Raw genomic sequence first — 114,509 nt, forward strand, 5'->3', positions numbered from 1 at the left:
GCCTCGGAGGATGGACCGGCTACGCCTCGGAGCGGCCACCAGGTCCCATCACTATGCGCAGAGGGTGGCACCGCTTCAAGCAAATGTCAGCCGGTTGGAGGCTCCGAGATATGTGCACGCCTTAGCCTTGTGGGAGAGGGTGGATCGCCGCGTAGCGGCGAGACGGGTGAGGGGTCTCTCTCCGAGCGTGACTCTCTTGCTGTTGAATTCGCTGAGCCAACCCCTCATCCGGCGCTTCGCGCCACCTTTTCCCGCAAGGGGAGAAGGAAGGGCAGCGGCAATGCTGTGCGAACCTACCCCGCGATCTCGCGCCAGTCCGCGCCGCGCAGCATGCGCATCACGGCATTGCCCACGGCCGTGCGTTGCCGGCCGGCGACCCCATAAAGGCTGACGGTGCGGCGGGCGTCCAGCCCCGTGACTGCGGCGCGTGTCAGCCGCTCCGGCACGGGCGAGGTGTGCGGCACCATGGCGATGCCCATGTCGGCCTCGACCAGCTCGATCAAATCGCGCTCGTTCGAGACCTCATGACCCTGTTCGATGTCGATGCCGTGTTCGCGCAGGCTCGCGGAGATGCGGCGCGCGTGCTCGCAGAAGGTCCGGCTCAGCAGCTGCTCGGATCGCAAATCGTCCAGCTCGATCGAGTTGCGGCCGGCCAGGCGGTGCCCGTCGCCGACGACGAGCTCGAAGCTTTCCGTGAACAGCGGCCAGACGTCGAGGCGGTCCCAGGCCTCGTCGATCTCGGCAGCGATGCCAAGCTCGGCTTCGCCCTTCTTCAGGAAATCGCCGACCTCCCGGCTCGAGCCGCGCAGGAAGCGGAACTCGAGCCGGTTGAACTGCCGTTTGATCTCGTTGAGATGCGGAATCAGCAGGGCAAGGTCGATCGAATGCGTCAGCGCAATGCGGAGCGCACCGATCTCGCCGCTTCGGAACGAGGAGGCGAGCGAGCGCGCGCCTGCTGCGGCGTCATAGCACTGCTTCAGAAGCGGATGCATCCGCTGGCCGAGCTCGGTCAATTGCGCGGCGGGGCGTTCCCGGCGGAACAGGTCGCCGCCGAGCTCGGCCTCGAGCTGCTTGATCGCGCGCGTCAGCGACGGCTGCGTCACGTTGCACTCCTCGGCCGCGCGCGTGAAATTCAGAAGCTGCGCCACCGCGAGGAAATAGCGGACCTGGTGCATTTCCATGGATCGGCTCCCAGCAAAATCGACCGGAATCTAGCCGATCGGGGCGGGGAATGACATCCCGCAAGCGATAGCGCGGACGTATGGACTCGGAAGCCAACCGGCATTTCCGCAAACCCCGGTGATCCCGCACATTTCGCTCCAGCCACGGCGCGGTGTTTGCGCCCAGAAGAGGTCCGGATCATGAATATCCCCATCAAGACGCAGACGTCCGCTTCGTCACGCGTGCTGGCCGGCAAGGTGGCTCTCGTCACCGGGTCGACCAGCGGCATCGGCCTCGGAATCGCACGCGCTTTGGCTGCGGCCGGCGCCGACATCGTGCTCAACGGCCTTGGCGTCGCGAGCGAGATCGGCCGGACGCGCGAGCAGATCGCCGCCGAGTTCGGCGTCAAGGCAAGCTATTCACCGGCGGATATGACGAGGCCGAAATCGATCGCCGAGATGATCGCGGCGACGGTGGCCCAATCCAGCCGGCTGGACATCCTGGTCAACAACGCCGGCATCCAGCATGTCGCGCCGCTCGACCAGTTTCCGGTCGAGAAGTGGGACCAGATCCTCGCGATCAACCTGTCCTCGGCATTCCACACCACGCGGCTCGCGCTGCCGGCGATGCGGCTCAACGGCTTCGGCCGGATCATCAACGTCGCCTCGGCGCACGGCCTGGTGGGCTCGCCGTTCAAGGCGGCCTATGTCGCCGCCAAGCACGGCATCGTCGGTCTCACGAAGGTGACGGCGCTGGAGACCGCGGAGGAGGGCATCACCTGCAACGCGGTCTGCCCGGGTTACGTCTACACGCCGCTTGTCGAGGCACAGATCGACGGGCAGGCCAAGGCGCACGGCATCTCGCGCGATCAGGTCATCCGCGACGTCTTGCTGGCGCAACAGCCAAACAAGCGCTTTGCTACGCTCGAGGAGCTCGGCGCGCTCGCGGTGTTCCTCTCGACGGACGCGGCGGCCTCGATCACCGGCGTCGCGCTGCCGGTCGACGGCGGCTGGACCGCGCACTAACATGAGCCGGCGTAACAAGCCGAAGCCGGCAGCGAATATCGGAGCAGTGCAGGCTGATCAGGAGCGAACCATGAACGGCACGCAGAACAACATATCGCGCAAGGACCTGCCGGGTCAGGTCGTGCTCGTGCTGCAAGGCGGCGGCGCGCTCGGCTCGTACCAGGCCGGGGTCTACCAGGCATTGCACGAAGCCGGCATCGAGCCGGACTGGATCATCGGCACGTCGATCGGCGCCATCAATGCGAGCCTGATTGCGGGCAATGCAAGGGAGCACCGGCTGGCGCGCTTGAGGGAGTTCTGGAAGCGGATGGAGCAGCAGCCGGTCTGGGACTGGCGGACCGCGTTTCCCGGCTTCAACGAGAAGCTCGCTTATTGGTCGACCGTCACCCACGGCATTCCAGGTTTCTTCCGGCCCAATCCGCTGGCGCATGCCGGGGATTCCTATCCGCTGGGCGCCGATCACGCGGGCTATTATTCGACTGCTCCGCTGGAGAAGACGCTGAGCGAGCTGGTCGATTTCGATCTGGCCAATCGCTGCGCGCCGCGCCTGACGGTCGGTGCGGCTCATGTCGGCACGAGCGAAATGCGCTATTTCGACAGCCGCGACGGCGAGTTGACGGTGAAGCATGTGATGGCTTCGGGCGCGCTGCCCCCAGCTTTCCCCGCCGTGCGCATCGACGGCGAGCTCTATTGGGACGGAGGCATCCTGTCGAACACGCCGACCGAAGCGGTGTTCGACGACAATCCACGCAGGGATTCGCTGATCTTCTCCGTGCATCTGTGGAATCCCGTCGGGCCCGAGCCCACCACGATGGCCGAGGTGCTGAACCGGCACAAGGACGTGCAATATTCCAGCCGCATCGCTAGCCAGATCGTGCGACAGCAGCAGGCCCATCGCCTGCGCCATGTGATCAACCAGCTTGCGGCGCGGCTTCCGGAGAGCGAGCGCAACGATCCCGCGGTGATGGAGCTGATGAGCTACGGCTGTCCGACCCGCATGCATGTGGTGCGGCTGCTGGCGCCGCAGCTCGAGCGCGAGACCCATACCAAGGATATCGACTTCAGTCCGTCCGGGATCACGCGGCGCTGGCATGCCGGCTATGCGCACACGAAGTCGGTACTGGCGCGCAAGCCCTGGATCGGTGAGTTCGATCCGCTCGCCGGCGTGGTGCTGCACGAGCATATGGACGAGATGCCGATGGCGGCGGAATGAGGGCTTCGTTCGTCGTTGCTTTGCACGACGACGATTTCGCAGGCGCGCGGTCCGGAGTATGGTCGCCGTGTCTTCGTCGCGAGGCCTGCAATTGGTCGCTGAGAAGGATCTGGAGAAGTCGCTCGATACGCTGCGCGCGCACGCGGCGGGACCCGTCGCGGGCGTGTTCGGTCCGGCTTCGCTGACCTGGCGGATCGACCGGGAGGCCGTGATCTTTCTCGGCGCCGGCCGTGCGCTGCTGCTGCAGCTGGCCCATCCATGGGTGGCGGCGGCGATCGCCGAGCATTCGCGCACCCTTGCCGATCCGATCGGCCGCTTCCATCGCACTTTCGACATCGTCTTCACGATGGTGTTCGGCTCGCTGGACCGGGCGCTGCTGTCGTCCCGGCAGCTGCATCGGCGTCACAGCATGATCGTCGGCGAGATGCCCGAGACCGTGGGTCCGTTTGCGGCCGGATCGCGCTACTGCGCCAACGACATCCCCGCGCTGCGCTGGGTCCATGCGACGCTGGTCGAAACCGCGCTGATGGCACATGATCTGGCGCTGCCGCCACTCTCGGCGGAGGAGCGCGATCACTATTGGAGCGAGGCCAGGCTGTACGGCGCCCTGTTCGGATTGACGGGGGATGATTTGCCGGCGGACTGGTCCGGCTTCGTCGCCTACACCACGGCAATGGTGCAGTCGGAGACGCTGACCGTCAGCCCTGCGGCGCGCGAGATCGCCGCGCAGATATTCAGCGGCGCCCGTCCGTGGTTGCGGCCGCCGCAATGGTATCGCGCGCTCACCGCGAGGATGCTGCCCGAGCGCTTGCGCGCAGGCTTTGGTTTTGAGCTCGACGAGCGCGCGATCCGATCCGCCGACAATGCGCTGCGATGGATCAGGCGCGTCTATCCGAAATTGCCTGATCGGCTGCGCTATGTCGGTCCCTATCAGGAAGCGCAGGCCCGGCTGCGGGGCGAGCTGGAGCCGGACTGGATGACTCGCTGTCTCAACCGGGCCTGGATCGGCCGGCCGCAGATGGACGTGCGCGGCAAGGGGTGAAGGCCCAATCTCTCGTGTCCCGGACAAGCCGCAACGCGCAAGCGTTGCGGCGCAGAGCCGGGACCCAGAATCCTCGGACTCCGGCGTGGCATGGGCCCCGGCTCAGCAGCGCACCGTCGAAGAGACGCCGCGCTGTGTCCGGGGCACGAGAGGAGAGTGAGGCGGACACTCTTTCCGTCATTGCGAGCGAAGCGAAGCAATCCAGACTGTCTCCGCGAAAGCAGTCTGGATTGCTTCGTCGCAAGGGCTCCTCGCAATGACGGCGTATGTGGAAACGCCTCAGCCTCCCACCGACGCCAGCTTGCGGTACAGCGCGCTGTAGCTGCCGGCCGAGATGCTCCAGGAGAACGATCGTCCCATGGCGCTGCGGCGCATGGTATCAAGCTGGTCGTGCGCCATGAAGGCCGAGAAGGCCCGGCGGACGCCGCCGAGGAGAGATTCGTGCGAGGGTTTTGAGAACAGGAATCCGGTCTCGCCGTCGGTGATGGTCTCGGCGAGGCCGCCGGTCTGGTGCCCGATCGGCAGCGAGCCGAAGCGCTGGGCATACATCTGGCTGAGGCCGCACGGCTCGAAGCGCGACGGCATCAAGGTGAAGTCGCTGCCGGCGAAGATGCGCCGCGCCTGGGCATCGTTGAAGCCGATCACGACCCCGATGGCGTCGGGGCGGCGGCGATGCGCGTCGATCAAGGCCCGCTCGAGCGCCGGCTCGCCCGAGCCGGTGACCACGATCTGCCCGCCGGCATCGACGATCTCGTCGGCGGCCGACAGCACGAGGTCGATGCCCTTCTGGTGCACGAGGCGGGCGACGATGCCGAACATCGGGCCGCGCGAGACAGCAAGCCCGAACTGCTTGCGCACGTAATCCGCATTGGCCCTCTTGCCGGCCCAGTCGCCGGCGCCGAACTGCTGGGCGAGCTGGGCGCAGGAGCGCGGGTCCCAGCTCTCGTCGATGCCGTTGAGGATGCCGGTGAGCTCGGCCGCGTCGGAGCGGATACGAAGCAGGCCTTCGAGGCCGCAGCCGAATTCGGCCGTGGTGATCTCGCGCGCATAGGTGGCGCTGACGGTGGTGAGGTGCGAGGCGTAGACGAGGCCTGCCTTGAGGAAGGAGACCTGGTCGTAGAACTCGACGCCGTCGATGTGGAAGGAACTCTCCGGTGCGCCGATCCGCCGCAGCGAGTCCTTCGGGAAGAGACCCTGATAGGCAAGGTTATGGATGGTCAGGATCGACGGCAGCTTGGCGCCTTGCCAGGCAAGGTAAGCCGGCACGAGCGAGGCCTGCCAGTCATTGGCATGGATCAGGTCTGCTGCCCAATTCTTGTCCAGCTTGCCCATGGCGAGCTCGGCCGCCGCCGAGGCAAAGCGCGCGAAACGGATGTCGTTGTCGGGCCAGTCGCGCCCGGACTCATCGCCATAGGGGTTGCCGGGCCGGTCGTAGAGCTGTGAGCACAACAGCACGTAGACCGGCAGGCCGTCCTTGGTCGCGGCCCGGCCGAGCGAGCAGGCCGGCATCTCCGCGAATGCAGGACAGCGGCCAACGATCTGAATATGCGTGAGTTGCTCGATGATGTCGCGATAGCCGGGCAGCATGATCCGGATATCGGCGAAGGAGCGAAGGGCACGGGGAAGGGCGGCGGAAACGGCGCCCAGTCCGCCTACGCGGACGAAGTCGTCCAGCTCTGTGGTGACGAACAAGACCCTCAAGAACAGCTGCCCTCTTCCGATCCCGTTCGATGCTATGCAAGAACGGGTCCAGTTGTCCTGGAATTCTTACAGCCCGCCCACGCGACGCGTCTGTTCGGTAAACACTTTCCTACTCAGCCGCCGCCCTCTAGGGTCGCCGCATCAACAACAAAGAACTTCGATGGTTCCTAAGAGAGACCCAAGGACGTGAGCAGGCATGCAGCTACCAGACAAGCATGAGGGGACATTGACAAAGGTCATGGCGGGTTTGCGAGTCCTGGATTTTTCGACCACGATCGCCGGTCCGCACTGCGCGCGCATGCTAGCCGACATGGGCGCCGAGGTCATCAAGATCGAGACCGACGGCGGGGAGACGATGCGGACCCGGCCGCCGCTGCGCAACGGCTGCAGCACCGCGTTCGGCCAGCTCAATGTCGGCAAGAAGAGCGTGGTGCTCGACCTCAAGTCCGAGGACGGCAAGGAGGCAGTGCGCCGGCTGGCCGCGACCGCCGACATTCTGGTCGAGAATTTCCGCCCGGGCGTGATGCAGCGGCTGCAGCTCGATTACGACAGGCTGTATCAGGTCAACCCGAGGCTGATCTACTGCTCGATCTCCGGCTATGGCCAGACCGGCCCCTCGGCCGAGCTGCCGGCCTATGCGCCGGTGATCCATGCGGCTTCCGGGTACGACATGGCGCATCTTGCCTACCAGCCGGGCCGCAGCCGGCCCGACTATTGCGGCATCTACCATGCCGACGTCGTCACCGGCACCTATGGTTTTGGCGCGATTGCGTCGGCGCTCTATCAGCGCACCGTGACCGGGCTCGGCCAGCACATCGACGTCTCCATGCTGGAATCGATGCTGAGCTTGACCCTGACCGAGTTGCAGAGCGCGCAATTCGCGGTGACGCCGCCCCCGCGCCCGATGTTCGGTCCGACGGAGACGGTAAGCGGCTTTGTCATGATCACCGTCGCCAGCGAGAAGACGTTCCAGGCCCTGATGGGCGTGATCGGCCGCCCCGAATGGGTCTCCGATCCACGCTTCGCCACCTATGCTCCGCGCCGCGCGAACTGGGCGGAGGTGATGGACGGCGTCGAGGTCTGGTCGCGGCAGCTTTCGACCGATGCATGTCTCCTCGCGCTTGGCGCTGCCGGCGTCCCGGCCTCGGCCTATCGCACCGTGTCAGAAGCGCTGGCGGATCCGCAGCTCGCGCATCGGCAGGCGCTCTCCGAGGTGCGGGACGAGGGCGGTTCGTTCCAGGTTCTCAACCTGCCGTTCCGGATGTCGGGCGCCGACATCACGCCGGCCAAGACGGTGTCCGCGCTCGGCGCGCACACGGAGGCGTTGCGCGAGGAGATTGGCCTCGCCAGCGACGCGTCAATTCCGACAGGCAAAACGGCCGCGACAGGCTGAACGGCTTCGTGCCGCAAGCAATGCGGCCTTGCGCGCCGTCGGGTTGCCATTCTCGATCGCCGTAAACTAGACAGGAGCGAGTTTGTCTCGCTCCGCCGGCCATGGCATGCTGCGCAGAGAACGAGAAATATGCCGGGAGGACACCAATGAAGAGTTTCAAGGTCGCCGATTTCAAGGCACCGCTGCAGGAGGTCGACGAGGCGACGCCGCAGCCGTCTGGCACGCAGGTGCTGATCAAGGTGAAGGCCGCCGGTGTCTGCCATAGCGACCTCCACATCTGGGAAGGCGGCTATGATCTCGGTCATGGCCGCAAGCCGCTGTCGTTGAAGGACCGCGGCATCAACCTGCCGCTGACCATGGGCCACGAGACCGTCGGCGAAGTTCTCGCCTTCGGCCCGGACGTGAAACCGACCGACCAGGGCGATCTCAAGCTCGGCGATGTCGGCCTGGTCTATCCCTGGATTGGCTGCGGCAAATGCGCGACGTGCCTCGGCGGTGACGAGAACATGTGTCTGACGCCGCGCTCGCTCGGCGTCTATTGCGACGGCGGCTATGCCGACCACATGCTGGTGCCGCATCCGCGCTACCTGCTCAATCTCAAGGGGCTCGATCCCGCGACGACCGCGCCCTATGCCTGCTCGGGCGTCACCACCTACAGCGCGCTGAAGAAGGTCGAGCAGCATTTCGACGCGCCGATCGTGATGTTCGGTGCCGGCGGACTCGGCCTGATGGCGCTGTCGCTGCTGAAGGCCATGGGCGGCAAGGGCGCGATCATGGTCGATATCGACGCCAGGAAGCGCGAGGCGGCCGAGAAGGCCGGCGCGCTGGCGACCGTCGATCCCAAGGCGCCGGATGCGCTGGAGCAGCTTGCCAAGAAAGCGGGCGGCCCGATCCGCGCCGTGATCGACCTCGTCGGCAACTCTGCCACGACGCAGCTCGGCTTCGACTGCCTGACCAAGGGCGGCAAGCTCGTCATCGTCGGCCTGTTCGGCGGCGGCGCGACCTGGGCGCTGCCGCTGATTCCGATCAAGGCGGTGACGATCCAAGGCAGCTATGTCGGAAACTTGCGCGAGACGCAGGAGCTGCTCGAGCTCGTGCGCACCAAGAAGGTGCCGCCGATCCCGGTGACGCGGCAACCGCTCGCCAAGGCCAACGACGCGCTGCTGCAATTGCAGCAGGGCGCCGTGGTCGGCCGCACCGTGCTGACGCCGTAACCTCTTCTGTCATTCCGGGGCGGTCCGTAGGACCGAACCTGGAATCTCGAGATTCCGGGTTCGATGCTTTGCATCGCCCCGGAATGACACCTTCCTCTCAGGAACGCTTCATGTCCGCAAACAACGCCTTCCACATTGCCGTGCTCGCCGGTGACGGCATCGGTCCCGAAGTCATGGCGCCGGCGCTCGAGGTGCTGCGCAAGGTCGGCGAAAAATCCGGCCTCGGCTTCCGCTTCACCGAGGCGCCGGCCGGCGCCAACAATTATCTCGCCACCGGCAAGTCGATGCCGGATACGACGATCAAGCTGTGCGAGGAGGCGGACGCGATCCTGCTCGGCGCCTGCGGCCTGCCATCGGTGCGCTACCCCGACAATACCGAGATCGCGCCGCAGATCGAGCTGCGCTTCATCTTCGATCTCTATGCCGGCGTGCGTCCGGCGCGCCTCATTCCCGGCGTGCCGAGCCCGATCGTCGGCGCGGATACGCGCGGCATCGATCTCGTCGTGATCCGCGAATCCACCGAGGGCCTGTTCGCCTCCATGGGCAAGGGCGTCGTCACCGACGAGGATGCGCGCGAGACCTTGGTGATCACGCGCAGGACATCCGAGCGCCTGTTCGAGTTCTCGTTCCGCCTCGCCGAGCGGCGCAGGGCGCGCGGCAAGCCGGGGATGCTGACCTGCGTCGACAAGGCGAACGTGTTCAAGGCGTTTGCGTTCTTCCGCGGCATCTTCGACGAGATCGCCAAGAAGCACCCGGAGGTGAAGACCGACCGGCTCTATGTCGATGCCTGCTCGGCAATGCTGGTGAAGCGTCCCTGGGATTTCGATGTCATGGTGATGGAGAATATGTTCGGCGACATCGTCTCCGACATCACCGCGAGCCTGATCGGCGGCCTCGGCATGGCGCCGTCCGCCGACATCGGCGACAAATATGCCGTGTTCCAGCCTTGCCACGGCACCGCCCCCGATATCATGGGGCAAGGCAAGGCCAATCCGACCGGCATGATCCTGTCCGCGGCGATGATGCTGGACTGGCTCGCCGACAAGCACGGCCTCGAGAGCGCGGCGGAAGCCGGCGAGACGATCGAGCGTGCCGTGGACCAGGTCTATGCCGCTGGCATCAAGCCGATGGAGTTCGGCGGCAGCAATGGCACGGCGGATATTACGAAGGCGGTGCTGGCAGCGCTTTGAGAAGCAATCGAGGAGCTCATCTCGAAAGATAAAGGGGCCCGGGAGCCCCTTTATCGTTCACCAGCGGCGCCAGTGATGATGATGACGCCAGCCCCACGGACGCGGACCGTAGAAGCGCGGGCCGCCGTAATAGCCGTAGGCGCGGTAATAGTTCGGACGCCACCAGCAGCGGCCCCAGGGGTTACACACCCAGCGCACCTGTTCGACGTCAGCGGCCGGACCGCCTGCAATCTTGTCCGCCTGCGGGATGCCGTTCGGCATTGCCGCGAGGGCCGGTCCCGACGCGAGCGCCACGCCACCCATGGCGGCCAGACCAAGAACAGCGAATTTCAATGTCATCGCAATCTCCCTCGTTGGTTGCGGGAGAACTTGCGTCAGATCAACTGGTTGCAGCCGCATCGAGCTGCGCGCGGAATTTAATCTTCCTGAATGTCGGTTCAGCTTCAGCGGCCCCGGAACTGCGGCTTGCGCTTCTCCATGAAGGCCTGCCGGCCCTCGCGGAAATCCTCCGAGTCCATGCAGGCATTGCCGATCGCCTTGATCGCCTCCATGTCGCGCCGGCTCTCGTCCTTCAGCACCTGCGCGATGGTGATCTTCGCGGCCTTGATCGCGAGAGGGGCGTTTTGCGCGATCGTCTCGGCAATCGTCATGGTCTCGCCCCAGAGCTCGCCCTCCGGGAACAGGCGCTCCACGAGGCCAATGCGCAGCGCCTCGGCGGAATCGATACGCATGCCCGTGTACATCAGCAGCCGCGCCCAGGCTGGGCCGACCAGCGACACCAGATGTCGCAAGCCGTCATAGCCATAGGCAATGCCGAGTTTGGCTGCGGGGATGCCGAACTGGCTGCCATGCGAGGCGAGGCGGATATCGGCGAGCATCGCGACCTGCATGCCGCCGCCGAGGCAAAACCCCTGGATGCAGGCGATGGTCGGCTTGGGATAGTCGGCGAGCAGCGCGCGCTGGGCGGCGCTGCGCTTGGCGTACTCCTCCGACGCCGCCGCATTGTGCCTGACCCTCTCGAACTGGCTGATGTCGGCGCCCGAGACGAACGCCTTGCCGCCGGCGCCGCGCAGGATCACGACGCGCACGGTGTCGTCGTCGCGCAAGGCCGTCAGCGCCTCGCCAAATCCCTCCCACATCTCCAGCGACATCGCGTTGCGCTTGTCGGGATTGTTGAAGGTGATCACGCCGACGCCACCGGCCGTGTGCTTGAGGATCTTGCCGTCGGCGTAAGGCGTTCCGGTCGTGCTGAAAATGTCGGGCATCGCGCGCTCGCTGGTCGTAGGCCGAGCGCAATGTGCGGCGCGGGCGCCGCCGCGGTCAACCGGGGCAGGGCAGGAGAGTCTGCATCCGCCTGCGCTGCGATTGCATGGCGCGCGCGAAGTTCGACGAATGGCGGCATGCGGCCAAGAACATGCTGCCAAGAAGAAGGGGTGGCCAGGCCGCCCCGAGACAGACCGCGCGCAAGCGCGCGGGCGCAGGCATATCCCGTCCCATCCTGTTCAATCCGGCCGCGCCCCCGTGACGCGGCGGATTGAACGTCGGCCGTAAAGGCCAGGCCGTCGATCGGCCTCAGCTCTCGTTCGCCGCGATCGATTCCATCAGCGAGACGAGCTGACGCTGCACCGTCTGGTCCTTGATCTTGCTGTAGGCGCGCAGCAAACGGAGGCTGAAGGCCGAGTCGAGGAAGAGCAGGCTCTCGACTTCGCGGGCCTTGTTGTCGCCGTCGTAGAAGAAGGTCACGGGCACGTCGAGGGCGGAGGCGATCTGCTGAAGCCGGGCCGCGCCGACGCGATTGACGCCCTTCTCGTATTTCTGCACCTGCTGGAAGCTGACGCCGAGCTTCTCGCCGAGCTCAGCCTGCGAGATCTTCATCTCGACGCGCCGCAGACGGATCCGCTTGCCAAGCTCGATGTCCGGCTTGCCGGCGCTGCGCTGCTTCATTCTTTTCGCCGCTGCTTTCATCTCTGTTTTCACCTTTGTTCTTCGGTTGAAAATCCCCCGAAGAGCTGGGTCAGGGGTTCGCCCATATACGAGTCCTTGAATTCATGCGGGTGCACGAACTCTTCCTTAAACCACGGGAAGCGAGCCGGACTGAAAGCCTCGATCAGCCAGTCAATCATGTGCCGCACGCGCGGAATACGGCCGCTACCGGGATGGTAGGACAACCAGATATCCAGCGGTCGGTTCAGCTCGACCTCCAGTGGAATCAATTTCCCGCCAAGCGCAATGGCGTAGCTCGGGAATACGCCGATGCCGGCGCCATTCGCGACCGCCCAGTAGTTGGCGCTTGAGACGTTGGTCTTCATGACCAGAAGGTCACGTTCCGAAACGCCCGGGAAGAAGCTCTCGAAGGATTCCTTGGCGGCGAGCTGGTCGGCGAATTGCAGCACCAGGCGATGCTTGATCAATTCCGCCGCCGAATGCGGCGCGCCATGCTTTGCGATGTATTTCTCGGAGGCCCAGAACATCAGATGCATGCGGCCGAGCCGCACCAGCTTGATGTCGAGCGCCGAGGGACGCGACAGATGGATGGCGACGTCGGCCTCGTGGCGCGAGACATCGGCGGAGCGCATCGCGCAATGCAGGTCCACCAGGATCTTCGGATAGGCCTGCTGGAATTCGACCAGCCGCGGGGCCAGCCAGAATGTCCCGAGCCCCTCGGTGACGGCAACGCGGACCTCGCCGGACAAGGCGTTGGCCATCGAATCGCTGGCGCGCAGCACGTCGAAGGTGGCCGCTTCCATACGCTCGACGGCGGAGACCACCAGAGCACCCTCATCGGTCAGATGGGTGCCGTGAACGTCGCGGGTGAACAGCGTGGTGCCGGTCTGGCGTTCGAAATCGTCGATTCGTCGGCGCACGGCGTTGATCGACAGCGACAAGCGTTCGGCCGCCGAGCGAAAACTTCCGCATCGAACGACTTCCAAAAATATGCGGGCGGCATCCCAATCCGAGAGACCGCTGAGATTTGTCTTTGGGCGTTCCGCCACAGGAACGCCCCTTTCCGCCAAGGAGTGCATACAAGTCCCTTCAGGAAGCTAAACTGGCAGAATCTGGCGCAAACCACAACCACGACGGGTTGGGGAATGACGAGTTTTGAACGTCATCCTTACTGTCTCGTGGGCGGTATTGGGATGCTGCCGCGGGCTGGGAATTCGGGCAGACTATCGGCCTGACTGAGGGGTTTTGGCGTGAGTTCCGTTGCGAGCCGTGGAGTGGCTGCGGGATTGCCGGCGCTGTCCGCAATGGAAATTCTTGCGCGAGAGCCGATGCCGTCTCCCTCGATGGATCGATCACACCGCGTCAGGCGTTTGCTCCCAGACCACTTCGGCGATCTCCAATGGTGCTGCATGGCGATGGCGGCCGGAGCCGCGGTTCCACGGTACATTGAAATCAGGTTCGGAGGCGCAGTCGCCTCGTGCTATCTTTGGTCTTCCATGGGGGCCGAAGGGGGCGTCACAAATACGTCTCGCAGGCCGAATTAACGGAAAGAACGCCGGTGTCGCATTCAGACGAACAGTTGCAGTCGGTGCTGGGAACGCTCGAGGAGTGCCGCAGGGTTCTCAATGAGTGCAACAGCCGTGAGTCGGCCGAGATGCTGTCCATTGTCATCCTCGACGTCAGGATGAAACTGAAAGGAATTGACAGTGCCGATCTCAAGGCGCTGTGCGACGAAATGCTGCGGAGCGCTGCGAGTGAGCCGCCGCCCCCTTCCAAGCAGACGCAGGACCAGCCCCGGCGTCCGCTGCTCCGCGTGGTGAAGTAGCCGCGCCGCCGAATCTCGCTATTTGGCGAGGTTTGTGCGCGTCCCGATGCCGCATCTGTGATCACGGAGGGCATCGGGAGGAGCCTTGGTTTTGTGCGCCTCTGTTGCGCATTCTTCGGCATCGGCTACACCAGAGCCGGTTCGGTTCCGGGCCGGGCGCATTCCTTGCGCGCCGTACCGGCACCTGAGATGGCTCCGACTGCATCATGCAAAATGTTTCGATCCCGGCGGCGCTGATTGCCGGCCTCGTCAGCTTCCTCTCGCCTTGCGTCCTGCCTCTGGTTCCGCCCTATCTGATCTACCTCACGGGCGCCACGATCGAGCATGTCGAGAGCGACGAGCCGGCCGCTGTCTCCAAGCGCGCGATCATGATGTCGGCGCTCCTGTTCGTGCTCGGCTTCTCCACCGTCTTCGTGGCGCTCGGCGCCAGCGCCTCGCTGATCGGCGGGCTGATTCGTGCCTGGTCGGCGGAGCTGTCGATCCTGGCCGGCGTCGTCATCATCATCATGGGCCTGCACTTCCTGGGCTTGACGCGCATCGGCCTTTTGATGCGCGAGGGACGGCTGCCGATTCCCAAACCGGTCGGCCTTTGGGGCGCCTATATCATGGGGCTGGCGTTCGCCTTCGGCTGGACGCCTTGCATCGGGCCGATCCTCGCCGCGATCCTCTCGGTCGCCGCGGCTGAAGCCACGGTGACGAAGGGCGCCGGCCTGCTCGCGGTCTATTCCGCGGGCCTCGGCATTCCCTTCCTGATCGCCGCGCTGATGATCGAGCAGTTCTCAGCGCTGTTCGCGCGCATGAAGGGCCACCTCGTCAATGTCGAGCGCGCCATGGGCGTGTTGATGGTGATCACCGGCGTCGGCTTCCTCACCGGCGCGGTCTCCAATGTGAGCATCTGGCTGCTGGAGACGTTTCCGGCGCTGCAGTCGATTGGTTAGGGCGTGCTTCCGGAGAACCGTGCGGCGGTTCTCCGGAAGATCGTGCTCGAACGACAATCCAAAGCGCGGCGAGACCGGCTCAGGGCTTGAACACATAGCCCGGCGTGATCGCCGCCGTCTCCGGGATCGGCGGCAGGTCGGCGAACAGCTCGGGACGGTCCTTCATGACCTTGAGAATGTGCTTCGGCTCGATATGCGCATTGACGTCGAAGGTCGATTTGAGGATGCCGAGCCGGGAGAGCCGGTCCTCGGCGCTCCAGAGCGCGCGGTAGTTGTTCGCCGACAACCGGCGGTCCGCCTGCTGGATGTTGAACTGCATCGCGGCCTCGGCGACGTCCTGCTTGAGGCCGGGAATCCAGCGCGTGGCAACCTGCGCCGCCTGCTTCGGGTTCTTGCGCATCCATTGGTCGGCCTCGGAGACCGCCGCGAGGAACTTCTCGATGGTCTCGCCATTGGCCTGCACCCAGGGGCGAAGCGCGACGTTGAAGCCGAGATAGGAGATCACGTCGCCGCCGCGGATGATCTCGACCGCGCCGGGCACATCCTTGCCAGCGACGATCGGCCAGGGATCCCAGCCCGAGAACGCGTCGATGCCCTTGGCGAGCAGGGCGACGGTCATGTCCGGCGGCGGCGTGTTGACCAGCGTCACGTCGTCGGGCTTCAGCCCGGCCTTCTCCAGCGTCGCCAGGATGTAGAGATGGTTGATCGTGCCGAAGGACGCCGCGATCTTCTTGCCCTTCAGCGTCGACAAGTCGCCCTTGACGATGCCTGAACCTTCGCGCGCGATGATCGCCATGGTCGCATCGGAGCCGGCCTTGGTGGCGTTGCCGCTGTAATTGCCGAGCGCGACGAGGTCCATGCCGCGCAGCACGGCGCCGATCATGGGCACGCCGACCTGCACGATCTCGCTCTCCCCGGCCTGCAATGCGTTCAGCGCGTCGACGCCGGTCGCGTAGGGGCGCGCGATCGTGACGTCGAGCCCGTACTTCTCGAAGAAGCCGCGCTCGAGCGCGATCGGCAGGCCGATCTGGTCGATGCCGGTGACCATGCCGGCCTTCAGCTTCGTCAGGGTCTGGGCGCTTGCCGGCACCATGCCGGCCAGGAGCGCGATCGCAAGCAGCAAGAGTCGTTTCATATCCTCAGCCTCCCTCTTTTATCGGTCCCACCGCCGTGACCCAGTAAGGTCTGGCCACGGCGTTGAGGTCCGTTCTTTTGACACCGCGCAGTTCGATCGAATGCTCGTCCGTGCCCGAGACGCGTCCATATTGCTGGAACGCGAGCACGTGGAAGCGCTCCGGCGTGAACGGCAGCTCGATCTGCACGTTCACCTTCTCCGACGTGCCTGTGAGCTCCGGCGAAATCTTTCCCGGCGCTGCGATCGTCAGCCAGAGCTGAAACAGCGCCCATGCGGCAATCGCGCCGAGCACAATGCGGCCCTTGGGCGATCGCAAGGTTTCGGAGGCGATGCTCATGCCGCGCGCACCATCTGCAACACGCGCGCCGAGAGCTGCTTGAAGTGGTCGTCCCTGACGAGGTCGTCCCAGACGCGAGGCCGCGGCAGGTCGACCGCGATCTCGTCGAGCACGCGTCCCTTCGACAACACGACCACGCGATTGGCGAGAAACACCGCTTCCGCAACGTCATGGGTGATGAAGATCACCGTCGGCTTGCGCTCCTGCCAGATGCGGGTCAGTTCCTCCTGGAGCGTCATGCGCGTCTGCGCGTCGACGCTGGCGAACGGCTCGTCCATCAAGAGGACGTCGGGGTTGTTGGCGAGTGCGCGCACCACGCCGACGCGCTGCTGCATGCCGCCGGAGAGCTCGTTGGGATAGCGGTGCGCCGCGTGCGAGAGCCCGGCAAGCGCGAGATATTCGCGCGCGATGCGGTCACGCTCGGCCTTCGGGACGCCGCGCATCTTCGGTCCGAATCCGACATTGTCGAGCACCGTCTTCCAGGGAAACAGCGCGAACGACTGGAATACGACGCCGCGCTCGGGGCCGGGCCCGTGCACCGGCTTGCCGTCGAGCAGGATGTCGCCCTTCGAATAGGGGATGAAGCCGGCGATCATGTTCAGGATCGTCGTCTTGCCGCAGCCGGAGGGACCGACCACCGAGATGAATTCGCCGGGCTCGACGTCGAGCGAGACGTCGTGCACGGCGGTGACATGCGCACCCGCATAGGGGTCGAAATAGGTCTTGCCGAGATTGCGCAGCGAAAGCGTCTTCATGATGTCACCAATCCCCAACGCTGGCCGGTCGCGCGCTCGAGCGGCGCGAGAATCCAGGCGTCCACGATGTACCAGAGCAATCCGAGAATGATCATGCCGAGCAGGATCTCGACGGTCGAGCCGGCGCGGCGAGCGTCGAACATCATGAAGCCGATACCGGAGGTGCCGACGATCATCTCGACCGCGATCAGCGCGCGCCAGCCATAACCGAGCCCGTTGCGCAGGCCCGTGATGATGTTGGGAAGCGCGCCCGGCAGCGTCACCTCCCACAGCACGCGCGCACGCGAGGCCCCGAGGCTCAAGGCGGCACGCGCCAGATCGCGCGGCACGGATTCGACGCCGAGCACGGTGTTGAGCACGACCGGGAACAGCACGGTGTAGACGATGACGAAGGTCATCGTCGTCAGCCCGAAGCCGAACCAGATCAACAGGATCGGCAGCCAGGCGATGTCGCCGATGGCCTGGAAGAACAAGAGCACCGGCCAGCAGATGCGATGCGCCCAACGGCTGGTGCCGATCAGGACGCCCAAGGGAATGCCGAGCGCCATGCCGACCGCGGCGCCGGTCGCGAGCCGGATCAGGCTGTCCTGGAGATAATCCGGCAGGATGCCCTTGTAGGTGAGCGTGAAGAACGCGCGCACGACATCGGCCGGGCCCGGGAAGAAAGCGCGTGGAAACAGCCCGGCTTCGCTGACGGCGGTCCACAGCGCCAGCACCGGGATGAAGGGAATGACGGCGGCGATCCCCGGCCAGCGCCGGGTCAGGCGGGCATAGCCGGCCCAGATTTGCAGCATCAGATTCATGCGCGCCTCACCATGCCCCAGCGCTCGATGGTCGCGCGTTCCAGCGGGACCAGCAGCAGACGGTCGATCAGAAGCCAGAGCACGCCGATCACGATCATGCCGAACACGATCACCTCGGTGCGGTAGAAGTCGCGTGCGACGAACAGCATGTAGCCGAGGCCGACATTCGTTGCGATCATCTCGGCGGCGATCAGCCCGCGCCAGGCGAAGCCGAGACCCGTCCGAATGCCGGTGACGATATTGGGCAGCGCGCCCGGCAGCAGCACTTCGGTCAGCAGCGCCCAGCGGCCGGCGCCGAGCGAGGCGGCAGCATTGCGCAGCGTGTGTGGAATGGTCCTGACGCCGAGCAGGGTGTTGTAGGCGACGACGAAGAACACGGCGTTGAAGATCACGAAGACGATCGCGCCAAAACCGTAGCCGAACCACAGCGTCGCGATCGGGATCCAGGCAATGCCGGCGAGCACCGAGAAGAAGCGGAACAGCGGCGTGAGGAAGGCCGCGACCGTCGGGCTGACCCCCATGGCGATGCCGAGCGGCACGGCGGTTGCGATCCCGATCAATGTACCCAGACCGACACGCAAGAGACTTGCGCCGACATGGGCGAACAGTGTGCCGTCGCGGATCGAGTCCAGCGCGGCCGCGCCGACCGCACCGACCGAGGGAAACACGCGCGGATTGACGTTGAACAGCGGGACGACGATGGCCCAGATCGCGAGCAGCGCAAGCAGCGGCGCGACGAACATCGCAGCTCCCACCAGCGAGTTGACGCTGCGGATCAGCCGCGACGATCGGCCCTTCAGACTGCCCGTCACCTGCATTTGACCTCCCTGACGCTCAGCTATGCCTGTGCCGGCATTTCACGCTGATCATTTCCGACATCGTAGCCACGTTTCGCGCAATCGCATATCTCCGTCGGTTGCGACCCTCGCGTTCCCGGGCGGAGCGAGGATCCGGGCCGAGCCCTTCATGTCACGGTCCATGGCGCTTTCTCTTGCGCTTGATGCTCGACGTCCTGGTCACGCGGACGTCCGATCCGCCCGCTTTACGGGTGGCCGCGGCGCTGGCCGGCTTGCGGTTCGAAAGCTTCAATCGGGTGTAGCCCAGCAGCCGTTCCATCGCTGCACGCGCCTTCTCCGGGTTGCCGCTCTCGATGGCTCGCGCCGCCGCCACGTGGTTCGGTAGATTATCCCTGAACCAGCCGCCGGGGCCCCCGACGGCGACGGTGAAGACGGTGCTCAGGATGGTGTCGATCGCGCCGCGAAAGCCCTGGAGCACCGGATTGTGGGTCGCGTCCAGGATGGCAAGATGGAAAGCCTTGTCGGCTGCAAGGGCGCTGGCCTGGTCCTTTGCGGTCTGCATCGCAGCCAAGGCCGTGTCGATCCGCCAGCGGTCGTTCCTGGTCGCGCGTTCGGCGGCAAGGGCTGCGGCGGCAGGTTCGATGATCGAGCGCACCTCCTGGATCGCCAGCAGAAGGTCGCGATCCGGTGCGTCCTGGCCGACGAGCCAGCTCAGCACGTCGCGGTCGAGCAGGCTCCATTCGTGGCGCGGCAGCACGTGCGTGCCGTGGCGCGGCCGCACGCTGACGAGACCCTTTGCGGCAAGCGTCTTGACGGCCTCGCGTACCACGCCGCGCCCCACGCCGAAGCGGGTTTCGAGTTCAGGCTCCGGCGGCAGCGTCGTCCCGACCGGAATGAGATCCTGGGCGATCTCGCGGCCGAGCGTCGTCAGCACGGCGCGAATGCGGCCGGGCTTGATCGGCTTGTCGACGGGGCTCGGGCGCGCTCTTGCCACTCGTGCGTTTCTCCCGTCCGGCCTGTCGCGGCCGGTTCATTTGTCTTTGGCTGCCACGCCCCGGCAGCTGCACAATCATCCGATGTTTAACATCGGATGTTTGGGTGAGGGCAAGCGCAATTGTCGCAGGTCGGCTGTGCTGCGTTGCGATATGTGCTGCAGGAGGCCGCGGATCAGGTCGCCTCGTCCAGCGTGCAGATCACGGTGCAGACCACGCCACGCGGCAGGAAGTCGACGGTTGCCTCGCCGCCCAGCTGAAGCGCAAGTTGCAGTGCAACAGGTCGTGCAGGAGTAGCCCCGCGCCGAAGAGTGCCGCCAGCGCACGCGAAATGACTTCCGTCCCGCTGAGGTTTTTCATACGCTTGCCTCTCGCATGCCGCATAGCGGCTGCGCTCACGGCCCGGCGACAGGGCTGGAGCATCAAAAGGGAGGGGAGACGATGAAGCGAAGGTCATTTCTCGCTGGTATCGGTGCAACCACTGCGGCGGCCACGATCGGCATGCCGTCGATCCTCAGGGCGCAAGCCCCGATCACGCTGAACGGTGCGGTCCAGTTCAATGACGACCATGCTTTCAACCGGGCGCTGATCCGGTTCGAGGAGCTGGTGAAGAAATACTACGGCAAGCCCGTCAATTTCACCCTGCACAAGAACTCCTCGCTCGGCCTCGAGAAGCAGTATTTCGAGTACATGTCGCAGGGCAAGGCGGTCGATTACGGCATCGTCTCGCCGGCTCACATGTCGACCTTCGCCAAGGCGGCTCCGTTCATCGATGCGCCCTTCGTGTTCAAGGGCATCGAGCACATGAACAAGGTCGTCGAAGCCAACATCCTGGCGCCGGTCGCCGACGAGGTCGCGGCCAAGGCCGAGGTCGTTCTGATCGGTTATGCCGGCGGTGGCATCCGCAACATCTTCGCCAACAAGCCGCTCAAGAATCTCGCCGATCTTAGGGGGCTCAAGGTTCGCGTGCAGGGAGCGCCGATCTGGTCGAAGACCTTCGCGGCCGTCGGCATGAGCCCGACCGTGATCGCCTATAACGAAATCTACAACGCGATCCAGAACGGAGTGATCTCGGCCGGCGAGAACGAGGCGGCGGGCGTCGAGGCGATGAAGTTCTACGAAGTGGCCCCGCATCTCAGCCTCACCCAGCACGCCGTGTCGATCCGGCCGATCTGCTTCTCGGTAAAGACGCTGAAGACGTTGCCGAAGGATTTGCAGGACGCGATCATGAAGGCGGGCAAGGAGGCCGGCGATTACGGCCGTCAGCTCGAGTCGAGCGAAGAGGTCGTCAAGCTCGACACGCTCGAGAAGGCCGGCAAGCTCAAGCGCGTTCCTTTCGAGGAGCGCGACGCGATGAAGAAGCTCGCCGACCCCGTGATGGCCACCTACGCCAAGGAGATCGGCGCGGAAGGTATCTTCGAGAAGATCAACGTCGTCTGAGGTCGCTCTGTCCGCCGATGACAGTCCGGGCAGGCCCCGCTTCCTGCCCGGACGTGGCGGATGAGCGCCGTACGGAGCTCCAATGTCCGAAATGCATGTCCCGTCCACGCCGTCGCTGTGGCGTCGCGTCACCGCGGCCTATGCGAAACTGCTGGAATTCCTGCTGGCCGCCTGCGTCGGCATCCTCGTTGTCCCGGTCACGCTGCAAATCATCTCACGCTACACGCCCTTCATTCCGTCCTACATCTGGACGGAGGAAATGGCGCGGTTCCTGTTCATCTGGACGATCATGATCGGGGCCATGGTCGGTGTGCGGGAGGCGCAGCATTTCGAGGTCGACGTGTGGCCCGACCTGTCGCGGCGGTCGGAGGCCGCGGTGCGGATCATCGCGCGGCTGGGCGTGCTGGCGCTGGCTCTCGTGTTTGTGTCGGCCGGGATCGAATTCACGCGCTTCGCCTGGAACAGGACGTCGGAGCTGGCCGATCTGCCGCTCTGGCTGATCCACGTCGCCTGGCCGGCGGCCGGCGTGACGTGGATCGTGTTTGCGGGCGAACAGATACTGGATGAAATGCGCGTTCTGGTCGGGGCACAGCGATGAGCGGCACTGTACTTTCTGCCGGACAGGCCGCGATGGTGCTGTTCGGGGTCTTCATCGGTCTGCTGATCGTGCGCGTGCCGGTCGCTTTCGCGCTCGGCCTTGCCTGTGTGCCGATCCTGCTGATCGAGCCGCGTCTGTCGCTGATGATGCTCGCGCAGGAGACTTTCAATGCGTACAACTCATTCATCCTGCTGGCGGTCCCGTTCTTCCTGTTGACGGCGAACCTGATGAGCATCGGCGGCATCACCGACCGCCTGGTGGCACTGTCGCGCTCGATGGTCGGGCACTGGCCGGGATCGCTGGCGCAAATCAATGTCGTGCTGTCGGTGTTCTTTGCAGGTATCTCGGGCTCATCCACCGCCGATGCGGCGAGCCAGTCCAAGATCTTCATCGATGCGCAGAACAAGGAAGGTTACGACCTTTCGTTCTCGATCGCCATCACGGCGGTGTCTGCGGTTCTGGCTGTCATCATCCCGCCGTCGATCCTCATGATCGTGTGGGGTGGGCTGATCTCGACCTCGATTGCGGCGATGTATCTGGCCGGCATCGTGCCGGGCTTGCTCATCGCGGGTGCGCAGATGGCGACGGTGCACATCTATGCGGTGCGCCGCGGCTACCCGACCTATCCGAAGGCGACCTGGGTCGAGATGCGAAGCGCCATCTGGCGGTCGATACCGGCCATGATGACGCCGTTCATCATCGTCGGCGGCATTCTGCTCGGGTGGTTCACCGCGACCGAGTCCGCCTGCGTCGCGGTGCTTTATTCCGTCGCGCTCTCGACATTCTTCTACCGCGAGACAGGTCTGCGTGAATTGTACAAGGCCTTGCTCGATACCGGGCGTCTTGCCGGCGTGGCGCTGTTCTGTGTCGGCACCGCCAGCGCGTTTGGCTGGCTGCTCGCCTATTACAAGATCCCGCAGGAGCTGCTGGCCAACGTTTCGACATGGGGCATGGGCGTCGTTGCGGCCGGCTTCTTCATCTCCTTCTGCTTCCTGGTGGTGGGCTGCTTCCTCGACGCCATCCCGGCGATCATCATCGTCGGCACCGTGCTGGAGCCGCTCGCCAAGTCCGTCGATCTCCATCCGGTCCAGTTCGCGATCATTTCCATCGTATCGCTGGCCTTTGGGCTGGTGACGCCCCCTTATGGCCTATGCCTGATGATCGCCTGTTCGATCGCCGGCGTGCGGCTGCGCTATGCCCTGAAGGACACGGTGATCATGCTGATACCGATGCTGCTCGTGCTGGCGGCGGTCATCGTCTGGCCCAGCGTGTCGCTGTTCCTGCCGCGCCTGATCGTGCCGGAGATGCTCAAATGAGCGTGCGATCCCGCGGCGTCAGCCGCGGGATCGCATCCATCAATTACAGATTGCTCTCGGTAATGGCGGCGTAGACCATGCTGCGCAGCTCGCGCCGGATCGGGTAGGCGCTCGACGGCAGCACCTGGGTCATGAAGATCGTGATCAGCTCCTCGGCCGGATCGATCCAGAACGAGGTCGTGGCCGCACCGCCCCAATTGTATTCGCCGGGGCTGCCGGCAATCAGCGTCTCGGCCGGGCGCATGGTCACGGCGAAGCCGAGGCCGAAGCCGATGCCATTATAGGCAGCTTCCGAGAACAGCGAGCGCGACACTTCGGGCAGCGCGCGTCCGCCGGGAATGTGGTTGGCGGTCATCAACGCCAGCGTCTTCGGCCCGATCAGCCTGACGCCGCCGAGCTCGCCGCCGTTGAGCAGCGCGCGGCAGAAGGTGAGATAGTCGGCGACCGTCGAGCAGAGGCCGCCGCCGCCCGAGATGAAGGAGGGCGGTGACAGGAACGAGCTCGTCGTCGGATCGTCCTGCAGCGTGATGCCCTCGCGGCGCTGGCCGGCATGGAAGGTCATGCCGCCGCCGGGGTCCGCCGAGTAGCAGGCCGCAAAGCGATGCGCCTTGGAGGCCGGCACGTGGAAATCGGTGTCGTTCATGCCGAGCGGATCGAGAATGCGCTGCTTCAGAAACTGTTCGAACGGCATCCCCGAAATCTTGCCGATGAGGTAGCCGAGCACGTCGGTCGCGACCGAGTAGTTCCAGGCCTCGCCCGGCGAGAATTCCAGTGGAACCTTGGCGAGGCCCTCGATCATGGTCTGGAGCGTACCTGATTTCTCGACCTCGCCGATCTTCTCACTGCGATAGGCGGCATCGACGTTGGAGCGCTGCTGGAAGCCGTACGTTAACCCGGACGTGTGGCGCAGGAGGTCGACGATCAGCATTGGCCGGGACGGCGGCCGCGTCAGGAAGGCCGGGTAGGTGCCGGCGACGAATACGCCGAGATCCTTCCATTCCGGAATGTATTTAGCCACGGGCTCATCGATCGCGACGAGGCCTTCCTCCACCAGCATCATGAAGGCGACGCTGGTGAGCGGCTTGGTCATGGAATAGATGCGGTAGATGGTGTCGTCCTTGACCGGGACCTTGCGCTCGACGTCGGCGAAGCCCTGCACCGAGCTGTGGGCGATCTTGCCTCGGCGATAGACCAGGAGCTGCGTGCCCGGGAAACGGCCGGCATCGATGTACCGGCGCCTGAGATGCGCATCGACGCGGTCGAGCGCGGCCTTGGACATGCCGACGGATTCGGGCGAGGCGGGGGTGGGGGCGAGCATCAGTTCCTCCGGGGCTTTTTGTCAGAAAGTTGATACCGAAATGGCGGCCCCATTCCAAGTCGGTTGCGCTTAACGAGGCCGGGCCGGTTGGTGTAGACTCAACCTTGGAATGCCTCCAAGGAGCCCGCCTGGGCCAACGAGAAGAACGTGAGGGCAAACGCACCATGACCCAGTTCAATGAGACCGAACTCACCGAAGCCGTCATCAAGAGCTTCGACCAGACGCCGAACCCGCGTGCGAAATTCCTGCTCCAGGAACTGGTGAAGTCGCTGCACGATTACGTGAGCAAGACCGATCTCACCTTCGAAGAATGGGAATACGCCGTCGATTTCCTGACCCGGACCGGGCAGAAATGCACCGACACCCGCCAGGAGTTCATTCTCTTGTCCGACGTGCTCGGCGTCTCCATGCTGGTGGATGCCGTCAATCACCGCGACCGCGAGGGCGCCACGGAGACCACGGTGCTCGGCCCGTTCTATGTCGGTGAGCACAAGGTGACCGCGCACGGCACCGACATCTCGCCGAATAATCAGACGGGCGAACGCATGTTCGTGCAGAGCCGCGTCACCGATCTCAAGGGCAAGCCGCTCGCCGGCGTTCCCGTCGATGTCTGGCATGCCGATGACGACGGCTTCTATGATTCCCAGAAGCCGAACTATGACGAGGTCGGCGCCTCGGCGCGCGCGCGCTTCATCACCGATAGCGACGGCCGCTTCTTCTTCCGCACCATCCTGCCGTGCAGTTACCCGATCCCGACCGACGGTCCCGTTGGGGAGATGATTGTGCAGACCAACCGCCATCCGATGCGTCCGGCGCATGTGCACTTCCTGGTCAACGCGAAGGGCTATGAGCCGTTGATCACCCACGTCTTCATGGATGGCGACAAATATCTCGATTCCGACGTGGTGTTCGGCGTCAAGGACGACCTCGTCGCCAAGGTCGAGCCGCGCAACGAGCCGGCGATGCCTGACGGCACCAAGACGAGCGGGCGGTGGCACCTGATGACCTACGAATTCCACCTCAAGCCGGGTGGCGGCATGGCGCCGAAGCCGCTGGGGGTGAAGGCGGCGGAGCCGGCGTGATCCGGCCTTACGGCTATCGCAGCCGGAGCACTGCGAGCAGCACGATGACCGCGCAGGCGAGGATCGCCGTGGTCAGCTTCCAGAACAGCAGCGGATTGCGCTCCAGCAGAGGCGTGGTCCGCGTGGCGAGATAGGCCGGATTGGGATTTCTGAGCTCGAAGACGAACTCGGAGAGATCTTCGTGGCGCTTGTAGGGATCTGGATGCAGCGCTTTCCTGAGCGCGCCGTCGATCCAGCCCGGGATGCCCCGCTCGGCATCGATCGCGGGGCGATATCGCAATTTCCACGCGTCCGATCGTCCCCGGATCTTGGCAAGCTGGGCGCCGTAGGGCAGATGCCCGGTGAGCATCTGGTAGCAGATGGCGGCCAGTGAGAACATGTCGGACCGGGGCGATCCGCCCTCGCCAAGGAAATACTCCGGCGCCGTGTATTGGACCGTGCCGAGAATTTCGGCGTCGGCCGATCTCGGCGCCGCTTCGGCGACGCCCGCGACCCTGACCGATCCGAAGTCGATGATCTTGGCGGTGCCGGTCTTGTCGATCAGGACGTTGTCGGGCCTGAGATCCTGGTGCAGCATCTCCATGCGGTGGAAGGCGCGAAGCCCGGTGGCGATCTGCTCGACGATCCTGCGCACCGTCTCCAGATCGGGACGCGGATTGTCGAGCATCCACTGCCGCAGCGTCTGCCCCTCGACGAACTCGGTCGCGACGTAAAGGTAGTTGCGCCGGGTCGATCTCGACTGCGGCTTGAGCACGTATGGACTGTCGATCCGCCGAGCAATCCATTCCTCCATCAGGAAGCGCTTCAGATAGGCCTGGTTGTCGCGCAGATCGATCGAGGGAATCTTGAGTGCGACTGTTTCCTCGGTCTCCGCATCGATGGCGAGATAGATGTGGCTGCGGCTGCTGCCGTGGATCTCCCGGATGATCCGGTAGCCATCGAACGCCGCCCGCGGCTCCAACAGAGGCGGCAGGGGCAGCGTCGAGGTCCGATCGAAAACGCCCGTTTCCTCCGGCACTGCATCGATCCGCAGGATCTGGACGGTGATGTTGTCGTCGCTGCCGCGCCGATAGGCCTCCTCGACGATCGCCTTCGCCGCCCCGTCGAGTTCGGCTGCATGCTCGTTGATGGCGCTCGTGACGAAGCGATGATCGACGAATTCATACGCACCGTCGGTAGCCAGCAGGAACGTATCGCCGGCCTGGATCTCGACCGTCTGGTAGTCGATCTCGAGCTGCGGATTGATGCCGAGCGCGCGGCCGAGATAGGTCTGCTCCGACGACACGATGATGCGGTGATCGTCGGTCAGCTGTTCGAGCGCCTTGCCGGCGACGCGGTAGATGCGGCAGTCGCCGACGTGAAAGATGTGCGCGGTAGCCGCCTTGATGACCATGGCGCTGAGGGTGCAGACATAGCCCTTGTCGCGGTCATAGGCATATTGGCTCTTGCGCGTCTGCGCATGCAGCCAGGAATTGGTCGCCTCCAGCACGCGGCGGGCGGAGGTCTTCACCGTCCAGGATTCCGACGTGCAGTAATAATCCATCAGGAAGCTCTTGACCGCCGACTCGCTGGCGATCTGGCTCACCGTGCTGGAGGAGATGCCGTCGGCGAGGACAGCCGCGATGCCCTTCAGGCTGAGCAGCGGCTCCTCCGGAATCAGGACGCCGTGAAAGTCCTGGTTGACGGGCTTGCGACCCTTGTCGGAATGCTGGCCGACCGAGATCAGGAGACCGGAGGTCATCGTCGCCACCAAGGCAAAGAGAACCTCACCCTACACGGGCGAGGCTCTCTTGTTGAGGTGCGTGTGATCAGGCCGCGACGCGGGGCTTCGGAGCCTTGTCGGCCAGGCGCTTCGGCAGCGTCATGACATGCGTGGCGTAGAGGGTCATGCCGGTGAAGGCGAGGCCGCCGACGAGGTTGCCGAGCACGGTCGGAATCTCGTTCCAGATCAGATAGTCCATGATCGAGAACTTGGCGTGCAGCATCAGCCCCGACGGGAACAGGAACATGTTCACGACGGAATGCTCGAACACCATGTAGAAGAACACCAGGATCGGCATCCACATCGCGATGACCTTGCCGGAGACCGAGGTCGAGATCATGGCGCCGACGACGCCGGTCGAGACCATCCAGTTGCAGAGCATGCCGCGCATGAACAATGTCGCCATGCCTGCCGCGCCGTGCGCGGCATAGCCGAGGGTTCGGCCCTCGCCGATATTGCCGATGGCAGCGCCGACCTTGTCGGGTGCCTGGGTGAAGCCGAAGGTCGTGACGAAGGCCATCATGAAGGCCACGGTGAAGGCGCCGGCGAAGTTGCCGACAAACACGAGGCCCCAGTTGCGCAGCACGCCACTGAGCGTGACGCCGGGGCGCTTGTCGATCAAGGCGAGCGGGGAGAGCACGAAGACGCCGGTGAGGAGATCGAAGCCTAAGAGATAGAGCATGACGAAGCCGACCGGGAACAGCAGCGCGCCGATCAGTGGTTGGCCGGTGTTCACGTTGATCGTGACGGCGAACCAGGCGGCGAGGGCGAGGATCGCGCCGGCCATGTAAGCCCGGATGACGGTATCCCGGGTGGACATGAAGATCTTGGACTCGCCCGCATCCACCATCTTGGTGACGAATTCCGAAGGCGCGAGATACGACATCAATGGTTCCTTTTGCTTCGTAAGTGAGATCGCACGCCCCCTCAGAGAGCGCGGCTGAACGTCATCGGCCGTGCGGGCTGGCCGGCCGCGCACGAGGGCTATGGAAAGTCTGGAAGCCTTGGGAATCGCGTCACGAGGACTTTAAAGCCGGGAAGGCCGCGAAGCAGTTGAGCTTCCGGGATGCAGCCGCCAGAGGCTGCAACAATGCGGCAAGCCGCAGTCTTCGTTGACGTCACAGGAGAAGCAAGTTGCGTGCCGTCCGGCTACGTCGGAAAGGTGTAGATATATCAATATGATATGGCGCCGCTCGATCCGCTCATGATGCGGTCGGGGCCTCTTGCATGGGCGACTGCACAAGATTTGTGCGCCGCACAAGTATTGAGCAGTTCGCAAATTTCAGATGCGGAGCTCTCCTGCGACAGTCTGGCGCGGCCTCTTCAAGGCACTGATTATTAGATGTTTTTCCCAGTGTCGGGCTTGGCACGAAGCTTGAATAGTTCCAGGCCGACGCCATTGAAGCCGTCCCGCGAGACTTTCTCATCCGATTTGCTGACGCCACCAGACGGGGGTCCTCCCCGTCGTGCGTTCGCATGCGCCAAAGACGGCGCCACGGACGGACGGGCTGCTCGCGCGCACAGCCGCAAATCATTCCGCAACGACGCAAAGGACGACACTGCCTATGACCAAACGCACCCGCCGGCCCTCCGAAACGACTGGCCTCAGCCGCCGTCAATTGTTGAAGGCCACCGGCTCGACCGCTGCTCTTCTTGCCGCCGCCAAACTGAATTTCCCTGCCGGCGCCTTCGCGCAGGACGCAGGCCCTGAGGTCAAGGGGGCCAAGCTCGGCTTCATCGCGCTCTCCGATGCCGGCCCGCTCTTCGTCGCCAAGGACAAGGGCCTGTTCGCCAAATACGGCGTGCCCGACACTGACGTGCAGAAGCAGGCGTCCTGGGGCACCACGCGCGACAACCTCGTGCTCGGCTCCGAAGGCAACGGCATCGACGGCGCGCATATCCTCACCCCGATGCCGTATCTGATCTCGGCCGGCAAGGTGACGCAGAACAACCAGCCGACGCCGATGTACATCCTGGCGCGGCTCAATCTCGATGCCCAGTGCATCTCGGTCGCCAAGGAATATGCCGGCCTCAAGGTCGGCGCGGATGCCTCGGTGCTCAAGGCCGCGTTCGAGAAGAAGAAGGCCGAAGGCAAGTCGGCCAAGGTCGCGATGACCTTCCCGGGCGGCACGCATGATCTCTGGATCCGCTATTGGCTCGCCGCAGGCGGCATCGACCCCGACAAGGACGTCGAGACCATCACCGTGCCGCCGCCGCAGATGGTGGCGAACATGAAGGTCGGCACCATGGACGCGTTCTGCGTGGGCGAGCCCTGGCCCGGGCAACTGGTCCACCAGGGCATCGGCTACACCGCGGTCAACACCGGTGAGATCTGGAGCAAGCATCCCGAAAAGTCGCTCGGCATGCGCGCGGCCTGGGTCGACAAGAACCCGAAGGCCGCAAAGGCGATCCTGATGGCGGTGATGGAGGCCCAGCAATGGGCCGACAAGGCCGAGAACAAGGAAGAGCTCGCCACCATCATGGCGAAGCGCCAGTGGATCAACTGCCCGGTCGAGGACATCGCCGATCGCGCCAAGGGCAAGTTCGACTACGGCCTCCCCGGCAAGGTGATCGAGAATTCGCCGCACATCATGAAGTACTGGCGCGACCATGCCTCCTATCCGTTCCAGAGCCATGATCTCTGGTTCATGACCGAGGACATCCGCTGGGGCAAATACGAGGCTGGTTTCGACAGCAAGGCGCTGATCGCCAAGGTCAACCGCGAGGACATGTGGCGCGACGCGGCCAAGACCCTCGGCGTCGCCGCTGCCGACATTCCGGCCTCCACCTCGCGCGGCAAGGAGACCTTCTTCGACGGCAAGGTGTTCGATCCGGAAAATCCGGCTGCCTATCTGAAGTCGCTCGCGATCAAGCGCGTCGAAGTCTGATGGAGCCCCTGCGGCCGCCTTTGGGGCGGCCGCATCGTCCTTGCCAAGCCGGAGAGAGATTGCGATGAACATGCCTGCCACGAAGATTGAGGTTGAGACCGCGACGCCTGCCGCAGCCGCTGCGCCAGTCGTCGCGCTGACGCCGAAGCGGCCGCCGCGCGCCGAGACCTACGCGCGCATGGCCAGGGAGACCGCTGTTCGCGTGATCCCGCCGCTGGTCGTGATCGCGCTGCTGACGCTGGTGTGGGAGCTGGTCTGCCGGAGAGCCGGCTCGGCGCTGCCGCCGCCGTCAAGAGTGTTCAAGGACACCAAGGAGCTGATCCTCGATCCGTTCTTCGATCATGGCGGCATCGACAAGGGCCTGTTCTGGCATCTGTCCGCCAGTCTCCAGCGCGTCGCCTTCGGCTACTCGCTCTCGGCGATCGCCGGCATCGCGCTCGGCGTGCTGGTTGGGCAGTCGGTCTGGGCGATGCGGGGGCTCGATCCGCTGTTCCAGGTGCTGCGCACCATTCCGCCGCTCGCCTGGCTGCCGCTCTCGCTCGCGGCGTTCCGCGACGGCCAGCCCTCGGCGATCTTCGTCATCTTCATCACCTCGATCTGGCCGATCATCATCAACACCGCGGTCGGCATCCGCAACATTCCGCAGGACTATCGCAACGTCGCGGCGGTGGTGCAGCTCAACCCGCTCGAGTTCTTCTCCAAGATCATGATCCCGGCGGCCGCGCCCTACATCTTCACGGGCCTTCGCATCGGCATCGGCCTGTCGTGGCTTGCGATCGTCGCGGCCGAAATGCTGATCGGCGGCGTCGGCATCGGCTTCTTCATCTGGGACGCCTGGAACTCCTCGCATATCAGCGAGATCATCCTGGCGCTGTTCTATGTCGGCATCGTCGGCTTCGTGCTGGACCGCATGATCGCTGGCCTCGGCAAGTTCGTCACCCGCGGCACCGCGCAGAACTGAGGAGAGGGGACATGACCGCCTATCTGAAGCTCGATCACATCGACAAGGTCTTCACCCGCGGCGCCGCCACCACGGAGGTGCTGAAGGACATCAACCTCACGATCGAAAAGGGCGAATACGTCTCGATCATCGGCCATTCCGGCTGCGGCAAGTCGACCCTGCTCAACATCATCGCGGGGCTCACGACCGCCACCACCGGCGGCGTGCTGCTGGAAAACCGCGAGGTGAACTCGCCGGGGCCCGATCGCGCCGTGGTGTTCCAGAACCACAGCCTGCTGCCGTGGCTGACCGTCTACGAGAACGTCAAGCTCGGCGTCGACAAGGTTTTCGCCAAGACCAAGTCCCGCGCCGAGCGCGACGCCTGGGTGATGCACAATCTCAACCTCGTGCAGATGGCCCATGCCAGGGACAAGCGTCCTTCCGAAATCTCCGGTGGCATGAAGCAGCGCGTCGGCATTGCGCGGGCGCTCGCCATGGAGCCGAAGGTGCTGCTGCTGGACGAGCCGTTCGGCGCGCTCGACGCGCTGACCCGCGCCCACTTGCAGGACTCGGTGATGGCGCTGCATCAGAAGCTCGGCAACACCATTCTGATGATCACCCATGACGTCGACGAGGCCGTGCTCTTGTCCGACCGCATCGTGATGATGACGAACGGGCCGAGTGCGCGCATCGGTGAGGTGCTGGAGGTGCCGCTGGCACGGCCCCGCAAGCGGCTCGAGCTCGCGACCAGCGCCACGTATCTGAAGTGCCGTCAGCGCGTGCTCGAATTCCTCTACGAGCGTCATCGCTTCGTTGAGGCCGCGTAAACCAAAGTTTAATGCGCGGAACGTTCGCGCCTAAATAATCGACACCTCGCTCAATCCTTGTGCGTCGCACAAGGATTGAGCGAATCGCAAATTATGCGAGCGAAAAAGCCCTGCAAGAATTTCGGGCAATGCGAATAACATCCTGAAATCCCTGTATTACCAGCGTCTGCGCAGTTGGCACGAAAATTGAAACGTCTTTGCGCGACGCCAACGACGACGTCCCTCAACATCATCAATCAGCATCGTGACTCGCCACCGGGGTGAAGCCTCGGAGCGCGCCTCCGTGGCCGGAGGCTGAGCCTGCAACGACGCAGCGGTGAGCTTAGAAGGGATACTCAATGACGAAGAATCCTACTTGGATTTCAGACTGGCGCCCCGAAGATGAGGCGTTCTGGAATGCGACTGGCAAGACTATCGCGCGACGCAACCTGATCTGGTCGATCGTGGCCGAACATATCGGCTTCTCGGTCTGGCTGATCTGGAGCATCGTCACCACCAAGCTGCCCCAGGCCGGCTTCCACTACAGCACCGACCAGTTGTTCCAGCTGATTGCCGTGCCGGGCCTGATCGGCGCCTTGATCCGCTTTCCCTACACTTTCGCGGTGACGACGTTCGGCGGCCGCAACTGGACCATCTTCAGCGCGGCGATCCTGTTCATTCCGACGCTGTCGCTGGCCTATTTCGTGAGCCAACCCGACACACCGTTCTGGCTGATGCTGCTGATCGCCTCGACGGCCGGTCTCGGCGGCGGCAATTTCGCCTCCAGCATGACCAACATCTCCTTCTTCTTCCCCGACCGGATGAAGGGATGGGCGCTGGGCCTCAACGCGGCCGGCGGCAATATCGGCGTCTCCAGCGTGCAGCTCCTGACCCCGATCCTGATGACGCTGGCCGTCTTCAACCTGTTCCAGGCAACGCCCGTCGACGGCATCTTCCTCCAGAATGCCGGCCTGATGTGGGTGCTGCCGATCGCGATCGCGGTGTTCGGCGCGGTGTTCTTCATGAACAACCTCACCACGGCGAAATCGTCGGTGAAGAACCAGCTTGCGATCGTCAAGCGCAGGCATACCTGGATCATGGCGTATCTCTATATCGGCACGTTCGGGTCTTTCATCGGCTACTCCGCCGCGTTCCCGCTGCTGCTCAAGACGCAGTTCCCCACCGTGACGATCTCGATCGCCTTCCTCGGCCCGCTGGTCGGCTCGCTGTCGCGTCCGCTCGGCGGTTGGCTCGCCGACCGGGTCGGCGGCTCCATCATCACGTTCTGGAATTTCATCCTGATGGCGGGCGCCACGGTCGGCGTGCTCTACTTCGTCGGGCAGAAGGATTTCATCGGCTTCCTGTCGATGTTCCTGATCCTGTTCGTGACGACGGGCATCGGCAACGGCTCGACCTACCGCATGATCCCCTCGATTTTCCGTGAGGAGAATCTGTTCAGGGTGCGCGGCAAGGGCGATGTCGCGCGTGCGGCTGCCCTGAAGACCGCGAGCATCGAGAGCGGTGCGGCGGTCGGTTTCATCGGCGCGATCGGTGCCGTCGGCGGCTATCTGATCCCGAGCGGTTTCGGCAAGTCGATCGCCATGACCGGCGGGCCGCAGCTCGCGCTCGCGATCTACCTTGCCTTCTACGGCTCCTGCCTCGCTCTGACCTGGTGGTTCTACCTGCGTCGCAGCCCGCAGGGTGAGGGCGCGCCAAGCCTCGCCGAAGCGCGTGTTTGAGCACGACCACTTGGCACGAATGTCGCTTCTCCCCGTACGCGGGGAGGAGTCTCTCTGATGACGTTTGACCCATGAACTTTTTCCGCAATGGCGCGGACGAAGGCAGACCGAAACAGACAGGAGAACATCATGACGCCAGAACAGATCACGCTCATTCAGCAGAGCTTTTCCAAGGTCGCGCCGATATCGGAGCAGGCTGCGGTGCTGTTCTACGATCGCCTGTTCGAGGTGGCTCCGTCGGTGCGCGCGATGTTTCCCGAGGACATGACCGAGCAACGCAAGAAGCTGATGGGCATGCTCGCCGCCGTGGTCGGCGGCCTGTCGAACCTGGACTCGATTCTTCCCGCGGCCTCCGCGCTCGCCAAGCGCCACGTCGCCTACGGCGCCACCGCCGAGCACTACCCCGTGGTCGGCGCGACCTTGCTGTGGACCCTGGAGAAGGGCCTCGGCGAGGCCTGGACGCCCGAACTCGCCACGGCCTGGACCGACGCCTACGGCGTGCTGTCCGGCTACATGATGTCCGAGGCCTACGGCGCACAAGCGCAGGCCGCCGAATAGGAGATGCCTTGTGAGTGAACCGCTGGTCATCGTCGGTAACGGTATGGCGGCCGCGCGTCTGGTCGACGAGCTCGCCAAGACCGCGCTCGGCCGCTACGCGGTCGCCGTGATCGGCGAAGAGCCGCGGCTCGCTTACAACCGCGTGCTGCTCTCCTCCGTGCTGGCCGGCGAGACCGGCTCGCATGAGATCGAGCTTCGGCCGGCCGACTGGTGGCGCCATCGCGGCGTCACGGTGCGCTACGGCTATCGCGTCACCGAGATCGACACCGGTCGTCGCGAGCTCAAGATCGCCGGCGAGGAGAGCATGGAATATTCCAAGCTCGTGCTCGCCACGGGATCGACGCCGCTGCGGCTCAACGTGCCAGGCGCCGATCTTGCCGGCGTGCACACGTTTCGCGATACGCGCGATGTCGACCTGCTGCTGACGCTGGCTGCGGCGAAGAAGCGCGTCGTCGTTGTCGGTGGCGGCCTGCTTGGGCTCGAAGCTGCCTACGGTCTCGCCAAGGCCGGCGCGCCGGTGACGCTGCTGCATCTGATGGACCGGCTGATGGAGCGTCAGCTCGATGCGCCCGCGGCCGATCTGCTCAAGACGCTGGTCGAGCGCAAGGGCATCCGCATCCTGCTCAATGCCAGCACGAAGTGCATCCATGGCGACGGTCATGTCGAGGGCGTCGAGCTTGCCGACGGCAGCCGCATCGAAGCCGAGGCGGTGATCTTTGCCGCCGGCATCAAGCCGAACGTGGCGCTGGCGAAAGAGGCGGGGATTGCGGTCAATCGCGGCGTCGTCGTCAACGACGTGATGCAGACCTCCTCGTCCGATATCTTTGCGCTCGGCGAATGCGCCGAGCATCGCGGCAGCTGCTATGGCCTGGTCCAGCCGGCCTATGAGCAGGCGCGCGTGCTGGCGCGGCATCTGGCCGGCCGCCCCGCCGCCTATCAGGGCAGCGTGGTCTCGACCAATCTGAAGGTCTCCGGCGTCAGCGTGTTCTCCGCCGGCGACTTCATGGGCGGGGAGGGTAGCGAGAGCCTCGTGCTGTCAGACCGTAGGCGCGGCACCTACAAGAAGCTCGTGATCGCGGACGGCCGCCTCACCGGGGCCGTGCTGATCGGCGATACCGTCGATGCGCTCTGGTACCTCGAGCTGATCCGCAATCGCGACAAGGTCGCAGCGATCCGCACCGACATGATGTTCGGCCGCGCGCTTGCGCAGCCTTCGAAAGCAGCTTGATATGACGGCGATCGATCCAAACCTCCGCACCACCAAGACGACCTGTCCCTATTGCGGTGTCGGTTGCGGCGTGCTGGCGACGCCCGACGGCAAGGGCGGTGCAGCGGTCGCGGGCGACCCCGATCACCCCGCCAATTTCGGCCGGCTGTGCTCCAAGGGCTCGGCGCTCGGCGAGACCGTCGGGCTGGAGAGCCGGCTGCTCTATCCGATGATCCGCTGCAAGGGCGTGCTGGAGCGTGTCGCCTGGAGCGATGCGCTCGATCACGTCGCCCATCGCATGCAGCACATTGTGGCGCGCGACGGCGCCGATGCGGTTGCCTTCTATCTCTCCGGCCAGCTCCTCACCGAGGACTATTACGTCGCCAACAAGCTGATGAAGGGCTTTGTCGGCACGGCGAACGTCGACACCAATTCGCGGCTCTGCATGTCGTCCTCGGTTGCCGGCCACCGCCGCGCCTTCGGCGCCGACACCGTGCCCGGCTGCTACGAGGATCTCGACCAAGCCGATCTGCTCGTCTTCGTCGGTTCGAATGCGGCCTGGTGCCACCCCGTGCTGTTCCAGCGCATGCTGAAGAACCGCGGGGAGCGCGGCGCGCGCATGATCGTGATCGATCCGCGCCGCACCGACACCGCCAGCGATGTCGATCTGTTCCTCGGCCTCAAGCCCGGCACCGATACTGCGCTGTTCTCAGGTCTCTTCGTCCATCTCGCCGACAACGGCGCGCTGGACCAGGACTACATCGCGCAGAACACGAGCGGTGTCGACGATGCGCTGGCGCGCGCGCGCAGCATCGCCGGCAGCGTCCCCGCGACGGCGCTTGCCACGGGGCTCTCCGAGCAGGACGTCGCCACCTTCTTCAAGATGTTCCGCGACACCGAGAAGGTCGTCACGCTCTATTCGCAAGGGGTCAACCAGTCGGCGCAGGGCACCGACAAGGTCAACGCGATCCTGAACTGCCATCTCGCCACGGGCCGCATCGGCAAGCCCGGCGCTTCGCCGTTCTCGCTCACCGGCCAGCCCAACGCGATGGGCGGCCGCGAGGTCGGCGGCCTCGCCAATATGCTCGCCGCCCATATGGGTTTCACGCCGCCCGACATCGATCGCGTCAGGCGGTTCTGGAAGGCGCCGCGCATCGCCACCCATGAGGGGCTGAAGGCGGTACAATTATTCGAGGCGATCAACCGCGGTGAGGTCAAGGCGCTCTGGGTGATGGGCACCAACCCAGCGGTGTCGCTGCCCGATGCCGACATGGTCCGCGACGCCCTGAAGAAGCTCGAGCTGTTCGTCGTCTCCGAGAACGTGCTCTCCAACGACACGGTCGAGGCCGGTCCGCACGTGCTGCTGCCGGCGCTGGCCTGGGGCGAGAAGTCGGGCACGGTGACCAATTCCGAGCGGCGCATCTCGCGCCAGCGCTCGTTCCTGCCGGCGCCGGGCGAGGCGCGCCCTGATTGGTGGATTCTGAGCGAGACCGCAAAGCGTCTCGGCTTCGGCGACAGTTTTAATTACAAATCGGCGGCTGATATTTTCCGGGAGCACGCCGCGCTCTCCTCTTTCGAGAACAATGGCAGCCGCGATTTCGACATCGGCGCGCTGACCTCGCTGTCGGACGAAGCCTTCGAGAGTTTGAAGCCGGTGCAGTGGCCGGCGCGCGAAGGCGGCATGCCTGGCGAGCGCTTCTTCGCGCAAGGCGGCTTCTTCACCAATGACGGCAAGGGCCGCTTCGTCGCGCCGGAGGTGCCGACGCTGCGCGGCGAGACCGGTCCGTCGCGCCCCCTGAGGCTCAACACCGGGCGCATTCGCGACCAGTGGCACACCATGACGCGCACGGGGCTCAGCCAGCGGCTGGGCGCGCATCTGCCCGAGCCGTTCGTCGAGATCCATCCCGACGACGCCGGCAAATACGGCATCGCCCATGACGGCTATGCCCGCATCACCACCGATTACGGCCAGTGCATCCTGAAGGCTGTCGTCAGCGAAGGGCAGCAGCGCGGCACCCTGTTCGTGCCGATCCACTGGAGCGCGATGAACACCTCGCATGGCCGCGTCGGCGCGCTGGTGCAGTCCTTCACCGATCCGTTCTCGGGGCAACCGGAATCCAAGGCGACGCCGGCCGCGATCGCGCCCTATGAATTCGTCTTCCGAGGCTTCGCGCTGTCGCGCAAGCAGCTCGAGCTTCCGCAGAACCTGTTGTGGACCCGCGTCACGGTGGCCGGCGGCTTCGGCTATCTCTTCGCCGACAACGCGGATCTCGCTCGCTGGCCGGCCTGGCTCGAGAGCATCGCCGGTGAGGACGTTGCCGAGTACCGCGATTTCGGCGGCGGCGTTTTTCGCGCGGCTTCGTTTGTTGGGGATCGAATCGAGACCTGCCTGTTCGTTGGCCCCGCACATGATGCCGGCGATTGGGAGGTGGTGAAGAGCCTATTCGTGGCCGACCACGTTACCGACGATCAGCGCCGCATGCTGCTATCGGGCAAGTCCAGCGAAGGCGCGGCCTCGACCGGCCCGATCGTCTGCGCCTGCTTCGGCGTCGGCCGCGGCACCATCTGCGATACAATCGCGGCAGGCGTGCGCACGGCCGCCGAAATCGGCGCCAAGCTCAAGGCCGGCACCAATTGCGGCTCCTGCATCCCCGAGCTGAAGCGATTGATTGCGACGACGGAAGTGGCGCCGGCGAAACAGGCGAAGGTGGCGGGAGCGAGGTAAGGCTGGCTCTCTGGGGCGCCGCCGCATAGTCCGCTGTCATCGCCCCGCTTGACCGGGCGATCCAGCACGCCGAGACGACTGCGGATCGCCGAGAAGCTGCGGCGTACTGGATTCCCCGCCTTCGCGGGGAATGACAGTGGGGGCGGGAGCCATGCCCGCCGCCCAATCGACGCGACCGCGATTGTGTCCTATGTTGCCGCGCTCTCTCTCCTCAACACCCATAACAACAATGATGTACCTGGAAACGCCGCCGCGCCTGATCGAGACCAGGCTGTTCTCCGCCATGCCCGACAGGTTTCGCCGCAAGGGCGTGCGAACCGATTGGGCCGATGCCAACCGGCCGAACATGCCGACCGACAGTTTCATCGAGGGGCCATCCTTCGACAGGGACGGCAATCTCTACATCGTCGACATTCCCTTCGGCCGCATCTTCCGTATCGCGCCCGACGGCGAATGGTCGCTGTTGATCGAATATGAGGGCTGGCCGAACGGACTGAAAATCGCAGCCGACGGCCGCATCCTGGTCGCCGACTATAGGCATGGCATCATGGAGCTCGATGCCGGGGCGGGACGGATCAAGCCGATTCTGACCGCGCGCAATTCGGAATCGTTCCGCGGCTGCAACGATCTGCATCTGGCGTCCAATGGCGACATCTATTTCACCGACCAGGGCCAGACTGGTCTGCATGATCCAAGCGGGCGGGTCTATCGGCTAGCATCGAACGGCCGGCTGGATTGCCTCCTCGACACCGGCATCAGCCCGAATGGTCTGGTGCTCGATCCCGGCGAGACCGTGCTATTCGTCGCGATGACGCGCGACAATGCGGTCTGGCGGCTGCCGTTCATGAAGGACGGCAGCGTGTCCAAGGTCGGCCGCTTCTGCTCGCTGTTCGGCACCAGCGGCCCTGATGGCATGACCATGGATGCGAAGGGGCGTCTGTTCGTCGGCCATGCCTCGCTCGGGCATGTCTTCGTGTTTGCGCCGAACGGGGAACTGATCGCGCGGATCAAGTCGTGCGCGGGGCCGAACTGCACCAATGTCGCGATCGGTGGCGAAAACAGGGATCGGCTCTATATCACGGAGTCCGCGACCGGCAGTGTGCTGGTGGCGGATATCGGCGGATTGTGAGCTCTAACATGAACACGCACCACTTCGGCAAGATTGGCGCCAACGTCTCCGTCATCGGGCAGGGCACCTGGTATCTCGACCACGGCGACCGCAAGCGCGCGATCGCGGCGCTTCAGCGCGGGCTCGATCTCGGCATGACCCACATCGACACCGCCGAGATGTACGGCGATGCCGAGCTCGTCATTGCGGATGCGATCGCAGGCCGGCGCGATGAGGTGTTCCTCGTGTCAAAAGTGCTGCCGAGCAACGCCTCGCGCCGCGGCACCATCACCGCCTGCGAGCGCTCGCTGAAGCGACTGAAGACCGATCGTCTCGACTGTTATCTGTTGCACTGGCGCGGGTCCTATCCCCTGGAGGACACCGTCGCCGCGTTCGAGGAACTGGTGACATCCGGCAAGATCAAATCCTGGGGCGTCTCCAATTTCGATGCCGACGATCTCGACGAGATTCTCGAAGTCGCCGATGAGGGGCGGATCGCCTGCAATCAGGTGCTCTATCATCTCAAGGAGCGCGCGATCGAGCATGCGGTGATCCCGTGGTGCGAGCGGCACGGTGTCGCCGTCGTTGCCTACTCGCCGTTTGGTCATGATGATTTCCCCGCAAGCAGCAGCAAGGGCGGCGCCGTGCTCGCGCGCATCGCGGAAGCGCGTCGCGCGACGCCGCGTCAGGTCGCGCTGAGCTTCCTGACCCGTGCGACTACGGTGTTCGCGATCCCGAAGGCCTCATCCGCGGAACATGCCGGCGAAAATGCGGCGGCAGGCGATCTCGTGCTGACGAAAGACGAAATTGCCGCGCTTGAAGCGGCGTTTCCGCGCGGCCCGAAGCCGCGCAGCCTGCCCATGCTGTAGTGCACAACGGGCATTATTAACGGAGCATTGACGCGCGCGGCGGGACGCGCATAACGGCATCCTGTTTTCGGAAGTTGTGAACGCGGCGCATTTGTCGTTTTTTACGAGTGTTCTCGATTCGCATTTTGCCCGGGTTCCAGCCGTGACACCGCCGCCCGCCGCAGCCGCAAGGCTCGACAGTATTTCCATGCCCGCGCCGGAGAAGAAGCAGCAGGCTCGCCGCGCGCCTGCGCGCGTTGATCATCCCTTCAAGGGCATCGCACTGATCCTGCTCTCGACGGTGTTTCTCGGCTGCTCCGACGTCACCGCGAAATATCTCTCGACCAGCCTGCCTTCGATCGAGATCACCTGGATCCGCTTCCTCACCTTCACGCTGCTGTTCACGCCGGTGATGCTGCCGGCCTCGCCGCTCTATGCGATGCGGACCAAGCGTCCGGGCCTTCACGTGATGCGCGGGGCGGCACTGCTCGGCTCCTCGCTGTTCTTCATCACGGGACTCGGCTTCCTGCCGATCGCGGAGGCATCCGCCACCGGCTTCGTCGCGCCGCTGTTCGTCACGGCGCTCTCGATCGTGTTCCTCGGCGAGAAGGTCGGCATGCGCCGCTGGCTCGCGACCGCGCTCGGCCTCATCGGCGTACTGATCATCCTGCGCCCGGGCACCAGCGCGTTTCACCCCGCCGCATTCTTTCCGTTGGTCTCGGCGGCGTGCTGGGCCGGCACGCTGATCCTGACGCGCATGATGAGCGGCCGCGAGGCCGTCGTCACCACCATGGCCTATTCCTCGCTGACCGGCCTTGCGATCCTCACCGCAATCGTGCCGTTCGTCTGGGTGACGCCGTCCTGGACCGCGATCGCACTCGGCATCTTCATCGGCGTCGCCTCGACCGCGGGCCAGTGGATCGTCGTGCTGGCGTATCGCTACGGCGATGCGTCGGTGCTGGCGCCGTTCTCCTACTCGCAATTGTTGTGGGTCAGCATTCTCGGCTTCTTCATCTTCGGCGAGGTGCCGAGCATCTGGACCATCATCGGCGCGGCCTTCATCGTCGCCAGCGGCCTCTACATCGCCCATCGCGAGCGCGTCCGTCGCGCCCAGCTCCTGGTGCTGGAAGAGCGTTCGCCGAACGCCTGACGCAAGTTCGCGCACTCCGCGTCGTGGTATCAACGCTCCAAGCAATACGGGAGGAGCCGGATGCGCGCTGCGATTTTCAGGAACGGCGAGATCATCGTTGGCGAGATGGCCGAGCCGACGCCGGGGCCAGGCCAGGTGCTGGTCAGGACGCTCGCCTGCGGCATCTGTGGCTCCGACCTGCACGCGCGCCAGCATGCCCATCGCATGGTGGAGATGGCGAAGAAGACAGGGCGCAAGCCGATGGATCTCAGCCGCGACGTCGTGTTCGGCCATGAGTTCTGCTGCGAGATCGTCGACTACGGTCCCGGCACATCGCGCAAGCTGAAGCCGGGCACCCGCGTCTGCTCGCTTCCCGCGCTGGTGACGTCGCAGGGCATCGAGGGCATCGGTTACTCCAACGACAATATCGGCGGCTACGCCGAGGCGATGCTGCTGAGCGAGCCGCTGTTGCTCGAAGTGCCCAACGGTCTTGCGCCGGAGCACGCCGCGCTCACCGAGCCGCTGGCGGTCGGCGTCCACGCCGGCGCCAAAGCCAATATCCGTGGCGGCGAGGTGCCGCTCGTGATCGGCTGCGGCCCGGTCGGGCTCGCAGTGATCGCCGCGCTGAAGCTTAGGGGACTGCATCCGATCATCGCTGCCGACTATTCGCCGGCGCGGCGCGCGCTCGCCGTACAACTCGGCGCTGACGTCGTCGTTGACCCCAGGGTGTCGCAGCCTTACGCGACCTGGGCCGCGCACGCGCAGATGTCGGAGGCCGAGAAGGCGGCGCGGCCGCCGTTCCAGGCCATGCTGCCGGCGCTGAAGCCTGCGATCATCTTCGAATGCGTCGGCGTGCCCGGCCTGCTTCAGCAGGTGTTCGAGGGCGCGCCGCGCGATGCCAGGATCGTTGTGGTCGGCGTCTGCATGGAGGCCGACAGAAGCGAGCCGATGCTCGGCATCATGAAGGAGCTCAACGTCCAATACGTGGTCGGCTACACGCCGGAGGAGTTTGCGGCGTCACTGCGCCTGATCGCGGACGGGCAGGTGGATGCTGCTGCCATGGTTACCGCCGAGGTTGGCCTCGACGGCGTCGCGCAAGCCTTCACAGATCTCGCCAACCCTGAAGCCCACACCAAGATCATCGTGCAGCCGTGGCGGTGAGGCGCTACACCGGCAGCGCGATCGAATACTTCACCTGGCTCAGCGCAAAGCTCGACTCGATCGAGGCGATGCCGTCGAGCCGGGTCAGCTTGGTCTTCAGGAATGTCTCGTAGGAGGCGAGGTCGGCGGCGACGACGCGCAAGAGATAATCGCGGTTGCCGGTCATCAGATAGCACTCCAGCACCTCGTCCCATTTCGAGATCGCGCGCGCGAAGCGGTTGAGGTCCTCCTCCTTCTGCCGCGCCAGCTTGATCGAGATGAACACGCTGACATGCAGCCCCAGCGCCTTCTGGTCCACGGTCGCGACATAGCGCGAGATGACCCCGCGCTCCTCCAAGAGCTTGACCCGGCGATGGCAGGGCGAGACCGAGAGCCCGACCTTGTCGGCGAGCTCCTGCATCGTGAGACGGCTGTCGTTCTGAAGGTGGCTCAGGATCTTGCGGTCGATGGCGTCGAGCTCGGGCATTGGGATGGAACCTGTATCTTATGGCACTTCATTGGTAAAGTATCCCAATATCGGCGGGTATGGCGCGAAAAATTGAGAAGTTTGACGCGGCTCGCAGGCGTATGATCGGTGCATATTTCCCGGAGCATCGCCATGCCCGTCGACCCCGCTCGCCTCGACACCCTGACCGCGCTCGGCCGCAAGGCGCTGTGGCTGTCGTCCTGGACCATCCACCACGCCAACCACATCCGCCCCAACGCGGACGGCCTCAAGGTCGGCGGCCATCAGGCCTCGTCCGCCTCGCTCGCCACCATCATGTCCGCGCTGTACTTCCACGTGCTGCGACCCGAGGACCGCGTCGCGGTGAAGCCGCATGCGAGCCCGGTGTTCCACGCGATCCAGTATCTGTTCGGCCGCCAGAGCCGCGAGAAGCTGGAGAATTTTCGCGGCTTCAAGGGCGCGCAGTCCTATCCTTCACGCACCAAGGACGTCGACGACGTCGATTTTTCCACCGGCTCGGTCGGCCTCGGCGTCGCGCAGACGCTGTTCTCCTCGCTGGTGCAGGACTACGTAAAGGCACATGGCTGGATGAAGGACCGCCGCGAAGGGCGGATGATCGCGCTGGTCGGCGATGCCGAGATGGACGAGGGCAACATCTTCGAGGCGCTCGCGGAGGGCTGGAAGCACGGCCTGCGCAACACCTGGTGGGTGGTCGACTATAACCGCCAGTCGCTCGATGCCGTCGTGCGCGAGGGGCTCTGGGAAAAGTTCGAGACCATGTTCCGCAATTTCGGCTGGGACGTGGTGATCGTGAAATACGGCCGCCTGATGCGCGAGGCCTTCGCCGAGCCGGGCGGCGAGGCGCTCAAGCGCTGGATCGACAACTGCCCGAACGCGCTCTATGCGGCGTTGTGCTTCCAGGGCGGTGCGGCCTTCAGAAAACACCTGCATGACGAGATCGGCGACCAGGGGCCGATCACCAAACTGATCGACAAGCGCAGCGACGAGGAGCTGCTGGCGCTGATGTCGAACCTTGGCGGCCACGACATGGCGAGCATGCTCGAGGCGTTCGACGCCATCGATCACGATCGCCCGGTCTGCTTCATCGCCTACACCATCAAGGGTGTCGGCCTGCCGTTCCAGGGCCACAAGGACAACCACGCCGGCCTGATGACGGTCGCGCAAATGGAGAAATACCGCGACAGCCAGAACATCCGGCCCGGCCATGAATGGGACAAGTTCGAAGGGCTGACGCTGGATGCGGCCGAGCTGGAAGCCTTCCTCGCGCGTGTGCCGTTCAACCAGGACGGTCGCCGGCTGACGGCTCCGGTCGTCGAGGTGCCCGCGCAGCTTACCTTCAAGTCGTCGCCGCAGATGTCGACCCAGCAGGGCTTTGGCCTCGTGCTGAACGAGATCGCGCGCAGCGACAGCGAATTGGCAAAGCGCATCGTCACGACCTCGCCCGACGTCACCGTCTCCACAAATCTCGGTCCGTGGGTGAACCGGCGCGGCCTGTTCGCGCGCGCCGAGAAGGCGGATTTATTCCGCAGCGAGAAAATTCCCTCGACCTACAATTGGGATGCCTCGCCCAAGGGCCAGCATCTCGAGCTCGGCATCGCCGAGATGAACCTGTTCATCATGCTCTCGGCGCTCGGTCTGTCGCACCAGATCAACGGCGAGCGGCTGCTGCCGGTCGGCACGCTCTACGATCCCTTCATCGAGCGCGGCCTCGATGCGCTGAACTACGCCTGCTACCAGGATGCGCGCTTCATGGTGGCGGCGACGCCATCCGGCATCACGCTCGCGCCCGAAGGCGGCGCGCACCAGTCGATCGCGACGCCCTTGATCGGCATGGCGCAGGATGGGCTCGCCTCGTTCGAGCCGGCCTTCGTCGACGAGCTCGCCGTGATCATGGGCTGGGGATTCAATCACATGCAGCGCGATCCGGGCGAGGGCGGTTCCGTTTACTTGCGCCTCTCCACGCGCTCGATCGAGCAAGCGCAGCGGATCATGACGCCGGAGCTGAGGCAGGGCATCACCGACGGCGCCTATTGGCTGCGCAAGCCGGGCCCGAATGCCGAGGTCGTGATCGCCTATACCGGCGCCGTTGCGCCCGAAGCCATCGAGGCCACCGGCTTCATCGGCGAGAGCCGCCGCGACGTCGGCCTGCTCGCGGTCACCTCTGCCGACCGTCTCCACTCCGGGTGGACTGCTGCGCGAAAATTGCGGCGCGATCGGCGTGGCGTGCAGCATCTCAGCCACATCGAAAAGCTGTTGGCGCCGCTGCCGCGCGACTGCGGCATCGTCACCGTGATCGACGGTCATCCCTCCGCGCTCGGCTGGCTCGGCAGCGTCCGCGGCCATCGCGTCGAGGCGCTCGGCGTCGAGCAGTTCGGCCAGACCGGCAGCATCGCGGACCTCTATCGCCACTACGGCATCGATGCCAACGCCATCATCGATGCGGCCGAGAGCCTCACCACCGGCGCGCCGGTGCTGCATCGGAAGATGGCGGTGTAGTCGAGGTAACCGGTCGCATGGGCCCCGGCTCAGCAGCGCACCGCTGAAGTAGCGCTGCGCTGCGTCCGGGGCACGAGCGTGTTTGCGCTTGTTCCTATCTCGTGTCCCGGACAAGGTGCGACATGCCCCGGCGGTGCGAAGCACCGTCCGGTATGTCGCGCCGCCGAACCGGGATCCAGAGCCGCTTGCCTCGCTTCAAATCGCGTCCCATATTCCGCGCGTCCGCCGCAACGCTGGCCCCGCATATGGCGGGTTCAACTGCCGGCGCTTTCGTGCAAGGATGCCTGCCGAAACGCCCCCTCCAAGCCCCCAAGAAGAGGTTAACGATGGTCAATCGCATGCAATTCTACATCGACGGCGCCTGGGTCGATCCCGCCGTCAAGAAGTCCACCGCCGTGGTCAATCCGGCGACGGAAGAGGCGATGTACGAGGTTGCGCTGGGCTCCAAGGCCGACGTGGACAAGGCGGTTGCCGCCGCCAAGCGCGCCTTTGCAACGTTCTCGCAGACCAGCCGCGAGGAGCGCGTCGCGCTGCTCACAAAAATCATCGAGGTCTATAAGGGCCGTCTCAAGGAGATCGGCGCCGCCGTCTCCGACGAGATGGGCGCGCCGCTGCCGATGGCGGAGAAGCTCCAGGCCGGCGCCGGCCTCGGCCATCTCATGACCACGCTCGACGTGCTCAAGAACTATCATTTCGAGGAGCCGGTCGGCACCGCCATGGTGCTGCGCGAGCCGATCGGCGTGGTCGGCATGATCACGCCCTGGAACTGGCCGCTCAACCAGATCGCCTGCAAGGTCGCGCCTGCGCTGGCCGCCGGCTGCACCATGATCCTGAAGCCGTCGGAGTTCACCCCGACCTCGGCGCTGATCTTCGCGGAAATCCTCCATGAGGCCGGCGTGCCCAAGGGCGTGTTCAACCTCGTCAACGGTCTCGGCCCCGAGGTTGGCGCCGCCATGAGCGAGCACCCCGACATCGACATGATCTCCTTCACCGGCTCGACCCGCGCCGGCATCGATGTGGCCAAGCGCGCAGCGCCCACCGTGAAGCGCGTCAGCCAGGAGCTCGGCGGCAAGTCGCCGAACGTCATCCTCGAAGGCGCCGACCTCACCAAGGCGGTGACCGGCGGCGTGATGCACATGTTCAACAACTCCGGTCAGTCCTGCAACGCGCCCTCGCGCATGATCGTGCCGGCCTCGAAGATGAAGGAAGTCGCCGCGATCGCGAAGGCGGTCGCCGACAAGACCAAGGCCGGTGATCCCCGCGGCGAAGGCACCACCATCGGCCCGGTCGTCAATCGCGGCCAGTGGGACAAGATCCAGGCGCTGATCAAGAAGGGCATCGACGAGGGCGCAACGCTCGTCGCTGGCGGCCCCGGCCTGCCCGAGGGCGTCAACAAAGGCTTCTATGTTCGTCCGACCATCTTCGCCGACGTCACCCCCGAGATGACGATCGCACGCGAGGAAATCTTCGGACCGGTGCTGACCATCCTCGGCGCCAAGGACGAAGCCGACGCGGTCAAGATCGCCAACGACACGCCCTACGGTCTCGCCGGCTACGTCTCGGGCGCGACGGTCGATGACGCCAAGCGCGTCGCGCGCCAGATCCGCGCCGGCAACGTCAACCTCCAGGGCGTGCCGAATGACCGCACCGCGCCGTTCGGCGGCTACAAGCAGTCGGGCAACGGCCGCGAGTGGGGCAAGTACGGCCTCGAGGATTTCCTCGAAGTGAAGGCGGTTGCCGGCTTCAACGCGGCGTAAATTTTATCGCATGATCGAGCAAAACGCCGGAGCGGGCAACCGCTCCGGCGTTTTTTGTTCTGCTCGCAACGATGACGGGGCGACGGTATTCGTTCCTCTCGTGTCCCGGACGCGCTGCAACGCCTCTTAGCGTTGCGGCGCAGAGCCGGGACCCAGCAAGCCTCCACACTCGCTGCAGCATGGGCCCCGGCTCTGCAGCGCACCGCACCGGACGATGCTTCGCATCGCCGGGGGCGCTGCGCCGCGTCCGGGGCACGAAATCCGGACTACGAGCCGCGCTGAAGAGCCGAGAAGCCTATCCCCCCAACGCCCCTTGCGTGTTCACATACAACGCGTAGATCGACTGACTCGCGGCCATGAACAGGCGATTGCGCTTGACGCCGCCGAAGCAGACGTTCGCGCAGCGTTCGGGCAGGGCGATGCGGCCGATCATGACGCCGTCGGGCGCGAACACCACGACGCCGTCGAGCTCGGGATCGCCCATGCCCCAGCCGCACCAGAGGTTGCCGTCGATGTCGCAGCGCATGCCGTCGGGCGTGCCCGGCCCGGCATCGATGTGGACGCGCTTGTTCGAGATCGTGGTGCCCTCAGGCGAGACGTCATAGGCGAGGATCTTGCGGTTCGGCACGCCCCGCGATTCCACGACGTAGAGGATCTTCTCGTCGGGCGAGAAGCACAGCCCGTTCGGCCCCAGCACACCCTCGGCGACGATGGTCGCTTTACCGGTCGCGGGATCGAGCCGGTAGACGTTCGGGTCGATCTCGCTCTCCGCCTTGTAGCCCTCGTAATTGCCGAGCAGGCCGAAGGTGGGATCGGTGAACCAGATCGAGCCGTCCGATTTAACAACGACATCGTTCGGCGAGTTCAACCGCTTGCCTTTGAATTGATCCATCAGCACGGTGATGCTGCCGTCGTACTCGGTACGCACCACGCGGCGGCCGCCGTGCTCGCAGGTGATCAGCCGGCCCTGGCGATCCCTGGTGTTGCCGTTGGCGAAGTTGGAAGGTTTGCGGAACACGCTGACCGCGCCAGCTTCTTCCTCCCATTTGAGGATGCGCTGGTTCGGAATGTCGCTGCAGAGCAGATAACGCCCGTCGCCGAACCACACCGGACCTTCGGCCCAGCGCAGGCCGGTCGCCAGCCGCTCCACCGCCGAAAGCTTCAGCCAGTATTTTTCGAAGCGGGGATCCAGCGCTTTTATCGCGGGATCAGGGTAATAGGTGGCCGGGCGCCAGCCCTGGCTGAAGTCCGGAGAGTGGGACGATGCATCGTTCATGTGCAGGTCTCTTTGTTGCGTTCCCTCTGGACAAACCTGCTATCATTAGAGACATGTGACCGCAAATCGGTCAGCACAGGCGAGGGACGACATGCCGCGTATTTTGATGACGGGAGCTTCGGGCGGAATCGGCACGAGCCTGCGAAAACTGTTGCCGCCGATCTATCCGGATCTCCTGCTCTCCGACATCAAGCCGCCGGCCGATCTCGGCGCGAACGAAAAGTTCAAGGCGGCTGACCTCGCCGATCTCGCGCAATGCGAGGCGATCTGCGAGGGTGTCGACGGCATCATCCATTTCGGCGGCTATTCGGTCGAAGGCAGCTGGGATCAGATCCTCCAGGCCAACATCATCGGCGGCTACAATCTGTTCGAGGCCGCCTACCGCAAGGGCGTCAAGCGCGTGGTGTTCGCCTCGTCGAACCACGCCGTCGGCTTCTACCCGCGCCACCACAAGATCGGCACCGACGTCACCCCGCGCCCCGACGGCCGCTACGGCGTCAGCAAGGTGTTCGGCGAGGCCGTCGGCGCGCTCTACGCCGACAAGCACGGTCTGAAGGTCACTTGCCTGCGCATCGGCAATTTCGGCGACATGCCGCTCGACCAGCGCCGGCTCGCGATCTGGCTCAAGCCCGACGACCTCGTGCAGCTCTGCCGCATCGGGCTCGAGCATCCCGACATCCATTTCGAGATCTTCTACGGCGCGTCCTTCAACGAGCGCGCCTGGTGGGACAACCATCGCGCCTACGAATTTGGCTATCGCCCCACGGGACGCGCCGAAGATTTCCGCGAGCACGCGATGGCCGAGCAGGCCAAGCTGAAGCCGGACCCGGTCGGCGATTATTTCCAGGGCGGCACGTTCTGCAGCATGGAGTTCGACGCCGACCCGAGCCGGATCATCGATTGGAACAAGCGGTAGTCGGGAGAGCTGGAGGGTCGCCTGCCGTGCAGGCGTGCTCTCTCGCTGTTATCGACAATCAGAGGGCAGCCTGTACCACAACGGGCAACTGAAGGAGTGGCATGATGACGAGTGGCTTGCGCAAGGGTTTGACGAGCTATGGCGATGCCGGCTTCTCGCTGTTCCTGCGCAAGGCGTTCATCAAGGCGATGGGTTATTCCGACGACGCGCTGCAGCGCCCGATCGTCGGCATCACCAACACCTATAGCGACTACAATCCCTGCCACGGCAACGTCCCTGAGATCATCGAAGCCGCCAAGCGCGGCGTGATGCTGTCGGGCGCGATGCCGTTCGTGTTCCCGACCATCTCGATCGCCGAGAGCTTTGCGCATCCGACCTCGATGTATCTGCGCAACCTGATGGCGATGGACACCGAGGAGATGATCCGGGCCCAGCCGATGGATGCGGTGATCGTGATCGGCGGCTGCGACAAGACGCTGCCGGCGCAGGTGATGGCGGCGATCAGCGCCGACCTGCCGACCGTGGTCATTCCTGTGGGCCCCATGGTGGTTGGCCATCACAAGGGCGAGGTACTGGGCGCCTGCACCGACTGCCGCCGTCTGTGGGCGAAATATCGCGCCGGTGACATGGATGATGCCGAGATCGAGGCGGTGAACGGGCGCCTGGCGCCGTCGGTCGGCACCTGCATGGTGATGGGAACGGCTTCGACCATGGCCTGCATGATCGAGGCGATGGGCCTGTCGCTGCCGATGAGCGCGACCATTCCCGCGCCGCATGCCGAGCGCTTTCGCCTCGCCGAGGCGAGCGGCAGGGTCGCCGCCGAGATGGCCAAGACCAAGGGGCCGAAGCCGAGCGAACTCTTGACGCCGGCGTCGTTCAAGAACGCGCAGGTCGTGCTCCAGGCGATCGGCGGCTCGACCAACGGCCTGATCCATCTGACCGCGATGGCGCACCGCTCGCCGCACCGGCTCGATCTCGAAGCGTTCGACCAGATCGGGCGCGAGGTGCCGGTGCTGGTCGATCTCAAGCCGTCCGGCGAGCACTATATGGAGCATTTCCATCACGCTGGCGGCGTGCCGAAACTTTTGGCGCAGCTCGGCGATCTCGTCGATCTCGACGCGAAGACGATCGCGGGCCAGACGCTGCGGGACGTCGTCGCAAATGCGGAGGACGTGCCGGGCCAGGACGCCATCCGTTCGCGCGATAATCCGATCAAGCAGGAAGGCGGCCTCGCCATCCTGCACGGCAATCTCGCGCCGCGCGGCGCCGTCATCAAGCAATCGGCCGCGAGCCCGAAACTGCTGCAGCACACCGGGCGCGCCGTCGTGTTCGAATCCGTCGAGGACATGACCTTGCGGGTCGACGATCCCGATCTCGACGTGAACTCCGACGACGTGCTGGTGCTGCGCAATGCCGGTCCGAAGGGCGCGCCGGGCATGCCGGAAGCCGGCTATCTGCCGATCCCCAAGAAGCTCGCGCGCGGCGGCACCAAAGACATGGTGCGCATTTCGGATGCGCGCATGAGCGGCACCGCGTTCGGGACCATCGTGCTGCACATCACGCCGGAATCCGCCGTTGGCGGGCCGCTGGCGCTGGTACAGAACGGCGACATGATCCGCCTCGACGTTGCCAAGCGCAGCATCGAGCTGCTGGTCGGCGCTGCCGAGCTGGAACGGCGTCGCGCCGCCTTGAAGCCGGCTGCCGCGCCCGAGGAAGCAAGGCGTGGCTACGCCTGGCTGTTCAACGAGACCATCCTGCAGGCCGACGAGGGCTGCGACTTCGATTTCATGCAGAGGACGGGGCCCGCGAAGGGCTGAGCCACCGCCGCGTGGCCGCTACTTCCCCTTGCTGGTGAACTTCTTCACGGCGGCGCGGAACGCCTCCGTGTTCATCGCCATGATGATCTTGTGCTCCTCGGCATCCAGCTGCTGCTTCACCGCCGTGGTCGCGGCCTGGTAGACCAGCTGCTTGGTGCCGGCGATCGCCGCCGGCGGGTTCTGCGCCAGCCGTTCGGCAAGCTGCCGCGTAGCCGCCTTCAGCTCGGTTGCGGGAACGGTCTTGGCGACAAGGCCCCATTCATAGGCCTGCTGCGCGGTAAAATTGTCCTCGGCGAGAAAGATCTGCAGCGCCCGGCGCGATCCGACCGTGCCGACGATGCCGACCGTCGAGCCGCCATCCGGCGACACCCCGATCTTGGCATAGGCCGGCGTGAATTTAGCGTCCTCTGCCGCGATGCAGAGGTCGGTGACGAAGGCGAGGCCCATGCCGGCGCCGGCGGCCGAGCCGTGCACGCTGGACAGGGAGATCTTCGGCATGCGCCTGACGATCTCGATGAAGGCATGATAGTGCTTCAAGAGCTCGCCGACGACAGGCGTCACCGTGCCGGCTTCAGCGGCGGCTCCGATCGTCTGCAAATCGCCGCCGGCGCAGAACGCACGGCCTTCGCCTTCGAGCACGACGACGCGGATCGCGTCCGCGCCTTCGATATAGGCTGCGAGCTGTTCGAGCCTCTGTGCAATCGCAAGGTTGATGGCGTTGAACGCGGCAGGGCGGTTCAGCGTGATGGTCGCGATCGGGCCCTCGATCCGCAGCAGGGCGGGATCATCGGGCTTTGAGACGGGAGCGGTCATTTGGAAAATCTCCGGCAGGAGGTCGAGGTTCGAACTAAATCGCAGAAGGGCAGGGGTGACAATCCCCGGCCGCCGCTCTTGCGCCGGGCGGAACGATAGGCTCAAATGGGGCCGCTTTCGCCAAGGGACGGACACGAGCGCCGGCTCCTCGCAAGGCCAGCAACCAAAATCAGCGAGAGAGGAGACGGCATGGGTCACGCTCGTGTCTTCCGGAAATGGGCTGTCCGATGACCGGCGGTCCAGTGATCATCGTCGGGGCCGGCCATGGCGGCTACCAGGTCGCGGCGTCTCTGCGCCAGGCGGGCTTTGCCGAGCGCATCTGCCTGATCAACGACGAGGCGCATCTGCCCTATCAGCGGCCGCCGTTGTCCAAGGCCTACATCAAGGGCTCGGCCGGGCCGGAGAGCCTGATGTTCCGGCCCGAGAAGTTTTACCAGGACCAGAAGATCGAGCTGATCGACGGCCGCGCCGTCTCGATCGACCGCGCGGGGCGCAAGGTCCTCCTCGCCTCGGGCGAGACGCTGCCTTACGGCCACCTCGTGCTGGCGACGGGCGCGCGCAACCGGCTGCTTGATTTGCCGAATGCCAATCTGCCCGATGTGAAATATTTGCGCATCCTCGACGACAGCGAGGCGCTGCGGCGGATCATGCCGTCGAAGAAGCGCGCCGTGATCATCGGCGCCGGCTTCATCGGCCTCGAATTCGCCTCCACCGCCCGGATCAAGGGCCTCGAGGTCGACGTGCTCGAGCTCGCTCCGCGCGTGATGGCGCGGGCGGTGACATCAGAGGTCTCGGACTATTTCCAGGCACGGCATCGCGAGGCCGGCATCCGCATCCATCTCGGCGTGCAGGCCACCTCGATCGAGGCCGAGGGCGGCAAGGTCACCGGCGTTTCCTTGAGCGATGGCCGGCATCTGCCGGTCGACCTCGTTGTGGTCGGGGTCGGCGTGCTGCCGAACATCGAGCTCGCGGCCGAGGCTGGGCTTCCGGCCGCGGCCGGCATCATCGTCGACGAATATCTTGCCACGGCCGATCCTGACATCTCGGCGATCGGCGATTGCGCGTTGTTCGCAAGCCCGCGCTTCGGCGGCTCGCTGCGGCTGGAATCGGTGCAGAACGCCACCGATCACGCCCGCTGCCTCGCGGCGCGGCTGACGGGCGACAAGAAGCCTTACGACAGCCATCCCTGGTTCTGGAGCGATCAGGGCGACGACAAGCTCCAGATCGCAGGGCTGACGACCGGCTACGATCGCGTCGTGCTGCGCGGAGACCCTGCCAAGAAGGCGTTCTCGGCGTTCTGCTACAAGGGCGAGAAGCTGCTCGGTATCGAATCGATCAACCGCGCCGGCGATCACATGTTCGGCCGCCGCTTGCAGGCCATGGACCGCTCGATCACGCCGGAGCAAGCCGCGGACGAGAGTTTTGACCTGAAGAGCGCGCTGGCGTGAGTTTCTTCTCCCTCGCCCCGCTCGCGGCAGGGCTATCGCATATGAGGCAGCCTCCCCGCGGCACATCCTTCGAGACGCCCGCCATTGGCGGGCCCTCAGGATGAGGGCGGAGTGCGCGACCGCAGTTTCAAAGCACATCGACGCAGTCCAGCCTCATCCTGAGCCCCCAGCTCCGAAAGTGGCGCTGCACACGGAACCATGAACCACCTGCCAGACGTCGTCTGACAGGTGGTTCATGGAGAGGAGACCGCGAAGCGGTCGTCTCGAAGGACGAGGCGTTGCTCTGTCGTCGCCGGGAAGCATATGCGATTCCCCTGCCGCAAGCGGGCGAGGTGAAGACAGCGTCTCGCTACAAAATCGCCGCCACTTCCTTCGCCGTTGGCATCGACGGCCCGGCGCCCATGCGCTGCACGCTGATGGAGGCGGCGGCGTTGGCGAAGGCGAGGGCGGCCCGCAAAGGCACATCGTCGGCCAGTTGTGCGGCCAGCGCGCCGACAAAACAATCGCCGGCGCCGGTGGTGTCGAGCGCCTCCACCACACGGCCGGGCACGGCGATCTCCTCGCGCCCCGCCAGCGCGAGCACGCCGCGCCTGCCGAGCGTGACGCAGATGGTCTGGTCCTCGCGCGCTTGAAGCTGCCGGGCCACAGCAATGATTCTCGCGGCCTCGTCGCTCTCGGAGAGCTCGCTGCCTGCGAGGAAGCCGAGCTCGGTTTCGTTCAGCACGAGGATGTCGACGAGCGTGAGCAGCTCGCGGGACATTGCCTGTGCCGGCGCGGGGTTGAGCAGCGTCGTGGCCCCGGCGGCACGGGCGCGGTGGAAGAATGCGGCGATGGCCGGCAGCGGAACCTCGAACTGACTGACGGCGACGTCGCCCGCCAGCAGCGGCACGACCTCGACGTCATCAGCGCCAACCAGCCCGTTCGCCCCGGGAATGACGACGATGGTGTTGTCGGCCTCCGCCACCGTGATGATGGCCGTGCCGGTGTGCGCCTCCGCCGTCTCCTGGACATAGCCGAGGTCGATGCCCTGCTCGCCGAGAAAGGCCTTCAGCTCGCCTCCGAACGAATCTTTCCCCAGCCGTCCGATCAGCGTGGTCCGCGCGCCGAGCCGTGACGCCGCCACCGCCTGGTTCGCGCCCTTGCCACCCGGAAAATACAGCACCTGCTTGCCCGCGACGGTCTCACCGACGCGTGGATGGCGATCGGCGATCGCCACCACATCCATATTGATGCTTCCGGCGACGAAGACGCGTCCCATGGGAGACCTCAGCGACCGCTAGACCCTGACCTCGAACTCGTGCCTGACCTTGGCGATGTCGACAAGCGTCGGCAGACCGGCCTCGTTGCCGAGGCGCTGGATCTTGAAGGTCGAGGCGGCGCGGGCAAAATCGAAATGCTCACGCCAGCTTTTGCCGGGATGGGCGAGATAGGAATAGACATAGGCGCCGTGGAACACGTCGCCGGCGCCGTTGGTGTCGATCACGCGCTCGCGCGGGATCGGCATGGCCGGCATCACCTGCACCGTCCCTGTTTCGTCGTACCAGAAGAGGCCCTTCTCGCCCATGGTGACGCCGCCGATCTTGCAGCCGCGGCTCTTGAGGTAGTCGAGCATCTTCTCCGGCGTCAGGTCCATCTGCTCGCACAGCCGCTCGGCAACGATCGCGACGTCGATGAATTCGAGTAGCTCGTGCGTGTTGGTGCGCAGGCCGCCGCCGTCGAGCGAGGTCAGGATGCCGGCCTCGCGGCACACCTTGGCGTAGTGGATTGCGGCATCCGGCTGGTGGCCGTCGACATGCAGGGCGCGGCAGCCGCCGAGATTGAGCATCGGAAACGGATGGATGTGGTGGTCGTCGCGGCAGCGGACGATGGCGCGCTTGCCGTCCTTGGGCATGATGAAGGAGAGCGAGGACTGGTTGACCTTGCGTCCATGCAGCGAGATGCCGTACTTCGCGCACATGTCCTGGAACATGCGCCCCAGCCAGTCATTGGCTGCGGTCGCGATGAGATCCGGCACGATGCCGAGCTTGGCGCAGCAGAACGCCGCCGTCACCGCATTGCCGCCGAAGGAGACCGCGTAGTCCGAGGCCACGTGCTTTTCGTCGCCGGTCGGCATGTGGTCGGTGATGAAGACGACGTCGATATAGGTCTGTCCGATGAAGAGAGCCTGCATTGCTTGTCCGTGATGCGCTTGTGGTTCCGGCCGGCGGAATTACTCTAGCACCGGTTCCGCTCCAGAGGGACGCTGAAATTATTCGCAAAACCGCCGCCCGAAGCGCTTGAGGTCAGCAAGGTGCCGGAATACGACCATGTCGGGCCAATGCCAAGCCCGGACAAGCGCCGTCTTTCGGTCCGTGGGTTCCAAGTCGATCAAATGGGTGCAGGATGATCACCGGCCTCGATCACATCGTCGTTCTGGTGAGTGATATCGGTGCGGCCAAGACGGCGTATCAGTCGCTGCTCGCCCGCGCGCCGGCCTGGCAGAACTCCGGCGAGGGCGCTGACCGGGTGCTGTTCACCCTCGACAACGTGACGATCGAGCTGATGGCGCCGAGCGGCTTCAGCGTCACCGCCGACCGTATGCGCGCCCTGCTCGACGACCAGGAGGGCGTGCTCGCCAGCCTGTGCTTTCGTGTCGCAGACATCGGCAAGATGCACCGCCGGCTGGAGCGGGTGGCCTTGAGGCCAGACCCGGTCGCGGAGGTCGAAAGCAGCGATGCCGTCACCGACGCCGTGCTGCACTGGAAGCGCACGCGTGCCGCCACCGAGCTCACACGCGGCGTGCGCATGTTCTTCCTCGAGCTGGCCGACGAGCGGCCGAAGTCGGTCGCGACCGACATCGCGCCGATCGACGCACTCGACCACGTGGTGATCACCACGGAGGATTCCGATCGCGCCGCGGCGCTCTATGGCGCGCGGCTCGGGCTGGACCTCGCGCTCGACCGCTCCCACCAGGACTGGGGCCAGCTGATGTTCTTCCGCTGCGGCGACCTCATCGTCGAGGCGGTGCGCCGCCCGGTGGCGGGCGGCGATGCCGCGCATGACCGGCTCTGGGGCCTGAGCTGGCGCGTCGCCGATATCGACGCCACGCGCGCCCGCCTGATCGCTGCCGGCCTCGACGTCAGCGAGGTCCGCAACGGCCGCAAGCCGGGCACGCGCATCATGACCGTGCGGAATGGCACCTGCGGGATCCAGACGGTGCTCTTGGAGCGCTCGCCGAAGCCGGCGGATTGAAAGACCCACTCTCGTGTCCCGGACGCGCTGCAGCGCCCTTGCGCTGCTGCTGCAGAGCCGGGACCCAACAGAAGCTACACGAAGCATTGCCGCAATATGGGCCCCGGCTCTGCAGCGCATCGCTGAACCGGACGATGCTTCGCATCGCCGGGGAAGCGCTGCGCTGCGTCCGGGGCACGAGATCGTTCTCAAACGCCCGCCCGCATGTTACATGCCTCCTACAGCACCCAGCGAGCACCCGGTTTGGCAAAGGCAAAGCGAACTCTGAAATGGCAGCGTGACCCCGAGGGGATGCGGCTGCGCATTCTCGAAGCCGCCAAGCAGGAGTTTTCCGCCCACGGGCTCGCCGGCGCGCGCGTCGACCGCATCGCGGCCAAGGCCGGCGCCAACAAGCGCATGCTGTACTATCACGTCGGCAACAAGGACGAGCTCTATCTCGCCGTGCTCGAAGGCGCCTATGACAAGATCCGCAGCGAGGAGCGCGGGCTCGATCTCGAACATCTCGATCCGCCCGAGGCTATCCGGCGCCTGATCGAGTTCACCTGGAATTACTTCCTGCGCAACCCCGAATTCCTGTCGCTGCTGCAGACCGAGAACCTCGCGCGCGCCAAGCACCTGAAGAAATCGACCAAGGTCAAGTCGATGCACTCGCCCTTCGTCGAGATGATCCGCACCGTGGTGCGGCGCGGCGTCGAGTCTGGCGACTTCCAGGTCGCGGTCGACCCGGTCCAGCTCTACATCTCGATCGCGGCGCTGAGCTTCTTCTATCTCTCCAACTCGGCGACGCTCAGCGTGATCTTCGGCCGCGATCTCTTGGACAAGAAGGCCAAGGACGAGCGGCTCGCCCACATGTCCGGTCTCGTGCTGGCCGCGCTGACCGGGCGTTCGGCGGAGCTGCTCGAGATCGTCAAGGCGCCGAAGTCGCGCGGCGCGGTGGTGCAGACGGTGTAGCGGCGTCGTCCGTGCGCCGGTGGATATAGCGTCCGCCGCTTCCTCAATCTCCGTCGTCATTTGCCCGCGAAGGCGGGCAATCCAGTAATCACCAGCGTCTCGGATCAATCACGATCGTCGCGGCGTACTGGATTCCCCGCCTTCGCGGGGAACGACACCGAGGGTGGGGCAGTCTCGTGCCCCGGACGCAGCGCAGCACGCAAGTGATGCGCTGCAGAGCCGGGGCCCATGCTTCCGCGGAGTGCACAGCCGCTGGGTCCCGGTTCTGCGCAGCAGCGCAAGAGCGCTGCAGCGCGCCCGGGACATGAAAGTGCCAGTGCGGACACTTACCCCAAACCTCGGAACCCGCCGCAAAACGTCACAGGGAAAGCTCTGGACAGTATTTATCCAACGGGTTAATTTCTCCCCGCAACGAAGAAAATGCCGGGAGTGAAAATTGGCCGAGCCGAAGCCGCAAGGTGCGGTGTCCAAGATGCTGAATGCGGCCTGGGTTCGGCCGTTCTTGTTCCTGGTCTTCATCGTCGTCGCCTGGGATCTGGCCATCCGGCTGTTCAGAATCCCCGCCTACCAGATCCCGTCGCCGCTCGACGTCGTCGCGGTGCTGCGTACCGACTGGCCGGAACTGCTGCGCCAGTCCTGGCCGACAACCTATGCGACGGTCTGCGGCTTCCTGCTGTCGGCGCTGTTCGGCATTCCTGTCGCGATGCTGATCGCGGGCTCGAAGACGGTGGAGAGCTACGTCTATCCGCTGCTGGTGTTCTCGCAATCCGTGCCGAAGATCGCGATCGCGCCGCTGTTCGTGGTGTGGTTCGGCTTCGGCATCATTCCCAAGGTCATCTCGGCGTTCCTGCTCGGCTTCTTCCCGGTGGTGGTCTCGGCGGTGCAGGGCTTCAAGTCGGTCGATCCTGACATGGTCGATCTCGCCCGTGCGATGCAAGGCAGCCGCTTCCAGGTGTTCCGCGCGGTGAACCTGCCGCATGCGCTGCCGGCGATCTTCTCGGGTCTCAAAGTGTCGGTGACGCTCGCGGTGGTCGGCGCCGTCGTCGGCGAGTTCGTGGGGTCCAATTCCGGCATCGGCTACGTGATGCAGCGCTCGATCGGCACGTTCGACCTGCCGACGATGTTCGCGGCGCTGGTGATCCTCGCGCTGCTCGGCGTGATTCTGTTCTGGATCGTCGACCGGATCGAGAAGCTGGTCATTCCCTGGCATGTCAGCCAGCGCGAGGACGTGATTTTCGCTTCTTAACCAAAGCACAAACGGCCACCAACGGCCGAAACAACAACGGCAAGGGAGAGTGACGATGAAGCGGTTGATTGGGGCTGTCTCAGCAGCGTTGCTGGCGTTTGCGGCCATGCCGGCGCAGGCAGCCGACAAGGTCGTGCTGATGCTGAATTGGTACGTCTATGGCGAGCACGCGCCGTTCTATTACGGCAAGGCCAAGGGCATCTATGCCGCTGAAGGCATCGATCTCGAGATCCAGGAAGGCCGTGGCTCGGCTGCGACCACGCAGGCCGTCGCCGCCAAGACCGCCGACTTCGGCTATGTCGACGTGCCCACCATGATGCGCGCCGCGATCAAGGGCGCGCCCGTGGTTGCGACCGGCGTGCTGCTGCAGACCTCACCGATGTCCGCCATGGGTTTTGCTGACAAGAACATCAAAAAGCCCGAAGACATCAAGCGCAAGACGGTGGCGATCACGCCGGCGGACTCCATGACCCAGATCTGGCCGCTGTTCCTGAAGAAGACCGGCCTGAAGGAGAGCGACTTCAAGACCGTCGCCGGCGACGGCCAGACCAAGCTCAACGCCGTCATCAACGGCCAGGCTGATCTGTTGCTCGGCTACGTCATGGACCAGTCGATGAAGATCAAGGATGCCACCGGCAAGGACGTCTATCCGATCAAGTTCGCCGACTACGGCATCAACATGGTCTCCTCGGGCATCATCGCCAACACCGACTATGTGAAGGCCAATGCCGATCTGGTCCGCCGCTTCATGTCTGCGACGACCAAGGCGGTCGAAGCCGCCGAGAAGGAGCCGAAGGCCGCAGCGCAGGCGATCCTCGATGCCAACCCCAAGGGCGGCAAGATCGACACGCTGACGCAGGGTTTTGAGTTGACCATTCCGCTCTACCGGACCGCGGAGACCAAGACCAAGCGGCCGTTCCAGGTCACCGACCAGAACATGACCGAGACCGTCAACCTGCTGGTCGAATATGGCGGTCTCGATGCCAAGGCCAAGGAGAACCCGAAGGCGTTCTACACCAACGACTATCTGCCGAAGAGCGGCTCGTGAGCGACCAGCATCCGCTGCGTGAGAGAGCTGCGATGAATCCCGCGACCAAGCCAATCGACGTGCAGCCGGCCGCGCATCTGAGACTGGTGAGCGACCGGGCCGGCGATGCGTCGGGCATCAAATTGTCCGGCGTGTCCAAGACCTACCGGACGCGCGACGGCGACGTGCCGTCGCTGCGGCCGCTCGACTTCCACATCGACGACGGCGAGTTCTTCGTCGTGGTCGGCCCAAGCGGCTGCGGCAAGTCCACGCTGCTCAAGCTGATCTCGGGATTGCTGCCGCCGACGACGGGCGAGGTCCTGGTCGAGGGCGAGAAGGTGACGAAGCCGCACGGCAATGTCGGCATCGTGTTCCAGAACGCGCTGCTCCTGCCATGGCGCAACATCCTCAACAACGTGATGCTGCCGATCGACATGAAGCGGCTGCCGCGGCAGGAATATCTCGACCGCGCCAAGTCGCTCTTGAAGCTGGTCGGGCTCGAAGGGTTTGAAAAGAAGCTGCCTTGGCAGCTTTCCGGCGGCATGCAGCAACGCGCCTCGATCTGCCGCGCGCTGGTGCACGATCCCAAGATCATGCTCATGGACGAGCCGTTTGGCGCGCTGGACGCGCTGACGCGCGAGCGCATGAATGTCGAACTGATGCGGATTCAGCGCGAAACCAGGAAGACGGTGCTGCTGATCACGCATTCGATTCCGGAAGCCGTGTTCCTCGCCGACCGCGTCCTCGTCATGACCGAGCGTCCCGGCGCGGTCGCCGCGATCTACGACGTGCCGCTGCCGCGCCCACGCTCGCTCGACGTGATGGCCGATCCGGTGTTTACGGAGCTGGTGCAGCGCATCCGCAAGCATTTCTTCTCGCAAGGTGCGTTGGATTGAAATTTATGGGACACGCCGCTAGCCACCACGAAGCCGGTGCGCTCCCTCCCCCGCTTGCGGGGGAGGGTCGGGGAGAGGGTGTCTCCGCTGGCAAGACTCCCCAAGAGGATAGAACCCTCACCCGGCGCTACGCGCCGACCTCTCCCGCAAGCGGGAGAGGCGCGTCGCCCGCGGCCATACCGTTCGCTCCAAGTTCATCTCCTTTTGTTGTTAGACCATGGCGCCGCGCCTGAAGCTGCGAGACATCACCTTCTTCGAACGTCCCGCGCAGTTCGCGCGGCCGTTCCGCTTTGGCGCGATCACGATCAACGCGACGCCGCAGCTGCTCGTGCGGGCCGAGATCGAGGTCGAGGGCAGAGGAGCCGCGGTCGGCGCCAGTGCTGAGCTGCTGGTGCCGAAATGGTTCGACAAGCGGCCGGAGCTGTCGCCGGCGCAGACGGTGGACGAGTTGCGCCGCTCGCTGGAGATCGCGCGCGGGCTCTATCTGGCACGCACCGGATTCCAGACGGCGTTCGATCTGCATGCCGCGTGCATCGGTGCCCAGATCGCGACCTGCGCGAAGAAGAACATTCCGGCGCTTGCTGCGGCTTATGGCCCCGCGGAGATCGACAAGGCCATTCTCGATGCGCTGCTCCGCGCCGTCGAGACCAATTTCTTTGACGGGATGGCCGGCAATATCGCGGGTATCGATGCGCGGCTTTCTCCTGACCTGAGCGAGCGGGACATCAGGACGTTTCTCTCCGGCCGGGTGCCGCTGGAGCGTGTTGCCATCAGGCATACCGTCGGCCTTGATGATGTCGTAGAAGGCGAGGGCGGCGTTGCCGATCCGCGCGAGAGCGCCGGCGCACGCTATTTCAAGCTCAAGCTCTCGGGTGATCCCGCCGCCGACGCAGAACGGCTGGCGCGGATCGGAGCGGAGCTCGATACGCTGGGACATGACTGCAAGGTGACGCTCGACGCCAACGAGCAATATGCCGACCTCGCCGCGTTGCAGGCACTGATGGACCGGCTCGATCATGACGCCACGCTGCGCCCGATCGCCACGCGCCTGCTCTATGTCGAGCAGCCGATGCCGCGCGACATCACGCGGCAATCGCCGCTCGGCTCGCTCGCCGCGCGCGGCTTCATCATCGACGAGGCCGACGATTCCTACCATGCGTTCCCGGCAGCGCGGGCGCTCGGCTATCGCGGCATCTCCTCGAAATCCTGCAAGGGCCTCTACAAGTCCATCATCAATGCCACGCGCGCGGCGAAATGGAGCGCGGAAGGCGAGACCTTCTTCGTGACCGGTGAGGACCTGACCTGCCAGGCCGGCCTCGCCGTGCAGCAGGACCTCGCGCTTGGTGCCTTCCTCGGTGTCACCCACGCCGAACGCAACGGCCATCACTATGTCGACGGCTTTGGCGACACGCCTCTCGCTGAAGCGCAGGCGTTCGCCGCCGCGCATCCCGATCTCTATGCCGATTCCGGGCAGGGCATCCGTCTCTCCATTCACGACGGCGATCTCCTGACGGGATCGCTTCATGCAACGGGCTTTGCAACGTCGGTCCATCCGGACTGGTCGGCGCTCCGCCCGCTCGAGCAGCCCAAATCACTTCAGGAGTATCTGGCATGACCACCCAACGCCTCGGCCTCATCATGAACGGCGTCACCGGCCGCATGGGGCTCAACCAGCATCTGATCCGCTCGATCGTCGCGATCCGCGACGAGGGCGGCGTCCGCTTGAAGAACGGCGACCGCGTGATGCCCGACCCGATCCTGGTCGGCCGCAGCGCCGAGAAGGTCGAGGCCCTCGCCAAGCGCTACAACACCACGCGCTGGACCACCGACCTTGACGCGGCGCTCGCCGACAAGAACGACACCATGTTCTTCGACGCCGCGACCACGCAGGCGCGTCCGGGCCTGCTAACCCAGGCCATCAACGCCGGCAAGCACGTCTATTGCGAGAAGCCGATCGCGACCAATTTCGAGGAAGCCGTCGAGGTCGTGAAGCTCGCCAATGCCAAGGGCGTCAAGCACGGCACGGTGCAGGACAAGCTGTTCCTGCCCGGCCTGAAGAAGATCGCCTTCCTGCGCGATTCCGGCTTCTTCGGCCGCATCCTCTCGGTACGCGGCGAATTCGGCTATTGGGTGTTCGAAGGCGGCTGGCAGGAGGCGCAGCGGCCGTCCTGGAATTACCGGGACGAGGACGGCGGCGGCATCATCCTGGACATGGTCTGCCACTGGCGCTATGTGCTCGACAATCTCTTCGGCAATGTCCAGAGCGTAAGCTGCATCGGTAACACCGACATCCCCGAGCGCTATGACGAGCAGGGCCAGAAGTACAAGGCGACCGCGGACGATTCCGCCTACGCGACCTTCCAGCTCGAGGGCGGCATCATCGCCCACATCAACATGTCCTGGGTCACGCGCGTCTATCGTGACGACCTCGTCACCTTCCAGGTCGACGGTACGCTCGGCTCGGCGGTCGCAGGGCTCACCGAGTGCATGATCCAGGCACGGCAGGCGACGCCCCGCCCGGTGTGGAATCCCGACGAGAAGCGGCTGCACGATTTCTACGGCGACTGGCAGAAGCTGCCCGACAACGTCAGCTACGACAACGGCTTCAAGGAGCAGTGGGAGATGTTCATCCGCCACGTCTACGAGGATGCGCCCTACAAGTTCACGCTGCTCGAAGGCGCCAAGGGCGTGCAGCTCGCCGAATGCGCGCTGAAGAGCTGGAAGGAGCGGCGCTGGATCGACGTCGCCCCGATCAAGGTCTGAGGAGGGACAGATGAACAAGCCCGTCCAGCCCAAGCCTGCTTCTTCGATGTCGTCCTTGTCGCTCAAGCTGCCGAAGGCCGATCGCTCGATCGAGACCTATCGGCTCGCGGCTTCGCGAACGTTCCCCGCAAAGCTCGAGGGACCGCTGAACCGCATCGCCTTCTCGGCCGTGCACACGGTGGCCGATCCCTTTGCCGACAACGACCCCTGGCTCTCGGTCGCCGTCGACTGGGACAAGACCATCGCCTTCCGCGAGCACGTCTGGGACCTCGGCCTCGGCGTTGCGGAGGCGATGGACACCGCGCAGCGCGGCATGGGGCTGGACTGGCCGACGTCGCTGGAGCTGATCACGCGCTCGGTCGCCGCAGCGAAGCGGCGCAACGCGCTGGTGTTCTCGGGCGCCGGCACAGACCATCTGGCGGTCGAGGATGCCAGGAGCCTCGACGACGTCATCCGCGCCTACGAAGAGCAGATTTCGGCAGTCGAGAAGGTCGGCGGCCGCATCATCCTGATGGCCTCGCGCGCGCTGGCGAAACTCGGCCGCAACGCCGACGATTACGCAAAAGTCTACGATCGCGTGCTGTCGCAAGTCCGCGAGCCCGTGATCATCCACTGGCTCGGCGACATGTTCGATCCGGCGCTGACGGGATATTGGGGCAGCAAGGATCTCGACAAGGCGATGGACACGGCCGTCGCCATCATCAACGGCAATGCCGCCAAGGTCGATGGCGTCAAGGTCTCGCTGCTCGACGAGCAGCGCGAGATCGACATGCGCCGGCGCCTGGACATGCGCATCAAGATGTACACCGGCGACGATTTCAATTACGCGGAGCTGATTGCCGGCGATAGCCAAGGCTTTTCGCACGCGCTGCTCGGCATCTTTGACGCCATTGCGCCGGCGGCGTCTTACGCGCTGTCGCGGCTCGCGGCAGGGGACGAGGCCGGCTTCCACGACGTGCTCGGGCCGACGGTGCCGCTGTCGCGCCACATCTTCAAGGCGCCGACACGTTTCTACAAGACCGGTGTCGTGTTCATGGCGTACCTCAACGGCCACCAGGATCATTTCACCATGGTCGGTGGCCAGGAGAGCACGCGCTCCACGTTGCATCTGGCCGAGCTGTTCCGTTTGGCCGACAAGGCCGGCCTGCTCGCCAACCCCGAACTCGCGACGCAGCGGATGAAGACCGTGCTCGCCACCCACGGTATCGAATCCTGATGCGCGATTTCTCGTCCGATCATCGCTGGCTGTCGCTGAACACGGCGACGGTCCGCAGGCAGGGTGACCTCGTCGAGATCATCGAGGCCTGTGCGAAGCACGGCATCCGCGCCATCGACCCCTGGCGCGATCAGGTCGCCGCCGTAGGTCTCGATCGCGCCGCACGCGCGGTGCGCGAGGCAGGCCTCGATCTGTCAGGCTATTGCCGCGGCGGCATGTTCACCTCGGACGCCTCGCGCCGCGGCGAGGTGCGCGACGACAACCGGCGCTGCGTCGATGAAGCCAAGGCGCTGGGCGCACCCTGCATCGTGCTTGTCGTCGGCGGCCTGCCGCAATATTCGCGGCCGGGCAGCGAGGCCTCGAAGGATATCGCGGCGGCGCGCGGGCAGGTCGAGGAAGCTCTCGCCGAGATGCTCGACTACGCGAGGCAGGCAAAGCTGCCGCTCGCGATCGAGCCGTTGCATCCGGCCTATGCCGCCGACCGGGCCTGCGTGAACACGACAAAGCAGGCGCTCGACATCTGCGACCGGCTCGACCCCGGCCGCACCGGCATGCTCGGCGTCGCGCTCGACGTCTATCACATCTGGTGGGACCCGGAGCTGATGGACCAGATCGCACGCGCCGGCCAGGATCGTCTGCTCGCGTTCCACGTCTGCGACTGGCTGGTGCCGACAAAAGATATCCTCAACGACCGCGGCATGATGGGCGACGGCGTCATCGACATCAAATCGGTGCGCGCCGCGGTCGAAGCGCAGGGCTTTGCCGGCTATTCGGAGATCGAGATCTTCTCCAATGACTGGTGGAGCAAGCCGATGGATGTGGTTTTGCAGACCTGCATCGAGCGGCATCGGACGGTGGTGTAGGTCGTCGGCGACACTGTCCCTGCAACGGCGGCGAGACTACTGGAAGCCAATGACCATCACTTGCGTGCCCACATATGTTCTGTTCCAGATGGGGCCTGTCTTTATCATAGCGCTTACGTACGCCCTGGCGATGATTAGTGTCCAGCGTGGATCTTGAATGGAGAACTCAAAATAGTTGCTTTCCGTGTCGTAACGTTCTGGGTTGTTACGCACGAATAAATTGTTCTGCATCAGCTGGGCGATTACATCAAATAGTGCAGGGAGATTTTCAGCGGGACAGCGAGCCCTCGCAATGTCCAAGGCTGGGTTAGAGTATATGACCTGCATGCTGGTTCATCCTCGATTAGAGCTGCTCGGAAAGACTGAAGGGATCGGACGGTCCATTTGCGAAGGCCGTCCATTTCTCGCCTTCGGCAGCCTCGATCTCATTGGCTGGTACCGGCGGGGCGTCCGGATCCAGGCCGAAACAATGGCCGCCACCTCGGAGGGCCCAGCGGTAAACGGTGGCGAGCACGTTTGATTGCAGGCCCTGCGGCTGCAATGGCAGCACTTTGCTGAAATAGCTTAGGTCCTCGGTGTAGCGTCCTTCCGCGATGACAGCTGCATCGCTTGCGGTATCCGTCGTGAAGAAGTGGACCGATGAGTTGTAGTAGCGATGCAGGGTTACTGCCGTTTGGCAACTTGTCGTCTGCGGCAGTACGTAGAATGGAGTGCCAACCAGCTTATAGTGCGAGAAATTTATCTCGGTCGGCTTGCCCTCCGGGTTTTCCAACGTGGTGTATAGATAATCGGCGCTGTCGCTTCCGACATAGCTGTAGAATGGCAGGACGCTGTTAGGCAGCGAGAAATAGGCATAGGCCGCCTTTAGCGCCGTCTTGACGGTCCCCGGAAACACGCACAGCTCCCACATGCCGACAAGCGTTATCGCAATTGTCGCGGGGTTTGCTCCGGTACTGGCGATCCAGGCTTCATAGTTCGTCAGCTTCGCATCCGTGCTGGATTGTGCGGATGGCGCGTTCGACGCGAGGGATGCCAACGTCTCGTTGCCGCCGATAGCCAGGAACTTGCTCTTTCGGCTGCTCTCGTAGTTGCTGTTCTTATAGGAGCTCTTCATGCCAAGCGAGCCGGTGACAAGATCGTATTCAGCCGTGATATCGAGAGACGCATCGGTCTGACTGATATTCGACGATCGTTCGATCGCAACGCTCAGGCTGCTGCGGGCGCCAACGAACACAGATGCCACGATATGGGTGCCGTACTTGGTGAAAAAGTTCCGATATCGATCGACACACGACTTGTCCGCCGGATCGAACGTTGCCGGAAGATCCTTGGCCACCTGGGAAAAAATCGCGTCCCACGATGATCCGTTGGTCTCTGACTGTGCATACAGCAGTGCGTTGTCGAGAGTGAGACTCCACCTCTCCGAGAGCGTCTCCTGAATGCCGTAGAAGTACGAGCTGCTTTCGCAATTCTGCGACGAGAAAGCGGAATTTGCGGACGCCCAGAAGAGCCCATCTCCACCTTCGAGGCCAGCCTGAACGCTGTAATAGTCCGCAATTTGCTGATAGGTGGAAAAGGTCTGCGCGGAGCTTGTCGCGCTGAATATTCCGTCGACATGCACGTCGGCGGGGACCTGATATGCTGTTCCCACCAACGGATCGCCGCTCCCAGGCGGGATAGGCCATATGCCGCCGACGTCATCCTGATACGGCACCGCGGACGTCATGAAGTCGGTGCCCCCGGCACCCATAAAGGTCACCAGCGAACCGCGTAGCGACGACGGGGCAAATTCGGAAGCATTGACATCGAAGGGATTGAAGCCCGATCCCAGCAAGTCAAGTCCTGGAATGGCCGCGTAGCTCGGCTGCACCGCGCCACGTCCGGTCGTTTCGGCCGCAGAAGAGGTCACGGGTTGCGCTTTGGAATCTAACATGTCGAGGCCTCTTTCCGGTAAGGATGAAAACCTGAGGACGTCCCTGGCCGTGCCTGGATAAGCAGGCAGCGCCTGGCATTGAATGTTCGCAAAGGCGGCAGAGCCAGCGCAAGCAAAGATTGCTCTTTACCACTGTTACATCTCAAACAATTGCGTGAAGTTGACAGACGGTGCAGCGGGCCACTGCGGCGTCGCCCGGTGAAGGCCGCCCTCTGGCGTCGATTGCGCGTGGCGCTGATTTGCACGACGGATCAAATGTTTCGCCGAATCCGCGGCCCATGTCGCGTGGACCCGTCCGCTACTGTGCATGGCGTTGTTTTCGACATTTTTGTTCGGAGGTGCGATTCAGCTGTCCCGATTGCGGTGCTCGATCTCGAGCGGCGCGCCACCAACGTCGCCGGATAGAGCTGGCCGAAGATGGCTTCCATGTTGCACAGGCTGCGCGCGGAAGGATGGAGGGGCGCGACGTCGCCATATCCTGTTGTGGTCATCGTTGCGGGCACCTGCAATGGCGAGATCGCGATCGTCATGATCGCCAGCAGCACTGTTATGCGGCACAAGACGCTGGTTTAATTGCCACGAGCGTCTCGGTGAAAAGTCAGACGATTGCGCTGTCATCGATTCACCGGCAAACACCGGACTATCACTCGTCAATTCGATCTGCAAAGCTGTGACAACACAGATGCCCTGCAAACAAGCAGGCGTGAAGGGAGGTTCGCAGTGGATAGAGTGCGACGCTTGCGTGCGATGAGTTCACTGTGCCGCCAACAGGCCGCGTACAACAGCATGAACAAATGGAAGCTGCTCGCAGAAGCAGAATACTGGGATCATCTGGCTGATCTCGAGTTGTCTTCTCACTTCCAGCAATGCAACGCCATTGGCTCGAATGAGATTGAGCAGCCTCAAGCGATCACAAGCACGGATGATGCAGGGCGGTAGACGATCTCCGCATGAGATCAGAAGGAGGCTGTCGTTTGCGTTCCGTGCCGCTGCGCTCTCGCAGAGAGCCGCGGCGGGCACATGCATGGTCTCGTCGAGCTTTGAAGCAGGACGACTGCGTCACCCGGCGTCGTTCGGCCGTTACGCCAATTGCAGCGAGAGAGCGCGACGCCGCCCTTACCGGCTTGCGACCTGTTGCAGCGTGTTGAAGCGCGCCTTCTGCTCGCTGCTCAGCGTGGCGTAGAACTCATCCAAGGCGGGCTCGACCAGCCTGGCGGCCGTCAGCATGGCCTCTTTGAATTTGCTTCCGCTCTCAGCGGCAGAACGGACATTGTTCGGACCTACTGCTGGCTCGACGCGGTCGCGAATGGCCCTAACCGGACATGCCGCGGACCTGGTAAAATTGAAGCGCAAAATTGAAGCGAATGAGCGGACATGTGACATTTTTCCGCTTGCCGAGGGACGCAACAGCCTAGACTGGTTCTGGGCAAATCGCGGCCAACGAGCCCGGCCTGGAAGTGACCGCCTATGAAGCACTGGATCCACTGGCTGCCGGCAATCGAAATCCTCCGTCGATATGAGACGGCGTGGCTTCCGCGCGATATCTTCGCTGGACTGGTCCTGGCGACGATGCTGGTTCCGGTTGGAATTGCCTACGCGGCAGCATCGGGCTTGCCTGGCATCTACGGTCTGTACGCAACGATCGTGCCGCTGTTGGTCTACGCGTTGTTCGGCCCCAGCCGCATCCTCGTGCTGGGGCCTGACTCGGCGCTGGCAGCTGTCATCCTCGGCGTTGTCGTCCCACTGTCTGGTGGCGATCCCCTTCGCGCCGCAACGCTCGCTGCGATGATGGCGATCGTTTCGGGGACGGTCTGCATTCTAGCCGGCATCGCGCGCTTGGGTTTTGTCACCGAGTTGCTCTCCAAGCCGATACGGTACGGCTATATGAACGGAATTGCATTAACCGTCTTGATCAGCCAACTGCCAAAGCTCTTCGGCTTCTCGATCACGAGCGACGGACCCTTGCGAAGCCTATGGGCGTTCGCCAATGCAATCCTTGAAGGAAAGACAAACTGGGTCGCATTCGGGATTGGGCTCGGCACGCTGATGGTCATCCTGCTGCTCCAGAACAACAAGCGGCTGCCGGGCATTCTGATTGCGGTGGTTGGCGCGACCGCCGTCGTCGGCGTGCTTGATCTTGCGACCCGTTACGGCGTAGCGGTCTTGGGTCCGCTTCCGCAGGGCCTGCCGGGTTTCGTGGTCCCCTGGATCACCTACGGCGATATCGTCCCTGTTCTGGTCGGCGGCTGCGCAATCGCGCTGGTATCATTCGCTGACACCAGCGTGCTTTCGCGTGCCTATGCCGCACGATTGGATACTCACGTCGATCCCAACCAGGAGATGCTGGGGCTTGGCGCCGCCAATCTGGCAACCGGCTTTTTTCAAGGCTTCCCGATCAGCAGCAGCGCTTCGCGCACTCCCGTTGCAGAAGCTGCCGGCGCCCGCACCCAGCTCACCAGCGTCATCGGCGCGCTTGCCATCGCCATCCTTCTGCTGGTGGCACCAAACCTCCTTCAGCATTTGCCCACCGCTGCATTGGCGGCCGTCGTCATCGCTGCTGCGATCGGCTTGTTCGAGGTCGCCGACCTCGAACGAATCTATCGGATTCAGCAGTGGGAGTTTTGGCTGTCGATGGTCTGCTTTGTCGGCGTGGCGGTGCTCGGAGTGATTCCAGGAATTGGTCTGGCCATAGCGATCGCCATCGCCGAGTTCTTATGGGACGGTTGGCGCCCACACTCCGCCGTGTTGGGTCGCGCCGATGGCGTCAAGGGTTATCACGACATCACCAGATATCCGGATGCGCGCCAAATCCCCGGACTGGTCCTGTTTCGGTGGGATGCGCCTCTGTTCTTCGCCAACGCCGAATTCTTCAAGGAGCGCGTACTGGACGCCGTGGCGAAATCGCCGACGCCCGTACGCTGGCTGGTCGTTGCGGCGGAGCCTGTCACCAGCGTGGACGTCTCCGCCGGCGATATGCTCGCCGAATTGGACGAGGCGTTGCACGCGCAGAGTATCGAGCTCTGCTTTGCCGAGCTGAAAGATCCAGTCAAGGACAAGCTGAAGAGATTTGGACTGTTCTCGCAGCTTGGCGAGCAGTATTTTTTCCCAACCCTTGGCGCGGCCGTTTCCAGTTACCTGGACATCAATGATGTCGAGTGGGAGGACTGGGAGGACCAAGCCAAACGTTAGGAAGTGACATGCCGGGCTTGAATACGCACGCCGATTGACTTCCGATTCTGGCCCTTGGCTGCCGAACTTTGAGCCCATGATTGCGACCGCTATCGTCGGAGCAGCGGACGCGGGACTGCGCTGGCTTTGAGCGCCGCTTGTGACCCATCTCGGACATTGAGATGCAGCTTCGGGCATCATTATTTGCCCATTCTCACTGGCCGTCTCGTCGCAAAATGCTAGGCTTGCGACATGGACCGGCGTGTCCTCCGCGGTGCTCAATGAGACGACGCGAGTTCATGGGGTTGATCGGCGGCGCGGCAGCGATGTGGCCGCTCGGCGCGCGTGCGCAACAACCGGCAAGGCGGGTCTACAGGGTAGGTTATCTCGCGAGCGCGTCGCGGGAGCAAACACTTCGTAATGTTAGAGCCTTCGAAGCCGGCCTGCGGAGCCTTGGCTATCGCGTCGGCGAGAATGTCGTCATCGAGTACCGTTTTGCCGACGGAGACATGGGGCGGCTGGCGGCGCTTGCCACAGAGGTAGCCGGGCTCGGCGTGGACGTTATCGTTTCCGGAACCAATGCGACCACGGTTGCGGCCATGAAGGCGACCCGGACGATCCCGATCGTGATGGCCAACAGTGCCGAGCCAGTCAGTGCAGGACTTGTCGCCAGTCTCGCGCGCCCGGGTGGCAATGTCACCGGGTTCAGCTCGGAGCCCGGCGATGAGATCAACGGCAAGCGGCTCGAATTTCTGAAGGACACTCTGCCTAACCTCTCGCGTGTGGGCATCCTGTGGAATCCGGATTTTGTGCCCAATCAGGACCGACTGACGTCGCTGTGGGAAGCTGCCAAAACACTGGGGTTGACGCTTGTCCCGGCCGAAGCGCGCGGCCCGGACATACTTGAACAAGCGTTCGCGACAATGGAGAGTGAGCGCGCGCAGGTGCTCGTCGTGCTGAGCGATGGAGTGCTGTTCAACCATCGCGGCCTGATTGGCGCCATGGCCGTCCGAAATCGGCTGCCTGCAATCTCTGCTGTGAGAGAGTACGCGGAAGCAGGCTTCCTCTTGAGCTACGGCACTGACTTGCCAGATCAGTTTCGCCGGTCTGCGACCCTTGTCGACAAGATTTTCAAGGGTACGAAACCTGGCGACCTGCCGGTCGAACGGCCGACCAAGTACGAACTTGTTATAAACCTCCGGACCGCCAAAGCCCTCGGCATCAACATGCCGCCGACCCTTCTGACGCGGGCCGACGTAGTGATCGAGTAGGCACCCTGACGTTGCCTATCGGCCCAAGGCCGAACAACGTTCAATCCATCGTCATGTCGCCTGTCGGGGGCGAACCGGACACCGAGCCGCACCCGCCTTGACCGCCGCTTGTGACCCGTCGCGGCATGCTCGGCGTCGCGCTCGACGTCTATCACATCTGGTGGGATCCGGAGCTGATGGACCAGATCGCGCGCGCTGGCAAGGACCGTCTGCTCGCCTTCCACGTCTGTGACTGGCTGGTGCCGACCAAGGACATTCGGTGCGCACCGCCGTCGAGGCGCAGGGCTATGCCGGTTATTCCGAGATCGAGATCTTCGCCAACGATTGGTGGGGCAGATCGATGGACGAGGTGCCGCGCACCTGCATCGCGCGGCACAGGACGGTGGTGTAGGTTCACGCGCGTTGGCCTCAAGGGCTTGCAACCTGTTGCAGCGTGTTGAAGCGCGCCTTCTGCTCGCTGCTCAGCGTGGCATAGAACTCGTCGAGCGCAGGTTCGACCAGCTTGGCGGCCGTCAGCATGGCCTCGAGCCGGTGCTGCATCGCCTCCAGCCGTCCGACCGGCGTCAGCGGCGCATCGTTGGGACAGGCCGCCTGCAGGCCCTCAACGCCCTTCGTCGTCGCTTCGCTGAGGCGGTCGAGCGCCTCCTTCTGCCTGCCGGCGGGGTGGAGCACAGCCTCGATCCTCTGGATCGGCAACTGGGTCAGGCTGGACTTGGGATCGCCGCAGCCCTCGGCACTGGCCTCCTGCTGCTGCTGCGAGCGCTCGCCGACATTTGGGCCAAGCGCGTTGAAGCGGGCCTGCTGTTCGTCACTCAGCGAGTTGTAGAAATTCTCCAGGGCCGGTCGCACGATCTTGACGGCCTCCAGCGTTGCGCTGATGCGATTCATCATCGCCCGCAAGCGGCCAGGCGGAGTCATTGCGTAAGTCTCCGCGCAGGAGTCCTTGAACACGGCGGCAGCATTGGCCGCCGCGGTCTTCAGCTCGTCGAGCAGTGCGCGTTGCTCCGGCGTCGGTCGCACCGCCCGCGCGATATCGTCAAGCGGCCAGGCGGTCACGCCCTTGTCCGGTGTGCCGCACAATTGCTGTAGCGTTTGCGGGCTGACGCTGGCGCGCGAGCGCGCGCGGTAGCCGCCGCCGGCTTGCGGATAGTCGGAGGGGTTGATGCTGGCATAGGCGGAATAGGGGCCGTCACCGCCCCAGAACACGGTGTCGACGAAGTCGTCATAGGCGTACGCCCAATAGCCGGGCTCGTAAGCATAGGACCAGAACGTGTAGTCAAAGATGTCGGAATAGGCGTACGGCCAGAACACCGGCCCGAGCCACGCCACGAACACAGCGGGATGGCGGTGACGCCACGCCTGCCGCGGAGCCCAGCCGCTCTGGCGCGTGGTGAGCGCTGCCTGGACTTGCGCAGGGGCCTGCTCGCGGAAGCGCTCGGCAAACCGCCCGCGCTGGGCAGCCTGCGCGGCGGCCGCAATCGCCGGCGCCCGCACGGCCGGAGCTTGTAGTCCAAGCCGCTGTTGACGCGCCAGATCGCTTTGCTGCGCGCGCTGTTCGCGCTCAAGCAAGCGGTTCTGCGTCTGGAGCGTCCGTTGCTGCTCGCGCAACGCCCGCGCGCCTTCCGGTCTCTGCGCCTGGAGTTGCTGCACGCGCTGCTGCAGGCGATCGATGCGGGTCTGGCGCTCCGTCGTCTGGCGCGACAGCATCTCGCGCTGCCGCTGCTCGACCTGCTGCGAGCGCTGTTGGACACGTTGCTCGCGCTCAAGCAGGCGGCTCTGCGACTGCAGCAACCGCTGCTGCTGGTGTTGCGCCCTTGCGCCTTCCGGCTTCTGCGATTGCAATTGCTGCACGCGCTGCTGCAAGCGGTCGATGCGGTCTTGGCGTTCCGCGGATTGGCGCGAAAGCGTCTCGCGCGGCGGTCCCGCTCGCTCGCTCACGGCCGGCGGTGCGCTTGGCCGCGAGGGCGCGGCGATGTGCGGCGTCGGCCGCGGTGCCATGGCCGGACGTTGCGGCGCTGCCGGCGTCCGATGGAATTCAGGCCGCGGCGCCGCTACGTGCGGGGCTGCTCGCGGCGGCGCAGCGAAATGCGGGGCCGGGCGCGGTGGCGGTGCGGCGATGCGCGGCGCAGGATGTGGCGCCATGGCCGGTCGCTGCGGCATGGCTGGGGGAGGGAAGGCCGGCGCGGCGGGACGCGCCATGGCTGGCGGCGCGGCCGGACGGGCCATGGCCGGTGGTGCTGCCGGACGGGCCATGGCAGGTGGTGCCGCGGGCCGAGCTGTCGGCGCTGCGACCGGCCCCGGTGGTCCACCTCTGCCGTGTCCCGGGGGGCCCTGGGCGAACGCGCCGACGTTCGCCGTCAGCATCGAGACACTAACCAAAAAAGCCGTAAGGCAAACGCCACGCGGAAGCATGATCATAGCTCCCAGCTCGTAATCGCCCACGAATGTCAACGCAGAGCCGGCGGAATCGTTCGTTGTCGGCCGCGGCCGGCATGCGATCTTCCGACGCAGGCAGCCTCAAGAGAAGTCCTGCGTCAGGGTGGTGGCGAGCCGCTCCAGCGCCCAGTCGACCTGGTCGCTGGTGATCACCAGCGGCGGGGCGATGCGGATGGTTTGCTCATGGGTATCCTTGGCGAGGATGCCCTTGCCCTGAAGCGCCTCGCAGTAGCGGCGGGCGCGGCCCGCCTCGGGATGCAGCTCGACCGCCAGCATCAGGCCGCGCCCGCGCACCTCGCGGATCGTGTTGGCGCGAATGTCTTTCAAGCCTTGCAGAAAGCGCGCGCCCTGCAGGGCCGCGTTCTCGATCATGCCTTCCTCGACCAGCACGCGCAACGCCGCACGCGCCACCGCGCAGGCAAGCGGGTTGCCGCCGAAGGTTGAACCATGCTGCCCGGGCCTCAAGGTCCCGAGTACGTCGTTGTTCGAGAGCACGGCCGACACTGGATAGAAGCCGCCGGACAGGGCCTTGCCGAGCAGCGTTACGTCCGCCTCGATACCCTCGTGCTGTTCGGCGAGCAGCTTGCCGGTGCGGCCGAGCCCGGTCTGGATCTCGTCGAGCACCAGCATCACGTTGCTCGCGGTGCAGAGCTCGCGCACTTTCGTGAAATAGCCAGCCGGAGGAATGATGACACCGGCTTCGCCCTGGATCGGCTCGACCAGGAAGGCGACCGTATTTGGGGTGATTGCCTCCTCCAGCGCCGCGGCGTCGCCGAACGGGATGATCTTGAAGCCCGGCGCGAACGGCCCGAAATGGGCGCGGGTCTCGGGGTCGGTTGAAAAGCCGACAATGGCCAGCGTGCGCCCGTGAAAATTGTTGGCGCAGACGATGATCTCGGCCTGGCCGTCCGGCACGCCCTTCACCTCATAGCCCCATTTGCGCACCGACTTGATCGCGCTTTCGACCGCCTCCGCGCCGCTGTTCATCGGTAGCACCTTGTGGGAACCGGTGAGCGAGGCGATCTCCTCGTAGAACAAGGCGAGCTGGTCGTTGTGGAAGGCCCGCGAGGTGAGCGTCAGCCTGTGCGCCTGTTCGACCATCGCCGCCAGGATCTTGGGGTGGCAGTGGCCCTGGCTGACCGCCGAATAGGCCGAGAGGCAATCGAGATAGCGGTTGCCTTCGGTATCCCAGACCCAGACACCTTCGCCGCGCGACAGGACGACCCCGATCGGCTCGTAGTTACGGGCGCCAAAGCGTGCTTCCGTTGCGATGAAATCAATGACCGACGCGCTCATCTGTCGTCACTCCATTGCGGCGCGCGGGGGCGTCGACCGACTGCCCCGGCGGCCTTCAGCTTGATTTGGGGATCAGCAAGCCGTCTTGGAAGCCTTCATGCGCCGATGGCGTGGCGCGGCCCGATTTGCCTGAAACGTCAGAAGGTTCTGCGTATCCACAAGGTGTCGTTCGTCGCCCCGGCCTCTACTGTGCATGGGGTTGTTTTCGACATTTTTGCTTTCGGTCCTCAGCCGATCGCACAGGGCACGCTCAAAAACCCGCGAAACCGGACCCGTCCGCCCCGCACCAGCTGGCCGCCGACGGCATAGTCCGGGAAGCGCGCCAGGAAACGTGAGATCGCAATCGCCCCTTCCAGCCGCGCCAGCGCCATGCCGGCGCATTGATGCGCGCCGGTGGCGAAGGCGAGATGCCGGTTCGGCGTCCGCGCGATGTCGAAGCGTTCGGGGTCCGGAAACTGCGCGGGGTCGCGGTTGGCCGCGCCAATGCACAGCGTCACCGACGTGCCGGCCTCGAGCATGACGCCGCCGAGCTCGACCCGTTCCGTGGTCATGCGGTTGCCGAGCTGGTTGGAGCTCTCGTAGCGCAGCATCTCCTCGACCGCGGTCTTGATCAGGTCGGGGTTGTCGATCAGGCGCTGCTTCTGGTCGGGATGACGGTCCAGCGCGACGAGGCCGTTGCCGATCAGGTTGGTCGTGGTCTCGTGGCCGGCATTGAGCAGGAAGATGCAATTGTGCAGCAGCTCCTTCTCGGTCAGCCGCTCGCCGTTCTCCTCGCCTTGAATGAGACGCGTCAGCACGTCGCGCTCGGGATTGCCGGGCTTGGCGCGCCGGCGCGCGACCAGCGTTTCGAGATAGGCGAGGAAGTCCGTCACCGCCTTGTTGCCGCGCGCGGCCGCTTCGGGCGACACCACGGGTTCGAGGGCGCCGAGGATCGCCAGCGACCAGTCGCGCAGCGGTCCGCGTTCGTCGTGGGGCACGTCGAGCAGATTGCCGATGACTTCGATGGGGATGGAAGCGGCAAAGTCCTCGATCAGCTCGCAACGGCCCTTGGCGGCGATGGCGTCGAGCAGGCCGTCGACAAGCTTGATGAGATCGCTCTCCATCCCGGCGATCGCGCGCGGCGACAGCGCGCCCATGATCAGGCGGCGCACGCGGGTGTGGGAGGGCGGGTCGTTGAAGACGAGGCTGGTGGTGTGGTGCTCGTAGAGCGGGGTGTCGCCGTATTTCGGCGCGAACTCGCGCTTCTTGTCCGAGCTGAAGGATTTTGTGTTCTTGTAGGTGGTGACGAGATCGTCATAGCGGGTCAGGAACACGGTGCCGTTCGGCAGGCGCTTGACCGGCTCGTTCTCCCGCAGCGCACGATAAGTCGGATAGGGGTTGTCGTAGAATTCAGGCGTCAGCTTCTCGAGATCGAAGCTAGCCGCCAGCGCCTTCGCATCTGCGTTCATCCCGTTATACTCGCCGGTTAAAGCCGTTATGCCGTTTTTGTTGTTCTGGTCGACGTGTGCATGCGTCTACAGTCCTTGCACCTTGCTAGCCGACCGGACAGGAAAATGCACGCACGCGCTGATGCTGCCGACACGGTGCCGAACTGGCCCGACGATATTTTCACGACCCTGCAACGCTTCGACGTGCGGCAGGTGCCTTACGTGCCTGATGCCGGTCATTCGAGGCTGATCCGGCGCGTGCTGGACTCCTCCACCATGCGCGGCATTGCGCTAACGACCGAGGAGGAGGGCGTGGCACTGCTCGCCGGCGCGTGGGCCGGTGGCCAGCGCGGTGTCTTGCTGATGCAGTCGAGTGGCGTCGGCAATTGCATCAACATGCTGTCGCTGATCCCGATCCTGCGCTTTCCGTTTCTGACGCTGGTGACCATGCGCGGCGAGTGGGGCGAGTTCAATCCATGGCAGGTGCCGATGGGATCGACCACGCAAGGCGTGTTCGAGCTCTCCGGCGTCCAGGTGCTGCGCGCCCCGCACGCGGCCGAGGTGCCGGCGGTGCTCGAAGCCGCTGCATCGCAAGCGTACAACGCGCTCACGCCCACCGCTGTCCTCCTGTCGCAACGCCTGATCGGCGCCAAGGTTTTCACCAAATGAGCAAGGCCAATCTCCTCGACCGCCGTCAGGTGGTCTCCACCCTGCTGGCGAACCGCAAGGACGTGGTCGCGATCGGGGGGCTCGGTGCCTCCACCAACGACATGTGCGCCGCCGGCGACCATGCCCGCAACTTCTATCTCTGGGGCGGTATGGGCGGCGCCGCGATGATCGGGCTGGGTCTGGCGCTGGCGCAGCCGAAGCTGCCGGTGCTGGTCATCACCGGCGACGGCGAGATGCTGATGGGCATGGGCAGCCTTGCCACCATCGGTCTGCAGAAGCCGGCCAACCTCTCGATCGCAGTGCTCGACAACGAGGCCTATGGCGAGACCGGCGGCCAGACCAGCCATACCTCGGCCGCCGCCGACCTCGTCGGCGTCGCCAAGGCATGTGGCATTGCGGACAGCCGGGCGGTCACGACCATGGCCGAGGTCGAGGCTTTTGCCAAAGCCGTCCACGACGTCTCGGCCGGGCCGCGCTTTGCCAATGTGAAGATCGACAGCGCCAGCCTGGAGCGGATTCTGCCGACCCGGGACGGGACTTACATCCTCAACCGGATTCGCGGCGACCTCGGCTTTCAGCCGATCTAGGCGGTCTGCCCCATTCCCGTGTCGCCGAGATCCTGCACGCGGGCCGTGCGGGTTGGATCAATTTCCACTAAATTCATGCCGCATGCAGGTTGCGGTGCAATATACTGCTTGACTTCTGCGTGGGTGAGTGCTTACTCACCCGCCATGAGCTCATTGCGTATGACGAGCGACCTGAGGCGTCAATTGATCCTCGGTGCCGCAAAGCGCTGCTTTGCCCGACACGGCTATACCGGCACCACGACGAAGAGCGTGGCGGCCGCCGCTGCCATTTCCGAAGCGCTGCTGTTCAAGCATTTCCCGTCCAAGGCGGCGCTCTACGCCGAGATCCTCAGCGACGAATGCGAGGCCGATCCAGCCTTCATGGAGCTGCTCGAGCGCGAGCCATCGACGGCCACGCTGGTCGAATTGATCCGCGGCATGGTCGAACACTTTCTCCAGATCGCCGACGGGCCCGACCAGGAAGAGGCGCAGCGCCTGCGGCTGATGGCCACGAGCCATTTGGATGATGGCGAATTCGCCCGTTTGCTGTATGCCAAGATCGAGACGCTGATCGGGGCTGTCTTCGTCGCCTCGCTCGAGCGCGCGATTGCGAGCGGTGACGCGCGGCCCTGCGCTGGCGATCCACTCAACCTGTTCTGGTTCGCGCATCATTCGGTGATGACGGCTGCGCTGACCAGGCTGCCGGCCACGCCTTGCCTCGCCTACGGCAAGGCTGGCGACCTCGAGCGGCAGCTCTGTGAGTTTCTCCTGAGGGGTATCGGACTTAACGACGCCGCAATTGCTTCGCATCTGGGCCGCGATCTGGCCGCAGATGCCGGCAAGGCGGCGATTGCAGAAAGTGCATGACATGAACATCGTAGCCGAACACAAGATTTCGGGCGAACCGATCGACAACAAGGCTCCCAAGCGTCCGGTCCGGCCGGTGCGCTGGTTCATCATCGTCGGCACGCTGCTGGCCGTGCTCGTCGGTGGCCTCGTCTGGTTCAATTATTTCCGCGGCCAGATGATCAAGCAGTTCTTCGCCAACAACAAGCCGCCGCCGACCGCCGTCAGCGCGGCCGAGGCGAAGTCCGAGGTGGTGCCGAACCTGCTCACCGCGGTCGGCAGCCTTGTCGCCGTGCATCAGGTCGACGTCAGCGCAGACGTCAACGGCCGCGTCACCGAGATCAAGTTCGAGCCGGGTACGCGTGTCGAGGCCGGCACGCCGCTGGTGCAGTTGTTCGATGCACCGGAGCAGGGCGACCTCGCCAATTACAAGGCGCAGGCGACCGTCGCGCAGCTGTCGCTTGATCGCGCCAAGCAGCTGGCCTCGCGCCAGTTCGGTCCGCAAGCGACCGTCGATACCGCGCAGGCGGCCTACGACCAGGCGCAGGCCGGCATCGCCAAGACCGAAGCGCTGATCTCGCAGAAGCTGGTGCGCGCCCCGTTCTCCGGCGATCTCGGCATGCGCAAGGTCGAGCTCGGCCAGTATCTGACCGCCGGCACGGCGATCGTCTCGCTGACCGACCTGTCGGAGCTGTGGGCCAACTTCACGGTGACGGAAAAGGATTCCGGCAGCCTCAAGGTTGGTCAGGTCGTTCGGCTGAAGGTCGACGCCTATCCGGGCCGCACCTTCGACGGCAAGATCACCACGATCGAGCCGCAGATCGCGACCGACACCCGCAACATCCGCGTGCAGGCGACGATTGCCAATCCGGAGAAGATCCTCAAGCCAGGCATGTTCGTGACCACGACGGTGGTTCTGCCGGACAAGCCGGCGGTGATCACCGTTCCGGAGACGTCAGTCGACTACACGCTGTACGGCGACTCCGTGTTCGTGATCACCGAGAAGAAGGAAGCGGACGGCAAGACCAGCCTCTCGGCGGTGCGCACCTTCGTGCAGACCGGCAACCGGGTCGAAGGTCGTGTCGAAATCATCAAGGGCCTGAAGGCGGGCGACAAGGTCGTCGCCGTCGGCCAGCTGAAGCTGCAATCGGGCGCGCCGGTGTCGATTTCGACCGACCCGGCCCCGCAGATTCCGGCGCAGCCGCCGCGCTACTGATCCACTGCATTCAAGTGATCCGGCTTGGCCGGATCACTTCTCTTGAGACATAGAATCGAGATCGCCTGCGATGGCCTTTACTGACATTTTCATCAAGCGCCCGGTCCTGTCGGTCGTCGTCAGCCTGCTGATCCTGCTGATCGGCCTGCGCGCGGCGATGGTGCTGCCGATCCGGCAATATCCGAAGCTGTCGAACACGGTCATCAACATCACGACCGTGTATCCCGGCGCGTCCGCGGACCTGATACAGGGCTTCATCACCACGCCGATCGAGCAGGCGGTCGCCTCCGCCGAGGGCGTCGACTACATCACCTCGTCGTCCGTGCTCGGCACCTCGACGATCCAGGTCTACATCAAGCTGAACTTCGATCCGAACCAGGCGCTCACCGAGGTGCTCGCAAAGACGAACTCGGTGAAGTACCTGATTCCGAAGGAATCGAACGACCCGATCGTCACCAAGACCACGGGCCAGACCACCGCCGTGATGTATCTCGGCTTCTCGTCCGAGGAGCTGTCGGGCTCGGCGATCTCCGACTATCTGACGCGCGTGGTGCAGCCGGTGCTGTCGACGGTCGACGGCGTCGCCTCGGCCGACATTCTCGGCGGCCAGACCTTCGCGATGCGGCTCTGGCTCGATCCCGTGAAGATGGCCGGCCGCAACGTGTCACCCGCGGATGTTGCCGCCGCGATCACCGCGAACAACTTCCAGTCCGCGGCAGGCCAGACCAAGGGCTACCTCATCGTCTCGAACGTCTCGACGAATACGGGCCTGACCGACGTCAACCAGTTCAAGAAGATGATCGTCAAGGCCAAGGACGGCGGCTTCGTGCGGATGGAGGACATCGCCACCGTCGAACTTGCCGCCCAAAGCACGGATGCGAGCGTCGCCTTCAACGGCGAGCACGCCATCTTCATCGGTGTGCAGGCAACGCCGCAGGGCAACCCGCTGACGCTGGTCAAGGGCGTGCGCGCACTGTTCCCCGAGCTCGAGCGCAATCTGCCGCCGTCGATGAAGATGAAGGTCGCCTACGATTCGACCAAGTTCATCCAGTCCTCGATCGACGAGGTGGAGAAGACGCTGGGCGAAGCCGTGATCATCGTGATCGTGGTGATCTTCCTGTTCCTGGCCTCGCTGCGGTCGGTCATCATTCCCGTCGTCACCATCCCGCTGTCGATGATCGGCGTCTGCACGCTGATGCTGGCGCTGGGGTTCAGCTTCAATCTCCTGACCCTGCTCGCGATGGTGCTCGCGATCGGCCTCGTGGTCGATGACGCCATCGTCGTGGTGGAGAACATCCATCGCCATCTGGAGGAAGGGAAGACGCCGGTCCAGGCGTCACTGCAAGGCGCGCGTGAAATCGTGGGTCCGGTCATCTCGATGACCATCACGCTGGCCGCGGTGTACGCGCCGATCGGCTTCCTTGGCGGCCTCACCGGTTCGCTGTTCCGCGAATTCGCATTCACGCTGGCGGGCTCGGTCATCGTGTCCGGCGTAATCGCGCTGACGCTGTCGCCGATGATGTGCTCGGTGCTCTTGAAGAACGCCGAAGAAGGCCGGTTCGCCAAGCTCGTGAACCGGGTGTTCGGCGCCATGACGCGCTGGTACGGGCGCAAGCTCGATCGCTCGCTGGATTACAAGGCCATCACCGGCCTGTTCGCGATCACGATCCTCGGCCTCGTCGGCTTCCTCTACATGCACACCTCGAAGGAGCTGGCGCCGGAGGAAGACCAGGGCATCGTGTTCGCCGTGACCAAGGCCCCGAAATACGCCAACATCGACTATGTCGATTTCTACGGCGACAAGCTCGACAAGGAATTCCAGAAATTCCCCGAGACCGATCTGCGCTTCGTGCTGAACGGCATCAACGGCCCGCAGGGCGGCATCGCCGGCATGCTGCTCAAGCCCTGGGACGAGCGCAAGCGCTCCTCGATCCAGCTGAAGCCTCTGGTGCAGGCCGAGCTCTCCAAGATCGAGGGCGTGCAGGCCTTCGCGTTCAACCTGCCGCCGTTGCCGGGCGGCCCGGGCGGCCTGCCGATCCAGATGGTGATCAACTCCACCGCCGGGTTCCAGACGGTCTATGAGCAGATGGAGAAGCTGAAGGACGCTGCGCGCAAGAGCGGTATGTTCATCGTCTCCGACAGCGACCTCGCCTACAACCAGCCGAACGTGAAGGTGACGATCGACCGCACCAAGGCACAGGACCTCGGCGTCAATATGCAGAACCTCGGCGCCACGCTCGCGGTGCTGCTCGGCGGCAACTACATCAACCGCTTCAATCTCGAGGGTCGCTCCTACCAGGTGATTCCGCAGGTGCCGCGCGCCAAGCGGCTGTCGCCGGAATCGCTCGGCGGCTACTATGTGACGACCAACACCGGCCAGCAGCTTCCGCTGTCGACGGTGGTGTCGATCGAGACCAAGACCGACCCGAATTCGCTGACGCACTACAATCAGCTCAATTCGGCGACGTTCTCGGCCGTGCCGATGCCCGGCGTGACCGTCGGCGCTGCGGTCGACTTCCTCGAAGGCGAGGCCAAGAAGCTGCCACAGGGCTTCAGCCACGACTATCTGGCCGATAGCCGGCAATACGTGCAGGAAGGCAATCAGCTCGCGATCACCTTCGGCTTCGCGCTGATCATCATCTTCCTGGTGCTGGCCGCGCAGTTCGAGAGCTTGCGCGACCCGCTGGTCATCATGATCTCGGTGCCGATGGCGATCGTCGGCGCGCTGATCCCGCTGTTCTTCGGCGTGGCGACCATGAACATCTATACCCAGGTCGGTCTGCTCACCCTGGTCGGCCTGATCACCAAGCACGGCATCCTGATGGTGGAGTTCGCCAACGAGCTCCAGGTCAACGAGCGGCTCGACCGCCGCTCGGCCATCGAGATGTCGGCCCGCATCCGCCTGCGGCCGATCCTGATGACGACGGCCGCGATGGTGACCGGCCTGATCCCGCTCCTGACCGCGACCGGCGCGGGGGCGGCCAGCCGCTTCTCGATCGGTCTGGTCGTCGTCGCCGGCATGTCGATCGGCACGCTCTTCACGCTGTTCGTGTTGCCGGCGGTTTATGTGGTGCTGGCGACCGACCATCGCGCGGTGGCCGATTCCGAGCGGAACAAGCAGGTCAACGAACTCGACCTTGATTCAAAGGTGCTGCGGCCGACCTGAGGCCGCAAGGCAAGCTGGTTCCGAGGGCGGCAGCGGTCATCCGCTGCCGCCCTTTTTCGTTGTGCCTCGGGTACGCCCTTTGCCACGCTCGCGAGAGACAAGGTCCGCTCTTCTTGCTAGGTTCCGCGGGATGAGCCTTTCCCTCCACCCCGACACACCTCAAGCCGGGACGCTGCCGAGCGCGGCCTCAGGGGAGGCCGCGTCCGGTGGAACGGCGGGCCGCGGAATCAGGACCCGGCTCTTTGCCAAATACGTCGCGCTGTTCGTGGCTGTCGTTGCCATCGCGCTGCTCGCCAATGGCCTGTTCGAGGTCTTCTTCTATTATCGCGAGCACAAGGCCTCGCTGATCCGGGTCCAGCACGAGCAGGCCGAGGCGGCTGCCGCCAAGATCGGCCAGTTCGTCAAGGAGATCGAGAGCCAGCTCGGCTGGACCACGCAACTGCCCTGGTCGGGGGGCTCGATCGAGCAGCGCCGGTTCGATGCGCTGCGCCTGCTGCGCCAGGTACCCGCGATCACCGAGCTAGCCCAGGTGGATTCGACCGGCAGGGAGCGGCTGCGGGTCTCGCGGCTGGCAATGGACGCGCTCGACAGCGGGATCGACCTGTCGAGCGATCCGAAGTTCACCGAGGCGGTCGCACACAAGGTCTATTACGGGCCGGTCTATTTCCGCCGGGAGTCCGAACCCTACATGACACTGGCGTTGGCGGGAGCGCGCAAGGATGCCGGCGTCAGCGTCGCGGAAGTCAATCTCAAGCTGATCTGGGACGTCGTGTCCCAGATCAGGGTCGGCGAGCACGGCCACGCCTACGTGGTCGGCCCGGAGGGACGCCTGATCGCGCATCCCGACATCAGCCTCGTCCTGCGCAATACCGACATGTCCAAGCTCGAACAGGTGCAGGGCGCCCAGGCCGGTGGCGGCACCATGCCGGACTCATTGCAAGAGGCAACCAACATCCAGGGGCAGACGGTTCTGACGGCCTCCGCCCCGATCGCACCGCTGGGCTGGACCATGTTCGTGGAGCTTCCTGTCGAAGAGGCCTACGCTTCGCTCTATGCCTCGTTGCAGCGGCTCGCGATCGTACTGCTCGCGGCATCGATTTTCGCGGTGCTCGCCGGGATTTTCCTGGCGCGCCGCATGGTCGGGCCGATCCAGGCGCTGCGCAGCGGCGCCGAGCGGATCGGCGGCGGCGACTTCTCCCAGCGCATCTCGATCAAGACCGGCGATGAGCTCGAAGGGCTCGCCGATCAGTTCAACGAGATGGGCGCGCGCTTGCAGGAATCCTATGCCGACCTCGAGAACAAGGTCGAGCGGCGCACGGCGGAATTGAGCGAGGCCCTGCAGCAGCAGACTGCGACCGCCGATGTGCTGAAGGTCATCAGCCGCTCGGCGTTCGACCTGCAAGCCGTGCTGAACACGCTTGTCGGGTCAGCGGCTCGCTTGTGTGACGCCGATGAGGGGACGATCTTTCGGCCTAGTGAGGGAGTCTTCTATTTGGCCGCAAGCTGCGGGCTCGACGCGGAGCAAGAGAACAAGCTCCGGACGTTCGCTTCCGTACCCGAGCGGGGAAGTGTGGTTGGACGCACGCTGCTCGATCGAAAGACAGTCCATGTCCCGGATGTGCAGGCCGATCCGGAATTTGCCCCCTCGTCCGCCCGCAGGCGCTCCAACGTGCGGACGATGCTTGGCGTGCCTTTGCTCCGGGAGGGGGCCCCGATCGGGGTATTCGTCTTGACGCGACACATGGTGCGTCCCTTCAGCGAGAAGCAAATCGAACTCGCCACCACCTTTGCCGATCAGGCTCTGATCGCGATCGAGAATGTCCGATTGTTTGAGGAGGTCCAGGAGCGCACCAGAGAGCTATCGCAGTCGCTCGATGACCTGCGCACCGCGCAGGACCGTTTGATTCAGACCGAGAAGCTCGCCTCGCTCGGCCAGCTCACCGCCGGCATTGCCCACGAGATCAAGAACCCACTCAATTTCATCAACAATTTCTCCGCGGTCTCGACCGAGCTGATCGACGAGCTCAACGAGGCCCTGCACTCGGCGTCGCTCGACGGCAAGACGAAGGAGGAGGTTGAAGAGCTGACCGGCATGCTCAGAGGCAATCTCGAGAAGGTGGTGCAGCACGGCAAGCGCGCCGATTCCATCGTCCGGAACATGCTGCTGCATTCGCGCGAAGGCTCCGGCGAACATCGCGCCGTCGACATCAATGTCGTCGTGGAGGAAAGCCTCAATCTGGCCTATCACGGCGCCCGCGCCGAGAGACCGGCCTTCAACGTCACGCTCCAACGCAGCCTCGATCCCGCGGCAGGTATGGTCGATATCTATCCGCAGGAGATCACGCGCGTCTTCCTCAATCTGATCTCGAACGGCTTCTATGCCACTGCCAAGCGTAAGGAGAGCGAGGGCGAGGCCTTCGAGCCCACACTGAACGTTGCGACCAAATATCTCGGCGACAGCGTCGAAATCCGGATCCGCGATAACGGCACCGGAATTCCGCCCGAAGTGAAGGAGAAGATGTTCAATCCCTTCTTCACCACCAAGCCGGCCGGCGAGGGCACCGGGCTCGGCCTTTCCATGAGCCATGACATCGTCGTGAAGCAGCACGGCGGCACGATCGACGTGAACACCACACAAGGTGTATTCACCGAATTCATCATCACGCTGCCGCGTACGATGGCGGCAAACGGCACTTCCGGAGGCAAGTCTTGAACGTTTACATCCTGGTCGTCGATGACGAGCCCGACGTGGAGGCGCTGTTCCGGCAGCAGTTCCGACGCGACCTGCGCGCCGGCCGCTTCCAGATGGAGTTCGCACTCTCGGCCCCCGAGGCGCTCAAGCGCGCCGCCGAGGTCCACGATCCCTCGCTGATCCTGATCCTGTCGGACGTCAACATGCCCGGCATGAGCGGGCTCGACATGCTCCCGAAGGTGCGCGCCGCGCATCCGGACGTACCCGTCATCATGATTACGGCCTATGGCGATGCCGAGACGCGCCGCAAGGCGATCGAGCGCGGCGCCATCGGGCTTCTCACCAAGCCGATCGACTTCGCGCTGCTGCGGCAGGAGATCGACACGAGGCTCGAGCAAGCCGCATGACTGCGACCATCCTCTTCGTCGACGACGAGCCGGACCTCGAGGCGCTGATCCTGCAAAAATTCCGCAGGCAGATTCGCGATGGGCAGCTCGCGCTCATCTTCGCGCGCGACGGCCTGGAGGCGCTGGAATCGCTCGAGCAGAACCCGGATATCGACATGGTGGTCTCCGACATCAACATGCCGCGGATGGACGGGCTGTCGCTGCTGGCGAAGCTTCAGGAGGCCGAGGACAAGAAGTCGACCATCATCGTCTCGGCCTATGGCGACATGAGCAACATCCGCACCGCCATGAACCGTGGCGCGTTCGATTTCCTGACCAAGCCGATCGACTTCGCCGATCTGGAAGCCACGATCGAGAAGACCATCCGGCATGTGGAGATGCTGCGCGACGTGCGGCGGCGCCAGATGGAAGCCGAGCGTGCCCATGCCTCGCTGTCGCGTCATTTCTCGCCAGAGCTCGCCAAGCGTCTGGCGGCCGGTGGCGAAGGTGAGGGGATCGAAGTGCAGTGGCGCGACGTCGCGACCATCTTCACTGATATCACCGGCTTCACCTCGCTGGTCGAGACCGCGGCCCCGCACACGCTGGGCGGGCTCCTCAACGAATACGTCGGCGGCATGACCGAGATTGTCTTTGCTCATGAGGGGACGGTCGCCAAGATCATCGGCGATGCGATCCAGGTGCTGTTCAATGCGCCCGGCGATCAGCCGGACTATGCGACCCGTGCGGTCGCCTGTGCCCATGATCTCGACGCCTGGGCGCAGGACTTTTGCGCGCGGCAGAAGGCCAAGGGTGTGAACTTCGGCACGACGCGCATCGGCATTCACGCCGGGCCGGCGCTGGTCGGCAATTTCGGGGGCAACCGCTTCTTCGACTACACGGCCTATGGGGACTCCATCAACATCGCGGCGCGTCTCGAAGCCGCCAACAAACATCTGGGCACCCGCATTTGCGTCAGCGCCAGTGTGGCCGAAGCGGCTGAGAATTTTCAGGGCCGTCCCGTCGGTGAGCTGATGCTGCGCGGCCGTAGCGAACCGCTGCGCGCGTTCGAGCCGTTGCCGCAGGCCAAATTCGAAGCGCCGGAAACCGCACTTTATTCCGAGGCTTTCGCCAAGATGGAAGCCGGCGACGCTGCCGCCATGCCGGCCTTTGCCGCGCTGGTCGGTATGCACGCCGACGATTCCCTGGCCGGCTTTCACCTGAGGCGCCTGCTCAACGGCGCCAAGGGCATTCGCGTGCCACTCGAATAGGGGTTCAACATGACGCGTGACTTCTCCGCCGGCAATTATCGTTTCATTCCGTCCGTGTTCCAATATTCGGCTGGTGCCGCCGCAGATGACGGCTACGAGATCGAGCGCGTCCGGTTCGACCGCCTGGTGCCGCTCGCGGAAGGGTTTGCGCTGGCCGCAAAATTCATCCGGGAGGCGGGGCGTCCGCTGACGGCATTCTGTGCCTGCGAGCTGCGTTCACCGGCGGCCTTCAGCGAGGAAGGCTTTCGCGCATTCAACCTGCACTATGTGAAGACGCTGTCCGAATGGGGCATCTTCGACGGCGCCACCAATCCGGTCGCTCGCAGCAATGTCTGTCCGGAGGTTGATCCGCCGTCCGAGCCGTCCTTCTACGCATTCTCCTTCACACGCCCGACGCGGTCAAGCGCACCCAGCTTCGTCATCGCCGGCGGCGCCGAAGCGCGCGAGGGCAGCGGCACCTATGTCGAGCGCACGGTGCGCTACCGCGACCTCAGCCCCGAGGGGCTGCGGGAAAAGGTGCGGTTCACCGCCACGTCGCAGATGGAAAGCCGGATGGCGGCCTTCGGCTTCGGCTGGAAGGACACCACCGGCGTGCAGGCCTATTCCGTGCACGACTTCCACCATGCGCTGGTCGATGAGCTGGTCCGCCGCGGCGCGCTACGCTCCGGTCTCACCTGGCATTTCGCCCGGCCGCCGGTGGTCGATCTCGAATTCGAGATGGATTGCCGCCGCGTGATGCGGGAGGTGGTGATTTAGCGCCTGACGAGATCAGGTTCGAATGCCGCAACGAGGGAGGTATTCTCCCTCCCCCGCTTGCGGGGGAGGGTTGGGGAGAGGGTCTCTCCGCAATCGAGAACCCCCAAGAGGAGAGAACCCTCACCCGGCGCGTTGCGCCGACCTCTCCCGCAGGCGGGAGAGGTGCACCGAGTTCGCGGCCGCTCTATCCGCTTCTACCGCTGCCGAGGGTCCAGCGCGTCGCGCAGGCCGTCGCCGAGCAGGTTCAGCGACAGCACCACGAGAAAGATCGCGAGGCCCGGCCAGACCGCCATCCATGGCGCTTGGGTCAGGAATCGTTGCGCGGCGTTGAGCATGCTGCCCCAGGATGGTGCGGGCGGCTGCTGACCGAGGCCGAGGAAGGACAATGCAGCCTCGGCGATGATGGCCGCCGCGATCGACAGCGTCGCCTGCACCAATAACGACGGAAGAATGTTCGGCAGGATGTGGGAGCACGCGATCCGCCACGGCGGATTGCCGAGCGCACGCGCGGCCTCGATATAATCCTCGGCCTTGACGCTCAGCACCTGGCCGCGGGTCAGGCGGATGAAGATCGGCGTTGCCGAGATACCGATCGCGATCATGGCATTGCCGAGACTCGGGCCGAGGAATGCCGCGAGTGCAATCGCCAGGATCAGGAACGGGCAGGCCAGCATCGCATCGGTGATCCGGCTGATCAGCGCATCGATGAAGCCGCCGCGATAGCCGGCGAGCAGGCCCAGCGGCACGCCGATGCCGAGCGCGATCGCGACCGAGATCAGGCCGGCGAGCAGCGAGGCCCGTGCGCCGTAGACGACGCGGCTCAGGATATCGCGGCCGAGTTCGTCGGTACCGAACCAGTGCGCGGCGGTCGGCGGCTTGCGCACCAGGCTCCAGCTCGTCGCGATGGGATCATAGGGAACGACGATCGGTGCCAGCACCGCAAGAAGGATGAATGCCACGATCACGACGAGGCCGAACACGGCCGCCTTGCGCTTGAACAGGCGCCGCCGGGCGCGACGTGCCGGGCTGTCGAGCTCGTGAGCTTGCGTGACGGGACTGGCCAGTGCCGTGTCGGTCATCGCACTAGCCCCGCAGCCGCGGGTTGACGAGGATATAGGCGACGTCCGCAATGAGATTCAGCGTGATGTAGATGGTGGCCGTCACCAGCACCACGCCTTGCACGACCGCATAGTCGCGGTTGAAGACGGCGTCCACGATCAGCTTGCCGAAGCCCGGGATGGAGAAGATCTGCTCCGTCAGCACGGCGCCTGACAGCAGCGTGCCGAGCTCGAGCGCGCCGAGCGTGATGATGGGCGTCAGCGCATTGCGCATGGCATGCTTGAGGATGACCGAGCGTTCCAACAGTCCCTTGGCACGCGCGGTACGGACATAGTCGCTCTCCAGCACCTGGAGCATGGCGCTGCGGGTATGCCGCATCAGGATCGCGGCAATCGCATTGCCGAGCACGAAGGCCGGCATGATGGTGGCGGCGAGACTCGCGCGCCAGTTCTCGGTGAGCGGCACATAGCCGGAGGCCGGCAGCCAGCCGAGCTCGATCGAGAACAGGAAGATCAGCATGATGCCGAGCCAGAAGTTCGGGGTCGAGATGCCCCACAGCGCGAAGAAATTGGCGCCGTAGTCCCAGGCGGAGCCTTTCTTCACGGCCGCGACGATGCCGGCGGGAATGCCGATCAGGAATGCGATCAGGATTGCCATCGAGCCGAGCTGGAGCGTCACCGGCAGCTTCTGTGCGATCAATTCGCGCACCGGCATCTTGTTGCGAAGGGACTCGCCGAAGTCGCCCGACAGGACGCCTTTGATCCAATAGGCATATTGCACAGGAACCGGCTGATCGAGCCGGTACTGGCGCCGGATCTGCTCGATCACCGCCGGGTCGCGCTCTTCGCCCGCCATCACCAGCGCGGGATCGCCCGGCAGCAATTGCTGCAACGAGAAGATCAGCACCGAGACGAAGAACAGCGTCGGCACGATCTGCACAAGGCGGCGGGCGAGAAAGTTCAGCATCCTTGCCGCGTCACTTCAGCTTCAGCCCGATCACGCGCACGAGACCGTCGGGCATCTGCCTGTAGCCTTCGAGCTTCGTCGTGTGCGCGATGATGATGCGGCGGTGATAGAGGTAGAGGAGCGGCTCTTCCTCCTGGACCAGCCTTGCCAAGGTCTCGTAGCTGGCCTTGCGCTTGGCTGGATCGGTCACCGACCGCGCATCTTCCAACGCCTTGTCGGCCTGCGTATTGGTCCACGCGCCGTAATTCTGCGGCGCGCCGCTGTGCAGGAAGACGTAGCTGTTGCCGTCCGGATCGACGCGGCCGCTCCAGGCCAGCATGTAGGCCTGATAGTCGCCGGCCTCGGCCTGCTTCAGCCCGGTCGCGAATTCGGTGAGGCGGATCTTCATGTCGAAGCCGGCCTCGGCTGCCATCGACTGGATCACCTGCGCCGGCGTTTCGGTCTCGGCGCCCTTCGGCACCAGGAAATCCACACTAACCGGCGGTGTCACGCCGGCTTCCTTCAGCAGCGCCTTGGCCTTCTCGATGTTGCGGGCACGGACCGGCTGGGACTTCTGATAATAGGGATGATCGGGATTGACCCATTGATTGCCAACCTGAAACTCGCCGTTGAACACGACCTGGTTGATCGCCTCGCGGTCAATGGCGAGATCGAGCGCCTGTCGCACCTTGACGGACTGGCTGAGCGGCCCCTTGGCCTTGTCCTTGCCGATGTTGAGCGTAATGCCCTGGTAACCGAGCTCGATCGCGGTCGCGACCTTCAGCCGTGGGTCCGCGCGAACCTCCTTGAGGTCAGTGGCAAGCACGCGCTCGATCAGGTCGAGACCGCCGGATTTCAGGTTCGCCAGCCGCACGGTGGCATCGACGATCGGCTGGAACACGATCTTGTCGATGAAGACATTGTCCTTGTTCCAGTAGTCCGCGAACTTCTCGAACACGATGCGGTCCTGCTGCACGCGCTCGACAAATCTGTAGGGGCCGGCGCAGACCGGACGCAGGCCGAACTTGTCGCCGGCTTCTTTTGCCGCCTTCGGCGACATCATCATGCCGGCGCGATCGGTGAGCTGGGCGAGCAGCGGCGAGAACGGCGACTTCAGCACCAGCTTGACGGTCAGGGGATCGACGACCTCGATGTGATCGACCGAGGCCAGCTCCGGCTTGCGGAAAGAACCGGGGAACGTCAGGTGGCGTTCCAGCGAGAACTTTGCGGCCTCGGCATCGAACGGTTCGCCGTCGTGAAATTTCACGCCGGGGCGAAGCTTGATGACGAGCGCCTTGCCGTCGTCGGCCGTTTCGCTGGATAGCGCGAGCTGCGGCACGATATTGAGCTTCTCGTCGATGTCGAACAGCTTGTCGCAGAACGCGGAGAACACGATGCGGCCAACATAGGTGCGCGCCATGGTCGGATCGAGGATGTCGGGGTCCTCGGCGAGACCGATGCGCAGCGTGGTCTGGGCTTGCGCGGCTCCGAACGACAGCAGGAAGGCGGCGGCCGTTGCGGCCAGGCGAAACATCTTCATCGGACAGTCCCCATTGCGGCGGCTATTTCGTTGTGGGCGCGGTGCCTTGTATACCAACCCCGGAGACGGCCGCGCCTTCCGTCTTTCGGCTGAAGGCCGCGACCAATTTTGCAAGGGCCGGCGAAACCCCGCCGGCGGCCGGCAAGAGGGTGTCGGCCGACGGCAGCTCGCTTACGCGGTGACAGGCGGTGGCGTGGCCGCCGTCGTCGGCCAAGAGCGCCGGTGCCTCGTTGCGGCAGCGCTCGATCACGAACGGGCAGCGGGTGTGAAAGCGGCAGCCGGGGGGCGGATTGAGCGCGCTCGGGATCTCACCTTGCAACAGGACCTTCGCGCGCTTGGCGTGAGGCTGCGGCAGGGGGATCGCAGACAAGAGCGCGCGGCTATAGGGATGGCGCGGCGTGGCGAACAACTCGTCCGCATCGGCCTCCTCGACGATCTGGCCGAGATTCATCACGGCCACGCGGTCGGCGATGTGCTTGACGACGGCGAGGTCATGGGAGACGAAAATGTAGGCGAGGCCGAGCCGGTCCTGAAGCTCGCGCAGCAGGTTGAGGATCTGCGAGCGGATCGAGACGTCGAGCGCGGAGACCGGTTCGTCGCAGATGATCAGCTTCGGCTCGACCGCGAGCGCGCGGGCAATGGCAATGCGCTGGCGCTGGCCGCCGGAGAATTCGTGCGGATAGCGCCGCGCGAGCCGCGGCTCCAGCCCGACCAGCCGCAAGATCTCTGCGACGCGCTCGGACCGCCGCGCCGCCGGAACGAGATCGTGCAGCGCCAGTGGCTCGGTCAGGATCTGGCCGACCGTCATGCGCGGATTGAGCGAGGCGTAGGGATCCTGGAAGATGATCTGGGCCTCGCGGCGGAAGGCGCGCAAGCCGCCGGCGTCGAGCGCGAGCAGATCGCGGCCGTCGAAACGCACCGAGCCGGCATCCGGCTCGATTAGCCGGAGCACCAGACGGCTGACGGTGGATTTACCGCAACCCGACTCGCCGACGAGTGCCAGCGTCCTGCCGGCTTCCAGCGAGAACGACACGCCATCGACAGCTTTGACATGCGCCACCGCCCGGCCGAACAGCGAGCGCTCGGCGACGAAATGCTTGACCAGGCCTTCGACCTCGAGAAGGGCGGTCATCGCGCTTGCTCCTCGCAAACACCGATCTCGTGTCCCGGGCGCGGCGCAGCACGAAGTGTTGCGCTGCTGAACCGGGACCCAGATTGTCGCCATATGGGCCCCGATTCAGCAGCGCACCACTGCGCTTCGCTTGTGATGCGCTGCGCCCGGGGCACGCGAGGAGAAAGCAGCGCCATCACGACACCAGGCGTTCGAGCGGCGCACGGATGCAGCGCGAGAGGTGGCCGGGGCTGGTCTCGATCAGCGGTGGCGGCGCCTTGATACAGGCGTCCAGCACGAAGGGGCAACGCGCGGCGAAGCGGCAGCCAGCGGGAGGCTGCGCCATGTTCGGGACCATGCCTTCGATGGTCGCAAGCTGCTCGGCGCGGTGGTCGAGGCGCGGGATCGAGCCGAGCAGGCCGACAGTATAGGGATGCTGCGGTGCCGAGAACAATTCATCCACCGGCGCGCGCTCGACGATCTCGCCGGCATACATCACCGCGACCTCGTCGCAGACCTCGGCGACGACGCCGAGATCGTGGGTGATCAGGATGATCGCAGCGCCGCTGGCGGCCTTCAACTCGCGCATCAGCTCCAGGATTTGCGCCTGCAAGGTAACGTCGAGCGCGGTGGTCGGCTCGTCGGCAATCAAGAGGCGGGGATCGCAGGCGAGCGCCATGGCGATCATGACGCGCTGGCGCATGCCGCCGGAGAGCTTGTGCGGATATTCGTCGATGCGCCGCTCGGGTGAGGGGATGTGGACGCGGCGTAGCAACTCGATCGCCCGCTCGCGCGCATTGCGCCGCGAACCGCCGCGATGGCGAAGGATCGTCTCGATGATCTGATCGCCGATGGTCAAGCTCGGGTTGAGAGAGGTCATCGGCTCCTGAAAGATCATCGCGAGCCGATTGCCGCGGAGGTCGCGCAGCGTCTGGTCCGGGGTCTTCAGCAGGTCAAAATCGTCGAAGCGGATCGCACCTGATATCTCGGCGCTCTGCTTCGGCAAAAGGCCCATGATCGCCAGCGACGTCACGCTCTTGCCGCAGCCGGATTCGCCGACAAGGCCGAGGGTTGCGCCATTGGCGACGCTGAGGTCGACACTGTCGACCGCATAGGTGATGCGGCCGTCGTCGCCGTGGAAGCGGATGCGCAGGTCCCTGATCTCGATGAGAGGGCTGACGCTCATGATCGCCTTGCGCGCGCTGCTGCGATGCTGGCGTCGATGGCGCTGCGATCGGTATTGCCGGCCGGATTCTGCCGCGTCGGCATGGAGGCACGGAAGTGCACCCAGAGCTCCTGGCTGACCCGCTCGAGCCGTTCGAGCTCGCCGAGCGGATCGGGATGATCATCGGCGCGAACGTCCAGCGCCGGCCATTCCTCCTCGCCGTGGATCAGCAGTGCGGCGGACTGCTTGCCGCGCTTGTCGCCGCCGGCGGCTTCGCCCGCGCGCATGGCCGCGAGCAGGCGACGCGGAAAGGGCAGGCTGTCATTGGCGATATAGGTCTTCGCGGTTTCGTCGAGCACGTCGGCGCCGGCGAGCATGTTGCCGGCGATCGAGAAGCCGCTGCCTGCGAGGTGGCCGCACCAGTCGACACAATCGCGTCCGGTATGCGCGGCGATTGCGCCGCTCGTATCCATGATGTGGATCTGGCGGCTTTCGCGACCGTCATCGGTCGCGAGCAAGGTGGAGAGAACATCGTGTGCGTTCAAGCCTTGACGCAGCAGCTTGACGCCGTCGATGCCGTAATAGGGATTGACGAAGGCCTGCGTCGCGATCGCGCCGAGCCCGGCGGCGATATAGGGCACGCGCGCGCCGACGGCGAAGAAACGGGTCGCAACCGCGATGCCGAACTGGCCGGTGGCAGGATCGCGCGCGATGATCGACCAGGTCATGTGCTGCCTCTAGCGCCCTGCGGCGTAGCCCTGCATGCCGCGCGGGTTGGCGGCGGCGCGACGGCGGCGACCTACGCGTGAGGCCGCGGTGAGGCGGCCTTCGGACCAGTCGGGGCCGACCTCGACGATATGCCCGCGCTCGCGAAGGTTCTCGATCGTCGCCTTGGGCACGCGGTTCTCGACCACGAGCACACCGGGACGCGCGGTGCGCGGCCAGAACGAGATCGGGAAGTGCTCGGAATGCCAGGCCGGCGCGTCGATCGCCTCCTGGAGATTGAGGTTGCAATGGACGTGGCGCAGGAAGAACTGCGTGATCCACTGATCCTGCTGATCACCGCCGGGCGAACCCCAGGCCAGATAAGGCTCGCCATCGCGCAGTGCCATGGTCGGCGACAAGGTCGTGCGCGGCCGCTTGCCCGGCGCGAGCGCGGCGGGATGGCCTTCCTCCAGCCAGAACATCTGGGCGCGACTGCCCAGACAGAAGCCAAGTTCGGGAATGATCGGCGAGGATTGCAGCCACCCGCCCGACGGTGTCGAGGACACCATGTTGCCCGCCTTGTCGATGATGTCGAAATGCACGGTGTCACCGCGCACTTCGCCAAAGCGCCCCACCGTCGGCTCGCCGGCACCGAGTGCGCCGACCGCCTCGCGCTGGCCTTCCGCGCGGCGCAGCTTGACCACGCCGCCAAAGCCCTCGACCGAGCCGGGAATGAAATCGAGCGAGGCCTTGTCGGTGACGAGCTTGCGGCGCTCGTCGTTATAGGCGTCCGACAGCAGCGTTGCGATCGGGATCTCATTGAACTTGGGGTCGCCGTAGAATTTTTCGCGGTCGGCAAAGGCGAGCTTGGCGCATTCGATCTGGAGATGGATGAACTCCGGCCCGGTCGGATCGAGCCCGTCGAGTGCAAAGCCCTTCAGCAGCGCGAGCTGCTGCAGCGTCACCGGGCCCTGGCTCCAGACGCCGGCCTTGCAGACGGTGTAGCGGCCGTAGTCGTAAGTGAGCGGCGCCTCGATCGTCGGCTGCCAGCGCGCCATGTCGTCGGCGGAAAGCACGCCGCGATGCGGCGAGCCGCTGACGTCCATCACCTCCTGGGTGCGGCAGAATTTGTCGATGGCTTCGGCGACAAAACCTTGCGACCAGGCCTTTCGCGCGCGCTCGATCTCGGCATCACGGCCACCGCCGCCGCTTTCCGCCTCGCTCAGGATCCGGGCGTAGGTCGCGGCCAGCGTCTTGTTGGTGAAGAGCGTGCCGGGCTTCGGCACCTCGTCGTTCGGAAGGTACACCGCAGCCGAGGTCGGCCAATGCTTGCGGAACAGCTGCTCGACGGTCTGGATGGTGGCGCAGGCGCGCTCGACCAGCGGATAGCCGTCACGGGCATAGGAGATCGCCGGCTCCAGCACGTCGCGCACGCGCATCGTGCCGTAGTCGCGCAGCAGCATCATCCAGGATTCGAAGGTGCCGGGGACGCAGGCGGCGAGCAGGCCGGTGCCGGGCACCATGTCGAGCCCTTCGCTCCTGTAATGCGCGATGGTGGCGCGCGCCGGCGCCGGGCCCTGGCCGCAGATCACCTCGGTGCGGCCGCGCTTGACGTCATGCACGATGATGGGCACGTCGCCGCCGGGGCCGTTTAGATGCGGCTCGACGACCTGGAGCGTGAAGGCAGTGGCGACGCCGGCATCGAAAGCGTTGCCCCCCTTTTCGAGCATGGCCATGCCGACGGCGGTCGCGATCCAGTGCGTGGTGGCGACCACCCCGAACGTGCCTTCGATCTCGGGCCTCGTCGTGAATGGATCGGGATTGATCTTGCTCGTCATCGGCTACCCCATTTGCGGCGCGCGCAATTGATCACAGGGCCACGCCGCCGCCAAATGCGCAGGCTGCATGGCACGCGCGCGTCACGCCGGGACCGGCGCGGTGTTGACTGCGTGGCAGGCAACGCCGTCGATCAGTTCCGGCGTTTCCTTGCGGCAGAGATCGAACGCCAGCGGGCAGCGCGGATTGAAGGCGCAACCGGAGGGTGGACTGATCGGGTTCGGGATCTCGCCCTTGACCGGAATGCGCTGGCGGCCGCTCATCGCGAGATCCGGCACGGCGCCGAGCAGCATCTTGGTGTAGGGCATGCGCGGACGGGCGAACAGCTCACGTCCTTCCGCGATCTCGACGATGCGGCCGAGATACATCACGCCGACGCGGCTCGCCATGTGACGGACCACGGCGAGGTTGTGGCTGATGAACATGTAGGTCAGACCGAACTTGTCCTGGAGATCGCGCATCAGATTGAGGATCTGCGCCTGCACGGAGACGTCGAGGGCCGAGGTCGGCTCGTCGCAGACGATGAACTCGGCATCGGAGGCGAGTGCCCGTGCAATCGCGATGCGCTGGCGCTGGCCGCCGGAGAACTCGTGCGGATATTTCAGCCGGTCGTCAGGGTGCAGGCCGACGAGGCTGAGCAGCTCGCCGACGCGGGCCTGGATGTCGCGCTCGCCCTGGATCAGGTCGAAGGCGCGGATCGGCTCGGAGATGATGGCATCGACCCGGAAGCGCGGATTCAGGCTCGCATAGGGGTCCTGGAAGATCATCTGAATGCGGCGGCGCAGCTTTCGGCGCGCCGGCGCCTGCCGCGGGTCCGTCATCGAGACGCCGTCGATCAGCACGTCGCCAGCACTCGGGGGCAGCAGGCCGACCACCATCCGCGCTACCGTGGTCTTGCCGGAACCGGACTCACCGACCAGCGCGAACGTCTCGCCCTTCCTGATCTCGAAGCTGACGTGGTCGACCGCCTTGAGAAATTCGAGATGCCCGCCTTCGAGCACGCGGTTCAGCCAGGGCTTTGAGACGTCGAAGACGCGGCGCAGGTTTCTGGCCTGGACGAAGGGAACGCTCATGCCGCGCTCTCCGCCGGCACATTGTCATAGAGATGGCAGGCGACCGATTGCGCGCCGCGCGGCAGCGGCTCCGGCCGCTCGACCCGGCAACGATCGAAGGCGAAGGCGCAGCGCGGATTGAACGAGCAGCCACGCGGGATGGCCGACAGCCGCGGCATGGAACCGGGAATCTGCACGAGGCGCTTGTCGTCTCCGGCCAGCGTCGGGATCGCGCCCATCAGGCCCTTGGCGTAAGGGTGCAGCGGGTTCTTCACGACGTCCTGCACGGGGCCGATCTCGGCGACACGGCCGGCATACATCACCGCGACCCGGTCCGAGGTCTCGGCGATCACGCCCATGTCATGAGTTACCAGCATCACGGCGGTGCCGTGGTCGCGTCCGAGCCGTTTGATCAGCGAGATGATCTGCGCCTGCACGGAGACGTCGAGCGCGGTGGTTGGTTCGTCCGCGATGATCAGCTCCGGCTCCGCGCAGATCGCCAGCGCAATCACGACGCGCTGGCGCATGCCGCCGGAGAATTCGTGGGGATAGCCGTCGATGCGCTTTTCCGGGGCGGGAATGCCGACCTCGGCCAAGAGGTCGATGGCACGGCGGCGCGCAGCCGCCTCGGACAGGTTGAGATGGGTTCGGATCGTCTCCACGATCTGGTCGCCGACCCGGTAGAGCGGATTGAGCGAGGTGAGCGGATCCTGGAAGATCATGCCGATGCGCTTGCCCCTGATACGGCGCATCTCCTCCGGCGGCAGATTGTCGATGCGCAGGCCCGCAAGATGGATCTCGCCGCCGGCGATGCGGCCGGGCGGATCGATAAGGCCGATCACCGCGAGGCCGGTGACGGACTTGCCGGCGCCGGATTCGCCGACGACACCGAGCACCTCACCCTTGGCGATGTCGAAGGAGACGCCGTCGATGGCGCGCAGCGTGCCGCGGCGGGAGGCGAACTCCACCTTGAGGTTGCGGACGGAGAGAACGGGCTCGGTCATGGATAACGCATACTCATCGAAGCTTTGGATTAAGCGCGTCGCGCAGCCAGTCGCCGAGCAGGTTGATCGACAGGATCAGCGCTGCCAGCGCCAGCCCCGGGAAGGCGACGATCCACCATTCGCCGGCGAACAGATAATTGTTGCCGATCCGGATCAGCGTGCCGAGCGAGGGCATGGTGTCGGGCAGGCCGACGCCGAGGAAGGACAGCGTCGCCTCGGTGATGATGGCCAGCGCGAGGTTGATCGTGGCGATGACCAGGATCGGTCCCATCGTGTTCGGCAGCACGTGACGCAGCATGATCTTTGGCGCGGGCAGGCCGATCAGCTGCGCGGCAGCCACGTAGTCCTTGTTCTTCTCGACCATGACGGAGCTGCGCACTGTCCGGGCATATCCCACCCAGAAGCTCAGGCCGATCGAGATCACCAGAACCACCAGCATGCTGGTGGCATCCAGCCGGTTGCCGAGGATTGACTTCGCGATGCCATTGACCAGCAGCGCGATCAGGATGGCGGGGAAGGTGAGCTGCACGTCGGCGATCCGCATGATCACGCCGTCGACTGCGCCGCCGAAATAACCGGCGATGAGGCCGAGCGCGATGCCGAGCGCGCCGGCGAAGATCACGCCGGCGACGCCGACGGCGAGCGAGATGCGCATGCCGTAGAGAATGGCGGAGAACACGTCGCGGCCCTGCTCGTCGGTGCCGAGCAGGAACGGGCTCTGACCGTCCGCGGTCCACAGCGGTGAAATCCGCGAATTCATCAATTGCAGTTGTGCCGGATCGAAGGGGTTCTGCACCGCCAGCCAGGAGGCAAAGATCGCAAGCAGGAAGAACAGAACCGTGATGGCCGCCGCCACCATGGTGAGCTTGGAGCGCCGGAACGAATAGAGCAGGTCACTGTCGAGCGCGCGGCTGAACCAGCTGTGGGCGGCCTGCATCGGCTGCGCGCCCTGTTTGTCGGAGTTGGAAACGACTGCGTCGGACATGCAGGCTGCCTTATGCGGCGCGGCCGACGGTCGAGCGCAGGCGCGGATCGACCACGGTGTAGAGGATGTCAACCACCAGATTGATGGTGACGAAGATCAGCGAAACCATCAGCAGGTAGGCGGCCATGATCGGGATATCGACGTTTTGCACGGCCTGCACGAATAGAAGTCCCATGCCCGGCCATTGGAACACGGTTTCGGTGATGATCGAAAATGCAATAACCGAGCCAAACTGAAGCCCGGCCACGGTAATCACCGGAATCAGCGTGTTCTTCAGCGCGTGGCCGAAATGGATGGCACGGGTGGTCAGCCCCCTCGCGCGGGCGAAGCGGATATAGTCAGTCCGCAACACTTCCAGCATCTCCGCACGCACCAGCCGCATGATCAGGGTCATCTGGAACAGGCCGAGCGTGATCGAGGGCATGATCAGTGCCTTCAGTCCGGACAGTGTGAGCAGGCCCGTCGTCCACCAGCCGAGCTTGACCACTTCACCGCGGCCGAACGAGGGCAACCAGCCCAAGGTCACTGCGAACAGGTAGATCAGGAGGATGCCGATCAGGAAGGTCGGCAGCGAAATGCCGATCAGCGAAACCGCCTGGAATAATTTGGCGAGCACGGTGTCGCGCTTGAGCGCCGAATAGACGCCCATCAGGATGCCGAACACCATCGCAAACACGGTCGCGCAGATCGCCAGTTCTAGTGTGGCGGGCATACGCTCGCTCAACAGCGCCGAGACCGGCTGGCGGAACTGGTAGGAGACGCCGAACTTGAACTGCGCCGCGTCGGCGAAATAGCGCGCGAACTGCACCGGCACGGGGTCGTCGAGGCCGAGCGACTTGCGCACGATCTCGCGTTCGGCCGCCGACGTATCGATCGAGACGATCTGGTTGACGGGATCACCGGCGAAACGGAACATCGAGAACGCGATGATGCCGACGGCGAACATGACGCCGATGGCCTGAACGGCGCGGCGAAGCGTGAAAGCGAGCATGCCTTCCACTGTCCTTGAGTGTGCGTACGGCCGACGTCCTTGTCAGCCGGAAAAGGAAAGGTCCCGGAAACCTGACGCCGCCGGGACCTCGAGTTCAACCGACGCTATTCCTTCTTGGTCGCCCAGTGGAACATGACGAGATTGTCGGCGCGCTGCGGCAGGTTGACCTTCTTCGAGACGCCCCAGGCCAGCGCCTGCTGGTGCAGCGGGATGTAGGCCCAGTCCTTCATGCCGATTTCGTAGGCCTGCTTGATCAGCTGGTTACGCTTGGCAGTGTCGGCTTCGACCAGCACCTTGTCGGTGATGGCGTCGAACTCCTTGTTGCAATAGCCGCCGAGATTGGCTTCACCCCGCGAGGATTTCGCATCGTCGCGGCAGCCCATGATGTCATAGAGCACGTTATGGGAATCCATCGTGCTCGGGGTCCAGCCCAGGAGATAGAACGAGGTCTGGTAGCCGCCCTGCTTCAGCACCTTGGCGAAGTATTGCGCCTTCGGCTGCGCCAGGAGATTGATCTTGACGCCGATGCGGGCGAGCATGCCGACCACGGCCTGGCAGATCGCGGCGTCGTTGACGTAACGATCGTTCGGGCAGTCCATGGTGACCTCGAAGCCATCGGGGTAACCGGCCTCGGTCAGGAGCTTCTTGGCGCCGTCAGGATCGAATTTCGGCCGCTTGAACTCCTTCGACAGGATGAACAGTTCCGGGGCGATCATCAGCGCCGACGGGGTCGACAGCCCGCGCATCACGCGCGTCTTGATCAGCTCGATGTCGATCGCCTTGTAGAAGGCCTCGCGGACGCGGACATCCTTGAACGGGTTCTTGCCCTTGATGTTGGAGTAGAGCAGCTCGTCGCGAGTCTGGTCGAAGCCGATGAAGATGGTGCGCAGCTCCGGCCCCTTCAGCACCTGGGCGTTCGGGCTGGAATCGACGCGGGAGATGTCCTGGATCGGCACCGGCTCGATGACGTCGACCTCGCCCGAGAGCAGCGCTGCAACACGGGTTGCATCGGAGGCGATCGGGGTGAAGATGATCTCCTTCAGATTACCTTCCATCTTGCCCCAGTAATTGGGGTTGGCCTTGAACACGGTCTTCACGCCGGGCTGATGGCTCTCGATGACGAAGGGACCGGTGCCGTTCTCGTGCAGCGAGGCATAGCTCGGCGTGGTCGCCGCCACCGGCGTCGGATCGACGACGTTGTTCTCCTCCGCCCATTTCTTGTCCATGATGTACCAGACATCCCACGAGTTATGCAGGATGGGATTGGGCGAGGGCAGGATGAAATCGACAGTGTAGTCGTCGACCTTGACCACCTTGACGTCGGGCGCAAGGCGGGTCTGCATATTGGACCCCTTCTTGCGGACGCGGTCGGCGGAGAACAGCACGTCATCGGCGGTGAAGGGGTCGCCGTTGTGGAATTTCACGCCCTTGCGCAAATGGAAGCGCCAGCGGGTCGGCTCCGGGGTTTCCCAGCTTTCCGCCAGCGCGGGGATGATCTTGAGATCCTTGTCACGCGCGGTGAGGCCCTGATAGACGTGGCCGAGATGGGCGTGGGTGGTGCTCTCGTTCAGGGTATAGGGATCGAGCGACTTCAGGTCACCCTGGTTGGCATAACGTAGCGTCTGGCTCGACGCCGGCGAGACCGCCAACGCAAGCGTACCGGCGAGCGTCGCCGCAAACAGACTTCGACCGACTGACATTCTTGACCCTCTCCACACTGCCCACGCCGGTGATTTTTGATTGTTCGGCGAGGCTGACTGATCCATGTTGCCCAGAGTTCTCGACCCGTGCAAGCGCCATTCCAGCAAGGAACGCGCCAAGTTGCGCCGCTGTGCAGCAATGCTGACCGTGTCGCCCGGCATGGAGGACCGCGCCTTTCGACTTTGGTTGACCATACCGGCTGATTGCAGGACCGGGCATGTCGCACCGGCATCAGGTCGCTTGCGTTGCGCCACAACTCGCGGCGATACTCCGGACAGGCCGCTCGAATCTCATATGGAGGGGACATGAAGGTTAACATCGAAATCGACTGCACCCCCCTCGAGGCCCGCCAGTTCTTCGGTCTGCCTGACGTGGCGCCGATGCAGACGGCGGTGATGGAGAAGCTGCAGCAGCAGGTTCTGAGCAACATCGAGAAGGTCTCGCCGGAATCCCTGATCCAGAGCTGGTTCACGTTCGATCCGAAGATCGCGGAGCGGTTTCAGGACATGTTCGTCGCGATGGCCGGCCTGGGCACGCGCAGCAACGACAAGAAGAAATAGTGCAGTCCTGGCGGGACGGGGCGCAGGATCCGGGCCGGCTTCGTCCGCCGGGTCTCGGCCTGCTGCTCGCCGAGGCCCGTGGGCTATTCGAGTTGAATGCGAGCCTGCTGCTGTCGCCACTGCTGATGCGCGCGCCGAGGGGCGACGGCCATCCTGTGCTGGCGCTGCCGGGTTTTCTCGCCAGCGATCTCTCGATGGTGCCGATGCGGCGTTATCTCAGCGAGCTCGGTTATGAGGCACATGCCTGGCGGATGGGCCGCAATATCGGCGGGCTCGGGCGGATGCGGGATTCGCTGCGCGCCCGTTTGACCGAAATCCATGCCGCCACGGGACGCAAGGTCAGCCTGGTCGGATGGAGCCTCGGCGGCGTCTATGCCCGCGATCTGGCGCTTTGGGCACCCGACAAGGTCCGTTACGTCATCACGCTCGGCAGCCCTTTTGCCAACGACGTGCGGGCGACCAACGCCACGCGACTCTACGAGGCGATGTCCGGCGAGAGGGTGGAGGATTTTGCGGAAGCGCGCGAGGCGATTGCCGGCGATCTGCCGGTGCCGACGACGTCGATCTATTCGCGCGCTGACGGCGTCGTGAACTGGCGGACCTGTCTGCTCCGCCCCTCCGACCGCGCCGAGAATATCGAGGTGTACCTGGCGAGCCATATCGGGCTCGGGGTGAACCCGGCGGCGCTGTGGGCCGTGGCGGACCGCCTGGCGCAACCGGAGGGGGAGTTCTCGCCATTTGACCGGGCAGGGCCCTTTGCCATTGCATATGCCCCGCCGGAACAGGCAGTATCGGCCTGACGAGAAGCGCCGCCTAAGGCGCCCGTCACATCTTGCGGGAGGGAACCATGGCTGACGGTAAGAAGCTGTCGTCGCTGGACGCGTCGTTTCTCTATCTGGAAACGCCTGAGATGCCGATGCATGTCGGGAGCATGGCGATCTTTCGCCTGCCCGACGACTACAAGGGCGACTTCTTCGAAGACTTCAAGGCGATGATCGTCTCGCGCCTGCATATCGCGCCGATCCTGAAGGCGCGGCTGGAGAAGGCACCGCTTGATATCGATCATCCCTCCTGGGTCGAGGACGACCAGTTCGACATCGACCGCCACATATTCCGTGCCAGCCTGCCGCAGCCGCGCGACCGCGCCACGCTCGAGCGCATCGTCGGCTGGATGCACGCCAAGCTCTTGAACCGCGCGCGCCCGCTCTGGGAGTTCTACGTGTTCGAGGGCATGAAGGACAACGAGGTCGGGCTCTATTCCAAGATGCACCACGCCGCGATCGATGGCGGGGCCGGTGCGGCGCTGACCAACATGATCTACGACATCTCGCCGATCCCGCGAAAGGTCGAGCCGCCGACGGGTGGAACCAAGCCTGGACAGGAGCCGCGCGATATCGCCGCGAACCTACTCGATTCCTATCAGCAGCTCTTCACACAGCCGCTTGATGCCTCGGCGGCCGCGAAGAACCTGCAACTGCCGCGCACCGGCAAGAGCGACATCGGCTCGATCCTGTTCGACAACGCGATGTACCAGATCGAGAGCGCCGTTCGTTTCGCCGGCAACATCCCGACCGTGCTCAAGAGCGTGTCCGACGTGCTCGGCAAGGTCGCCGATCCCAAATCGCGCGAGAGCCTTGCCAGCATGGTGTCGCCGCCGACCATGCTCAACAAGACGATCTCGTCCGAGCGAAGCTTCGCCGGCGTGTCGATCTCGCTGTCACGGGCCAAGGCGCTGGCCAAGCAGGCCGGCGGCAAGCTCAACGACGTCGTGCTGGCGCTCGCCTCCGGCGTCGTCCGCCGCTACCTCCTGCAATATGGCACGCTGCCGGCGAAATCCTTGACGGCAGCGGTGCCGATTTCGCTGCGCGAGGAGGGCAACACCGAAGCCAACAACCAGGTGTTCGGCATGATCTGCTCGATCGCGACCAACATCGCCGATCCCAAGGCGCGGCTGGAGGCGATCATCGCGCAATCGACCAAGTCCAAGGAGATGTCGCATCCCTTGCGCGCCTTGATGCCGCAGGTCTCCAACATCTCGATGCTGGGCGCGCCGATCATGGTGCAGATCCTGGCGCTGCTCTACAGCCGCTCGAATCTCTCCGACGTGCTGCCGCCGGCCGCCAACATCACTGTCTCCAACGTGCCCGGGCCGCGGCAGACGCTCTATGCCGCCGGCGCCGAGCTATTGCACATCTTCCCGGTGTCGATCGCGACGCACGGGCAGGCGCTCAACATCACCGTGCAGAGCTATCGCGACCAGCTCGATTTCGGCTTCATCGTCGGTGCCAACATCATTCCACATGTGCAGGTGATGTGCGACATGCTGCCGGAGGAGTTCGCCGCGCTGGAGGCCGCCTTTGCGCCGCCGGCGGCCGAGGTCAAGGGCGCTGCAGAGTAGGAAGTCCGCCATGATTGACATGCCGCCGCTGAAGTTCGTGCAGACGAACGGAATCCGTATGGGCTATTACGAGGCCGGCCCGCAGAGCGACAAGCCGCCGATGGTGCTGTGCCATGGCTGGCCCGAACTCGCCTTCTCCTGGCGCCACCAGATCAAGGCGCTGAGCGAAGCCGGCATCCGGGTGATCGCGCCGGACCAGCGCGGCTATGGCGCGACCGACCGGCCCGAGCGCGTGGAGGACTACGATCTCGAGCACCTGACCGGCGATCTCGTCGGCCTGCTCGATCATCTCGGGATCGACAAGGCGATCTTCGTCGGCCACGACTGGGGCGGCTTCGTCGTCTGGCAGATGCCGTTGCGCCATCCATCGCGCGTCGCCGGTGTCGTCGGGGTCAATACGCCGCATTGGGATCGCGCGCCGGCCGATCCGATCGAGCTGTTCCGCAAGCGGTTCGGCGACCACATGTATATCGTCCAGTTCCAGGATCCGGCGCGCGAGCCCGACAGGATTTTCGGCAGCCGCGTCGAAGAGACCTTTGATGCCTTCATGCGCAAGCCGGTGGCGCGCCCCGAGGGTACGCCTGCGGAAGAACCGATTGCCGGCATCGGCGCTTCACCCCGGATCAACCTGGCATTTCCGCAGATGATTGCGAACTACGACGCCAGGCATGATCCGCGCACGCCGATCCTGTCGGCGGAGGAGAAGAAGGTCTTCGTCGACACGTTTACGAAGACCGGGTTCACGGGCGGCATCAACTGGTACCGGAATTTTACCCGCAACTGGCAACGCTCCGAGGGGCTGGACCATCACGTCCACGTGCCCTCGTTGATGATCATGGCCGAGAACGACGCGGTGCTGCCGCCGTCGGCTGCCGACGGCATGGAGAAGCTGATCGCCGACCTCGAGAAGTATCTCGTGAAGGATAGCGGCCATTGGACGCAGCAGGAGAAGCCGGAAGAGGTCAGCGCCAAGCTGATCGAATGGCGTAGAAGGCGGTTTGGGTGACGACGCAGTCACCGATGTAAGTGAGACGCCATTCCGGGGCGCCCGAAGGGCGAGCCCGGAATCTCGAGATTCCGGGCTCGATGCTGCGCATCGCCCCGGAATGACGCGATCAGGGGGAAGCGCATTTAATGTCGTCATCCAAGAACCGTCTGGACCCGATCCCGCACCCGCCGACCAAGCCGGTGGTCGGCAACATGCTGTCGCTGGACCCGGCCGCCCCCGTGCAGCACCTGACGCGGCTTGCCAAGGAGCTCGGTCCGATCTTCTGGCTCGACATGATGGGCTCGCCGATCGTCGTCGTCTCCGGCCACGATCTCGTCGACGAGCTCTCGGACGAGAAGCGCTTCGACAAGACGGTGCGCGGCGCGCTGCGGCGCGTGCGCGCGGTCGGCGGCGACGGCCTGTTCACGGCCGACACCAGGGAGCCGAACTGGAGCAAGGCGCACAACATCCTGCTCCAGCCCTTCGGCAACCGCGCCATGCAGTCTTATCACCCGAGCATGGTCGACATCGCCGAGCAGCTCGTCCAGAAATGGGAGCGGCTCAACGCCGACGACAAGATCGACGTCGTCCACGACATGACCGCGCTGACGCTTGATACGATCGGCCTGTGCGGATTCGACTACCGCTTCAATTCGTTCTACCGGCGCGACTACCATCCCTTCGTCGAGTCGCTGGTGCGCTCGCTCGAAACCATCATGATGACGCGCGGCTTGCCGTTCGAGCAGCTCTGGATGCAGAAGCGCCGCAAGACGCTCGCCGAGGACGTTGCCTTCATGAACAAGATGGTCGACGAGATCATTGCCGAGCGCCGCAAGAGCGCGGAAGGGGGCGACGACAAGAAGGACATGCTCGCTGCGATGATGACCGGCGTCGACCGCTCAACCGGCGAGCAGCTCGACGACATCAACATCCGCTACCAGATCAACACGTTCCTGATCGCGGGGCACGAGACCACCAGCGGCCTGTTGTCCTACACGCTCTATGCGCTGCTCAAGCATCCGGACATTCTCAAGAAGGCCTATGACGAGGTCGATCGCGTCTTCGGCCCCGATGTCAACGCGAAGCCGGCCTATCAGCAGGTGACGCAGCTCACCTACATCACCCAGATCCTGAAGGAGGCGCTGCGGCTGTGGCCGCCGGCGCCGGCCTACGGCATCTCGCCGCTGCAGGATGAGACGATTGGCGGCGGCAAGTACAGGCTCAGGAAGGGCACGTTCGTCACCATTCTTGTGACGGCACTGCATCGTGATCCCAGCGTGTGGGGTCCCAACCCTGATGCCTTCGATCCCGAGAATTTCAGCCGCGAGGCGGAGGCCAATCGGCCGATCAATGCCTGGAAGCCGTTCGGCAACGGCCAGCGCGCCTGCATCGGCCGTGGCTTCGCCATGCACGAGGCGGCGCTCGCGCTCGGCATGATCCTGCAGCGCTTCAAGCTGATCGACCACCAGCGCTACCAGATGCACCTGAAGGAGACGCTGACGATGAAGCCGGAAGGCTTCAAGATCAAGGTGCGTCCACGCGCCGATCGCGAACGCGGCGCCTATGGCGGGCCCGTTGCGGTTGCGTCCTCGGCGCCGAAGGCGCAGCGCCAACCCACCACGCGGCCCGGCCACAACACGCCGATGCTGGTGCTCTACGGCTCCAATCTCGGTACCGCCGAGGAGCTCGCAACACGCATGGCTGACCTTGCCGAGATCAACGGCTTCGCCGTGCAGCTCGGCCCGCTCGACGATTATGTCGGCAAGCTGCCGCAGGAGGGCGGGGTGCTGATCATCTGCGCCTCCTATAACGGCGCGCCGCCCGACAATGCGACGCAGTTCGTCAAATGGCTTGGTGACGACCTGCCGAAGGACGCCTTTGCCGGCGTGCGCTACGCCGTGTTCGGCTGCGGCAACAGCGACTGGGCCGCGACCTATCAATCGGTGCCGCGCTTTATCGACGAGCAATTGTCCAAGCACGGCGCGCGCGCGGTCTATCCGCGCGGCGAGGGCGACGCGCGCAGCGATCTCGACGGCCAGTTCCAGAAATGGTTCCCGGCGGCGGCCCAGGTTGCGACCAAGGAGTTCGGCATCGACTGGAATTTCACCCGCACCGCGGAGGACGATCCGCTCTATGCGATCGAGCCGGTCGCGGTGACTACCGTCAACACCATCGTCGCCCAGGGCGGCGCGGTGGCGATGAAGGTGCTGGCCAACGACGAACTCCAGAACAAGAGCGGCCCCAATCCGTCGGAGCGTTCGACGCGGCACATCGAGGTGCAGCTGCCGTCCAACATGACTTATCGGGTCGGCGATCATTTGAGCGTCGTTCCGCGCAACGATCCGACGCTGGTGGATTCCGTTGCCCGCCGCTTCGGCTTCCTGCCGGCCGACCAGATCAGGTTGCAGGTCGCCGAAGGCCGGCGCGCGCAATTGCCGGTCGGCGAGGCCGTGTCGGTCGGCCGTCTGCTCAGCGAGTTCGTCGAGATGCAGCAGGTTGCGACCCGCAAGCAGATCCAGATCATGGCCGAGCACACGCGCTGCCCGGTCACCAAGCCGAAGCTGCTGGGCTTCGTCGGCGAGGAATCCGAGCCGCTCGAGCGCTACCGCAGCGAGATCCTGGCCAGGCGCAAATCGGTGTTCGACCTGCTGCTCGAATATCCCGCCTGCGAATTGCCGTTCCACGTCTATCTGGAAATGCTCTCGCTGCTGGCGCCGCGCTATTACTCGATCTCGTCCTCGCCGTCGGTCGATCCGGTGCGATGCAGCGTCACGGTCGGCGTGGTCGAAGGTCCGGCAGCGTCCGGTCGCGGCACCTACAAGGGCATCTGCTCGAACTATCTCGCGAACCGTCGCGCTGGCGATGCGATCTATGCCACCGTGCGCGAGACCAAGGCGGGCTTCCGCTTGCCGGATGATCCATCCATGCCGATCATCATGATCGGCCCGGGCACGGGGCTTGCACCGTTCCGCGGCTTCCTCCAGGAGCGCGCGGCGCGCAAGGCGAAGGGGGCCACGCTCGGTCCGGCCATGCTGTTCTTCGGCTGCCGCCATCCCGATCAGGATTTTCTCTACGCCGACGAGCTGAAGGCGCTGGCGTCGGGCGGTATCACCGAGCTCTTCACCGCATTCTCGCGCGCGGACGGACCGAAGACTTATGTGCAGCACGTGCTCGCCGCGCAGAAGGACAAGGTTTGGCCGCTGATCGAGCAGGGCGCCATCATTTACGTCTGCGGCGATGGCGGCAAGATGGAGCCCGACGTGAAGGCGGCGCTGGTTGCGATCCATCGCGAGAAGAGCGGCAGCGATGCCGCCGCCGGTGCACGCTGGATCGACGAGATGGGCGCGAAGAATCGCTATGTGCTGGACGTCTGGGCGGGTGGGTAGGCGAAGCTCAATCTTGTAGCCCGGATGAGCGAAGCGACATCCGGGATTTCGCGGCACGAGCGGTCCCGGGTGTCGCTTCGCTCACCCGGGCTACGAATTATTCGTGCTAAAGCTCTGGCATGATTCCCTGGGAAAAGATCGACACCGCCAAAATCCCCGGCTCCGACGAAGAGCTCCGCCTGATGCGGCGGGGCAAGGAGTTCTCCATCAAGCTCGGCAGCAACGAGCTGATGAACAGCCGCCTGTCGGGCTCCGAGGCTGCGCTCGCCACACTCGCGGCAAAGCAGATCGAGAAAGTTGCAAAACCCGTCGTCCTCATTGGCGGCCTTGGCATGGGATTTACGCTGCGCGCGGCGTTGGCCGTGCTCGGAGACAAGGCGAAGATCGTGGTCTCCGAGTTGGTCCCGTCGGTCGTCGCCTGGGCACGCGGGCCGATGGCGGAGGTGTTCGGCGACAGCCTGGATGATGCCAGGGTGAGCGTCCGGGAGACCGACGTTGGCGAAATCATCCGCGGGCAGCGGTCGGCCTTCGACGCCATTCTCCTCGACGTCGACAACGGCCCCGAAGGGCTGACCCGGAAGGGCAATGACGCGCTGTACAATGCGAGCGGATTGGCGGCGGCCAAGACGGCGCTGCGGCCGGGCGGTGTGCTCGCCGTCTGGTCGTCGGGACCGAATCCGGCGTTCACCAAGCGCCTTCGCAGCGCCGGTTTCGACGTCAACGAGGTCAATGTCCGCGCCACCGGCTGGGGCGGTGGCGCGCGCCATGTGATCTGGGTCGCGCGAAAGACCTAAGCTGCCCGCGCCGCCGCGCCATGCGCATGCTTGTCGATCGCGTCGATGATCTCCGGCCAGAATCGCATGGGCAGCGCGTGGCCCATACCCTCGATCATCAGCAGCTTCGCGTTCGGAATCGACGCCGCCGTGTCCTTGCCGCCCTCGGGATGGACCAGCGGATCGACGGTGCCGTGAATGACGAGCGTCGGCGTCTTCACGGCGTGCAGCCGCTCCTTGCGGCTGCCGGAGGCGAGCACGGCGCGGAGCTGGCGGCCGACGCCGGCCGGGTTGAGTCCGCGCGCGAACACGCGCTCGGCGCGGCCAGGGTCGAGCGCTTCCTCTTCCGGAAAATGCCCGACGCGCAGCACTTTCCAGGTCTGGCCGTAGCGGACGATGAACTCCTCCTTGCTGCGCGGCGGCGGTGCCATCAGCATGGCTGCCGCTTCGCGTGTCGGCGGCGGCACGCGCGGATTGCCCGTGGTCGACATGATCGAGATCAGCGAGCGCACGCGCTGCGGAAACGACAGCGCCACCTCCTGCGCGATCATGCCGCCCATGGATGCCCCGACCAGATGCGCCGACTTGATGCCGAGCGCATCCATCAGGCCGACCGTGTCCTTGGCCATGTCGATCAGCTTGTAGGTTGCGGCCACGGGAATCCTTAAGAAGCGCAGCTTCAGCAGTTCGAGCGGCGTCAGGCGCTTGCCGCCCGCGAGATGGCTCGACTTGCCGATGTCGCGATTGTCGAAGCGGATCACGCGGAAGCCGCGCGCGGCGAGCTGCTCGCAGAACGCATCGTCCCAATGGATCATTTGCGCCCCGAGCCCCATGATCAGCAGCAACGGCTCGGCATTGTCGTTGCCGAAAATCTCGTAGCAGATGTCGATGCCGTTGGCGCGGATCGTCTGGGGCGGCTGATGGGCGGTCACGGGTCCCTCCTGCTGATCGGTGCTGTATCGCACGGTTTCGTTCCGCGAAGAAGCCGCATGCGCGACACCGCGCCCGCTGCTTGCCGGTTGACCGGCACGTCGCAACGGTGTGGTATGGCGAGAAGAGAAGGGTGCAAAGCCCTCCACATTGGGAGGACGCTGATGACCGACAAGATCATCGATCCGGTCGCCTTATGGCAGAAGATGGTCGGCGAGATGGAGAAGGGTTTCAACTCCTTCGCGACCAAAGCGATGGAGACGCCTGAATTCTCGCAAGCCATGAACCGCGCCGGCGGCGTTGCTGCAGGTGCTCAGAAGCAATTCGGCGATCTCATGGAGAAATACCTGCTCTCCATGAACCTGCCGAGCCGCGAGCAGATGACCAGTATCGCGGAGAGGCTTCAGTCTATCGAAGGCCAGCTCGGCGAGATCAAGTCGATGCTGAGCCAGATGTCGGCCAACTCGAGTGCGCAGCAGGTCGGTGCCGCGCCGCGGCCGCCGCGTACGAAACGTCCGCCGTCCGAAGGCGGAGAGCAAAAATGAACGCGCCGACGGCACTTGATTTCGCCGCGATACCGGAGCGCATCCAGTCCGAAGTGCAGCGCGCTATCATGCGCAGCATCAAGGGCGTCGAATATTTCTCGACCTCGGGCCCGTCGCTGGGTTCGACGCCCAAGGACGTGCTGCATTCGCGCGGCACGATGAACCTCTATCACTACCGGCCAATGGCGGACGAGATCTACCGCGTGCCGGTGCTGATCGTGATGGCGACGACCAACCGCGGCTACATCCTCGATCTCGTCCCCGGTCAGAGCTTCATCGAGTTCCTGCTCAGGCGCGGTTACGACGTCTACATGCTGGACTGGAGCGCGCCGCGGCCGGAGGAGAAGGGCCTGCGCATGGAGGACTATGTCCTCGACTTCATCCCGGACTGCGTCCGCCGCGTGCAAGCCGATTCCGGGGAGCAGGACGTCTCCGTCATCGGCTATTGCTTCGGCGGCGTGCTGTCGCTGCTCTACGGTTCGATCCACAAGGACGGGCCGATGAAGAATTTGATCTGCTTCACCACGCCGATCGACTTTCGCGAGATGAAGCTGTTCTCGAATTTCTCCGACCGCCGTTATTTCGATGTCGACCGTCTCGTCGACAGCGTCGGCAACGTGCCGCCGGAGATGATCCTGTCCTCGTTCGAGATGCTGCGCCCGGCCTCGCGCACGGTGAGCCAGATCCAGCTCTGGGAAAACATCTGGAACGACGAGTTCGTAAAATCCTACCGCATGTTCGACCGATGGGCGACCGACACGCTGCCACTCGCGGGCGAATATTTCCGCACCATCACCAAGGACCTGATGTGGGACAACAAGCTGTTCAACGACACGATGTCGGTCGGCGGCCGTCCGGCGAAGCTCGAAGACATCAAGGTGCCGATCCTACATGCGGTCGCCGAGCACGACCACATCGTGCCCTATGATGCCGCCAAGCACCTGATCACCAAGATCGGCTCGGCGGACAAGGAAGAGGTGATCCTGAAGGGCGGTCACGTCTCGCTGGTCGCGGGCGCCAACGCGGTGAAGCGGCTGTGGCCGAAACTGGATTCCTGGCTGGGAAAGAGATCGACATGAGCGAGCAGCGTTCCTATCCGCGCCACGTCAAGACCGACGCCGGCGACATCGAGATCCGTCTGATGTCGCCCGCGGACGAGGCCGCGGTGCTGGCCTTCGGCAAGGGCCTGCCGACCCATGATCTGCTATTCCTCCCGCGCAACATCAGCGAGCCGAAGGTACTGTCGGCCTGGGTCAAGGAGATCGAGCGCGGCGCGATTCAGAGCCTGCTCGCGGTCAAGGACGGTAAGGTCGTCGGCTGCGGCACGCTGGTGCGCGATCCGCACTCCTGGTCACCCCATGTCGGCGAGATCCGCATGGTGGTCTCGCTCGATGTGCGCGGGAAGGGGGTGGGGAAGGCGCTGTCGCAGGAGACCTTTGCCCTCGCACTTGGGGCGGGCCTGGAAAAGCTCTCGGTTCAGATGACGGTCGACCAGCAGGCGGCAATTGCCCTGTTCGAGAGCCTCGGCTTCAAGGCCGAAGCACTGCTGCGGGACCATGTCCGGGACGTCGACGGCAAGACCCACGACATCGTCGTGCTCGGCCACAATGTCGCGCAGGTCCAGGCCCAGATGGAGGCCTATGGGCTGCCAGGTGCCGTCCAGCACTAAGAGGCCATCCAGCACCTAGGCCTGGATCGGGGGCAATCCTCGGGAACCCAGTTGGCGAGGGAGGCGTCACGTTGCCTCTCGTTAAGGCTGTTCACGATTTCGTGATATCGCAGTGCAATATGAATATTGCATCGCACAATTAACTTTGCCATATAAGCCGTGCCCCGGGCCAATGCGGACGGGGTGAGCCCATAGCTCAGACCAATGAGGATGGAGAGAACCCCATGACCACTGAAACCAATACCGCTTTCGAGGGCTTCAAGGACGCTTTCAAGAACATCCAGAACCTGGAAGTTCCCGAGGCCGCCCGCGAATTCGTCAAGAAGACTGCCAACACTGCCAAGGACCGTGCCGCTGAAGTGTTCGCTGGCTCCGAGCGCGTGACCGCCGCCGTCGAGAACGCGGTGACCGAGTCCGTCACCGAAGCCGGCAAGATCAGCCGCAACATCCAGCAGGCGATCTATGAGGACGCCGAGGCGTTCTTCTCGGGCATCGACAAGCTCGCGTCCGCCAAGTCGGTCAGCGAGGCCGTCGAGATCCAGTCGAGCCTGCTCCGCGCCCGCGGTGAAGTGTTCGTCTCGCGTGCCAAGGCGACCGCCGACTATCTCGGCAAGCTCGCCGCCAACGGCGCGAAGTCCGCTCAGGACAACTTCGCCAAGGTCTACACCAAGACCGCCTGATTAGGCGCCTGAGTAGAAACTGAATTTGAGGCCCGCTTCGGCGGGCCTTTTGTTTTGGTTTGCGTTCCCCGGATGCAGTGCAGCGCGCGCCCGGCGATGCGAAGCATCGTCCAGACCG

At 64.6% G+C, this 114,509-nt stretch carries 99 protein-coding genes and 1 pseudogene; 61 read left to right on the forward strand and 39 right to left on the reverse strand.

Annotation, left to right across the window (positions count from 1 at the left end; translation table 11 throughout):
- Positions 1-293: 293 nt before the first annotated feature.
- A complete protein-coding gene (locus tag CVM73_RS00005) occupies positions 294-1,181 on the reverse strand; it encodes a LysR family transcriptional regulator (protein WP_100229978.1) in 888 nt (295 codons plus the stop codon).
- Positions 1,182-1,361: 180 nt separating this feature from the next.
- Here CVM73_RS00005 and CVM73_RS00010 point away from each other — a divergent pair, with 180 nt between their 5' ends.
- The 3 genes from CVM73_RS00010 to CVM73_RS00020 all read left to right on the forward strand — a co-directional run bounded on the left by CVM73_RS00010 (position 1,362) and on the right by CVM73_RS00020 (position 4,441).
- Positions 1,362-2,186, forward strand: a complete 825-nt coding sequence (locus CVM73_RS00010; RefSeq protein WP_100229979.1) for a 3-hydroxybutyrate dehydrogenase — start codon at positions 1,362-1,364, stop codon at positions 2,184-2,186.
- Between the two features lie 70 nt (positions 2,187-2,256).
- The gene (locus CVM73_RS00015) at positions 2,257-3,399 is read left to right on the forward strand and encodes a DUF3734 domain-containing protein (protein WP_100230374.1); all 1,143 of its coding nucleotides are present in this window, start codon (positions 2,257-2,259) and stop codon (positions 3,397-3,399) included.
- A 91-nt stretch (positions 3,400-3,490) separates the two neighbouring features.
- Entirely contained in the window at positions 3,491-4,441 is a 951-nt protein-coding gene (locus CVM73_RS00020; RefSeq protein ID WP_167406563.1) for an oxygenase MpaB family protein, read from the forward strand.
- A 279-nt stretch (positions 4,442-4,720) separates the two neighbouring features.
- Here CVM73_RS00020 and glgA read toward each other — a convergent pair whose 3' ends face one another.
- Positions 4,721-6,142: a glycogen synthase GlgA gene (gene glgA / locus CVM73_RS00030; RefSeq protein ID WP_100229981.1), complete on the reverse strand. Its 1,422-nt coding sequence runs from the start codon at positions 6,140-6,142 to the stop codon at positions 4,721-4,723.
- A gap of 196 nt (positions 6,143-6,338) precedes the next feature.
- Between glgA and CVM73_RS00035 the strand changes: the two genes are divergently transcribed.
- The 3 genes from CVM73_RS00035 to CVM73_RS00045 all read left to right on the forward strand — a co-directional run bounded on the left by CVM73_RS00035 (position 6,339) and on the right by CVM73_RS00045 (position 9,939).
- Positions 6,339-7,535, forward strand: a complete 1,197-nt coding sequence (locus CVM73_RS00035) for a CaiB/BaiF CoA transferase family protein (RefSeq protein WP_100229982.1) — start codon at positions 6,339-6,341, stop codon at positions 7,533-7,535.
- Between the two features lie 146 nt (positions 7,536-7,681).
- Entirely contained in the window at positions 7,682-8,749 is a 1,068-nt protein-coding gene (locus CVM73_RS00040) for an alcohol dehydrogenase (RefSeq protein ID WP_100229983.1), read from the forward strand.
- Between the two features lie 110 nt (positions 8,750-8,859).
- Positions 8,860-9,939 carry an isocitrate/isopropylmalate dehydrogenase family protein gene (locus tag CVM73_RS00045; RefSeq protein ID WP_100229984.1) on the forward strand — a complete coding sequence of 360 codons (1,080 nt, stop codon included), beginning with the start codon at positions 8,860-8,862 and terminating at the stop codon, positions 9,937-9,939.
- A 57-nt stretch (positions 9,940-9,996) separates the two neighbouring features.
- Here CVM73_RS00045 and CVM73_RS00050 read toward each other — a convergent pair whose 3' ends face one another.
- From CVM73_RS00050 to CVM73_RS00065, 4 genes are all read right to left on the reverse strand, one after another.
- A complete protein-coding gene (locus CVM73_RS00050; RefSeq protein ID WP_100229985.1) occupies positions 9,997-10,278 on the reverse strand; it encodes a hypothetical protein in 282 nt (93 codons plus the stop codon).
- A gap of 104 nt (positions 10,279-10,382) precedes the next feature.
- Positions 10,383-11,204: an enoyl-CoA hydratase gene (locus CVM73_RS00055; RefSeq protein WP_100229986.1), complete on the reverse strand. Its 822-nt coding sequence runs from the start codon at positions 11,202-11,204 to the stop codon at positions 10,383-10,385.
- A gap of 307 nt (positions 11,205-11,511) precedes the next feature.
- The gene (locus tag CVM73_RS00060; RefSeq protein WP_020608151.1) at positions 11,512-11,883 is read right to left on the reverse strand and encodes a helix-turn-helix domain-containing protein; all 372 of its coding nucleotides are present in this window, start codon (positions 11,881-11,883) and stop codon (positions 11,512-11,514) included.
- Positions 11,884-11,912: 29 nt separating this feature from the next.
- A complete protein-coding gene (locus CVM73_RS00065) occupies positions 11,913-12,962 on the reverse strand; it encodes a LysR family transcriptional regulator (protein ID WP_100229987.1) in 1,050 nt (349 codons plus the stop codon).
- A gap of 479 nt (positions 12,963-13,441) precedes the next feature.
- On the opposite strand from CVM73_RS00065, the gene CVM73_RS00075 reads away from it, so the two are divergent.
- Positions 13,442-13,708: a hypothetical protein gene (locus tag CVM73_RS00075; protein ID WP_100229989.1), complete on the forward strand. Its 267-nt coding sequence runs from the start codon at positions 13,442-13,444 to the stop codon at positions 13,706-13,708.
- 206 nt (positions 13,709-13,914) lie between these two features.
- Positions 13,915-14,646 carry a cytochrome c biogenesis CcdA family protein gene (locus CVM73_RS00080; RefSeq protein ID WP_100229990.1) on the forward strand — a complete coding sequence of 244 codons (732 nt, stop codon included), beginning with the start codon at positions 13,915-13,917 and terminating at the stop codon, positions 14,644-14,646.
- 79 nt (positions 14,647-14,725) lie between these two features.
- On the opposite strand, the gene CVM73_RS00085 is transcribed toward CVM73_RS00080, so the two are convergent.
- The 6 genes from CVM73_RS00085 to CVM73_RS00110 all read right to left on the reverse strand — a co-directional run bounded on the left by CVM73_RS00085 (position 14,726) and on the right by CVM73_RS00110 (position 19,467).
- Positions 14,726-15,781, reverse strand: a complete 1,056-nt coding sequence (locus tag CVM73_RS00085) for an ABC transporter substrate-binding protein (RefSeq protein WP_100229991.1) — start codon at positions 15,779-15,781, stop codon at positions 14,726-14,728.
- A 4-nt stretch (positions 15,782-15,785) separates the two neighbouring features.
- On the reverse strand, positions 15,786-16,118 hold the full coding sequence (locus CVM73_RS00090; RefSeq protein WP_100229992.1) for a hypothetical protein: 333 nt from the start codon (positions 16,116-16,118) through the stop codon (positions 15,786-15,788).
- Positions 16,115-16,873, reverse strand: a complete 759-nt coding sequence (locus tag CVM73_RS00095; protein ID WP_100229993.1) for an ABC transporter ATP-binding protein — start codon at positions 16,871-16,873, stop codon at positions 16,115-16,117. Before CVM73_RS00095 ends, CVM73_RS00090 begins: the two co-directional genes overlap by 4 nt.
- On the reverse strand, positions 16,870-17,676 hold the full coding sequence (locus tag CVM73_RS00100; protein ID WP_100229994.1) for an ABC transporter permease: 807 nt from the start codon (positions 17,674-17,676) through the stop codon (positions 16,870-16,872). Before CVM73_RS00100 ends, CVM73_RS00095 begins: the two co-directional genes overlap by 4 nt.
- Positions 17,673-18,494 (reverse strand): ABC transporter permease, encoded by an 822-nt coding sequence (locus CVM73_RS00105; protein ID WP_245452182.1) that lies wholly within the window; start codon positions 18,492-18,494, stop codon positions 17,673-17,675. The genes CVM73_RS00100 and CVM73_RS00105 overlap by 4 nt, the downstream gene beginning before the upstream one ends.
- A gap of 151 nt (positions 18,495-18,645) precedes the next feature.
- Entirely contained in the window at positions 18,646-19,467 is an 822-nt protein-coding gene (locus CVM73_RS00110; RefSeq protein WP_100229995.1) for a FadR/GntR family transcriptional regulator, read from the reverse strand.
- A gap of 120 nt (positions 19,468-19,587) precedes the next feature.
- Here CVM73_RS00110 and CVM73_RS39925 point away from each other — a divergent pair, with 120 nt between their 5' ends.
- The 4 genes from CVM73_RS39925 (at position 19,588) to CVM73_RS00130 (ending at position 22,819) form a co-directional block, all read left to right on the forward strand.
- Positions 19,588-19,725, forward strand: coding sequence for a hypothetical protein (locus tag CVM73_RS39925; RefSeq protein WP_167406526.1), 138 nt, complete (start codon positions 19,588-19,590; stop codon positions 19,723-19,725).
- A 181-nt stretch (positions 19,726-19,906) separates the two neighbouring features.
- A complete protein-coding gene (locus CVM73_RS00120) occupies positions 19,907-20,905 on the forward strand; it encodes a TRAP transporter substrate-binding protein (RefSeq protein WP_100229997.1) in 999 nt (332 codons plus the stop codon).
- An 82-nt stretch (positions 20,906-20,987) separates the two neighbouring features.
- Positions 20,988-21,503, forward strand: coding sequence for a TRAP transporter small permease (locus tag CVM73_RS00125; RefSeq protein ID WP_100229998.1), 516 nt, complete (start codon positions 20,988-20,990; stop codon positions 21,501-21,503).
- Positions 21,500-22,819 (forward strand): TRAP transporter large permease, encoded by a 1,320-nt coding sequence (locus tag CVM73_RS00130; RefSeq protein WP_100229999.1) that lies wholly within the window; start codon positions 21,500-21,502, stop codon positions 22,817-22,819. The genes CVM73_RS00125 and CVM73_RS00130 overlap by 4 nt, the downstream gene beginning before the upstream one ends.
- Positions 22,820-22,862: 43 nt before the next feature.
- Here the strand turns inward: CVM73_RS00130 and CVM73_RS00135 are convergent, their stop codons facing one another.
- Positions 22,863-24,137, reverse strand: a complete 1,275-nt coding sequence (locus CVM73_RS00135) for a serine hydrolase domain-containing protein (RefSeq protein ID WP_100230000.1) — start codon at positions 24,135-24,137, stop codon at positions 22,863-22,865.
- A gap of 164 nt (positions 24,138-24,301) precedes the next feature.
- Between CVM73_RS00135 and CVM73_RS00140 the strand changes: the two genes are divergently transcribed.
- The gene (locus CVM73_RS00140) at positions 24,302-25,219 is read left to right on the forward strand and encodes an intradiol ring-cleavage dioxygenase (RefSeq protein ID WP_100230001.1); all 918 of its coding nucleotides are present in this window, start codon (positions 24,302-24,304) and stop codon (positions 25,217-25,219) included.
- A gap of 13 nt (positions 25,220-25,232) precedes the next feature.
- Here the strand turns inward: CVM73_RS00140 and CVM73_RS00145 are convergent, their stop codons facing one another.
- Both CVM73_RS00145 and CVM73_RS00150 read right to left on the reverse strand, forming a co-directional pair.
- Positions 25,233-26,960 (reverse strand): bifunctional protein-serine/threonine kinase/phosphatase, encoded by a 1,728-nt coding sequence (locus tag CVM73_RS00145; protein WP_167406527.1) that lies wholly within the window; start codon positions 26,958-26,960, stop codon positions 25,233-25,235.
- Between the two features lie 67 nt (positions 26,961-27,027).
- The gene (locus CVM73_RS00150) at positions 27,028-27,867 is read right to left on the reverse strand and encodes a formate/nitrite transporter family protein (protein ID WP_100230002.1); all 840 of its coding nucleotides are present in this window, start codon (positions 27,865-27,867) and stop codon (positions 27,028-27,030) included.
- A 679-nt stretch (positions 27,868-28,546) separates the two neighbouring features.
- Between CVM73_RS00150 and CVM73_RS00155 the strand changes: the two genes are divergently transcribed.
- The 11 genes from CVM73_RS00155 (at position 28,547) to CVM73_RS00205 (ending at position 42,090) form a co-directional block, all read left to right on the forward strand.
- Positions 28,547-29,869 (forward strand): CmpA/NrtA family ABC transporter substrate-binding protein, encoded by a 1,323-nt coding sequence (locus tag CVM73_RS00155; RefSeq protein WP_100230003.1) that lies wholly within the window; start codon positions 28,547-28,549, stop codon positions 29,867-29,869.
- Positions 29,870-29,933: 64 nt separating this feature from the next.
- Entirely contained in the window at positions 29,934-30,830 is an 897-nt protein-coding gene (gene ntrB / locus CVM73_RS00160; RefSeq protein WP_100230004.1) for a nitrate ABC transporter permease, read from the forward strand.
- Positions 30,831-30,841: 11 nt separating this feature from the next.
- Entirely contained in the window at positions 30,842-31,636 is a 795-nt protein-coding gene (locus tag CVM73_RS00165) for an ABC transporter ATP-binding protein (RefSeq protein WP_100230005.1), read from the forward strand.
- 338 nt (positions 31,637-31,974) lie between these two features.
- Positions 31,975-33,354 (forward strand): MFS transporter, encoded by a 1,380-nt coding sequence (locus tag CVM73_RS00170; protein WP_100230006.1) that lies wholly within the window; start codon positions 31,975-31,977, stop codon positions 33,352-33,354.
- A 129-nt stretch (positions 33,355-33,483) separates the two neighbouring features.
- The gene (locus tag CVM73_RS00175; protein ID WP_100230378.1) at positions 33,484-33,912 is read left to right on the forward strand and encodes a globin family protein; all 429 of its coding nucleotides are present in this window, start codon (positions 33,484-33,486) and stop codon (positions 33,910-33,912) included.
- 10 nt (positions 33,913-33,922) lie between these two features.
- The gene (locus tag CVM73_RS00180) at positions 33,923-35,140 is read left to right on the forward strand and encodes an NAD(P)/FAD-dependent oxidoreductase (protein ID WP_100230007.1); all 1,218 of its coding nucleotides are present in this window, start codon (positions 33,923-33,925) and stop codon (positions 35,138-35,140) included.
- A 1-nt stretch (position 35,141) separates the two neighbouring features.
- On the forward strand, positions 35,142-37,844 hold the full coding sequence (locus CVM73_RS00185; protein WP_100230008.1) for a nitrate reductase: 2,703 nt from the start codon (positions 35,142-35,144) through the stop codon (positions 37,842-37,844).
- Positions 37,845-38,076: 232 nt separating this feature from the next.
- Complete coding sequence (locus tag CVM73_RS00190) at positions 38,077-38,973, forward strand: SMP-30/gluconolactonase/LRE family protein (RefSeq protein WP_100230009.1); 897 nt, start codon at positions 38,077-38,079, stop codon at positions 38,971-38,973.
- A gap of 8 nt (positions 38,974-38,981) precedes the next feature.
- Entirely contained in the window at positions 38,982-39,821 is an 840-nt protein-coding gene (locus tag CVM73_RS00195) for an aldo/keto reductase (protein WP_100230010.1), read from the forward strand.
- 187 nt (positions 39,822-40,008) lie between these two features.
- Positions 40,009-40,950 carry a DMT family transporter gene (locus tag CVM73_RS00200; RefSeq protein ID WP_167406565.1) on the forward strand — a complete coding sequence of 314 codons (942 nt, stop codon included), beginning with the start codon at positions 40,009-40,011 and terminating at the stop codon, positions 40,948-40,950.
- A gap of 60 nt (positions 40,951-41,010) precedes the next feature.
- On the forward strand, positions 41,011-42,090 hold the full coding sequence (locus CVM73_RS00205) for a zinc-binding dehydrogenase (RefSeq protein ID WP_100230012.1): 1,080 nt from the start codon (positions 41,011-41,013) through the stop codon (positions 42,088-42,090).
- Between the two features lie 4 nt (positions 42,091-42,094).
- Here the strand turns inward: CVM73_RS00205 and CVM73_RS00210 are convergent, their stop codons facing one another.
- A complete protein-coding gene (locus tag CVM73_RS00210; RefSeq protein ID WP_027571162.1) occupies positions 42,095-42,556 on the reverse strand; it encodes an Lrp/AsnC family transcriptional regulator in 462 nt (153 codons plus the stop codon).
- Positions 42,557-42,688: 132 nt separating this feature from the next.
- Between CVM73_RS00210 and CVM73_RS00215 the strand changes: the two genes are divergently transcribed.
- Together CVM73_RS00215 and CVM73_RS00220 are read left to right on the forward strand one after the other, a co-directional pair.
- Positions 42,689-45,052 (forward strand): hypothetical protein, encoded by a 2,364-nt coding sequence (locus CVM73_RS00215; protein ID WP_100230013.1) that lies wholly within the window; start codon positions 42,689-42,691, stop codon positions 45,050-45,052.
- Positions 45,053-45,378: 326 nt separating this feature from the next.
- Entirely contained in the window at positions 45,379-46,809 is a 1,431-nt protein-coding gene (locus CVM73_RS00220) for an aldehyde dehydrogenase family protein (RefSeq protein ID WP_100230014.1), read from the forward strand.
- Between the two features lie 295 nt (positions 46,810-47,104).
- Here CVM73_RS00220 and CVM73_RS00225 read toward each other — a convergent pair whose 3' ends face one another.
- Positions 47,105-48,085, reverse strand: a complete 981-nt coding sequence (locus CVM73_RS00225; protein ID WP_100230015.1) for an SMP-30/gluconolactonase/LRE family protein — start codon at positions 48,083-48,085, stop codon at positions 47,105-47,107.
- Positions 48,086-48,176: 91 nt separating this feature from the next.
- Between CVM73_RS00225 and CVM73_RS00230 the strand changes: the two genes are divergently transcribed.
- Entirely contained in the window at positions 48,177-49,001 is an 825-nt protein-coding gene (locus CVM73_RS00230; RefSeq protein ID WP_100230016.1) for an NAD-dependent epimerase/dehydratase family protein, read from the forward strand.
- Between the two features lie 104 nt (positions 49,002-49,105).
- Positions 49,106-50,818 (forward strand): IlvD/Edd family dehydratase, encoded by a 1,713-nt coding sequence (locus tag CVM73_RS00235; RefSeq protein ID WP_167406566.1) that lies wholly within the window; start codon positions 49,106-49,108, stop codon positions 50,816-50,818.
- An 18-nt stretch (positions 50,819-50,836) separates the two neighbouring features.
- On the opposite strand, the gene CVM73_RS00240 is transcribed toward CVM73_RS00235, so the two are convergent.
- Positions 50,837-51,631 carry an enoyl-CoA hydratase/isomerase family protein gene (locus CVM73_RS00240; protein ID WP_167406528.1) on the reverse strand — a complete coding sequence of 265 codons (795 nt, stop codon included), beginning with the start codon at positions 51,629-51,631 and terminating at the stop codon, positions 50,837-50,839.
- Positions 51,632-51,858: 227 nt separating this feature from the next.
- Here CVM73_RS00240 and CVM73_RS00245 point away from each other — a divergent pair, with 227 nt between their 5' ends.
- Positions 51,859-53,079 carry an NAD(P)/FAD-dependent oxidoreductase gene (locus tag CVM73_RS00245; protein ID WP_100230019.1) on the forward strand — a complete coding sequence of 407 codons (1,221 nt, stop codon included), beginning with the start codon at positions 51,859-51,861 and terminating at the stop codon, positions 53,077-53,079.
- Between the two features lie 349 nt (positions 53,080-53,428).
- On the opposite strand, the gene CVM73_RS00250 is transcribed toward CVM73_RS00245, so the two are convergent.
- Together CVM73_RS00250 and CVM73_RS00255 are read right to left on the reverse strand one after the other, a co-directional pair.
- Complete coding sequence (locus CVM73_RS00250) at positions 53,429-54,337, reverse strand: ribokinase (protein ID WP_100230020.1); 909 nt, start codon at positions 54,335-54,337, stop codon at positions 53,429-53,431.
- A gap of 18 nt (positions 54,338-54,355) precedes the next feature.
- On the reverse strand, positions 54,356-55,249 hold the full coding sequence (locus CVM73_RS00255; protein WP_100230021.1) for a sugar kinase: 894 nt from the start codon (positions 55,247-55,249) through the stop codon (positions 54,356-54,358).
- 212 nt (positions 55,250-55,461) lie between these two features.
- On the opposite strand from CVM73_RS00255, the gene CVM73_RS00260 reads away from it, so the two are divergent.
- The 9 genes from CVM73_RS00260 to CVM73_RS00305 all read left to right on the forward strand — a co-directional run bounded on the left by CVM73_RS00260 (position 55,462) and on the right by CVM73_RS00305 (position 65,272).
- Positions 55,462-56,310 carry a VOC family protein gene (locus CVM73_RS00260; RefSeq protein ID WP_100230022.1) on the forward strand — a complete coding sequence of 283 codons (849 nt, stop codon included), beginning with the start codon at positions 55,462-55,464 and terminating at the stop codon, positions 56,308-56,310.
- A gap of 243 nt (positions 56,311-56,553) precedes the next feature.
- Entirely contained in the window at positions 56,554-57,261 is a 708-nt protein-coding gene (locus tag CVM73_RS00265; RefSeq protein WP_208639155.1) for a TetR/AcrR family transcriptional regulator, read from the forward strand.
- A gap of 436 nt (positions 57,262-57,697) precedes the next feature.
- Positions 57,698-58,507: an ABC transporter permease gene (locus CVM73_RS00270; protein WP_100230024.1), complete on the forward strand. Its 810-nt coding sequence runs from the start codon at positions 57,698-57,700 to the stop codon at positions 58,505-58,507.
- Between the two features lie 55 nt (positions 58,508-58,562).
- On the forward strand, positions 58,563-59,555 hold the full coding sequence (locus tag CVM73_RS00275) for an ABC transporter substrate-binding protein (protein ID WP_167406529.1): 993 nt from the start codon (positions 58,563-58,565) through the stop codon (positions 59,553-59,555).
- Between the two features lie 32 nt (positions 59,556-59,587).
- Positions 59,588-60,430: an ABC transporter ATP-binding protein gene (locus tag CVM73_RS00280; protein WP_100230379.1), complete on the forward strand. Its 843-nt coding sequence runs from the start codon at positions 59,588-59,590 to the stop codon at positions 60,428-60,430.
- A gap of 217 nt (positions 60,431-60,647) precedes the next feature.
- Complete coding sequence (locus tag CVM73_RS00290; RefSeq protein ID WP_100230027.1) at positions 60,648-62,045, forward strand: enolase-like domain-containing protein; 1,398 nt, start codon at positions 60,648-60,650, stop codon at positions 62,043-62,045.
- On the forward strand, positions 62,042-63,193 hold the full coding sequence (locus CVM73_RS00295; protein WP_100230028.1) for a Gfo/Idh/MocA family protein: 1,152 nt from the start codon (positions 62,042-62,044) through the stop codon (positions 63,191-63,193). Before CVM73_RS00290 ends, CVM73_RS00295 begins: the two co-directional genes overlap by 4 nt.
- Before the next feature lie 10 nt (positions 63,194-63,203).
- Positions 63,204-64,409 (forward strand): dihydrodipicolinate synthase family protein, encoded by a 1,206-nt coding sequence (locus CVM73_RS00300; protein WP_100230029.1) that lies wholly within the window; start codon positions 63,204-63,206, stop codon positions 64,407-64,409.
- The gene (locus CVM73_RS00305; protein ID WP_100230030.1) at positions 64,409-65,272 is read left to right on the forward strand and encodes a sugar phosphate isomerase/epimerase family protein; all 864 of its coding nucleotides are present in this window, start codon (positions 64,409-64,411) and stop codon (positions 65,270-65,272) included. Before CVM73_RS00300 ends, CVM73_RS00305 begins: the two co-directional genes overlap by 1 nt.
- Positions 65,273-65,615: 343 nt before the next feature.
- Here the strand turns inward: CVM73_RS00305 and CVM73_RS00315 are convergent, their stop codons facing one another.
- Complete coding sequence (locus tag CVM73_RS00315; protein ID WP_100230032.1) at positions 65,616-67,205, reverse strand: MAC/perforin domain-containing protein; 1,590 nt, start codon at positions 67,203-67,205, stop codon at positions 65,616-65,618.
- A 251-nt stretch (positions 67,206-67,456) separates the two neighbouring features.
- Positions 67,457-67,735, reverse strand: coding sequence for an ion channel (locus tag CVM73_RS40805; protein ID WP_347338450.1), 279 nt, complete (start codon positions 67,733-67,735; stop codon positions 67,457-67,459).
- Positions 67,736-67,925: 190 nt separating this feature from the next.
- On the opposite strand from CVM73_RS40805, the gene CVM73_RS00325 reads away from it, so the two are divergent.
- Positions 67,926-68,144 (forward strand): hypothetical protein, encoded by a 219-nt coding sequence (locus tag CVM73_RS00325; protein ID WP_100230033.1) that lies wholly within the window; start codon positions 67,926-67,928, stop codon positions 68,142-68,144.
- A 177-nt stretch (positions 68,145-68,321) separates the two neighbouring features.
- Here the strand turns inward: CVM73_RS00325 and CVM73_RS41445 are convergent, their stop codons facing one another.
- Complete coding sequence (locus tag CVM73_RS41445) at positions 68,322-68,588, reverse strand: Spy/CpxP family protein refolding chaperone (protein WP_146006552.1); 267 nt, start codon at positions 68,586-68,588, stop codon at positions 68,322-68,324.
- A gap of 84 nt (positions 68,589-68,672) precedes the next feature.
- Between CVM73_RS41445 and CVM73_RS00330 the strand changes: the two genes are divergently transcribed.
- The 3 genes and pseudogenes from CVM73_RS00330 to CVM73_RS00340 all read left to right on the forward strand — a co-directional run.
- The gene (locus CVM73_RS00330; RefSeq protein WP_100230034.1) at positions 68,673-70,394 is read left to right on the forward strand and encodes a SulP family inorganic anion transporter; all 1,722 of its coding nucleotides are present in this window, start codon (positions 68,673-68,675) and stop codon (positions 70,392-70,394) included.
- Positions 70,395-70,672: 278 nt separating this feature from the next.
- Positions 70,673-71,644 carry an ABC transporter substrate-binding protein gene (locus tag CVM73_RS00335; protein WP_158237529.1) on the forward strand — a complete coding sequence of 324 codons (972 nt, stop codon included), beginning with the start codon at positions 70,673-70,675 and terminating at the stop codon, positions 71,642-71,644.
- Positions 71,645-71,760: 116 nt separating this feature from the next.
- Positions 71,761-72,035, forward strand: a pseudogene (locus CVM73_RS00340) (sugar phosphate isomerase/epimerase); the annotation flags it as partial.
- A gap of 17 nt (positions 72,036-72,052) precedes the next feature.
- Here the strand turns inward: CVM73_RS00340 and CVM73_RS00345 are convergent.
- The 3 genes from CVM73_RS00345 to CVM73_RS00355 form a co-directional block, all read right to left on the reverse strand.
- Positions 72,053-73,642 carry a Spy/CpxP family protein refolding chaperone gene (locus CVM73_RS00345; protein WP_100230036.1) on the reverse strand — a complete coding sequence of 530 codons (1,590 nt, stop codon included), beginning with the start codon at positions 73,640-73,642 and terminating at the stop codon, positions 72,053-72,055.
- A gap of 519 nt (positions 73,643-74,161) precedes the next feature.
- Entirely contained in the window at positions 74,162-75,376 is a 1,215-nt protein-coding gene (gene rocD / locus CVM73_RS00350) for an ornithine--oxo-acid transaminase (protein ID WP_100230037.1), read from the reverse strand.
- A gap of 227 nt (positions 75,377-75,603) precedes the next feature.
- Complete coding sequence (locus tag CVM73_RS00355; protein ID WP_100230038.1) at positions 75,604-76,824, reverse strand: cytochrome P450; 1,221 nt, start codon at positions 76,822-76,824, stop codon at positions 75,604-75,606.
- Positions 76,825-76,929: 105 nt separating this feature from the next.
- On the opposite strand from CVM73_RS00355, the gene CVM73_RS00360 reads away from it, so the two are divergent.
- The 9 genes from CVM73_RS00360 to cnbZ all read left to right on the forward strand — a co-directional run bounded on the left by CVM73_RS00360 (position 76,930) and on the right by cnbZ (position 88,368).
- Complete coding sequence (locus CVM73_RS00360) at positions 76,930-77,472, forward strand: phosphonopyruvate decarboxylase (protein ID WP_167406530.1); 543 nt, start codon at positions 76,930-76,932, stop codon at positions 77,470-77,472.
- Positions 77,469-78,059 (forward strand): thiamine pyrophosphate-dependent enzyme, encoded by a 591-nt coding sequence (locus CVM73_RS00365; RefSeq protein WP_100230040.1) that lies wholly within the window; start codon positions 77,469-77,471, stop codon positions 78,057-78,059. The genes CVM73_RS00360 and CVM73_RS00365 overlap by 4 nt, the downstream gene beginning before the upstream one ends.
- A gap of 159 nt (positions 78,060-78,218) precedes the next feature.
- Positions 78,219-78,905: a TetR/AcrR family transcriptional regulator gene (locus CVM73_RS00370; protein ID WP_167406531.1), complete on the forward strand. Its 687-nt coding sequence runs from the start codon at positions 78,219-78,221 to the stop codon at positions 78,903-78,905.
- A gap of 1 nt (position 78,906) precedes the next feature.
- Positions 78,907-80,100, forward strand: a complete 1,194-nt coding sequence (locus CVM73_RS00375; RefSeq protein WP_167406532.1) for an efflux RND transporter periplasmic adaptor subunit — start codon at positions 78,907-78,909, stop codon at positions 80,098-80,100.
- Positions 80,101-80,170: 70 nt separating this feature from the next.
- Positions 80,171-83,266, forward strand: coding sequence for a MexW/MexI family multidrug efflux RND transporter permease subunit (locus tag CVM73_RS00380; protein WP_100230043.1), 3,096 nt, complete (start codon positions 80,171-80,173; stop codon positions 83,264-83,266).
- A gap of 130 nt (positions 83,267-83,396) precedes the next feature.
- Positions 83,397-85,979 (forward strand): sensor histidine kinase, encoded by a 2,583-nt coding sequence (locus tag CVM73_RS00385; protein ID WP_100230044.1) that lies wholly within the window; start codon positions 83,397-83,399, stop codon positions 85,977-85,979.
- Entirely contained in the window at positions 85,976-86,365 is a 390-nt protein-coding gene (locus tag CVM73_RS00390) for a response regulator (RefSeq protein ID WP_100230045.1), read from the forward strand. Before CVM73_RS00385 ends, CVM73_RS00390 begins: the two co-directional genes overlap by 4 nt.
- Complete coding sequence (locus tag CVM73_RS00395) at positions 86,362-87,612, forward strand: adenylate/guanylate cyclase domain-containing protein (RefSeq protein ID WP_100230046.1); 1,251 nt, start codon at positions 86,362-86,364, stop codon at positions 87,610-87,612. Before CVM73_RS00390 ends, CVM73_RS00395 begins: the two co-directional genes overlap by 4 nt.
- A gap of 9 nt (positions 87,613-87,621) precedes the next feature.
- Positions 87,622-88,368, forward strand: a complete 747-nt coding sequence (cnbZ, locus tag CVM73_RS00400; protein ID WP_100230047.1) for a 2-amino-5-chloromuconate deaminase CnbZ — start codon at positions 87,622-87,624, stop codon at positions 88,366-88,368.
- A 194-nt stretch (positions 88,369-88,562) separates the two neighbouring features.
- Here cnbZ and CVM73_RS00405 read toward each other — a convergent pair whose 3' ends face one another.
- The 12 genes from CVM73_RS00405 to CVM73_RS00460 all read right to left on the reverse strand — a co-directional run bounded on the left by CVM73_RS00405 (position 88,563) and on the right by CVM73_RS00460 (position 102,461).
- The gene (locus CVM73_RS00405) at positions 88,563-89,447 is read right to left on the reverse strand and encodes an ABC transporter permease (protein ID WP_100230048.1); all 885 of its coding nucleotides are present in this window, start codon (positions 89,445-89,447) and stop codon (positions 88,563-88,565) included.
- A gap of 4 nt (positions 89,448-89,451) precedes the next feature.
- Positions 89,452-90,393 carry an ABC transporter permease gene (locus CVM73_RS00410; protein WP_100230049.1) on the reverse strand — a complete coding sequence of 314 codons (942 nt, stop codon included), beginning with the start codon at positions 90,391-90,393 and terminating at the stop codon, positions 89,452-89,454.
- A gap of 10 nt (positions 90,394-90,403) precedes the next feature.
- Positions 90,404-91,912 (reverse strand): ABC transporter substrate-binding protein, encoded by a 1,509-nt coding sequence (locus CVM73_RS00415; protein ID WP_100230050.1) that lies wholly within the window; start codon positions 91,910-91,912, stop codon positions 90,404-90,406.
- A gap of 22 nt (positions 91,913-91,934) precedes the next feature.
- The gene (locus tag CVM73_RS00420) at positions 91,935-93,044 is read right to left on the reverse strand and encodes an ABC transporter ATP-binding protein (protein WP_100230051.1); all 1,110 of its coding nucleotides are present in this window, start codon (positions 93,042-93,044) and stop codon (positions 91,935-91,937) included.
- A gap of 175 nt (positions 93,045-93,219) precedes the next feature.
- Positions 93,220-94,209, reverse strand: coding sequence for an ABC transporter ATP-binding protein (locus CVM73_RS00425; protein ID WP_100230052.1), 990 nt, complete (start codon positions 94,207-94,209; stop codon positions 93,220-93,222).
- Complete coding sequence (locus tag CVM73_RS00430) at positions 94,206-94,916, reverse strand: DUF1028 domain-containing protein (protein WP_100230053.1); 711 nt, start codon at positions 94,914-94,916, stop codon at positions 94,206-94,208. Before CVM73_RS00430 ends, CVM73_RS00425 begins: the two co-directional genes overlap by 4 nt.
- Positions 94,917-94,925: 9 nt before the next feature.
- The gene (locus CVM73_RS00435) at positions 94,926-96,731 is read right to left on the reverse strand and encodes a gamma-glutamyltransferase family protein (RefSeq protein WP_100230054.1); all 1,806 of its coding nucleotides are present in this window, start codon (positions 96,729-96,731) and stop codon (positions 94,926-94,928) included.
- 81 nt (positions 96,732-96,812) lie between these two features.
- Positions 96,813-97,802, reverse strand: coding sequence for an ABC transporter ATP-binding protein (locus CVM73_RS00440; RefSeq protein ID WP_100230055.1), 990 nt, complete (start codon positions 97,800-97,802; stop codon positions 96,813-96,815).
- Positions 97,799-98,785 (reverse strand): ABC transporter ATP-binding protein, encoded by a 987-nt coding sequence (locus CVM73_RS00445; protein WP_100230056.1) that lies wholly within the window; start codon positions 98,783-98,785, stop codon positions 97,799-97,801. Before CVM73_RS00445 ends, CVM73_RS00440 begins: the two co-directional genes overlap by 4 nt.
- A 13-nt stretch (positions 98,786-98,798) precedes the next feature.
- The gene (locus tag CVM73_RS00450) at positions 98,799-99,770 is read right to left on the reverse strand and encodes an ABC transporter permease (protein ID WP_100230057.1); all 972 of its coding nucleotides are present in this window, start codon (positions 99,768-99,770) and stop codon (positions 98,799-98,801) included.
- A 10-nt stretch (positions 99,771-99,780) separates the two neighbouring features.
- Positions 99,781-100,761, reverse strand: coding sequence for an ABC transporter permease (locus tag CVM73_RS00455; RefSeq protein ID WP_100230058.1), 981 nt, complete (start codon positions 100,759-100,761; stop codon positions 99,781-99,783).
- Positions 100,762-100,865: 104 nt separating this feature from the next.
- Positions 100,866-102,461: an ABC transporter substrate-binding protein gene (locus tag CVM73_RS00460; RefSeq protein WP_100230059.1), complete on the reverse strand. Its 1,596-nt coding sequence runs from the start codon at positions 102,459-102,461 to the stop codon at positions 100,866-100,868.
- 306 nt (positions 102,462-102,767) lie between these two features.
- On the opposite strand from CVM73_RS00460, the gene CVM73_RS00465 reads away from it, so the two are divergent.
- From CVM73_RS00465 to CVM73_RS00490, 6 genes are all read left to right on the forward strand, one after another.
- Positions 102,768-103,022 (forward strand): DUF6489 family protein, encoded by a 255-nt coding sequence (locus CVM73_RS00465; protein WP_100230060.1) that lies wholly within the window; start codon positions 102,768-102,770, stop codon positions 103,020-103,022.
- Entirely contained in the window at positions 103,022-103,822 is an 801-nt protein-coding gene (locus CVM73_RS00470; RefSeq protein WP_100230061.1) for an esterase/lipase family protein, read from the forward strand. Before CVM73_RS00465 ends, CVM73_RS00470 begins: the two co-directional genes overlap by 1 nt.
- Before the next feature lie 47 nt (positions 103,823-103,869).
- Positions 103,870-105,420, forward strand: a complete 1,551-nt coding sequence (locus CVM73_RS00475) for a wax ester/triacylglycerol synthase family O-acyltransferase (protein ID WP_100230062.1) — start codon at positions 103,870-103,872, stop codon at positions 105,418-105,420.
- A gap of 10 nt (positions 105,421-105,430) precedes the next feature.
- The gene (locus CVM73_RS00480; RefSeq protein ID WP_167406533.1) at positions 105,431-106,426 is read left to right on the forward strand and encodes an alpha/beta fold hydrolase; all 996 of its coding nucleotides are present in this window, start codon (positions 105,431-105,433) and stop codon (positions 106,424-106,426) included.
- A gap of 128 nt (positions 106,427-106,554) precedes the next feature.
- The gene (locus CVM73_RS00485; protein WP_100230064.1) at positions 106,555-109,794 is read left to right on the forward strand and encodes a bifunctional cytochrome P450/NADPH--P450 reductase; all 3,240 of its coding nucleotides are present in this window, start codon (positions 106,555-106,557) and stop codon (positions 109,792-109,794) included.
- A 119-nt stretch (positions 109,795-109,913) separates the two neighbouring features.
- Entirely contained in the window at positions 109,914-110,588 is a 675-nt protein-coding gene (locus CVM73_RS00490; protein ID WP_100230065.1) for a spermidine synthase, read from the forward strand.
- Here CVM73_RS00490 and CVM73_RS00495 read toward each other — a convergent pair.
- Positions 110,585-111,499 carry an alpha/beta fold hydrolase gene (locus CVM73_RS00495; RefSeq protein WP_100230380.1) on the reverse strand — a complete coding sequence of 305 codons (915 nt, stop codon included), beginning with the start codon at positions 111,497-111,499 and terminating at the stop codon, positions 110,585-110,587. The two genes, CVM73_RS00490 and CVM73_RS00495, sit on opposite strands and share 4 nt — an antisense overlap.
- 162 nt (positions 111,500-111,661) lie before the next feature.
- Between CVM73_RS00495 and CVM73_RS00500 the strand changes: the two genes are divergently transcribed.
- The 4 genes from CVM73_RS00500 to CVM73_RS00515 all read left to right on the forward strand — a co-directional run bounded on the left by CVM73_RS00500 (position 111,662) and on the right by CVM73_RS00515 (position 114,391).
- Complete coding sequence (locus tag CVM73_RS00500; protein WP_100230066.1) at positions 111,662-112,042, forward strand: hypothetical protein; 381 nt, start codon at positions 111,662-111,664, stop codon at positions 112,040-112,042.
- Positions 112,039-113,121, forward strand: coding sequence for a PHA/PHB synthase family protein (locus CVM73_RS00505; RefSeq protein ID WP_100230067.1), 1,083 nt, complete (start codon positions 112,039-112,041; stop codon positions 113,119-113,121). Before CVM73_RS00500 ends, CVM73_RS00505 begins: the two co-directional genes overlap by 4 nt.
- Positions 113,118-113,711 (forward strand): GNAT family N-acetyltransferase, encoded by a 594-nt coding sequence (locus tag CVM73_RS00510; protein WP_167406534.1) that lies wholly within the window; start codon positions 113,118-113,120, stop codon positions 113,709-113,711. Before CVM73_RS00505 ends, CVM73_RS00510 begins: the two co-directional genes overlap by 4 nt.
- Positions 113,712-113,935: 224 nt before the next feature.
- Positions 113,936-114,391 (forward strand): phasin, encoded by a 456-nt coding sequence (locus CVM73_RS00515; protein ID WP_027558579.1) that lies wholly within the window; start codon positions 113,936-113,938, stop codon positions 114,389-114,391.
- The last annotated feature ends 118 nt before the right edge of the window (positions 114,392-114,509 follow it).

The organism is Bradyrhizobium forestalis (genome assembly GCF_002795245.1).
GTDB classification, from domain to species: domain Bacteria; phylum Pseudomonadota; class Alphaproteobacteria; order Rhizobiales; family Xanthobacteraceae; genus Bradyrhizobium; species Bradyrhizobium forestalis.

What these genes read in the sequence shown, in the direction of transcription:
- CVM73_RS00135 (WP_100230000.1), bottom strand. Translation starts at nt 24,137, where the DNA reads ATGCTCGCCCCCACCCCCGCCTCGCCCGAATCCGTCGGCATGTCCAAG.
- CVM73_RS00380 (WP_100230043.1), top strand. Translation starts at nt 80,171, where the DNA reads ATGGCCTTTACTGACATTTTCATCAAGCGCCCGGTCCTGTCGGTCGTC.
- CVM73_RS00205 (WP_100230012.1), top strand. Translation starts at nt 41,011, where the DNA reads ATGCGCGCTGCGATTTTCAGGAACGGCGAGATCATCGTTGGCGAGATG.
- CVM73_RS00120 (WP_100229997.1), top strand. Translation starts at nt 19,907, where the DNA reads ATGAAGCGAAGGTCATTTCTCGCTGGTATCGGTGCAACCACTGCGGCG.
- cnbZ (WP_100230047.1), top strand. Translation starts at nt 87,622, where the DNA reads ATGACGCGTGACTTCTCCGCCGGCAATTATCGTTTCATTCCGTCCGTG.
- CVM73_RS00345 (WP_100230036.1), bottom strand. Translation starts at nt 73,642, where the DNA reads ATGGCACCGCGGCCGACGCCGCACATCGCCGCGCCCTCGCGGCCAAGC.
- CVM73_RS00335 (WP_158237529.1), top strand. Translation starts at nt 70,673, where the DNA reads ATGGGGTTGATCGGCGGCGCGGCAGCGATGTGGCCGCTCGGCGCGCGT.
- CVM73_RS41445 (WP_146006552.1), bottom strand. Translation starts at nt 68,588, where the DNA reads ATGTCACATGTCCGCTCATTCGCTTCAATTTTGCGCTTCAATTTTACC.
- CVM73_RS00190 (WP_100230009.1), top strand. Translation starts at nt 38,077, where the DNA reads ATGTACCTGGAAACGCCGCCGCGCCTGATCGAGACCAGGCTGTTCTCC.
- CVM73_RS00505 (WP_100230067.1), top strand. Translation starts at nt 112,039, where the DNA reads ATGAACGCGCCGACGGCACTTGATTTCGCCGCGATACCGGAGCGCATC.
- CVM73_RS00240 (WP_167406528.1), bottom strand. Translation starts at nt 51,631, where the DNA reads ATGACCGCTCCCGTCTCAAAGCCCGATGATCCCGCCCTGCTGCGGATC.
- CVM73_RS00145 (WP_167406527.1), bottom strand. Translation starts at nt 26,960, where the DNA reads ATGACCTCCGGTCTCCTGATCTCGGTCGGCCAGCATTCCGACAAGGGT.
- CVM73_RS00010 (WP_100229979.1), top strand. Translation starts at nt 1,362, where the DNA reads ATGAATATCCCCATCAAGACGCAGACGTCCGCTTCGTCACGCGTGCTG.
- CVM73_RS00490 (WP_100230065.1), top strand. Translation starts at nt 109,914, where the DNA reads ATGATTCCCTGGGAAAAGATCGACACCGCCAAAATCCCCGGCTCCGAC.
- CVM73_RS00220 (WP_100230014.1), top strand. Translation starts at nt 45,379, where the DNA reads ATGGTCAATCGCATGCAATTCTACATCGACGGCGCCTGGGTCGATCCC.
- CVM73_RS00305 (WP_100230030.1), top strand. Translation starts at nt 64,409, where the DNA reads ATGCGCGATTTCTCGTCCGATCATCGCTGGCTGTCGCTGAACACGGCG.
- CVM73_RS00060 (WP_020608151.1), bottom strand. Translation starts at nt 11,883, where the DNA reads ATGAAGCAGCGCAGCGCCGGCAAGCCGGACATCGAGCTTGGCAAGCGG.
- CVM73_RS00095 (WP_100229993.1), bottom strand. Translation starts at nt 16,873, where the DNA reads ATGAAGACGCTTTCGCTGCGCAATCTCGGCAAGACCTATTTCGACCCC.
- CVM73_RS00295 (WP_100230028.1), top strand. Translation starts at nt 62,042, where the DNA reads ATGACCACCCAACGCCTCGGCCTCATCATGAACGGCGTCACCGGCCGC.
- CVM73_RS00415 (WP_100230050.1), bottom strand. Translation starts at nt 91,912, where the DNA reads ATGAAGATGTTTCGCCTGGCCGCAACGGCCGCCGCCTTCCTGCTGTCG.
- CVM73_RS00300 (WP_100230029.1), top strand. Translation starts at nt 63,204, where the DNA reads ATGAACAAGCCCGTCCAGCCCAAGCCTGCTTCTTCGATGTCGTCCTTG.
- CVM73_RS00155 (WP_100230003.1), top strand. Translation starts at nt 28,547, where the DNA reads ATGACCAAACGCACCCGCCGGCCCTCCGAAACGACTGGCCTCAGCCGC.
- CVM73_RS00465 (WP_100230060.1), top strand. Translation starts at nt 102,768, where the DNA reads ATGAAGGTTAACATCGAAATCGACTGCACCCCCCTCGAGGCCCGCCAG.
- CVM73_RS00475 (WP_100230062.1), top strand. Translation starts at nt 103,870, where the DNA reads ATGGCTGACGGTAAGAAGCTGTCGTCGCTGGACGCGTCGTTTCTCTAT.
- CVM73_RS00235 (WP_167406566.1), top strand. Translation starts at nt 49,106, where the DNA reads ATGACGAGTGGCTTGCGCAAGGGTTTGACGAGCTATGGCGATGCCGGC.
- CVM73_RS00395 (WP_100230046.1), top strand. Translation starts at nt 86,362, where the DNA reads ATGACTGCGACCATCCTCTTCGTCGACGACGAGCCGGACCTCGAGGCG.
- CVM73_RS00035 (WP_100229982.1), top strand. Translation starts at nt 6,339, where the DNA reads ATGCAGCTACCAGACAAGCATGAGGGGACATTGACAAAGGTCATGGCG.
- CVM73_RS00365 (WP_100230040.1), top strand. Translation starts at nt 77,469, where the DNA reads ATGAGCAAGGCCAATCTCCTCGACCGCCGTCAGGTGGTCTCCACCCTG.
- CVM73_RS00410 (WP_100230049.1), bottom strand. Translation starts at nt 90,393, where the DNA reads ATGCTGAACTTTCTCGCCCGCCGCCTTGTGCAGATCGTGCCGACGCTG.
- ntrB (WP_100230004.1), top strand. Translation starts at nt 29,934, where the DNA reads ATGAACATGCCTGCCACGAAGATTGAGGTTGAGACCGCGACGCCTGCC.
- CVM73_RS00255 (WP_100230021.1), bottom strand. Translation starts at nt 55,249, where the DNA reads ATGCAGGCTCTCTTCATCGGACAGACCTATATCGACGTCGTCTTCATC.
- CVM73_RS00130 (WP_100229999.1), top strand. Translation starts at nt 21,500, where the DNA reads ATGAGCGGCACTGTACTTTCTGCCGGACAGGCCGCGATGGTGCTGTTC.
- CVM73_RS00250 (WP_100230020.1), bottom strand. Translation starts at nt 54,337, where the DNA reads ATGGGACGCGTCTTCGTCGCCGGAAGCATCAATATGGATGTGGTGGCG.
- CVM73_RS00200 (WP_167406565.1), top strand. Translation starts at nt 40,009, where the DNA reads ATGCCCGCGCCGGAGAAGAAGCAGCAGGCTCGCCGCGCGCCTGCGCGC.
- CVM73_RS00050 (WP_100229985.1), bottom strand. Translation starts at nt 10,278, where the DNA reads ATGACATTGAAATTCGCTGTTCTTGGTCTGGCCGCCATGGGTGGCGTG.
- CVM73_RS00175 (WP_100230378.1), top strand. Translation starts at nt 33,484, where the DNA reads ATGACGCCAGAACAGATCACGCTCATTCAGCAGAGCTTTTCCAAGGTC.
- CVM73_RS00085 (WP_100229991.1), bottom strand. Translation starts at nt 15,781, where the DNA reads ATGAAACGACTCTTGCTGCTTGCGATCGCGCTCCTGGCCGGCATGGTG.
- CVM73_RS00080 (WP_100229990.1), top strand. Translation starts at nt 13,915, where the DNA reads ATGCAAAATGTTTCGATCCCGGCGGCGCTGATTGCCGGCCTCGTCAGC.
- CVM73_RS00065 (WP_100229987.1), bottom strand. Translation starts at nt 12,962, where the DNA reads ATGCACTCCTTGGCGGAAAGGGGCGTTCCTGTGGCGGAACGCCCAAAG.
- CVM73_RS00385 (WP_100230044.1), top strand. Translation starts at nt 83,397, where the DNA reads ATGAGCCTTTCCCTCCACCCCGACACACCTCAAGCCGGGACGCTGCCG.
- CVM73_RS00055 (WP_100229986.1), bottom strand. Translation starts at nt 11,204, where the DNA reads ATGCCCGACATTTTCAGCACGACCGGAACGCCTTACGCCGACGGCAAG.
- CVM73_RS00045 (WP_100229984.1), top strand. Translation starts at nt 8,860, where the DNA reads ATGTCCGCAAACAACGCCTTCCACATTGCCGTGCTCGCCGGTGACGGC.
- CVM73_RS00420 (WP_100230051.1), bottom strand. Translation starts at nt 93,044, where the DNA reads ATGACCGCCCTTCTCGAGGTCGAAGGCCTGGTCAAGCATTTCGTCGCC.
- CVM73_RS00500 (WP_100230066.1), top strand. Translation starts at nt 111,662, where the DNA reads ATGACCGACAAGATCATCGATCCGGTCGCCTTATGGCAGAAGATGGTC.
- CVM73_RS00210 (WP_027571162.1), bottom strand. Translation starts at nt 42,556, where the DNA reads ATGCCCGAGCTCGACGCCATCGACCGCAAGATCCTGAGCCACCTTCAG.
- CVM73_RS00425 (WP_100230052.1), bottom strand. Translation starts at nt 94,209, where the DNA reads ATGAGCGTCAGCCCTCTCATCGAGATCAGGGACCTGCGCATCCGCTTC.
- CVM73_RS00440 (WP_100230055.1), bottom strand. Translation starts at nt 97,802, where the DNA reads ATGAGCGTTCCCTTCGTCCAGGCCAGAAACCTGCGCCGCGTCTTCGAC.
- CVM73_RS00015 (WP_100230374.1), top strand. Translation starts at nt 2,257, where the DNA reads ATGAACGGCACGCAGAACAACATATCGCGCAAGGACCTGCCGGGTCAG.
- CVM73_RS00100 (WP_100229994.1), bottom strand. Translation starts at nt 17,676, where the DNA reads ATGAATCTGATGCTGCAAATCTGGGCCGGCTATGCCCGCCTGACCCGG.
- CVM73_RS00405 (WP_100230048.1), bottom strand. Translation starts at nt 89,447, where the DNA reads ATGACCGACACGGCACTGGCCAGTCCCGTCACGCAAGCTCACGAGCTC.
- CVM73_RS00375 (WP_167406532.1), top strand. Translation starts at nt 78,907, where the DNA reads ATGAACATCGTAGCCGAACACAAGATTTCGGGCGAACCGATCGACAAC.
- CVM73_RS00170 (WP_100230006.1), top strand. Translation starts at nt 31,975, where the DNA reads ATGACGAAGAATCCTACTTGGATTTCAGACTGGCGCCCCGAAGATGAG.
- CVM73_RS00245 (WP_100230019.1), top strand. Translation starts at nt 51,859, where the DNA reads ATGACCGGCGGTCCAGTGATCATCGTCGGGGCCGGCCATGGCGGCTAC.
- rocD (WP_100230037.1), bottom strand. Translation starts at nt 75,376, where the DNA reads ATGAGCGCGTCGGTCATTGATTTCATCGCAACGGAAGCACGCTTTGGC.
- CVM73_RS00140 (WP_100230001.1), top strand. Translation starts at nt 24,302, where the DNA reads ATGACCCAGTTCAATGAGACCGAACTCACCGAAGCCGTCATCAAGAGC.
- CVM73_RS00005 (WP_100229978.1), bottom strand. Translation starts at nt 1,181, where the DNA reads ATGGAAATGCACCAGGTCCGCTATTTCCTCGCGGTGGCGCAGCTTCTG.
- CVM73_RS00455 (WP_100230058.1), bottom strand. Translation starts at nt 100,761, where the DNA reads ATGCTCGCTTTCACGCTTCGCCGCGCCGTTCAGGCCATCGGCGTCATG.
- CVM73_RS00515 (WP_027558579.1), top strand. Translation starts at nt 113,936, where the DNA reads ATGACCACTGAAACCAATACCGCTTTCGAGGGCTTCAAGGACGCTTTC.
- CVM73_RS00040 (WP_100229983.1), top strand. Translation starts at nt 7,682, where the DNA reads ATGAAGAGTTTCAAGGTCGCCGATTTCAAGGCACCGCTGCAGGAGGTC.
- CVM73_RS00225 (WP_100230015.1), bottom strand. Translation starts at nt 48,085, where the DNA reads ATGAACGATGCATCGTCCCACTCTCCGGACTTCAGCCAGGGCTGGCGC.
- CVM73_RS00315 (WP_100230032.1), bottom strand. Translation starts at nt 67,205, where the DNA reads ATGTTAGATTCCAAAGCGCAACCCGTGACCTCTTCTGCGGCCGAAACG.
- CVM73_RS00360 (WP_167406530.1), top strand. Translation starts at nt 76,930, where the DNA reads ATGCACGCACGCGCTGATGCTGCCGACACGGTGCCGAACTGGCCCGAC.
- CVM73_RS00460 (WP_100230059.1), bottom strand. Translation starts at nt 102,461, where the DNA reads ATGTCAGTCGGTCGAAGTCTGTTTGCGGCGACGCTCGCCGGTACGCTT.
- CVM73_RS00215 (WP_100230013.1), top strand. Translation starts at nt 42,689, where the DNA reads ATGCCCGTCGACCCCGCTCGCCTCGACACCCTGACCGCGCTCGGCCGC.
- CVM73_RS00185 (WP_100230008.1), top strand. Translation starts at nt 35,142, where the DNA reads ATGACGGCGATCGATCCAAACCTCCGCACCACCAAGACGACCTGTCCC.
- CVM73_RS00330 (WP_100230034.1), top strand. Translation starts at nt 68,673, where the DNA reads ATGAAGCACTGGATCCACTGGCTGCCGGCAATCGAAATCCTCCGTCGA.
- CVM73_RS00435 (WP_100230054.1), bottom strand. Translation starts at nt 96,731, where the DNA reads ATGACGAGCAAGATCAATCCCGATCCATTCACGACGAGGCCCGAGATC.
- CVM73_RS00230 (WP_100230016.1), top strand. Translation starts at nt 48,177, where the DNA reads ATGCCGCGTATTTTGATGACGGGAGCTTCGGGCGGAATCGGCACGAGC.
- CVM73_RS00485 (WP_100230064.1), top strand. Translation starts at nt 106,555, where the DNA reads ATGTCGTCATCCAAGAACCGTCTGGACCCGATCCCGCACCCGCCGACC.
- CVM73_RS00275 (WP_167406529.1), top strand. Translation starts at nt 58,563, where the DNA reads ATGAAGCGGTTGATTGGGGCTGTCTCAGCAGCGTTGCTGGCGTTTGCG.
- CVM73_RS00105 (WP_245452182.1), bottom strand. Translation starts at nt 18,494, where the DNA reads ATGCAGGTGACGGGCAGTCTGAAGGGCCGATCGTCGCGGCTGATCCGC.
- CVM73_RS00280 (WP_100230379.1), top strand. Translation starts at nt 59,588, where the DNA reads ATGAATCCCGCGACCAAGCCAATCGACGTGCAGCCGGCCGCGCATCTG.
- CVM73_RS00450 (WP_100230057.1), bottom strand. Translation starts at nt 99,770, where the DNA reads ATGTCCGACGCAGTCGTTTCCAACTCCGACAAACAGGGCGCGCAGCCG.
- CVM73_RS00510 (WP_167406534.1), top strand. Translation starts at nt 113,118, where the DNA reads ATGAGCGAGCAGCGTTCCTATCCGCGCCACGTCAAGACCGACGCCGGC.
- CVM73_RS40805 (WP_347338450.1), bottom strand. Translation starts at nt 67,735, where the DNA reads ATGACGATCGCGATCTCGCCATTGCAGGTGCCCGCAACGATGACCACA.
- CVM73_RS00445 (WP_100230056.1), bottom strand. Translation starts at nt 98,785, where the DNA reads ATGACCGAGCCCGTTCTCTCCGTCCGCAACCTCAAGGTGGAGTTCGCC.
- CVM73_RS00430 (WP_100230053.1), bottom strand. Translation starts at nt 94,916, where the DNA reads ATGACCTGGTCGATCATCGCGCGCGATCCTGCCACCGGCCAGTTCGGC.
- CVM73_RS00165 (WP_100230005.1), top strand. Translation starts at nt 30,842, where the DNA reads ATGACCGCCTATCTGAAGCTCGATCACATCGACAAGGTCTTCACCCGC.
- CVM73_RS00370 (WP_167406531.1), top strand. Translation starts at nt 78,219, where the DNA reads ATGACGAGCGACCTGAGGCGTCAATTGATCCTCGGTGCCGCAAAGCGC.
- CVM73_RS00090 (WP_100229992.1), bottom strand. Translation starts at nt 16,118, where the DNA reads ATGAGCATCGCCTCCGAAACCTTGCGATCGCCCAAGGGCCGCATTGTG.
- CVM73_RS00125 (WP_100229998.1), top strand. Translation starts at nt 20,988, where the DNA reads ATGTCCGAAATGCATGTCCCGTCCACGCCGTCGCTGTGGCGTCGCGTC.
- CVM73_RS00480 (WP_167406533.1), top strand. Translation starts at nt 105,431, where the DNA reads ATGATTGACATGCCGCCGCTGAAGTTCGTGCAGACGAACGGAATCCGT.
- CVM73_RS00290 (WP_100230027.1), top strand. Translation starts at nt 60,648, where the DNA reads ATGGCGCCGCGCCTGAAGCTGCGAGACATCACCTTCTTCGAACGTCCC.
- CVM73_RS00355 (WP_100230038.1), bottom strand. Translation starts at nt 76,824, where the DNA reads ATGAACGCAGATGCGAAGGCGCTGGCGGCTAGCTTCGATCTCGAGAAG.
- CVM73_RS00150 (WP_100230002.1), bottom strand. Translation starts at nt 27,867, where the DNA reads ATGTCGTATCTCGCGCCTTCGGAATTCGTCACCAAGATGGTGGATGCG.
- CVM73_RS00260 (WP_100230022.1), top strand. Translation starts at nt 55,462, where the DNA reads ATGATCACCGGCCTCGATCACATCGTCGTTCTGGTGAGTGATATCGGT.
- CVM73_RS00195 (WP_100230010.1), top strand. Translation starts at nt 38,982, where the DNA reads ATGAACACGCACCACTTCGGCAAGATTGGCGCCAACGTCTCCGTCATC.